Origin of the sequence: Diaphorobacter caeni, from assembly GCF_015354245.1 — a bacterium.
GTDB classification, from domain to species: domain Bacteria; phylum Pseudomonadota; class Gammaproteobacteria; order Burkholderiales; family Burkholderiaceae_C; genus Diaphorobacter_A; species Diaphorobacter_A caeni.
In genome coordinates, this window is the sequence record NZ_JADKYZ010000001.1 from 1 (window position 1) to 112,323 (window position 112,323).

Genomic DNA, 112,323 nt, shown 5'->3' on the forward strand with positions numbered 1-112,323 from the left:
CTTTTGCGATTTTGTATAAGCAAATCATAAGCCATCCACATAATTTTAACAACACGTTTTTACGATTTACATCGGGAAATCAACCCTTGTTTAGGCAGCAGTTACCCACATGGTTTTACGAATACCCAAAAAACATAAGCAGCCCACCATCAACCAAACTGAGCGGAGGTACGCAAAATGGCAAATCTGAACGAAAGTCTGCAAGATCTGATGTCCCTGGAGGGTGCAATGTGTGCCGCCGTGGTCGATTACAACAGCGGCATGATGCTGGGCAGCATCGGCACCGGCGTGGATCTGGAACTGGCAGCCGCCGGCAACACCGAAGTGGTGCGCGCCAAGATGAAGACGATGAAGGCACTGGGCCTGAACGACACCATCGAAGACATGCTGATCACGCTGGGCAAGCAATATCACATCATCCGCCCTTCGTCCAAGCTGGCCGGCATCTTCATCTATTACGTGCTGGACAGCGGCCGCGCGAATCTGGCCCTGGCACGACGCAAGATCAATGATGTCGAATCCAAGATGACCATGTAATCCGGTCACTTACGACAGAATTCTCAAAAAACGGGCCCTGCGCCCGTTTTTTGTTTTTGTGGTTTTGTTTTGTCGTTTGTACGAAGCCTGAGAGCTTCGCTGGTGGAGCTGCTTGCCGTTGTGGCTGGCGGTTCTGGCGCTCGCTGCGCTTCGTGTGCCCGCTCCGGCTGCCGGGGTCAGCCTGCGATCAACGGGGCGCGGAACTGGTAGCCGACCTTTTGCTGGGACTGAAGCGGCACCGCCAGTGGCGTGACGCGTTCGATGCGGCGGCGCAGGCGGTAGATGGTGGCGTGCAGACTGTTGTCCGACTCCGCGGCGCTGGTGCCTTCGAGCAGTTCGCGGATCTGTTCGCGGGTGACGGTGGCGCCCTGAGCCTTGAGGAAGCAGTTCATGAGGATCAGGTCGGTGGGGCTCAGCTCCACCGTCTGGCCATCGGGGGCCGTGAGGACGCTGCGGCGCTTGTCGAGTTTCCAGGCGGTGGCCGTCTTGGCCGTGGTCATGATGCGGCGGTGCACGGCGCGGATGGCGAGCTCGACCTGCTCGAAGGTGACGGGCTTGGTGAGGTACATGTCGGCACCGGCATTGATCACTTCGGCGAACACCTCGGGGCCGAGGCGGCCGGAGACGATCAGCACGCCCGCCTGAGTGCGCTTGCGCAGGATGCGGATGAGCTCGGCGCCGTCCACGCCGGGCAGCATCAGGTCGAGCACGTAGAAATCGAAGCGGTACGGCGCCATGTCCGCGAGCAGGTCGCTGCTGTCGCTGTAGGCCTGCACTTCCACGCCCTGGGCACGCAAGTGCTGCGCGAGGAATTCGCAGTATTCGGTGTCGTCGTCGACCAGTGCAAGGGTGACAGGCAGCATGGATGGTGGCTTGTTCTGATGGGTTGTCGTTGGCGCGGACGGGTCTCCTGATCAGTCCGCCAGCCCTTGGGGAATGACGAGTCGCATGATCGTTCCTTGCGGCTCGTTAGGCAATGCCTCTACTGTACCTTGATGCAGCTGCACCACCGAGCGAACGATGAACAGGCCCAGCCCGGCCCCCGCCCGGTTGCGGTTCTCGCTGCCGCGTGAGCCTTTTTCGAAGAGGCGCGGCCGCAGCTCGTCGGAGATGCCCGGGCCGTTGTCCAGCACTTCGATGATGAGCGCGAGCGGGTCGTCCGATTCGGAGATGCGCAGCGTCACCTGAGATCCTTCGGGCGCGTAGGAGAGGGCGTTGTTCAGCAGGTTGCGGATGGTCAGCCGCATCAGCGCAGGGTGCAACTGCACGGTGCGGGTGTTGGTGTCCCATTGTTCGTTGATGCGCGGGCGCAGGTCAGCGGCGATGTCGTGCATCACGAGGCGGATCAGCGTCGGCAGGTCGGTGTCGCTTGACGAACTCGCCTTGCCGCCGACGGCCAGAATCGTTCCGGCGGCGAGCGTGTTGTCCAGCGTCCCGATGACCTGCTGCAGCACATGCTCGGCGCGGGACAGGGCCTTGGTCGCCGGGTCGGTGTCCTTGAGGTGCAGGTCGTCGATGGCCTTCATCGTCGCCTGCATGGCGGCTGAGGCGTTGTTGAGCGGCTGGCGGATCTCGTGCGACAGCAGCTGCAGCATTTCGTTGTGCTCGGTGAGCATCGCCGTGCGCCAGTCGAGCAGGGCGCGCAGCTTTTCGACCTCCGCCCCGTCGCCGCGCCGCTCCTCCATGTCGTGCTGGAGCTGCTGGATCTGCTCCCGCTGGCGCTCCAGAATCTGCTCGCGCAGATGCTCGCGCGTCGCGTCGGTCATCACCATCATCACGCCCTGAACGGCAGAGTCCGACTGTGCGAAGTGCGGCAGCTGCGGCGAGAGATGCACATGGCGCCACTGCTGGACGCCGAGCCGGTCCTGCTGCATGTCCACAAACTGGGTGACCTGCCCGCGCGCGGCGCCGTCGAACTGCGTCCTCCAGATGCTCAGGTAGTCGGCAGGAAGCAGCTCGGCGAGCGTGCGCCCGATCACGTTGGCGGAGTCCAGCCCGAACCAGGTGCACCATTCCGGCGTGGCCATGCGAAGGCGCGTGTCCTTGCCCCAGAACGCCAGATTCACAGGGGTTTGCCCGAATAGTCGAACCAGTTGCCCGGGGGCATACCAGCTCTCCGCCTGCATCTGTGTCTGTGCCTGGGCAGGGGATTTCGCGGAACTGTTCTTGTTGGGTGATGTGGATGTGGGCATCGTGATGGCTGGAGCTTTGGGGCACATTTGCTCAAAGTGGGAACCAGCCGTTGATAATAGGCCCGAATGCAGGTGCGCGGTGGGTGCGGAGGTCGCATTCCACAGTGTCTGCAGGCAGGATGGCCGCAGCCGGAAATCAGCTTTTCATGGATCGTCTCAAACAGCTCGAATCATTCGTCGCGATAGCCACGCGCGGCAGCCTCACGGCGGCGGCCAAGCTCGAAGGCGTGGCCCCCGCCATCATGGGGCGCAGGCTGGATGCGCTGGAGGAGCGTCTCGGAGTGAAGCTGCTGGTGCGCACCACGCGCAAGCTGTCCCTCACGCACGAGGGCATTGCGTTCCTCGAGGACTGTCAGCGCCTGCTCGCCGATCTCGCGAGCGTGGAGGCCAGCGTGAGCGCCGGCGGCGTGAAGGCCACAGGACATCTGCGCATTACCGCTCCGGCCGGATTTGGCCGCCGCCATGTGGCGCCGCTTCTGCCGCAATACCGAGAGCTGCATCCCGAGGTGACCATCTCGCTGAATCTGAGTGACCGCGTGGTCGACCTGACCGGCGAGGGCTATGACTGCGCGGTGCGCGTGGGCGATCTGCCCGATTCGTCGCTGGTCAGCGTGCGCGTCGCCGACAACCGGCGCCTGTGCGTGGCGACGCCCGAATACCTGCGTCGGCGCGGCACGCCGGAGCACCCCTCGGAGCTGGTGCAGCACGACTGCCTCACGCTGTCGAGCGAGGCCTCGCAGACGCGCGGCTGGGCGTTCCGGATTCCGCAGGGCGACGGATCGGGCGAGGTGGTGCATTTCAAGCCGGGCGGTCCGCTGGACTGCTCGGACGGGCAGGTGCTGCACGACTGGTGTCTGGGTGGCTGGGGCATCGCCTGGCGCAGCACCTGGGAGGTGGAGTCCGAGATCGAGGCCGGTCGCCTCGTGCCGGTGCTCGAGGACTTCGCCGCGCCGCCCAACGGCATCTTCGTGGTGTTTCCCCAGCGCAAGCACATGCCGCTCAGAGTGCGGCTGTGGATCGAATATCTCAAGCAGAAGTATGCGGAGCCGTCTTTCTGGCGACGCGACATTCACGGCTGAACGCAGCGGCATTTTTTCCCGCAGCCCCCGGCCCGACAGTGAAAAGCGAAAGGATTGAGCAATGCAAGGTGTGTCGATTTCCGCAGATTTCATGGGTTTCGAATCAAACGCTGCCGATTCGCCCGCCGCCGCTCCGGCGTGGGGCCGCTTTGGCGCCGCGCTCGTGACGAGCGCCTTGCTGCTCGTGCTGTCCACCGGCTGCACGCTGATGCAGAAAGAACCAGCCCAGCCGCGTGAAGTGCAGGCGGGAACCGTCAGCGTGACGACCGCGAATCCCGACAGCTTCACGCCCGTGCCCGCAGCGCAGCGCGAAACCAAGGCCGCTCGCCGCGCGTGGGTCGAGTCGCTCAGCGAACATCTGGCCGATCGGGTGGCCGAGGCGCTGACGAGCGGCGAGCGCGCCGAGATCCACATCTCCGACATCCGTCGCGCCACCGCCATGTCCGGCGCGAACCAGGAGGTCGTGCCACCGCGCATCGCGCTCACGTACAAGCGCCTGTCGCCCAAGGGCAAGGTGGTGCAGTCGGCCGCGCGCACGCTGCAGGACACGTCGCTGCAGCTCAAGGGCCGACGCTACGAGGGTGATCCGCTGCGCTACGAGAAGGCGCTGGTCGACGACTGGGTGACCAGAGAATTCGCGGCGGTGAGCAAGTAGCGGGCAACCAGCAACGAAGCAACGAAGTAACGCGAACGTCATCAAGCCTTCGCTCAACTTGCACAACATGCATGAGGGGCCGGACCGGCGCCATGCCGCGCGCTGCAGCCCTGTTCTTCAGTCATCACACTTCATTCAGAGGAGCCGACAAGATGCTGCTGTCCCCAACCATTCTGGTGTCCAAGGAAGCTTTGAACAGCGAGGACAGCTATGACCTCATCGAGTCCAACATCGACAGCGTCAACGAGCTGCTCGAGCGCCTCGTCGAATACGAGGAAATGTCGCCCGAGGCGCTCAAGAGCTACTACGTCGACTACTACCTCGCGCAGGTGAAGAACGGCGGCTTTGCGCAGTTCATCTACAACATCGGCTGCGATGGCGAGATCATCGAGCTGGTCCGGCAGGGCCTAGCCGACATGCAGGCCACACGCCATGCTGCGCTGCTCGACAAAAGTCTGGAGATCATCGAGCGGTTCAGCGAAGAGGAACTGGACCGCTTTCTCGACGGTGAATTCTTCGGCGAGAACGCCGAGCGCGATGCGCTCAACGAATTCAACGGTGAGTTCTACGACCTGAACGAGCACGAGGATCTGGTGGACTTCAACAGCCGCTGGCTGCGAGGGCATCCGCAGTTGCAGGCGATGTCCGAAGCCGATCTGGAGGCCGCGTTTGAAGCGATCGTCGAGAAGATTCCCGATCTGGAAGAGCGTGTCGCCGAGGCGCAGGAAAATCAGCCGCGCTATGTGAAGGTGATCGACGAGCTGTGCGAGATCTCCGGGCAGGAGCTCGACCGCATCACGGCGGGCGATCCGACTCATCGGCACGAGGGCAAGGACGTACTTGCCTGGCACTTTCTCACGGACGCGGGGCACTTCTACATGGTCGATCTGGGCGACAAGGCCCTGATGTTCGAGGCCGACAGCCACAAGCTGGTGGCGGAAGCGGACGTGTCGTTCCTGGACCCCGATGAAGACGATTGATCGGCACGGTCACTCTCTTCCTTTCCCGTCATCCCAATCCATCATCCGCATCATCACCACTCCACCCAACCCATGACCACTGAAGCCCTGCTGGCCTATGCCCACATTCTGGCCATTCTCACCATGACGGTCTTTCTTGCGAGCGAGGCCGCGCTGTGCCGCAAGGAATGGATGAATGCCGCCGTGGTGGAGCGCCTGGCGCGCGTTGACCTGATCTACGGAATTTCGGCGGTCGTGGTGCTTCTGACCGGGGTGGCGCGCACCTGGTGGGGGATGAAGGGGGCTGAGTGGTATTGGACGCAGCCGCTGCTGCACTTGAAGGTGACGCTGTTCGTCGTGGTGGCGCTGATGTCGATTGGGCCGACGGTGCGTTTTCTGCGGTGGCGCCGGAAGCTGCGGGCGACCGGGGAGTTGCCTTCCGAAGTGGAGATTCGGAACACGCGGCGCTTGGTGATGATCGAGGCGCATCTGGTTGCGCTGATTCCGCTGGCGGGGGTGTTTTTGGCGCGCGGGGTGTTTACCAAGTAGGCTGCTGGCCTTGCCTATGGTGGAGGCCGGGAGTTCCGCCCGGCGGCGGAGTCACCTTTTGCTTGCGCGCAAAAGGTAACCCAAAACGCGCTTTGAAGTCCTCCGGCGGAACTCGACTGCGCGCTGCGCGCTCCGCTCGGACAACCGCCGGAAGTCAGTTTGGAAGAGGGGTGCTCGGCACGTTGCTTCGCTCGTGCCGCATCTCGCGGCTTCGCGAGGTGCTTTTCGTCAGCGGACGTTGAGCAAGAGCCGCCTCTTGGTGAGGCGGCTTTTGGGGCTGATTAGGCTGGCTTGTTGCTCAGGCAGTCTTTCATGAACGCCTTGCGCTCGTCGCCCTTGAGGTTTTTGGTGCCAGCGTCGGCGTTGCAGGTCTTCATCTTGTCCTGCTGAGTGGTCTTGGCGGGTTTGTTGGAGAGGCAGGACTTCATGAATGCCTTGCGCTCGTCGCCCTTCAGTTCCTTGGAGCCGGCATCGGCGTTGCAGGTGGCCATTTTTTGCTGCTGGGGGGTGGCTTCCTTGGCGACCACGGGGGTGGCGATGGTGGCGAAGGAAAGGACAAAGCCGACAGAGGCCAGGGCGGGAAGCAGTTTCTTCATGTTGATCTCCTGCAAAAACGACAGAATTGACCCGAAAAAGGTACGGGGCACTCAGCATAACGCGTCTTGATATGCCTCAGATGACGCGGGCACGTAAAATTGGCGGATGCTCTCCGTCAAACTGGAATTGCTCGCGGCTCTGGCTGCCGAGCTTGAAAAACTTTCGCCCGGCGCCGGTGCGCGCGCGGCTTTTGAAAACCCCAAGGTGGCTGCGCACGGCGATTTCGCCTGCACGGCTGCGATGCAGCTGGCCAAGCCGCTCAAGGCCAACCCGCGCGCCTTGGGTGAACAATTGAAAACCGCGCTGGAGGCGACGCCCGCTTTCCAGAAGTGGGTGGACGCTATCGAAATCGCGGGCCCCGGTTTCCTGAACATTCGCTTGAAGCCCGCTGCCAAGCAGGAAGTGGTGCGCGAGGTGCTCTCGCAGGGCGTCAAGTTCGGCTTCCAGCCTGATCGTGGCGAGAACATCCTTGTCGAATTCGTCTCTGCCAACCCGACCGGCCCGCTGCACGTTGGTCACGGTCGTCAGGCGGCGATTGGCGACGCCATCAGCAACCTGTATTCCACGCAGGGCTGGAAGGTGCACCGCGAGTTCTATTACAACGACGCGGGCGTGCAGATCGACACCCTCACCAAGAGCACGCAACTGCGCGCCAAGGGTTTCAAGCCGGGCGACGAATGCTGGCCGACCGATGCGGAAAATCCGCTCGCCAAGAATTTCTACAACGGTGACTACATCGCCGACATCGCCCAAGCGTTCCTGAACAAGGAAACCGTCAAGGCCGATGACCGCGAATTCACCGCCAATGGCGATGTCGAAGATTACGAAAACATCCGCAACTTCGCGGTCGCCTACCTGCGCAATGAGCAGGACAAGGATCTGCAGGCGTTCAACCTGAAGTTCGACGAGTACTACCTCGAATCGAGCCTCTACAAGAACGGCTACGTGGAAGACACCGTCAAGCGTCTGATCGACAGCGGCTACACCTACGAGCAGGACGGCGCGCTGTGGCTCAAGTCCACCGAATTCGGTGACGACAAAGACCGCGTGATGCGCAAGACCGACGGCACGTACACCTACTTTTTGCCCGATGTGGCCTATCACATCCAGAAGTTCAAGCGCGGCTACGGCAAGGTCGTGAATATTCAGGGCACCGACCACCATGGCACCATCGCCCGCGTGCGCGCCGGTCTGCAGGCGGCGAACGTCGGCATTCCGAAGGGCTACCCCGATTACGTGCTGCACACCATGGTGCGTGTGGTGCGTAACGGCGAAGAAGTGAAGATCAGCAAGCGCGCGGGCTCGTATGTGACGCTGCGCGATCTGATCGAATGGACCAGCAAGGACGCCGTACGCTTCTTCCTGCTGTCGCGCAAACCCGACACCGAATACACCTTCGACGTCGATCTGGCCGTTGCGCAGAACAACGACAACCCGGTGTACTACGTGCAGTACGCCCACGCGCGCATTCAGTCAGTGCTGCGCGCTTGGCAGGAGCAGGGCGGCGCGGGCGTTCCGGCGCTCAAGGATGTCGATCTGTCGGCGCTGGAAGGCCCGCAGGCGCAGGCTTTGATGCTGCTGCTGGCCAAGTACCCCGAGATGCTGACCGCCGCTGCGGTCGGCAACGCGCCACACGATGTTACTTTTTACCTGCGCGATCTCGCGTCGGCGTACCACTCGTACTACGACGCAGAGCGTATCCTCGTGGATGATGAAAAGGTCAGGCTGGCACGCTTGGCGCTGGTCGCCGCGACCGCGCAGGTGCTGCACAATGGACTGGCGGTATTGGGCGTTTCCGCACCGGAGCGCATGTAAATCGAGTGACAAATCAACGGATTTATGAACGTTAACAAGCAACGTGGCGGGCTCATTCTGGGGCTCATTCTGGGCGTGCTCATCGGTCTGGCGGCAGCGCTGGCCGTGGCCGTCTATGTGACCAAGGTGCCGGTTCCTTTCCTGAACAAGAACGCCACGCGCGGAACCGATCAGGACGAGGCCGAGGCGCAACGCAACAAGAACTGGGATCCGAACTCCACGTTGTACGGCAAGAATCCGGCGAAGACGGCTCCTGCGTCGAGCGCTGTGGACGCCACCAAGGCGCCACCGGCCGTCACCGGCACCGTGACCCCGGCGCCCGCCCCGGCACCGGCCGCTTCCGCTCCCGCTCCAGCTCCCACGGCGGTCGCGTCCGCGCCCAAGCCGGCGGCCTCGTCGGCGACGCAGACGGCGCGTCCCGCTCCATCGGCGACGAGCAGCGATCCGCTCGGCGATCTGGCACGTGCCCGCGCGGCCGCGGCGCCCGCTCCGGCTCCTGCTCCGACCACCTCCGATCCGTTCGACTATTTCGTGCAGGCCGGGGTGTTCAGCAGCCAGACCAACGCCGACGCGCAGCGCGCCAAGCTCGCGATGCTGGGCTGGGAGGCCCGGGTGAGCGAGCGCGAGCAGAGCGGCCGCACCGTGTTCCGCGTGCGCATCGGTCCGTTCGGAAAGCGCGACGATGCGGACTCTCTGAAGGGCAAACTGGACGGAGCCGGGATCGATACCACCTTGGTTCGTGTGCAACGCTGAACTTTTTTGCCGCGTATCGCTCACAATCACCAGTAGCCACAAAAAACTGAAGAGGAATGTTCAATCCATGAAACGCCGCGAGTTTTCCCTGTCCACCGCTTCGGCGGTCGCCGCATCCGCCCTGACTCTGCCCCTGTCCATGAACGCGCAGGCGCAAGTGCGCGCTTTCAAGGAAGGCAAGGACTTCATCAAGATCAAGAAGCCCGTGGCTACCGACGCGCCCGCAGGCAAGATCGAGGTGATCGAATTCTTCTGGTACAGCTGCCCGCACTGCAATGCGTTTGAGCCCGCTTTCGAGGCATGGGCCAAGAATGCGCCCGCCAACCTGAGCATCCGCCGCGTGCCGGTGGCGTTCAACGCGAGCTTCGTGCCCCAGCAGAAGCTGTACTTCGCGCTCGAATCCATGAATCTGCTGCCCAAGCTGCACACCACGGTGTTCCGCGCGGTGCACGTGGAGCGCAAGCCGCTGAACAAGGACGATGCGATTTTCGAATGGATCGGCCAGCAGGGCGTGGACGTGGCCAAGTTCAAGGAGGCGTACAACTCCTTCAACACGGCCAACCTGCTGCGCAAGGCGGGTCAGCTGCAGGAGAGCTATCAGGTCGAAGGCGTGCCTTCGATGGGCGTCGCCGGCAAGTACTACACCGATGGCACGCTGGCAGGCAACATGCAGAGCGTGCTTCAGGTCGTCGAGTACCTCAGCACCCTCAAAGCCTGATCTTTCCGATCTCCTCAAAAAGCGCACCTTTGGTGCGCTTTTTTGTTTTGTTTTTACGCTGCCCTTGGCAGCGTTGGTCCATCGTTTGGGGGCACCGATACAGCCCCTCATGCGTCGTTGCGAAGCCTTGCCGTAGAAGAACTACTGTCTGCGGCTTCGACGCCTGGCCTGAGGGGCTGTATCGGCGTTGTGGCTGTGGGGTGGAAACTCTGCACGCTGCTGTCGCCTGTTGATTAGAGAAATACGGCGCTCATTTGAGCGTGTTGGTACGCTGTTTTTTTGGGGCTTTACATTTTTGTTTCGCAGTGGATGAATCGACTTCAGGCACGCAGGCGCGCCGGGTTCAGTACAATGGCCGAGCAAGATTCATGCCCTATGAAAACCAGACTTATCCCGCTTCTTTTCAGCTGCCTGTTGGCCCTTGGCCCTGCCGTGGTGCATGCGGAGCGTGCCGACCGCGACAAGCCCATGAACATCGAGGCCGATACGCTGCGCCACGATGAGCTCAAGCAGATCAGCGTGTTCACCGGCAATGTGGTGATGACCAAGGGCACCATCGTGCTGCGCGGTGCCCAGCTCGAGGTGCGGCAGGACCCTGATGGCTTTCAGTTCGGCACGGTGACGGCCGCGGCTGGCAAGCGCGCGTTTTTCCGTCAGAAGCGCGATTCGGCGCCGGGCGCACCGCATGAGTATGTGGAGGGCGAGGGCGAGGTGATCGAGTACGACGGCAAGGCCGACATCGTCAAGTTCATCCGCCGCGGCGAACTGCGCCGCTATCGCGACACGGCGATGACCGATCAGGTCAATGGCGCGCTCATCGTCTACAACAACATCACCGATGTGTTCACCGTGGATGGCGTGAAGAACAGCACGTCCGCACAGACGACACCGGGCACGCCTTCGGGGCGCGTGCGCATGACGCTCACGCCCAAGGAAAAGCCGGCCGACGGCGGGGCGCAGGCGCCCAGGCCCGAACGCAACGGCGAACCGCCCGTGCTGCGCCCCAGCACCGAATTGAGCAATGGCGGCAGCAAGTGAGTGTTGACGCAGTGAAGAACCATGAACGTCGTGAGCCGACCCTCGCCGAGGGCCGGCCATCGGGAATCGACGAACACAGCCGTCTTGAAGCCCTGCACCTGGAGAAATCCTACGGCAGCCGCAAGGTGGTCAAGGACGTGTCGCTGTCGGTGCGCAAGGGCGAGGTGGTCGGTCTGCTCGGCCCCAACGGCGCGGGCAAGACGACTTCGTTCTACATGATCGTGGGCCTGGTGCGCAGCGACGCGGGCGAGATCTACATCGATGGTCAGTCGGTGCAGGACCTGCCCATCCATCGCCGCTCGCGCCTTGGCCTGTCGTATCTGCCGCAGGAAGCATCGATCTTCCGCAAGCTCAACGTCGAGGAGAACGTGCGCGCCGTGCTGGAACTCCAGCAGGACGAGAACGGCCACGCGCTCTCGCGTGCCGTGATCGAGGAGCGCCTCACGAGGCTGCTGCAGGAGCTGCGCGTCGACCATCTGCGCCAATCACCCGCGCTGGCGCTGTCGGGCGGTGAACGCCGCCGGGTGGAAATCGCCCGCGCGCTGGCCACGCAGCCGCGCTTCATCCTGCTCGACGAACCGTTCGCGGGCATCGACCCGATCGCGGTGATCGAGATCCAGCGCATCATCGGCTTCCTCAAGGAGCGCGGCATCGGCGTGCTGATCACCGACCACAACGTGCGCGAGACGCTCGGCATCTGCGACCACGCCTTCATCATCAGCGACGGCCATGTGCTCGCGCAGGGTACACCGTCCGAGATCGTCGACAACGCCGATGTGCGCCGGGTGTACCTGGGCGAGCACTTCCGCATGTAGTTGGGTGACATGGGCAAAGTCTTGAAGGTGAATATCGCGAAACAAGGCTGCAGGCCATGAAGCCGGGACTGTCGCTTCGGGTCTCGCAGCATCTGGCGCTCACGCCACAGCTGCAGCAGTCGATCAAGCTGCTGCAGCTCTCCACGCTGGAGCTGGAACAGGAAGTCGAGCAGATGCTCGACGACAACCCGTTTCTGGAGCGCAGCACCGAGGAGGCTGCGCGCGAGGAGTTCGGGCTCGAAACGGCCGACCAGCCCGCCAGCGAAGACGCGGGTGAGGCGGACGGCGCGCTGTATCAGGCACCGACCTCCACCACGTCGACGAGCACCGATGAATCCTCGGCTGCGGAATCCGACGCGCCCTCGGCAGGCTCCGAGGTCTCCGAGCAGGTCGACTGGGAAGGCGACGGCACCGTCGAGATGGCCCCCGACGACGGCGAATGGGGCGGCGACGCGCCCGCGCGCAACAACACCAGCGGCTCCGGCGACGAGGAGGTCGACGCCATCGATCTCGCGGGTTCGCACGAATCGCTGACCGACCACCTGCACCGCCAGGCGCTCGCGCTGCACCTCTCGGACATCGACAGCGCGGCCGTGCGCTTTCTCATCGAATCGCTTAACGATGACGGCTATCTCGAGGAATCACTGGCGGAACTGGCCATCGCACTTGCAGGCGCGGACGCACCGACCGAAGAGCTCGAGGAACTCGTGCACCGCTTCACCGTGGCGCTGCGGCTGCTGCAGAGCCTCGATCCCGCAGGCGCGGGCGCGCGCAACCTGAGCGAATGCCTGTCGCTGCAGCTGCATGCGATGAACCTCGACGAAGAGGGTGATCCGGCGGTGATCGAAGTCGCGCTGCGCATCTGTCGCGACGCGCTCGATCTGCTGGCGCGCAAGGACGTCAAGCGCATCATGCAGACCTGCGCGGCATCCGAGGACATCACGCGCGCGGCGATGAATCTGATCGCGCGGCTCGAGCCCCGCCCCGGCCGCCGCTTTGCCGATGTGCAGCGCCAGATCATCGTGCCCGACGTGATCGTCAAGAACGTCGGTCGCGGCGCGCAGATGCGTTTCACCGTGCAGCTCAACGCCGACGTCATGCCCCGTCTGCGCGTGCACGACGTCTACGCCAACGCCCTGCGCGGCCAGCGCGGCAACGAGGCCAATGCCGGGCTGCAGCAGCGACTGCAGGAGGCACGCTGGTTCATCAAGAACGTGCAGCAGCGCTTTGACACCATCCTGCGCGTGTCCACCGCGATCGTCGAGCGCCAGAAAAACTTCTTCGTGCACGGCGAACTCGCCATGCGCCCGCTGGTGCTGCGCGACATCGCCGACGAGCTCGGCCTGCACGAGTCCACCATCAGCCGCGTGACCACCGCCAAGTACATGTCCACGCCACAGGGCACGTTTGAACTCAAGTACTTCTTTGGCTCGGGCCTTGGCACCGAGACCGGCGGCAGCGCGTCGAGCACGGCGGTGAAGGCGCTGATCAAGCAACTGCTCAGCTCCGAAAACCCCAAGAAGCCGCTGTCCGACAGCAAGATCGCCGACATGCTCGCGGAGCAGGGCATCGAATGCGCCCGCCGCACGGTCGCCAAGTACCGCGAAGCGCTGAAGATTCCGCCCGCCAATCTGCGCAAGGCGGTCTGAGGGCGTCAACACGCTCTAATCTCCCGAAAAACAGAATCCCATGGCCCGCATCATCTTCGACCTGCCCGACCACTTCGCCTTCAGCACCGAGGTGCAGATCTACATCAGCCATGTGAATCAGGGCGGACACCTCGACAACGCGCAGCTGCTGAGCCTGGTGTCGGAGGCGCGTCTGCGCTTCTTCCAGGAGATCGGCTTTCCCGAGGCCGACCTGCCGGACATCTCCATGGTCGTCGGCGACATCGTCGCGCAATACAAGTCCGAAGGTTTTCACGGCGAGGTGATGCTCATCCGCATGACGCCCGCCGACTTCAACCGCTACGGCTTCGATCTGGTGTTCAGCGTCACCGAGAAATCCCAGGGCCGCGAAGTCGCGCGCGGCAAGACCGGCGTGGCCTTCGTGAGCAAGAGCAGCCGCGGCGTGGTGCCGATTCCGGAAGCCACGCATCGCAAGCTGCTGGCGATGCAGCGCACGGCCTGATCGTCGCCGCACGCCCTGCGCCTATGCAGGGATGGCTTGGTGTCTTACAGCAGGCACACACAATCACACAGACTCCTGCGCAATTGCTCCTAGCATGTGACTGAACCCTTGGGCCTGTTTCAAGGTCCATCCCACAGATCACTCGAACGCGCCGTGATCGGTGCCGCGTGCGGCGCTGCGGCGAGGGAGAAGCGTCATGCACAGGACGTTGAAAGACATTCTGTACACAGCCGTCGCGGGAGTCCTTGTCCTGACTGCTGCGCCAGCGGGTGCCCGAGAGCTTCCGAACGTCGATGCGCTCGCGGCCTCTCCTTCTCCTGTGTCCACCAAGGATCTGCGGCAGGTGGAGCGGCCTCCTGTCTCGGTGAAGCGGGCGACTTACGATGAGCGTCTGGGTCTCGCCAACTTCGTCTGGCTCGACCCCGCCCGCACGCCCCTGACACCGATGCTCAAACGTGTTCGCGCTGCGGGTGACGCCGTTCCCGCGGCGCGCGAGGAAATCAAGGCGCTTGCCGGACTCTACGGACTGACCCCTGCCGAGGCGGATGCCGCGCCCGTGCTGCAACAGCAGACGCTGGCGAATGGTGGGCGTCTGGTTCGCTTTGGTAACCAACGTGACGGAATCCCGGTGTTCCGCGAACATGCCACCGTGCTGCTCGATGCGCAAAGCCAGGCGCTCAACGTGGGGGGCTTCGTAGGCGGAACCCGCGTGGCGGCGGCGCCCAAGACGGCACGCGCGGATGGCGTCGCGGCGAGCCTGACCCCTGCCATGGCCGTGCAGGTGGCGCTCGGGGATTTCGACTTTCCTGCGGACACCGCAACCCGGCTCGTCGAGCGCGCTGCAGGCGGCGGTGACGCATCTGACGAATATCGATGGCTGTCGCTTCCCGCCGATCAGCGCGGCGCGCAGGGCGGAGTGCTGGAGCAGCCCGCGCGTTATCGCGCCGTCTGGTTCCGCATGCCGCAGGGGCTGGTGCCCGCCTACTATCTGGAGCTGCGGGTTCTGGAAGCCGGCGTGCACCATGCCTTCGCCTACGTGATTGCGCGCGAAGGCGGCCAAATGCTGTTTCGCAACAACCTCACGTCCCACGATGCGGCGGTCACGGGCACGCCGGATGCCGCATCACCGTCCGTCAATGTGGTGCCCCCGTCCTTCACATATGGCGTGTGGGCCGATCCGCTGACCGGCGTCCCCTTGCCGGGGCCTCAGGGGCTGGACCTCAACCCGTATCCGGGAGCCGGTCCTGACGGCCATTCGGCGAGGCTGGTCGGGCCCTCGCGCGTGTCGTTGGCGAGCGCGCCGTCGTTCTCCCGCGGCGACCCATGGATGGAGGAGCCGCGCGCTGACGGGTTGGCCTTCACCAGCGGCAACAACGTGCGTGCCTATGCGGACGTGAAGAGCCAGGAGGGCTATTCCGGCATGCCGCTGGACAGCATGACCTCCTGCGTTGCGGGTGCGCAGGCGGTGAGCGCGGATTTCTATGGCTGCACCTCGAATCTGACGTTCGACTTCGGCTACGACTTTGCCGCCGATCCGCTGAAGCATCAGGGGCAGGCCGCGAGCTCGGTGACGAACTTGTTCTATGTCATCAACTGGCTGCATGACTGGTTCTACGACGCGGGCTTCGACGAGGCCGCAGGCAATGCGCAGGCCCGCAACTTCGGTCGCGGCGGACTGGAGGGGGACCCCATTGATGCGCGCGCGCTGGTCTACACCGTGCGCAACAATGCCAGCATGGAAACGCCCGCCGACGGCGCCTCGCCGATCATGCGGATGCATGTCTTCGACATCGGTGGCGTGCCGCGCAGTGCGGCGCTGGACAACACGATCGTCGCTCACGAGTGGGGGCATTACCTGAGTCGTCGCCTGATCGGCAATGCCAACGGCCTGACGACCCGTCTGGGGGCGGGGCTGGGCGAAGGTTGGGGAGACTTCGTGGCGCAGCTTCTGACGGTGACGGATGCCGACCGGCACAAGCCCGGCAATGCGCAATTCGAAGGTGCCTACGCGCAGGGAGCCTACGCCAACGCGAACAGCGTCCATCCGGCGATCGACCATCGCAACGCGGCGTATTTCGGCAGTCGGCGCTATCCGTATTCCACCGACATGGCGAAGAATCCATTGACCTTCAAGCACATTCAGGACGGGGAGCCGCTGCCCGCTGACGTGCCCGTGAACCAGTCGGTCATCGACGGGCAGGCGCGCGCCGGATATGGCAATGCCGAGATCCACAACGTCGGCGAGGTCTGGGCCAACATGCTCTGGGAGTGCTATGCGACGCTGCTGAACCGGCACGCCTTTGCCGACGCGCAGCGGCGCATGAAGTCGTATCTGATCACCGGGCTCAAGCTCACGCCGGTCAATCCCACCTTCACCGAGGCGCGCGACGCGCTGCTCGCGGGAATGGCGGCCAACGATCCGCAGGACTATGCGAGCTGTCTCGGCGCGTTCGCCAAGCGTGGCGCGGGGCTGGAGGCCGCAGCGCCGGACCGCAATGCGGTGGACCTGCGCGGCGTGACCGAGAGCTACCGCTCCGGCCCCCTGCTGGTGGTGGAGGGCATGCAGCTGTCGATGTCGGACCCGGAGGCTCTTCGCTGTGACGCGGACGATCTGCTCGATAACGGTGAAACTGCCGTGTTGAGCTTCCAGCTGCGCAATCTTGGAGATTCCGGCATCGGCGACGTGTCCGTGGCGCTGAGCTCTGATGATCCGCATGTGAGCTTCCCCGGCGGCAACCCGGTCGCGACGCCGGAGGTGATCGCCCCGGGACAGTCGCGGGCGCTGCGCGTGCCGGTCCATCTGTCGGGAATGCCGACACATGCCTACGCGCGCATCCACATCCAGCCAGCGGCTCCCGATGCGATGGTGCAACTGCGCGGGCAGGCGATGTCCGTCTGGTTGAACGCGGACATTGAGACTCTGAACAGCACCGTGGATGCGGTCGACGTCTGGCCAGGCGGCATGGATCTGGCGGGCTCGCCGTGGACGGTGGCAGGGGATGGCGGCGAGCACTGGTATCAGCTCGCCGTGCCCAATGCGCGCGCGATCTCGGCGATGTACACGCCGGAGCTGAAAGTGGGAGCCGCCGAAGATCTCGTGCTGACCTTCGATCAGGAATATGACTTCGGCGACGACGCCACCAACGGAGGGCAGCTTCTGCTCTCGCGGCCGCATTCGCTGGACAGCGCGCTCGGTGCCGGGCAGGTGGCGTACACGGGAGTGATCTGGTGGATGAGAGACGGCGTGCCCAACACCAATCTGCTGCGCAATCAGGCCGCGTTCACCGGGCGCTCCAACGGATGGAAGCGCCATGTGACGGTGAATCTGGGGCGTGAGTTCGCGGGCCAGACCTTGCGTCTGGGCTGGCGTGCAGGGTCGGCGGAAAAGGCGCAGAGGGACGTGTCGCAGTACTGGCGCATCGACAACATCCGCATCGCGGGACTTGCCAGCCCGCCATTCGCATCGATCCGGACACAGGCACAAACATGCAGCATCCCCGCAGCGTCGGATGACACGCAGCCCTTGCCTGCTCCGGGTCAGGTGACGGATCAATCCACGGTGGCGGAACCCGCCGATGCGTCCATCCCCCAAACCGCGCGCACGAACGCAGGGGCAGGGGCGGGGGCGGGGGCGGGACTCCATCCGCAGATCCCCGCGCTGGTCGAGGCCGCAGTGGCCGACAGCGACAGCGGCGTGCCGGCGCTGAGAGCGCGCACCCGTGTTGACCAGAACGACCTCCATCTGCTCAACGCCGTGATCGACGATGGTCGTCCCGCAACGGCGGATGCGGATATGGATGCGGGCGCCGATGTCGCGCCCCTCCGCAGCGTTGTCCGGGCTCAGGCAGATGCACAGCTCACCGCTGTCCCGACACTCTCGCAATGGGGTCTGGTGGCACTGACCCTGGCGATGGCCGCTGCAGGGCTTCTGCGTACCCGCAAAAGCACAACGGACCGCAGGCACTGAAGCATGCGGTCCGTCGCGGGAGAAGCGGTGCCGGTAATCCGGCGGCCCTGCATGCGTGTTTGCGCTCTCAGAGCTTCACGAAGATCCAGACGATCCCCGCCAGCGCCGCCAGCATGAGTCCGAACTTGGTGAGCTTGTAGGCCGTCTTGTTCCATGCCTTGAAACGGCGGCGGTACTGGCCTGCGTAGAACGAGATCTTGAACAGGCGGCTGATCAGCCCGCGCGGGTCGCCTTCGTTGTTGGGCGAGCTTGCGGCGGCCACGACGTTCTTGCCAAGCCAGCGGTTGAGCCATTGCGCGAAGCCGTTGGTCATCGGGCGCTCCACGTCGCAGAACAGCACGATGCGGTTGCCGTCGGTGCGGTTTTCGGCCCAGTGCATGTAGGTCTCGTCGAAGATCACGCCTTCGCCTTCGCGCCAGCTGTAGGGCTGGCCGTCCACCGAGATCATGCAGCGGTCGTCGTTCGGCGACAGCAGGCCGAGGTGATAGCGCAGCGAGCCCGAATAGGGGTCACGGTGCAGGTTGAGCTTGGCGCCCGGCGGCAGCTCGGCGAACATCGCCGCCTTCACCGTCGGGATCTTCGCGACGAGCGAGGTGGTCACCGGGCACAGTTCCATGGCCGAGGGATGGGCGTCGCCGTACCACTTGAGATAAAAGCGCTTCCAGCCGGTCTTGAAGAACGAGTTGAAGCCCGCGTCGTCATTGTTCGCGGCGGCCTTGATCTGCATGTTCCTCTGCAGATTGACCGCCTCCTCGCGGATCTCGCGCCAGTTGGCTTGCAGCGGCTCCAGCTCGGGGAAGGTGCTCACCGGCAGATACGGCGTGCGCGGCACCTTGGAGAAGGCGAGCATGAACACGTTGATGGGCGCGGTGAAGGTCGAGTGATCGAACAGCTGCCGCAGCGCCTTGTGCCGCACCTTGCCGCGCAGGTGCATGTACAGGCCGCACAGCGGGAAGAGAAGAAGGACGAAAAGAAGAATGAATTTCCAGGCCATGGGAGCACCGCGTGGGTCTTGCGCGGGCCCGAGGCCCGTCAGCGTCTGATGGACGGCCCGGCCGGGGCGGCGGGCGAATTCGGCCATCAGGGCTGCCAGTTTAGCGGTTTGACCGCGACCTGTGGATGGGGCGCGTTTCAGCCGGCCCGCGCGCCTACAGCAATCGCGTCCCCAGCGGCACGTCCTTGTCCGGCACGCACAGCGCCACGTCACCATCCGCATTGTGAAATCCGGTGACGAGGCATTCGCTCATCAGAGGGCCGATCTGCTTCTTGGGGAAGTTGACGACGGCGACGACGAGGCGGCCCACCAGCGCCTCGGGCTGGTAGAGCGTTGTGATCTGTGCGCTCGACTTGCGCACGCCGAGCTCAGGCCCGAAATCGACCTGCAGCCGGTAGGCCGGTTTGCGCGCTTCCTTGAACACTTCGGCCGACACGATGCGCCCGACGCGCAGCTCGACTTTCATGAAATCGTTCCAGCTGATTTCTTCCATGATGTGCATGACTCCTTTGATGCCTCGAATCTAAAGCCGTGGCATGCTCCCATTTGTAGAGCAACGCTTGAGCTTTCTTCCTGCATTTACCTCGGACAAGCGCAAACGCGTATCCTTGCGCTCTTCTATGAATCCATTGCACTTGTTTTTACCTTGCGCCGCGGGCGTCGAGGGTTTTCTGGCGGACGAAGTTCACGCCATCACCGGCTACAGCGGCCACGACCTGATGGTGGCCCGGGGCGGGGTGCTGGTGCGCGGCAGCTGGCGCGATGCCATGCTGCTCAATCTGCACAGCCGTCTGGCGCAGCGCGTGCTGGTGCAGCTGTCGCAGACCATGTACCGCAGCGAGAACGATCTCTACCGCGCCGCCAGCGAGGTGGCGTGGGAGATCTGGTTCACCACGCGCGAGACCTTCAAGATCGAGATGACGGCGCAGCACTGCCCGCTCACCAGCCTGAATTTCGCCGCGCTGCGCGTGAAGGACGCGATCGCCGATCGCTTCCGCGCCAAGAAGCAGGACCAGCGCCCCAGCGTCGAGACCCGCCACCCGGACGTGCGCGTGCACGTGCACCTGACGACCGACGAGGCCACGATCTACATCGACACCTCGGGCGAGGCGCTGTTCAAGCGCGGCTGGCGCGAGGACAAGGGCGATGCGCCGCTCAAGGAAACGCTGGCCGCGGCGATGATCGCCGCCACCGGCTGGGACCCGCACGGCAACGACCCCCAGCCGCTGTACGACCCCTGCTGCGGCTCGGGCACGGTGGTGATCGAGGCCGCGCAGATCGCGCGCCGCATTCCGGCGGGCATTCTGCGCCGCTTCGCGTTCGAGAAGCTGGTGCCGTTTCAGAAGCATGTCTGGGACGCGATGCTCGACGAGGCCGAGGCGCGCATCCTGCCCGGGAGCCCGGTGGGCATCTACGGCTCGGACATCTCGTTTCGCATGGTCGATTTCGCGGGCAACAACGCCGAGCGCGCCGGCGTGGCGGAAACCATTCAGCTGCGTGGCGGCGATGCCCTGCAGCGCATGCCGCCCTGCGAGCAGCCGGGCCTGATGCTGCTGAATCCGCCCTACGGCGAGCGCATCGCGGCGGCCGGTTCCGCCGGTCGCAATTCGCAGGAACGCATGGACGTTGTCGAGCGCTCGGGCCGTGAAACCGCGCAGACCGAGGACGGCGTCGAGTTCTTCAGCCAGCTCGCGTCGCACTGGAAGAAGAACTACAGCGGCTGGAGCGCCTACATGCTCACGCCCGATCTCAAGCTGCCAGGCAAGATGCGCCTCAAGGAGTCGCGCCGCACGCCGATGTGGAACGGCCCCATCGAATGCCGACTGTTCCGCTTCGACATGATCAAGGGCGCGGTCAAGCAGCGCAAGCCGTCGGAAGGCGCTGCGGACGGCGGAGCAGCGGCGCGATGAAGATCGTTCTTCGCTGGCCGCAATGCAATGACGGTTATGAGGGCGCCACACCGCGCCCGCTGGTGCTGGACACCAACGTGGTGCTCGACATGCTGATCTTCGACGATCCGCACATCCCGCCGATCCGAGAACTGGTGGCCGAGGGCCAACTGCGCTGGATCGCAGACCAGGCCCAGCGCATTGAGCTCGAGCGCGTGCTGCAGTACAGCCAGATCGCGCCGCGCGTGGCTTTCTACGGCAAGACGGTGGAGGGCGTGCTCGCGGCGTTCGACGCGGCGGTCGAGTACCTGCCTGAGGCGCCGAAGATCCGCTTCACCTGCACCGACCCGGACGACCAGCATTTTCTGGATCTGGCGAGCGCGCATCAGGCTTTGCTCGTGAGCAAGGACAAGGCGGTGCTCAAGCTGCGCAAGCGTGTTGCGCAATATTACGGCGCGACCGTCGGTAATATCGTGGAATACGACAAAGTCGCCAAAGCCGATGCGATGGAGGAAGCGGCGCTGGCCGACTGAGATCGCCCGACTCTTTCAGATTGAACGAACATGAGCGCCCCCATTTCCACCAGCCACGATACGCCGTCACCGGTTCAGGTGCGGGACCACTGGGTCCAGACGCCACAGGGCCGCATGTTCGTGCGCGCGTGGTCTCCCGCCGGGGGCGGCACGCTGGCGCCCATCCTCATGTTCCACGACTCTTTGGGCGCGGTGAGCCTGTGGCGCGATTTCCCGCGAGCGCTCAGCGTGGCGACCGGGCGTACGGTCTACGCCTACGACCGGCTCGGTTTCGGCCAGTCCGACGCGCGCACGGACCAGCCTTCGCTGCATTTCGTGTTTGAAGAGGCGGGCAAGCATTTCCCCCGGCTGCGCGAGCAGCTCGGCATCGAGCGCTTTGTCGTGCTCGGCCACAGCGTGGGCGGCGGCATGGCCGTGTGCTCGGCGGCATCGGCGCCGCAGGACTGTGATGCGGTGATCACCATCGGCGCGCAGGCGTTCGTGGAGGAGTGCACCAAGCAGGGCATCCGCGAGGCGCAGAGCGTGTACTCCGATGCCACGCAGTTCGCACGCCTGGCGCGCTACCACGGCGACAAAACCCGCTGGGTGCTCGACGCGTGGATCGAAAGCTGGCTGCACCCCGACTTTGCGGACTGGTCCATCAAGGAGCAACTGCCGCTGCTGCGCTGCCCCACGCTCGCACTGCACGGGGAACTGGACGAGTACGGCTCGTCCATTCAGCCCGAGATCATCGCGGGCCTGAGCGGCGGCGAACCCTCGCGCATGGTGCTGCTGCGCGGGCTGGGGCATGTGCCTTACCGCGACGACGAGGCCCTGGTGGTCGCCCATATCGCCGATTTTTTGCGGGAGCACGCCGCCCGCTGACAGAGGGCGGTGTTGCGCAGCAACCACCCAAGGCACGCTGGGCCGATCCGCACGGAGGGGCCGGATTCTCCTAAAATTCCCTCAGTTCTGTGATTGACGGGCGCTTGGCGCCCATGGGGACGACCCCGGGCGGCAGCCGATTCAAAGCGGCCGCACTTGCGCACTCACTTTTTTCCTTCTGGGACGACCCGGTCACTCTCTTTTTTCAAGGAGTCTGTCATGGCATGGGTCTATCTTCTTCTCGCGGGTCTGCTCGAAATCGTCTGGGCGTTTTCCATGAAGCAGTCGCACGGTTTCACGCGGCTGTGGCCGAGCGTCATCACCATCACCACCATGATCGCGAGCTTTGGCTTGCTGTCGGTGGCGATGCGCAGCCTGCCGCTGGGCACGGCCTACACGATATGGACCGGCATCGGCGCGGTGGGCGCCTTCGTGGTGGGCGTGCTGTTTCTGGGTGAGCATCTCACGCTGATGCGGGTGGGCGCTGCGGTGCTGATCGTCTCGGGGCTGGTGCTGATGAAGCTCTCTTCCAGCTGAGTCCGCTCTGACACAATTTTTGACCTATGCGGCGCAGGCCTGGAGGGCCAGTCTCCGCAGGGCCACCTCACTCGGCGTACAGTTCAGGGATGGCGCACAAAAGGCGCTAAAGTTTTGTCCTTGATCCATTCCAGCCAATTGTTTCCTTTCACACTGCCATGTCCAATCTGATCGTGCACGGCGGCAAGCCGCTGCGCGGGCGCATCACGCCGTCCGCCAACAAGAACGCGGTGCTTCCCATTCTCTGCGCCACCTTGCTCACCTCCGAGCCGCTCAAGCTGATCGGAGTCCCGGACATCACGGACGTGCGCAAGATCCTCGACATCTACCGCGAACTCGGCAGCGACGTGCAGTGGGACCGTGAGACCGGCACGCTGTCGCTGCACCACAAGAACACCCATTTCGACCCGGCCAAGCACCATCTGCCCGAGGAAATGCGCTCGTCCATCATGCTGGTGCCGCCGCTGCTCGCGCGCTTTGGCGTGGCGCGGCTGGAGGACAACGTCAAGGGCTGCACGCTCGGCGTGCGCGAGATCGATCCGCACGTCGAAGTGTTCCGCAACTTCGGCGGGCTGGTCGAGCGCTCGCTGGGCTCGCTGCTGATCCACCGCGACGGCCCGCTCAAGGCCGTCAAGCACTGGCTGGACTACGCCTCGGTCACGACGACCGAGAACTTCGTGCTCTGCGCCGTGGCGGCCGATGGCACCTCGACGCTCAACAACGCCGCATCCGAGCCCCATGTGCAGGAGTTCTGCCGCTTCATGCAGATGCTGGGCGCGCAGATCAAGGGCATCGGCACCTCGCGCGTCACGGTGATCGGCGGCGCTCCGCTGGGGGGCGGCGAATTCCGTTTCGACGAGGATTTCCACGAAATCACCACCTTCCTCGCACTCGGCGCCATCACGGGCGGCGACGTGATCGTGAAGAACTCCGCGCCCGACAATTTCCCGCTGATCGACCGCACCTTCGCCAAGTTCGGTGTGCATGTGGAGCACAAGGACGGCTGGTCGCGCGCATGGCGCGACGGCCCGCTCAAGGTGCAGACCCCGTTCACGAGCAACACCTTGACCAAGGTCGAGGCCGCACCGTGGCCTTATTTCCCGGTCGACCTGCTGCCGATCTTCATCGCGCTCGGCGTCTCGGCCGAGGGCAACGCGATGTTCTGGAACAAGGTCTACGACGGCGCGCTTGGCTGGACCGGAGAGCTCTCCAAGTTCGGCGCCCACGTCTTCTCGTCCGACCCGCACCGCATCATCACCTTCGGCGGCAGCAAGCTCGCGCCCGCCACGGTGGAGAGCCCCTACATCATCCGCGTGGCGATCGCGCTGTTCATGGTGGCCGCCAGCATCCAGGGCCGCAGCGAAATCCGCAACGCCACCCCCATCCGCCGCGCCCATCCCAGCTTTGTGGAAAACCTGCGCAGCCTCGGCGCCCAGGTGGAGTGGACCGAAGAGGAATGATCCATCCCTGATGGCGGTGGCTGAAAGCGGCCCTTGCTCCTGAATGCGGGCAAGGGCCGCTTCGTTTTGAGAGCGCCTGGAAATTTTCTAAGTAGTAACCCTATGAGTCTGGATGGCATTTGTAACCGTCGGATTGGTGCAAACCCTATATCGGTTTATACTTAGGTTCATAGGGTAAACACTTGGTTTCTTCCCTAGCAAAAGCGATGTACGAGATGCACACCGCAATTTGCCCTCTAGGCATCTCATGGAGTCACACCATGCGTTACGTTATCGAATCGTTGATCGAATTCATTCAAGAAGCTCGCGAAGCTCACCTGGAAATCGCGAACCAGTAAATTCGCGTGTTGCCGCATCGCAGTGTCTTGCGATGCGAACAACGAGAGTCAGGCTCCACCGTTCATGCGCTGGAGCTTTTCTTTTGCCCGTTTCCGTTGGATCTTTGACTAGAATTTGGGAAATCGAGACGCGGGTCTCATACTCAAAACAATCAAAGGCCATCCATGAATTCCGAAGCAGACGGCAAACTGGTCAGTGCGCTGGTGCGCGGCGTGTCCATCCTCGGTTGTTTCTCCAACAAGCGTCAGGAGCTCAGCGGCAAGGAGCTCATGGACCTCACGGGCCTGCCCAAGCCCACGCTGTTCCGGCTGACCGACACGCTCTGCGAGCTGGGACTGCTGCGGTATTCGGAGCGCCTGTCCAAGTTCGTGCCGGGGATCGGACTGCTCAATCTCTCATCGCCCGTGCTCGCGCGCATGCATCTGCGGCAGTTTGCGCGTCCGCAGATGATGGAGTTGGCCAACCACATCGGCGGGCAGATCCAGATCGGTGTCGGCGCGGGCCGGACGCTGGTGCTGGTCGAGCTGGCCAATGGCATGGACAACAAGGTGTTCACGCCGCAGATAGGCGTCGGCATGTCGCTCTCGCGCACCGCTACGGGCCGGGCGTATCTGCTGTGCCTCCCCGAAGCGGAGCGAGAAGCCTATCTTGCGGAGCTGGCCGAGCGCGAACCGGAGCGCGCCGTGCAGTTGCGCGAGCGACTGGCGGACGCGCGCGAAGACCTCGCCACCCACGGCTTCTGCCGCAGCCATGGTGATCTGCACCGCGAGATCCAGTCGATCGCCGTGCCGCTGTCGCAGCCCATCGACGGCGAGCGCTGGGTGATCGCCGCCTCCGTGCCGACCTACAACCCCAAGAGCCGCGAACTGGAGTCCGACGTGGGCCCGCGCCTGATCTCGCTGGTGCGATCGATGGAGGGCGTGCTCGGCGCGTCCAGCCTCTACTAGAACGACGCTTCGCCCGAACCACCCACAAGAGGAGACAAGACAATGAGCAAAGTACTCGACAGAATCCGTGTTCTGGAAATTGGCGGGCTCGGCCCCGGGCCGTTCTGCGCGATGCATCTGGCCGATCTGGGGGCGGACGTGATCTCCATCGTGCGCGAGGCCGAAAACACCGGCCCTACCGGCACGCTGCTCAATCGCGGCAAGCGCTCGGTGTTCGCCGACCTGAAGAGCGAGGCGGGCAGGCAGCTCGTGCTGACGCTCGTCGCGAGCGCCGACGTGCTGATCGAAGGCATGCGGCCGGGAGTGATGGAGCGCCTCGGCCTCGGTCCCGAGGAATGTCTGCGGGTGAATCCTGAACTCGTCTACGGCCGCATGACCGGCTGGGGCCAGGACGGGCCGCTCGCGCCGCGCGCCGGGCATGACAACAACTACGCATCGGTCGCGGGCGCGCTCTGGGGCTGCAGCCCGGCGGAGGCCCGTCCCGTGTCCTCGTTCGCGATGGTCGGCGACATCGGGGGCGGTGCCCTGTACCTCATGACCGGCCTGCTCGCGGGCATCATCCAGGCGCGCCGCACCGGCAAGGGCACGGTGGTGGACGCGGCCATCGTCGACGGCTCGGCCCACATGCTCAACCTCGCGCTGAGCGCCCGCCAGCGTGGCATGGTCGCCGACGAGCGTGGCCAGAGCATGTACGACAGCTCGCCGTTCTACGAAACCTATGTCTGCGCCGACGGCCACCACATCACCATCGGCGCCATCGAGCCGCAGTTCTACGCGCTGCTGCTCCAGACGCTGGATCTCACCGACGATCCGGACTTCTCCACAGCCCAGCACGACCGCGCCATGTGGCCCAAGCGCCGTGCGCGCCTGCAGACGATCTTCCTGCAGCAATCACGCGCGCACTGGCAGTCGGTCTTCGAGCCCACCGACGTGTGTTTCGGCGCGGTGCTGAGTCCGCTCGAGGCGTCTCAGCATCCACACCTGCGCGCGCGTGGCGTGTACAACGAGCAGGGCGGTGTACTCCAGGCCGCGCCCGCGCCCCGGTTTGATGGGCAGGCCTACGAGACGCCCGAGGCGTGCAATGCGGGAGCGCATACGCAGGCGGTGCTGGATGCCCTCGCGCATGGCGACATGCAGAAAGTCTGGCGACGCTGACGTCGGGAGTCGCCAGCCAGGTTCGCATGGCGCATGAAACTGGCGCGGCCGCTGCAAAGGCAGCCGCGCTGAGATCGTCAATACGCCGTCGGGGGTGTTCCTAGTCCAGTTGCAGATGCTGGCTCGTGATCAGCTCACCCCATGATTTCTGATCGTCGTTCACCATCTTGTTGAACTGCGCCTGCGACATGCCCCCGGGGCGGCCGCCGAGTTCGCGGTAGCGCTTTTGGACCTCGGGGGACTGGAGCACGGCGATCAGGTTGTCGGTGAGTTTTTTGACGATCTCGGGCGGGGTCTTGGCGGGCAGGAAGAAGCCCATCCAGCCGACCTTGTTGAAGTCGGACATGCCCAGTTCGGTCATGGTGGGCACGTCGGGCAGTTCGGGCTCGCGGGTGGCGCCGGTCACGGCGAGCGGGCGCAGCTTGCCGTCCTTGATGTGGGCGAGCGACGCGGTCATGTTGTCGAACATGAATTGCGTCTCTCCGCTCACCACGGCCATGGTGCCCGGCGCGGAGCCCTTGTAGACGACGTGCACGACGTCGGTGCCCGTGCGCTGCTTGAACAGCTCGCCCATGAGATGCGTGGTCTGGCCGACGCCAGCGGACGAGAACGCGAGCTTGCCGGGCTCCTTGCGGGCGGTGTCGATGAGCTGGGGCAGGGTCTTGATGGGCGACTTGACCGGCACGACCAGCACGTTGGCGAACGAGATCATGTCGGTGAGCGCGACGAAATCCGTGGGCTTGTAGCTGAGCTTTTTGTATGCCGTGTAGTTGATGGCGTTGGAGCCCGAGTTGCCGACGAGCACGGTGTAGCCATCGGGCTGGGCGCGCGCGACGAAGCCCGAACCCAGCGAGCCGCCCGCGCCGGGCTTGTTGTCGACGACGATGGGCTGGCCCAGACGCTCGCCGAGCTTGAGCGCGAGAAAGCGCGCCGGGATGTCGGTCGATCCGCCCGCAGCGCCGGGAATGACGAAGGTGATCGGCTTGCCTGGCCAGGCAGTGTCGGCATGCGCGATCCACGGTGCGCTGCCGAGAATCGCCGCGATGGCGCAGAGCGCCTTGCGGCGCGAAGGGGGCGTGGTGCCGGTTCTCATGCGTGTCTCTCCTCTTTGCATTGATGAGTTGGGTGAAAAGTCACTCTCCGCACGCATGGAACAACGCCGGCCATCAGATGCGATGGCCGCGCCTGGCGTGCGTCACATGCCCTTCCAGGCGGGCTTGCGTTTCTCCGCGAAGGCGGCGGCACCCTCACGGGCGTCCTGCGACGCGAACACCGGGTTGGTGATGCTGGCCTGCTTGTCGAACATTTCCTCGCGGCTCCAGTCCACCGATTCGGTGACCACCTGCTTGCTCGCGACCAGAGACAGCGGGCCATTGGCCGCGACGGCGCTGGCCAGCTCGATGGCGGCGTCCAGCGCCTGGCCGGGCTCGACGAGGCGGTTGATCAGTCCGTTCTGGTGGGCGCGTTCGGCGCTCAGCATGTCGCCGGTGAGGATGCATTCCATCGCGACGTGGTAGGGCATGCGCTTGGGCAGGCGCAGCAGGCCACCGCCAGCGGCGGCGAGGCCGCGCTTCACTTCGGGCAGGCCGAACTTGGCGGCGCTCGATGCCACCACCAGATCGCAGGCGAGCACGACCTCGAAGCCGCCCGCGAGCGCATAGCCCTCGACCGCAGCGATGATCGGCTTGCGCGGTGGCTTGATGGTGATGCCGCAGAAGCCGCGGCCGGGAATCGTCGGGCGCTTGCCCTGCAGAAAGCCCTTCAAGTCCATGCCCGCGCAGAAGGTGCCGCCCGCGCCGACGATGATGCCCACCGAGAGCGCCGGGTTCGCGTCGAACGCTTCAAGCGCGGCGACCATGGCCTCGGCCATTTCCAGCGTCACGGCGTTCTTCGCCTCGGGGCGGTTGAGCGTCATGATCTGCAGGTTGCCGCGGATCTCGACGATGAGGGGAGTGGTATCTGACATGGTGAAGCGTCTCCTGAAAAGTGAATGCTTTGGAACGTAGATACGTTCTCAGCGCGGCTGCATGCGGATCGCGCCGTCAAGGCGAATGGTTTCGCCGTTGAGCATGGGATTTTCAAGGATATGCAGCGCCGTCAGTGCATATTCATGCGGCTTTCCGAGACGTGGTGGATTGGGGACCGAGGCCGCGAGCGACTGGCGGATGTCCTCGGGCAGCTTGGCGAGGATCGGTGTGTCGAACAGGCCCGGCGCGATGGTGCAGACGCGGATCATCTTGGTGGCCAGATCGCGCGCCGCGACAAGGGTCATGCCGATGATGCCGGCCTTGGCCGAGGCGTAGGGAATCTGCCCGATCTGGCCTTCGTAGCCTGCCACCGAGGCGGTGAGCACGCAGACGCCGCGCTCGCCGTCGATGGGTGCGTTCTTTGCCATCGCCGCTGCCGAGAGGCGCAGCGTGTTGAAGGTGCCGATGAGGTTGATGCGCACGATGTGGGTGTATTTCTCGAGCGAGCCGGGGCTGCCGTCCTTCTCGACCAGCCGCACCGGGCCGCCCACGCCCGCGCAATGCACCAGCGCGCGGAACTCGCCGAAGGCTTCTGCGGCGGCGATGGCGGCCTGCATCTGATCGCCGTCGGCCACGTCGGCCCTCACGAACGTGAGTTGACCCGCGTACCGCTGCTGCATTGCCGCTCCGCGCTCTTCATTGAGGTCAACGGCCACCACATTCAGGCCGCGCTCCAGCAGCGAAATCGCCGTCGCTTCACCGAGTCCCGATACGCCGCCAGTGACGATGGCGGTCATTCCCTTTTGCAGTTTCATCTCACATTTCCTCCATCAGTGCATGACGCTTAAACCCCAGCGGTCCGTCGAGCCAGCGGCAGCCGCGCAAGGGCCGCCCCGCCACGCTGGCTGCGTTTCCCTCCCGCGCAGCGAGAGAGGGGGAAGGCGCAAGGCGCCTCAGGGGGTGATTTCAATAATGGTTGCGTTGGCCATGCCGCCCGCTTCGCACATCGACTGGATGCCGTAGCGCTGGCCACTGTCCTCCATCGCATGCAGCATCGTGGTCATCAGCCGCACGCCCGAAGCGCCCAGCGGATGGCCGAGCGCAATCGCGCCGCCGCGCGGGTTCAGGCGTTCGCCGTCTGCCCTGAGCTCCTTCTGCCACGCGAGCGGCACGGAGGCGAAGGCCTCGTTGATCTCGTAGTGATGGATGTCGTCGAGCTTCATCTTCGCCTTGGCGAGCACGCGCTGGGTGGCGGGAATCGGCGCGGTGAGCATGTACAGCGGATCGTCGCCCACCACGTCGAACGCGACGAAGCGCGCGCGCGGGCGCAGGCCGAGCCGTTCGGCCCGCTTTTCGCTCATGATCAGCATGGCGCTGGCGCCGTCGGTCATCTGCGAGGCGTTGCCCGCCGTGGTGCTCCATTGAATCTGCGGAAAGCGCGCGGAAAGCTCCTCGTTTTCAAACACCGCCTTGAGGCCCGCGAGCGTCTCGGGCGTGGTGCCCGCGCGAATGGTTTCGTCGGCGCTCACAACGCCCTTGGGCGTCTGGATGCCGACGATCTCGCGCGCGAATCCGCCGCCTGTTTGCGCCTGATGCGCACGCTGGTGCGAGCGGGCTGCGTAGTGGTCCAGATCGCTTCGCGACAGGCCCCACTTGGCGGCGACCAGATCGGCGGACACGCCCTGACCGACCAGACCCGGCGCGTAGCGTTCGTCAAAGCGCGGGCCGGTGATGTTCTTGCCCATGCGCGAGCTGCCCATGGGCACGCGGCTCATCGACTCGACGCCGCAGGCGATCACGATGTCCTGCACGCCCGCCATGACGGCCTGCGCGGCGAAGTGCACGGCCTGCTGGCTCGATCCGCATTTGCGATCGATGGTGGTCGAGGGCACATGCATCGGCAGACCCGCCGCCAGCCAGGCAAGTCGCCCCGGCGTGCCGGCCTGCTCGCCCGCCTGGCTCACGCAGCCGCAGATCACGTCGTCCACCGAACCGGGATCGATGCCGGTGCGCGCGATGAGCTGCTGCAGCACCTGCGAGAGCAGATCGACGGGATGCAGCTCGGCGAGCGCGCCGTCCGGCTTGGCCCTTGCCATGGGGCTGCGAATGGCTTCGACGATGACGGGTATGTTCATGATTAATGAGACTGAAGGTTCATTAAATTAATGATATGTTTCAGAAAAATGTATTCGGAATGGTGTTAACCCGCAGGGTTGGCGTGGATTCGGGCGGGATACTGCGCTCGCTCATTCTGAATTCGAGACTCGTGAACCGGATGTTATGAATTCAAAAACCCACGCAAGGCGCGCGCAGTGATGCAATGGCTGGCGGCTTGCAAGTAATGGAGACATTGGACGATGCACAACTTCCTGAGCTGGGCGGCCCAGCGGCCCGACAAGGTGGTCCTGATTCATGCGGAGACGCAGGAATCGTTCACGGCTGCGCGGATTGCCCGGCGCGCGCAGCGGATCGCGCAGTGGCTGGCGGCGCAGCAGTTGAAGGAGCAGGACACGATCGCGGTGTTGCTGGAGAACCGCGTCGAGATTCTTGAACTGGTGCTGGCCGCGCGCGAGGCGGGGCTGTACGCGGCGGTGATCAGCACCCACCTCACGCCCGCCGAGGTGCAATACGTCATGCAGGACAGCGGCGCGCGGATGCTGTTCGTGTCGTCCACCACCTGGCCGAGCGCGCAAGCGGCGCAGCAGGCGCTGGAGATGGCCTGCTGTTCGGTGGATGGCGATACGCCCGGTGTCCGAGCTCTGGACGACAGGCTGGCCGCTGCGGGCGCGGCACCGTTGCAGGATCTGAGCCTGCGGCCGCTGGGACGCGATCTGCTTTATTCATCAGGCACCACGGGGCGGCCCAAGGGCGTGCGCAAGCCGCTGTTCGGGCCGCAGTATCGCCATCAGACCGACCCGGAAGTGGCGAACACGCAGCGCCTCATGCAGTTCGGCGAGGACGTGGTCTATCTCTCGCCCGCGCCGCTGTACCACGCCGCGCCGCTGCGCTACACGCTGCGCGCTCTCGACTCGGGTGGGTGCGCGGTCATCCTGAGGCAGTTCGATGCGGAGTTCTCGCTGGCCTGCATAGAGCGCTTTCGCGTCACCCACAGCCAGTGGGTGCCGACCATGCTGGGCCGCATGCACAAGCTGCCCGACGCGGTGAAATCGCGGTACGACCTTTCCACCCACCGCGTCGCCATCCACGCGGCCGCGCCGTGCCCGGTGCCGCTCAAGCGGGCGATTCTGGACTGGTGGGGCGACATCCTCATGGAGTACTACGCGGGCTCCGAGGGCTGCGGCACGACGCTGATCGATTCAAAGGAATGGCGCGAGCGGCCCGGCTCGGTGGGGCGCGCGATCTCGGGCGTGCTGCATGTCGTGGATGAGGACGGCAACGAAGTCGCGACCGGAGAGACCGGTCGCATCTACTTTGAAAAGGGCGGCGAGTTCAGCTATCTCAACGACGAAGCCAAGACGCGCGAGGCCTTCAACGAGCGTGGCTGGGCGACCTATGGCGACATCGGTCATGTGGATGCGGACGGCTATCTCTTCCTGAGCGACCGGCGCGCCGATCTGATTCTCTCGGGCGGCGTGAACGTGTATCCGCAGGAGATCGAGAACGCGCTCGTCGCGCATCCCTCCGTCGACGAGGTGGCAGTGGTCGGCGTGCCGCACGAGGACTTCGGCGAGCAGCCGATGGCGGTCATCGTGCTCAAGCCCGGCCACGAAGGCAATGAGGCGCTGGCCTGCGCCATCGTCGCGCAGGCCGCGCCGGGGCTGTCGAAAGTGAAGTGGCCGAGGCGGGTGGTGTTCGAGACCCGATTGCCGCGCCTTGAGACCGGCAAGCTGCTGCGCCGCGTGCTCAAGGACCGCTTCCGCGAAGACCCGAACGCCGGCTTCGACGTGCGCGCGGCGGTTGCCAAAGCGCTTTGAAATCTTTTTCTTGAACATATCTTTTCAACGAGGTGAAGCATGCAGGAGCTGATTGAACGCAGCGTTTTTCGTGAGGATCACGAACAGTTTCGCGAGGCCGCGCGCCGCTTCTTCGACAAGGAGATCGTGCCGCACCACGGGCAATGGGAGCGCGACGGCATCGTGCCCAAGGAGGTCTGGCGCAAGGCCGGTCGCGAAGGTCTGCTCAACCCCATGCTGCCCGAGCCCTACGGCGGCGGCGGCGACTTCGGCCATGCGGCCGTGCTGCTCGAGGAGATCGCGCGCACCGGCGCGAGCGGGCTCGGATTCCCGCTGCATTCCGACATCGTCGCGCCCTACATCAACGCCTATGGCAACACGGCGCAGAAGGACCGGTGGTTGCCCAGAATGGCATCGGGCGATCTCATCGGCGCCATCGCCATGACCGAGCCCGGCGCGGGCAGCGATCTCAAGTCGGTGCGCACCTCGGCGCGGCGCGAGGGCGATCATTACGTGATCAACGGCGCCAAGACCTTCATCACCAACGGCATCAACTGCGAGATCGTCATCGTCGTGTGCAAGACCGCGCCCGAGATGGGGGCCAAGGGCGTGTCGCTGATCGTGGTGGAGGACGGCGTGCCCGGCTTCAGCAAGGGCCGCAAGCTCGAGAAGATCGGCCTCATGGCGCAGGACACGTCGGAGCTGTTCTTCGACGAGGTGAAGGTGCCCGTGGGCCATCTGCTCGGTGAAGAGAACATGGGCTTCAAGTACCTGATGCAGGAGCTCGCGCAGGAGCGCCTGGTGGTGGCGGTGCGCGCGGCCGCATCCGTCGAGGCGTTTCTGCAGAAGACGATCGACTACACGCGTGACCGCAAGGCCTTCGGCCATCCGGTGTTCGACTTCCAGAACACGCGCTTCAAGCTCGCCGAGGCCAAGTCGCTGGCCACCATGCTGCGCGTCTTTGTGGACGACTGCATCGCGCTGCACATGCAGCGCAAGCTCACGCCCGACCGTGCCGCCATGGTCAAGCTCAACGCGACCACGCTGCAGAACAGACTGCTCGACGAGTTCCTGCAACTGCACGGCGGCTACGGCTACATGACCGAATACCAGGTGGGCCGCGCGTGGACCGACGCGCGCATCGGCCGCATCTACGGCGGCAGCGACGAGATCATGAAGGAGATCATCGCGCGCACGCTGTGATGCGGCCCCCGTGTCGAAATCCGCTTTGAGAGAGTGACCAAGCCAAGGAGAGAGAGAGCATGAAAAAAGCACGTCGACAAGGCCTCAGGTATCTGCTGGCCGCCGCATTGATCGCCGCCGTTCCGTGGAGCGCGGCCAAGGCGGACACCTATCCCAGCCGACCGATCCGCGTGATCGTGCCGTACCCCGCAGGCGGCGGCACCGACATCATCGGCCGACTGATCAGCGCGCAGCTCAGCCAGCACTGGGGGCAGGGCGTGATCGTCGAGAACAAGCCCGGCGCGAGCGGCATGCTCGGCAACGACCTCGTCGCAAAGGCCCCCGGCGACGGCTACACCGTGCTGCTCGGCATCACTGCGCTGGTGCAGATTCCGTCGCTCTACAAGAAGGTGCCCTACAGGCTCAGCGACCTCACGCCGGTCTCGCAGACCGCCAAGTCTGCCGATCTCGTCATGGTGCCGCGCAGTTCGGGCATCAAGTCGCTGCAGGAGTTCGTGGACAAGGCCAAGGCCGAGCCGGGCAAGTTCAATTTCGGCTCGTATGGCAACGCCACCTCGTCGCAGCTCAACGGCGAGCAGTTCAAGATGAAGGCCGGCATCGACCTCACGCATGTGCCGTATCAGGGTTCTGGCCCGGAGATGGCCGCGATGCTGGGGGGGCAGTTGGCGAGCGCCTTTGTCGATGCGACGGGCGCCTATCCGCACATCAAGTCCGACAAGATCACCGTTCTCGCCATCACCGGGCAGCAGCGTCATCCGGCTCTGCCCGAGGTGAAGACCATGGCCGAGCTGGGCTATCCAGGCTTTGAGGCCAACGGCTGGTTCGGCTTCTTCCTGCCCGCATCGACTGCGCAGCCCATCGTCGACAAGCTTGGCGCGGAGCTCTCGGCCATCGTCAGGCAGCCGGAAATCTCGAAGCGCCTGTCCGACATGGGCCTGATTCCCGTGGGATCATCCCCGCAGGAGTTCCGCGCCGTGCTCGACAAGGACGCGGCGCACTGGAAGGCCATCGTGGACGCGGCGCGCATCAGCGTGGAGTGAGCGAACAAACGCTTTTTGCAAATGACAAGGGGCGCTCACCGTCGGGTGAGCGCCCCTTGTGTCATTTCGGCGTTGGGTTCAACGCTTGGCGCGTCGCGTCCTCAGTTGGCCTGCCGCCGCCAGCAGCATCAGCGACGCGAGCGCGTACAGCGCCCATTCGCTGAGCGTGGGCACCGGCACGGAATCACCGTTGGCGCGGGCCATGGGGATGGTCACGGTGAAGCTGCCGCCCGAACCGCTGATCACAGGCGATTTCCAGACATAGCCGGAAGGCAAGGGCAGGGTGGACGGATCGGTCTTGAGCGCCAGCGTGCAGGTGGAGCCTGCGGGGATCACCGGCGGGTTGGTCGTGGTGAGCTGGCCCGTGCTGTCCACGGTCAGCGTGCCGGTGGACGGCGCGGCTGCAGTGGGGGTGCAGGTGAGTTCGTAGTCGATGGTCTTGCCGATCAGGTCGGTCGGGAAGGTCGATGGGCCGCCGGTGATGCCGCCGCCGATGGTTGCGGCGGAGGGCGGCAGCACGGTCCAGGTGGCGACCACGGTCTGCGCGCCGGTGGCGGGGTCGGTGGTGTCGGTCAGCGTCGGCGTGGCGGAAGCGAGCGCGTAGCCGGTCGGCAGCGGACCGGGGGCGGCGCTGAAGACCACGGCGCAGTGGGCCGTGCCGTCGGCGGTGGAGGTCTGCGCGGCGCCTGCGGTGTCAAGGCCGAGCGGGGCGCTGCCCGAGGCGGGTGCTGCGTTGCAGCCGTTGGCCGCGTAGGCCATGCCGGAGCCGTTCAGCGGCGTGAAGTCACCACTGCCCGCCGTGGTCAGCTGGGCCTGCACATGGAGCTGCTTTTGCAGTGGTGCGGCGAGCAGGACGGTGTTGTTCGCCAGCGTGACTTCGGTGTTGGGCGGAGTGTTTGCGGGCAGGGCCACGGTGGGCGAGAACGCCATGCTGGCCGCGTTGGCCGGGGCCGCGAACTGCACGGCGAAAGTGGCGACCTCTCCGGGCGCGAGCGTGCAGTCCGTGTGCGACGGGCAGGCGACGGGGTTGGCCTTGAGCAGTTGCTGGCGCGATTTGGGCGTGATGGTGTGGGTGGCGCCCGCGGGTATCAGCGCGCTGAGTTGCGCGTTGGCGGCCGTCGCCGTCTGGCTCAGGTTGGTCACGATCACGTCGTAGCTCACCATCGAGCCGGCCGTGAACGGGCCAGGCAGCGTGGTGGGGTTGGTGGTCAGCTGCAGCTCGGGCGCGGTGCAGACCACCTTGGCGATGGCCTGTGCATTGGTCTGGCCTTCCTTGGTGCTGAACTGATTGGGCACGCCGGGGGTGATGGTGAGCGTGGCCGTGTGCTTGGTGTCGTTGATGCAGGCGTTGGTGGCGGGGTCGGTGGTGTCGACCCACTTCACCGGCAGCGTGATGGTGCAGCTGCCCAGATTGGGAAGGCTGATGCCCTTCACGGTGAGGCTCTTGTCGGTGTTGGTGCGCGTGGCCGCAGTGCCGCTGAGCGTGCAGTCGGTGGTGATCACGTCCGTGCCGGTGAACTGCAGGTGATCGGGCAGCGTGTACTCGACGCGACCTTCGCTGATGGTGCCGGCGCCTGCGATGGCTGTGGCGGGCGTTTCATTCTTGACGGTCAGCGTGATCGTGGCGTTCGGGCTGGCCAGCGTCACGTTCTGCGTCTCGGGCGCGGCGCTGATGGAGGCCATGCCGCCGCAGGCGCCGCCCGCCAATGCCGCATCGACGAACGCCTGACCGATGTTGCGGGGGCTCGTCGTGTTCGTAGTGTTCGGGGTGCCTGCGAACGGGCTGATGTCCACCACGGCGAAGGTGCAGACACCGTTGCCGTCGAACATCTGCTTGGACGGGAAGAACATGCCGTAGGCGCGGTTGTCGGCGATGTTGTTGTCCTGCACGCGATAGAGGATGTTCTCGTTCGGGATGTTGATCAGCGCCTGATAGTCACCACCGGCGATCTCGGGGAGCTTGGCCTGAAAGCCAGGGGCGTACAGCGTCGACACGTTGCCGTCGTTGGGGAAATTGAGGGCCGAATTCAACTTCATCGATTGGTTTCCGCCTACGTAGCCATAGGCGGGACCGGTCGTCATGCCGTTGACCATGGCGCCCGGATCGCCCGTGACCTTGGTCGCGGGTGCGAGCACCATGTCGGTGAGGCGCTTCACGTTGTAGGAGTACGCGTTTCTGTCGTTTGCGACATCGTCGCAGCATGCATCCACGAAGAACAGCATGGCGTTGGGCTTGAGCGCCGGGTCCTGCATCAACTTGGCGAGCGCCGCATAGGCCTGATTGGTCACCTTCATGTAGGTGGAGCCGACGATGACGAGGTCGTAGCGATCTCCGTTGTCCGGCTTGAAGATGGCGGCGAGGTTGTCGGGGTCCAGAAACGGTGTGGTGTCCGGCACGTAGACGACGTCCTCGTCCTGGGTGATGGCGCCGGTGGACGCGCTGCCCTGCGCATGCTCGGCAGACAGGACGCGCACCAGATTGGTCGGGGTGCTGGAGTAGCGCGTCAAGGTTGTGGGGGCGTAGCTCGCGACCTTGTCCACCACATTGCCTTGCCCATCCTTCTGCGGTGGCCGGATCGAGAGCGCACCGTACATGTACTTGACCTCGGGCGGACCGGAGACCAGCCCCGAGCCTGCATTCCCGAAGGCCCGGGCCAGGTTGTCGGACGCTTCTTCGGCGTCTGTGTTGTAGAAGGGGCCTGTGAGCGTGCCGGAGGTGCTGGCGAGCGTGAAATTTTCACCTGCCCGGCCTTCGTCCGTCGTCAGCACAAGGATCTTGGGAATGTGCGATGCAGGGGCCTGCGCGCCGGCGGCCAATGGAATCAGGCACGTTGCAAGAACGCCCAGGATCCGTCGGATCCTGCGTGCCGTGGAGTGGGTCAGAGAGTGCAGTTGCATGACGTGCCAAACCATGGTTGATGATGAGGTTGTGGTGGACCTCGTGCAGGCACTTTAGCGAGTAGCTATCGGATTTGTGTATTGAATTTGTATTATTTATTCTGTCGCAAAGAATAGTTTAATTTCTGTTGTCGAAATTTAACAATTAATAGTCATCGGCTATTAAAAGGGCGTGGATGCGCTTTTGCAGTGCGCACCGGCGGTTTCTGTGGCGCTACGCCTGGGAGCGGTCTTGTGGTTCCATCAGGTCCCACATCGCGCGCAGTCGCTCCGTATCTCGACCGAGCTTGCGGTTGGCGGGCAGGTGGCGCAGCCAGCGCATGCGCCGCAGGGTGTTGGAGAGCACCTGCTTGAACTCCGGGCTGCGCTCGGGGTGGGTGAGCCATTCCTGCCAGATGGCGCGAGCGGGCTGCAGGGCTCCCGCGTGGCTCAGGTAGACGGCGGTGGAGTGGGTGTAGCACAGCGCGTCGCGCACCTGGCAGACGCCCATGGGCAGCACGGCGAGCGGGTCGTCCTCGAAGTCGACGCAGGCCAGTTCGCCGTCGGGGCAGACCACCATGTTGCGCGCGAAGGCCTGGCTGAGCACCGTGCCAGAGCGGTGCACCTGGTCGATCATCGCGAGGCCCTGCTGCCACAGCGGCAGGATCGCGTCCGCGCCCTGAGGCACGACCGCGCGGATCACGTTGCCCAGCGAGTGCACGTCCTGATCGGGCAGGCCGAGGTGGCTCATCACGAAGCCGTCCTGCTCTTCGGCCAGCAGCTGCGGCACGCGGATGCCGCGCGAGGCAAGGTCCTTGAGGCGGCGGACCTCGGTGGCGATGGCCTCGCGCCCGCCGTGGTTGACGACGGGGCCCAGCACCGGTTCATCGAGCAGAGTGCGCAGCACGCGCAGCACACGGTAGCGCCACGCGGGCACCAGCGGGCCGGTGCGCTTGATCCAGACGCGCCGGCCATCGACGTCGTAGCGCTGGATGTTCTTGGCCTGCGTGGCCAGATGCGCTTTGAGAAAGGCGTCGAAGTCCGTCGTTGGCGGTGAGGAGTCTGGCGGCTGGGATGAGGACACGGTCGGACTGGGCGGAAAGGGGGCCGCCGTCCGGTCATCGGAGAATGGGACGGCGGCTTGTTTTGAAAATTGTCCCGAGCGTATCAGGATGCGACAAGCGATTCCTGCTTTTTCGCCGAAATCGGCGCGCTGGGCGCGAGCGGTGGCGGCGAAAACGCGAAGGTCTGCGCGCTCGCGCCCGGCCAGTACTGGCGGAAGACGTTGTGCTGCTTTTCCAGATCCCCCAGCAGCGCGCCGGGTTCCACGCGCATCACCAGATTGGAGAGCTGGCGTACCTCGGTGTCGGAGATGCGGCGCACGATGTGGTGGGCGGTGATGTCGCAGGGATGCTCCAGCCCGGCCGCCTGCACCATTTCCTGCAGCGCATGCAGCGTGGCCTTGTGGAAGTTGGCGACGCGCGTGGCCTTGTCGGGCACGACGAGCGCCTTCTGACGCCCGGCATCCTGCGTGGCGACGCCCGTGGGGCAGTGGCCGGTGTGGCAGGTCTGCGCCTGGATGCAGCCCAGCGCCATCATGAAGCCGCGCCCGGCGTTGCACCAGTCGGCACCCAGCGCCATCATGCGCGCGATGTCGAACGCGGTGATCACTTTGCCCGCCGCGCCGATCTTGATGCGGTGGCGCAAGCCCGTGCCGATCAGCGTGTTGTGCACGAGCAGCAGGCCTTCCTGCAGCGGCACGCCGACATGGTCGACGAACTCCACCGGCGCTGCGCCGGTGCCGCCTTCCGCGCCGTCGACCACGATGAAGTCGGGCGTGATGTTGGTCTCCAGCATTGCCTTGACGATGGCAAACCATTCCCAGGGATGGCCGACGCAGAACTTGAATCCGGTGGGCTTGCCGCCCGATTTTTCGCGCAGACGGGCGATGAAATGCATCATCTCGGTCGGTGTCTTGAACGCGCTGTGCGTGGGCGGGCTGATGCAGTCCACTCCCACCGGCACGCCGCGCGCGGCGGCGATTTCGGGGGTGACCTTGGGGCCGAGCAGCATGCCGCCGTGGCCGGGCTTGGCGCCCTGGCTGAGCTTCAGCTCGATCATCTTGACCTGCGGGTCGGTGGCGTTGGCGATGTATTTTTCTTCGTTGAACGTGCCGTCGTCATTGCGGCAGCCGAAGTAGCCCGAGGCTACTTCCCAGATCAGGTCGCCGCCATGCACGCGGTGGTGCTGGCTGATCGAGCCCTCGCCGGTGTCGTGCGCGAAGCCGCCGGACTTGGCGCCCTTGTTGAGCGCCAGAATCGCGTTGGCCGACAGCGCGCCGAAGCTCATGGCCGAGATGTTGAAGATGCTCGCGTGATAGGGCTGTGTGCAGGGTGATGCGCCCTCGGCCTTGCCTTCCGGGCTGCCGCCGATCCAGATGCGGAAGTCGTGCGAGGTGAGCTTGGTGGGCTGCATCGAATGGTTCACCCATTCATAGCCCTGCGCGCTCACGTTGAGCAGCGTGCCGAGCGGGCGGCTGTCGGACTCGCCCTTGGCGCGCTGGTACACGAGCGAGCGCTGGGCGCGCGAGAACGGCAGCGCCTCCTGCTCGGACTCGATGAAGTACTGGCGGATCTCGGGGCGGATGTATTCCAGCATGAAGCGGAAGTGCCCGATGATCGGATAGTTGCGCAGGATGGCGTGGCGCGTCTGCAGCATGTCCCACACGCCGAGCACCGACAGCGCGAGGCACACGCCGTAGCCCACCCACCACCAGCCACCGCCCCAGAAGCGCGCGGCGGTGAAGAACAGGCCCGTGCCAAGCAGCGCAAGGCAGAAGCTGGTGTAGCGGATCGGAACCCATGCGGGAATGCGGCGAGGGGCGAGGGTTTGACTCATCGGGCGAACGTCCGTCGTGAAGGGATGGGGGACAGTGTGCCGCAAGGTTTGAAATGGCAACAACTGTGGCTGCTTTGATGCAAGCGTATTGCAGTCGGCAGCCCAATGCCGGAGCGAAGTGAAAGACCCTTTGGCGCAGCGCTCGCGCGGGGTATGGAGCGGCCGCGTGGGCCGCTGAAGGGGCGGGGCGTAAAATTGAGCCCTTTTCATGGCGACGGCGCAGGCGTTTGATGCGTCACGGGCGCTCGCCTCCACCCAGAATTTTCCCATGGCAGATCAAGACTCCACCCCTTCCTCGGCGACTCCGGATTCCGGCGCAGACTACAACCCGGCGCTGAGCAATGACGCGCTCGACGAGCTGGATGCCATGCTCGACGACATCCGCAGCCGCAACGAGGAGACGCCTCAGTGGGAATTCTGCGATGGCTACCTGACCGCGCTGGTCTGCACCCGCCGCCCCATCGACGTGGCCGAATGGCTGCCGATGCTGCTGGGCGACGGCCTCGAGATCGACGGCGTGTCCGAAGACGGCACGGTGCCGTTCCAGGCCGACGTCTTCAAGGACGAGGCCCAGCAGGCGCGCTTTCTCGAGCTGTGCCAGCTGCGTCTTGACGAAGTCGCCACGCAGCTCGACATCGAGACCGACGCGCTCGATTCGGATGACGCGTTCCAGCCCGAGTGCATGGACATGCGCGGCGCCATCGCCATCCTGCCCGAGGCGGAAAAGGCCGAAATGGAAGGCCAGGACATTCCCTCGTTCGGCCAGGTGTGGGCGCTGGGCTTCATGTTCGCGGTCGAGAACTGGCCCGAAGATTGGGCCGCGCCGCGCGACAAGGACGCCGCCAAGTGGATCGACGACTCGCTGGAGACCATCGTCGCCGTGACCGAGGACGACACCGGCAAGCCCACCGTCAACCTCTATGACGACCAGGGCCCCGCGAGCACCAGCCAGGACCGCGTGGAAAAGGTCGGCGAGATGATCTGGGCCTGCTACGACCTGCGCCAGATCTGGAAGAGCTTCGGCCCACGCGTGGAGACCGTGCGCAAGGGCAACGAGCCAGGCCGCAACGATCCGTGCCCCTGCGGCAGCGGCAAGAAGTACAAGAAGTGCCACGGCGCCTGAAGGCGCTGAGTTTGGGAGTCTCCTGAAAGGCGCGGTACATTCCCCCGCATGTACCACTGACTGACAGGGGCTCCCATGGATCGTGACGTTCTGCTGCCCGTAGCGCTGCTGCTGTCGTTTGTCGTGACGCTGCTGTGCTGGCGGCGCATCTGGCGGACCGAGGACCACTGGGCCTTCAAGACCTTCGGCGTATTGATGGCGGCGATTCCGTTCGTGGGACCGCTGTTTTATCTCTTCACCTGCATGCCGCCGCGCCGACCGCGTAGTGAGAATCCGCCGGATTTCCGAGGGCGGCATTGGCCGTGACACCTCTGCCCATGCCACTTGGATCGTGTCCGCGTGGGACGGTTGCAAACACGATCTTGGGCCGTACTCAGCCCAGCAGCTCGTTCAACCGCCTGATCGCATGTGCCATGGTCGCGGCGCGCACCATGGCGCGGTCGCCGTTGAAGTGCTGGACCTCGCTGTGCAGCGCGCCCTCGACCTGCCAGCCGAACCAGACGGTGCCGACGGGCTTGGCCTCGGTGCCGCCACCGGGGCCGGCGACGCCGGTCACGGCGATGCTGACCTGGGCCTGGGAGCGGAGCACCGCGCCGGTCGCCATGGCGCGCACCACGGGCTCGCTGACGGCGCCGTGCAGCAGCACCAGCATGCCGGGCACGCCGAGCAGGTCGGTCTTGGCGGCGTTGCTGTAGCTCACGAAGCCGCGCTCGAACCATTCACTCGAACCCGCCAGATCGGTGCAGGCGGCGGCGATCATGCCGCCGGTGCAGCTTTCTGCGGTGGCGAGCATGAGCTTGCGGGGCTTGAGCTTGGCGGCGAGCTGACGCAGCTGCGGCTCAAGCTGCTCGCTTGGCAGGCCGAACAGCTCCTTGAGCGACGATTGCGAGAATCCCTCCGGATTGTCTTGTTCCAGCATCAGATCCATCTCCAGACGGCGATCACGAGCAATGTGCAGAAGGCGGCCACGAGGTCATCGAACATGATGCCGAAGCCGCCGCGCCAGCCAAATCCCTTGAAGCACTGATCGGCCCATTTCACCGGGTGGGGTTTGACGGCGTCGAAAAAGCGGAACAGGCCGAAGGCGATGAGCTGGCCCCAGAAGCCCATGGGCATGGCCAGCCAGAGCACGATCCAGATGGCGACCACCTCGTCCCAGACGATGCTGCCGGGATCGGCCACGCCCATGTTGCGGGCGGTGACGGTGCAGGCGATCCAGCCGAGCACGAGCGAGACGGCGATCACGATGCCCATCTGCGCCTGCGTGAGCCACAGCTGCAGCACCAGAAACGCAAGCCATCCCCAAGCCGTTCCCACGGTGCCGGGTGCGAAGCGCGAGAGCCCGCTGCCGAAGCCGAGCGCGATCAGGTGCAGCGGATTGGCGAGCATGAATGACCGCAGCGACCGGCGCGGCGGCGGGGCGGGCGGCTTCGGCTCCGGCATCGGAGCGGGTGAATGGGACAGATCTTGCATGTTGCGTGAAGTCGGGGCGGCGTCTGGGCGCTGTCTCGCGGGATGCAGGGATCACCGTGATTCCTGCAGTCGCGCCTCCTTGGGGTAACGCAGTGTATGCGTTGCTACGAATCGCTGTGAAGAGGAGGGGGCAAGAGTCTCGTTCCAGAGGACCAAACCGGGGCGGCGCCCCCACTCCTTGTCGGCGGGAGCGGGTTCGTATTGTGACTTCACTTCGATCTGCTCGTTGCGCGAGACGGGCGCGGCTTCCAGCACCTGCAGGGCCACGGGGCGCTGGTGGCGGTTCTCGATGCGGTAGGCGTGCTGCTCCTTGCGCTCGACGTTCGAGCCGGTGAAGCCCGCCGTGCCCTGATTCTGCTGCTGGGGCTCGGCGGTGACGACGATGCGCTCGTCGCGGCCGAACGACAGGCCGACGCGCGCGAGCTCGTCATCGTTGTTGTTGAGCGTGCCCCGTCCGACATAGGCGCCGTCGCGGTACAGCGCCACCTGGGCCGTGGGCCAGACGCCCGGCAGCGTGGGCAACTGGGCCACGAGATATGCCGCGGCCTCCACGGCGGGCGAGGCGCGCGAGACGAGCTGGGAACGCACCATGTGCGTGCCCAGCGAGAGCGTGATCCGCTGGCCGCCCGAGGGAATCGTGATGCGCTGCGGCACGGCGAACTCGGTGGCGTAGGCGCCGTCGGCGACCTGCACGTCAAAGCGCGGCATCTCGGGCGCATCGGCCACGCCCCCTGCAGCGGGCATGGCCAGGGCAGCGGCAGGAGCCGGTGCGGCGGCGACCGCATATTCCGCTCGCGCGCGCTCCGGCGCCGGCTGCGCCACGTCCAGCGTCCATTGGTTTGGCAGCCGCCCTGCCGTGGCGCGCGTCGGCTGGCCGGTGGAGAGCGTGAGCTGGGCATTGCGCCAGTCCTCGCCGGTGTTCTGCGCGACGAGCGCCATGCGCTCGAGCTGGACCACATGGGTCGCGCTGTCCAGCGTCGCGCGGTAGTTGGGCGACCAGCTCGGGCCGCTCACCTGGTAGGTCAGACGCAGGTCGCTTTCACGCTCAGCGGCGAGCGTGATGGTGACGGTGGACACGCCGGTGATCGGCCCGGACGACCGGTTGCGCTCGTTGGTCAGGTGCTTGAGCGCGAGTTCCGCGATCTCCTGTCTGCGCTTGGCCTGATGCAGCTTGAGCAGCACGTCGTGCGACGAGCGGCGCAGCGCGTCCGTGGTGCTGTTGATGCTGGCCGAGCCGGGCGTGCCCGGTCCGCTGTGCGGCTCGTCGGGTGACTTGGTGGCGACCGTGTTCAGATAGCTCACCGCCAGTTGCAGCGATTCGGTCTCGGCCTTGGCCACCGCCACCTTGTCCTCGGCCTCGCGCACCTGGTCATCGAGCGGCGTGGTGCATTGGCTGTCCAGATTCCGATCCTGCATCTTGATGCTGGTCTCGCCAATGCGCACGCTGGCGTCCGCCTGCACCTGCAGGCTCTGGACATCGAGCATGGGGCTGGGCGGAAGGCAGCGGATGGTGACGCTGCGCGCACCGGCCGGCACGCGCACCATGCGCTCCACCGTGGCGCTGCCGGGGTAGACCTTGACCTGCGTGATGCTGGAGCCGCTGTCGGCGGCCAGCGCGGACAGGGGCGCGGCCAGCAGGCCGGCGCAGATCGCGGACACAAGAGCGGCAGGAGAGGGTACCCGGGCAATGCGGGCACGCGGAATCGATGGTGTGGGCATGGAACCTCGTGATCAGTTGCGCGGCAAACCCCATGCTAACAGCGCGCTATGCAAAATGATCGAACGAGGACCATTTCTGCTGGGGCAGCGTATTTCCCTGCGCATCCAGCACGCGGATGCCGGGTGCGGCGGTGACGTGGCCAATGCGGGTGACCGGCGTGCGGGTCTCACTGGCCGCCGCGAGCACCTGATCGCGACGGTCCGCTGGCGCGGTGAAGGCCAGTTCGTAGTCATCCCCGCCCGCGAGCGCGCACTGGTACCACTGTGCGTCCGGCAGGATCAGAGTCGACTTGCGAGCGGCCATGGTCTGCAGGGCCGCATCGGCGTCGATGTCGGCGCCTACCTGCGACTGCTCGAGGATGTGCGAGAGATCACCGAGCAGGCCGTCGCTGACGTCGAGCGCGCTGCTCGCGATGCCGCGCAGCGCCGTGCCGAGCGCGACGCGCGGCGTGGGGCATTCGAGGCGCAGGCGCGCGGCGCTGAGCGCGTCGGGCGGCAGGTCGATCTTGCCGAGTAGCGCGTCGAGCGCAAGCCGCGCATCGCCAAGCGTGCCGCTCACCCAGATGTCGTCGCCGGGCCTGGCGCCGCTGCGCAGCAGGGCCTTGCCGGACGGCACTTCGCCGAACACGGTGATGCAGATGTTGAGCGGGCCGTGTGTGGTGTCGCCGCCCACGAGCTCGATCTCGTGCGCGTCGGCCAGCGCGAGCAGCCCTTCGGCGAAGCCCTTGAGCCAGACCTCGTTGGCCTCGGGCAGCGAGAGCGCGAGCGTGAAGGCCAGCGGCTTCGCGCCGCAGGCGGCGAGATCGCTGAGGTTCACGGCCAGCGACTTGTGGCCCAGATGGACGGGGTCCACATCGTCGAAGAAATGCCGCCCCGCGACCAGCATGTCGCTGGACACCGCAAGCTGCATGCCGGGAGCCACGCGCAGCAATGCGCAATCATCGCCCACGCCAAGTGCGGCGCGACGGACGGGGCGCGTGAAATAGCGCGCGATCAGATCAAATTCACCCATGTGCGAAGCATAGGGCATCCCCCTGTGCGCAATGGAGAAGTGCGAATGCCGCGGGCATGTTTTTGCCATCTTTCACCACATCGAAAGGCGCGGTGCAGTGCAGTGTCGTGCTGTGCTGTGCTGTGCGGCAGGGTGGGGCGAGGCGAGGCGAGTGCGCTCTCACCGTGACCGGTGGACAGCGGCCTCCAGAGGTACGTCTCAAGCGCCTCGGAATTTCAGCGACGCCTGACGGCTCACTTCGGCGAGCATCTGCTCCTCGCGCTGGCGATCGCGCAGCCAGCGCGCGTCGTTCTGTCCTGCCTCGACATCGGCGCGCAGCAGCTGCAGCGCACCCGTCGCGCCCTGTGCCTCGGCATAGGGGGCGATCCTGTCCATGGTCTGCAGAATGTGGTCGCGCAGTTGCATGTGCGTGCCGGTGGGCGGGTCGACGTACACGGCGTCGAGCCCGAAGCGGCAGGCCTGGAAGCGGTTGTAGGTGTAGACGAGGTAGTCGTCTTCCTCGGGCGTGAACGGCTGCTCGTTGAGGAACCATGCGCCGAGCGACTGCACATAGCCCGCGAGCGCGGCGGCGCGTTCGATGGTCAGTGGGGTGTCGAACACGCGGATCTCGATGGTGCCGTACTCGGGCTTGGGGCGGATGTCCCAGTAGAAGTCCTTCATGCTCTTGACGACGCCGGTGTGCGTCATCTTGTCGAAGTAGTTCTCGAACTCGCTCCAGTGCAGCACGCAGGGCGCACGGCCCGAGAGCGGAAATGCGAACACCGAGTTGAGACGCGCCGAGTCGAACTGCGTGTCCTGCCCCTGCACGTAGGGGCTGGAGGCCGACAGCGCGATGCAGTGCGGGATGTAGCGCGACATGCGGTGCAGCATCAGCAGCGCGGCATCGGCGTCGGGGCAGCCGATGTGCACGTGCTGGCCGAAGATGGTGAACTGCTTGGTGAGGTAGCCGTAGAGCGCCGAGAGCTCGTGAAAGCGCGGCTTGTCGTAGATGCGGCGCTCGTGCCACTGCTGGAACGGGTGCGTGCCGCCACCGACCACGGCGATGTTGAGCTTGTCGGCGCTCTTGACCAGCGCGTCGCGGATCGGCGTGAGCTGGCTGAGCACCTCGCTGCACGAATGGCAGACGTCGGTCGAGATCTCGATCATCGAGTTGGTCATCTCGGGCACCACGCTGCCGGGCAGCGGCGTCTTGAGCATCAGGCGCAGCATGTCCTCGGCGTAGGGCGCGAGGTCGTAGTCGTGCGTGTTGACGAGCTGCAGCTCGAGCTCCACGCCCAGCGTCAGCGGTTCGGAATGGTGGAAGGCTTCAAGACTCACGTGGATCGTCTCCGGACTTGGCCGCGGGCAGCTCGGCCCAGGGCTTGTGGGTTTCTCCGGCGCGGTAGAGCGCGACCGTGGCGATCACCGCGCCGAACACTTCCATGAGCAGGATGGTGGGCAGCGCGATGCTGGAGATGACCTCTCCGGTGGCGGCCGAGGCCGCCATGAACTGCGAAGCGATCAGCAGCGCGATCGAGGACATCGGCATCATCGTCGCGCCCACCCAGACCGCCTGTCGCCAGCTCGCGCCGGTGCCGATGTTGCCGATGCCCACGCCGAGCGCCTTGGCCACGAGCCGCACGACGATCAGCGTGAGGACCGTGCCGGCGATCGCGAGGTTCCAGTCCGCCTGCGCGGCCACGGTGGACACGAGCACGAACATCAGCATGGTGAGCACCGAAGACGCCGTGCCGAACTGCCGGGGCAGCGCCCAGGGGCGTGGATGCAGCTGCTTGATGAGCATGCCGCCGATCAGCGCCGCCAGTGGTGCGGAGCCGCCCAGATGCGCGGCGATGGCGGTGCTCGCGGCGATCAGCGAAAGCACGAGAATCGAGGTGTTCTCGCTCGCTGGGCTCATGTAGCGCAGCGCGATGCGGATCAGGCCCGAGAGCAGGGCGCCCACGACGATGGACACGCCGAACATCACCAGCACCGGCGGCACCACCTCGAAGAAGCCGCTGCCGGGGCGGCTGAGCATCTCGGCATGCGCGCCGCCGAAGGTGAGCGCATAGAGCGTGGACAGCGTCGCGAGCACCATGGCGCGATCCGTCACGGGACCGGCCGCGCGCGTGTCGGCCACGACGCGCGAGACCACGGCGGGCGACGCGGCCATGGCGACCAGCGCGATGGGGCCTGCAGCCTCTCTGGGCACGTTCAGCCACAGCATGGTCCAGAAGACAGCGAAATAGGTGAGCGCCGACTCGGCGATGCTCTGCACCAGCACCATCGGGTTGTGGCGGAACCAGCGCCAAGGGATGCGTCCGCCCGCATCGAACAGCACGATGGAGATCGCGAGTTCCATGATGAACAGGCCGATGCCCTGCAGCGGCCATTGCGCGCCGCTGAAGCCCAGCAACCCGGCCACCATGCCGACGATGGAGTAACCCACCACCTTGGGCAGGCCGGTATGGCGATACACCAGATATCCGCAGGTGGAAGCCACCGCCAGCAACAGCGCCCATTGCACCGTCGGCAGTCCCGCGGAGGGGCGCAGCCACTGCCCCCAGAAACTCATCAGCTCATTCATGTTTGCTGTCCTCTGATCGTTCGCCGAGGTGCAGCGCGAGTGGATGTTCGCGCTGCCCGCTCGCCGCGCGCGATGGCGCGGGTGGCGGAATCGGCGAACCGATGAGTCAGTGCCGAAGCACGGTGAGCGAACCCCTTTTCAGCACTGGGCCTGGAAGGGTGACCGCCGTGTGTCTCCATGAATCGGGAGGTTGCTATGCCCGGTGGGCCGTCGATTCATGGTGTGATGGCGCACACGATATCAGACGTTGGTGCGGGATGGCGCAAAAAAGCTCAGCGGAGAATGGAATATGCGTCTGCGAAGCGCGCGCGCAATCCGCGAGCGCTCCACGCCCGTCACGTTCTGCGCCCGCAGCGCGAGCAGGAACGCGAGGTAGAAGCTCACCAGCACGTTGAGCGCTCCGATGAACGGCAGCGTCGCCATCGACCACCAGAACGCGGACATGTGCAGTACTTCGGGGCCGAGCGCGGAGGCGGCCGCTGCCATCTGGCCGGTGGACAGCGTGACGTGGCGCACATCGAGTCCCAGCCCGAAGAACGCCGCGATCACCGGCACCAGACCGAGCATGAAGCCGAGCGAAATGTTCGCCGCAAGCCCGGACAGGTTGTTGCGCAGAAAGCGTGCGATGCGTGCCGCGCGCGCGGCGCCGATGGTGCGGGTGATGCGCGGGTTGTAGTGGATCGCGGCATCGAGGCGGTGCAGCACGAACCAGTTCTCGACCCAGCCCGCGAAGATGCTCGAGCTGAACAGCAGCACGCCGGTGAACGCCGCGAACAGCAGCGAGCCACCCCAGGGCTTGAGCGAGTCGATCACGTGCTGCGCTTCCTTCTCGCTGATGGTCGAATGGCCGAACAGTCTGGCCAGCAGCAGCGTGATGCCGAGCACCGCCGGAAACACGATCAGCACGTTGCCGAGAATCGCCGCGACCTGCGAGCGCACGAGGTGGGTGACCTCGTCGACGAAGGCTTCCTCGCTGCCCTCGCTCTCGATGTCCTTGAGCTTTGCCGCCATCGCGGGCGCCGTCATCGCGGGCTGCTTGGTGGCGACGGTGAAGTGAAGCAGCTGCACCAGCACGAAGCTCGCCGCGTAGTTCACGCCGGCCCAGAAGCCGCTCCAGAACGCGGAGAACGCAAACGTGTAGAGCCAGAACTTGATCAGCGTGGTGAAGGCCATCACGAGGCCACCACCGGCGGCCTTGGCCACCATCGCAAAATACTCCGAGGGCGTGCGCGTGATGTAGTGCGAGCCGGTCTCGGCATTGCGCTCGGCCACCTTGGCGGCGAGCAGCGACGAGTTGGCTGTGAACAGCGCCTTCAGGCTGCGGCGCTCGCGGCTCACGCTCACCAGGCGCGCCATCAACCGCGTGGCGGCCACGGCGGGCTTGGGCGAGAGCAGGCATTCGAGCAGTTCGCGCACCCGCAGAATCCGCGCGCGCAACTGGCGGATGCGGAACACGAGGCCCACGGAAATGCCGTTGTCCTCGAAGTGCGTGTAGACCGAGTTGGCCGCGTTGCGACAGGCGTCCAGCCGCTCGCGCAGACGCGCGACCGTGGCGTCGAGCCGGTTGGTGGTGCGCAGTGGGTGCAGCACCTCCACACGCAGGCTCTCCGCATCGCTGATGAGCGCGTGAAACGGCTGCGCGTCGCGCATTTCCTCGGTCATGCGAAGGCGCAGCTCGGGCGCGAAGCCGGTTGCGAGGATGTTGCCCGCGCAGTAGGTGATGGCGTCGGCCAGCGCATGTTTCCAGCGCGTCGCGCCGTCCGTGAGTTCGTGCTCGGGGGTGAGCACGAGGCTCAGGCGATTGATCAGGTCCTCGTCGAGCGCGCCCAGCCAGCGCGCGTCGAACTCGCTGTGCAGCGAAGCCATGAACAGCTCGGACGCGTCGATGGTGTCGGGGTTGTTCGGCAGCAGCTTGTGGCGCAGGCGCTCGGCCAGTTCGCTGAACATCGAGGTGCGCTGTGCAAAGCCGAAGTCGGCCAGCAGCATAGTGATGTCCACCGACTCCACTATGGCCTGCCACCACCGCTGCAGGCGTTCGCGCAGCACGGGGGACTGCTCGGCCATGGACACGAGCTCGTTCACGCGCCCGGCTGCGGCCTCCACCGACTGGCTGTCGCCACGGACCCAGTCGAGCAGCGCGATCAGTTGCAGATTGCGCTGTGCGAGGGAGGCCTTGGGATCGATGGGGGTGAGGAGCTGCGCGAGCGACTTGGCGTTGTTCTCTGCGCGTTTCTTCAATGGAGCACCCGGTGGGAGGAGGAGCTGTCGTGGCTGCCGCCGCGCAGCGCTTCGAGCGCGAACAGGCTGATCGGGCTGGTGAACTGCTCGCCGTCTTCGGCCACGCAGAAATAACTGCCGTGCATGGTGCCGGATGCCGTGCGCAGACGGCAGCCGCTGGTGTACTGGAACGATTCGCCGGGCCGCAGCAGGGGCTGCTGGCCGACGACGCCGAGGCCCTTGACCTCTTCGGTGTGACCGCGCGAGTCGCTGATGATCCAGTGGCGCGAGATCAGCTGGGCGGGCACGTCGCCCGTGTTGGTCACGGTGATCGTATAGGCGAAGCCGAAGACTTCGCGTTCTGGATCGGATTGGTCGGGCAGGTACTCGGGGAACACCTCGACCGCGAATTGGTATTTGGGCATGCCGCAATGGTAACGGGATGCAGGAAAAAGCCCCTGAAAACCCCAGCTGGCGTGATGGGCGAGGGTCGTCAAACGTCTCTCAGACGGCCGAGCCTCAGCAAAGGGAACGGGTTGCTGCGAAAATCGGGGGATGACCTCCCAATTCCGCATCGCACCCTCGATTCTTTCCGCCGACTTCGCCCGTCTGGGTGAAGAAGTGCGCGACGTGATCGCCGCCGGCTCCGACTGGATCCACTTTGACGTGATGGACAACCATTACGTGCCCAATCTCACGTTCGGCCCGATGATCTGTCAGGCGCTCAAGCCGCACGCCAAGACCGCCGCCGGCGTGGCCGTGCCGGTCGACGTGCACCTGATGATCGAGCCCGTGGACGCGCTCGCCGCCGCCTTCGCCGACGCCGGAGCCGACTACATCAGCTTTCACCCCGACGCGTCCGCCCACGTGCACCGCAGCGTGCAGGCGATCAAGTCCAAGGGCGTGAAGGCCGGTCTGGTGTTCAACCCCGCCGCGTCGCTCGACGTGCTGGACTGGATGATCGACGAGATCGACCTCATTCTGATCATGAGCGTCAACCCCGGCTTCGGCGGCCAGAGCTTCATCGACTCGGCCCTGCGCAAGATCGAAGAGGCACGCAAGCGCATCGACGCATCGGGCAAGGACATCCGGCTGGAGGTGGACGGCGGCGTCAAGGTGGACAACATCCGCCGCGTGGCCGATGCCGGTGCCGACACGTTCGTCGCGGGCAGCGCGATCTTCGGCAAGAGCGACTACGCCGCCGAAATCGCCAAGATGCGCAAGGAACTCGGAACACGCGCCTGAGAGCGTCAACACGCTCTGAGCCGCCTGGCTCGGTGAGTGGCCACTCCAGCAAAGCAAAGAGGCGCCCACGGGCGCCTCTTTGTCATGGGGAGGGGCCGGATTACTTGCTGCGGACCGGTGTCGTCGCCTCGAGCAGCTCGCCGCCGCCGTTCACCGAGCCGGAGGAGCGCGCATTGCGCACGCGCGCTTCGCAGTCGCTGCGGCCTTCGTCGGTCTTAAAGACGGCGCAGCGAGCCATCGCATTGCGCTCCTGCGCTTGGGAGTCAGGGGCGGTGAGCTGGCCGCTGCGGCCGGCCTGGCGTGCGGCTGCCGCCTCGCGCTGGCAGATCTGCTGATTCTGAGAAGAGCAGCCCGCTTCGCTTGGGGCGGCGTGGGACTTGGCTGCCTGAGCGCCGACGGTCGCGAAGCCCATCAGCAGCGCCACGGGAATGGCGCGCAGCGCGGCCGAAGTGGAGAGCGAAAAACGCATGGTGAAACCTCCTGGAAAAATGTGGGCACCCACGGGCCGGAAGTACAGAATCCGGATGCCCGCGCGGGCCGGTTGAATCCAGCATAAGAGCTGAAACGACGCATTTTTGTACGCCTCCCGGCGCTTGGAATGTCGGACAGCACGGACAATTGGCGGCTTCTTGACGTCTGTCGGATTCAGATTGTCACCAATACTTGCCGCTGAACATTTGAAAGGTTTGAGTTATGGAAACCGCTTCCGCTCCCCATCTGCTGCGCTCCTGCGTGGCCGTGATGATCGACCTCGACGGGACCATGGTCGATACGCTGGGAGACTTCGCCAAGGCCATCGACGGCATGCTGGACGACCTGAAGCTGCCTGCTCTGGACGCACGCCACATCGAGCACATGGTCGGCAAGGGCTCGGAGCACTTGCTGCACTCGGTGCTCACGCATGTGCTGACCGAGGCCGGCGAGCCGCAGGTGAGCGCCACCGTGGCACGCCTGATGCCCGAGGCCTGGGAGCGTTACCAGTGGCACTATGAACGCGTCAACGGGCAGTTCTCGACGCTCTATCCCGGCGTGGCGGAAGGAGTTGCGGCGCTGGCGAAAGCGGGCTATCCGCTGGCCTGCCTCACCAACAAGCCGACCGCCTTCGCGCACGAGCTGCTCAAGGCCAAGGGGCTGCACGGCTACTTCGGTCACGTGTTCGGCGGCGATGCCTTCGAGCGCAAGAAGCCCGATCCGATGCCACTCGTGAAGACCTGCGAGGCGCTGGGAACCGCGCCCGCGAAGACGCTGATGGTGGGCGACTCCAGCAACGACGCGCAGGCGGCGCGTGGTGCCGGTTGCCCCGTGGTGTTGGTCACCTACGGGTACAACCACGGTGAGCCGATCCGCGCGGTGAACGCGGATGCGTTCGTGGATTCGCTGATGGAGCTGACCGCGCGCTAGGCTCCGCGAAGCATGGCTGCGAGCCCTGGCCCGACGCCATGCGCGTCGAGAGCCGGGGGAGGCGCGAAGCGACTCAGGAGCTCAGAAGCTCTCCCACTGATCGTGACTGTCCGTCGCATTGCGTTCCTTGATGCGCTGCACCGACGCGGCCACGCTGTTCGGCGTGGCGCTGAAGTTGCGCTGACCCAGGGTCTGCGGGGCGCTGTGCGTGACCGAGGCAGGGTGTCGCGACTGCATGCGCTGCTCCGCGCCCAGCGCTGCGGACTTGCGCTGCTGCAGGGCCTGGGCGTAGTTGTGGTCATGCTCATGCTCTTGAGAGACGCGGAACACGGCCACGGCCTGCACCAGCTGCGCTGCCTGGGTCTTGAGGCTGTCGGCCGCCGCGGCGCTTTCCTCGACCAGTGCGGCGTTCTGCTGCGTGGCGTGGTCCATCTGGGTGATGGCCTCGCCGACCTGGCTCACGCCCGCGCTCTGTTCGCTGCTGGCGGCGCTGATCTCGCCCATGATGTCGGTGACGCGGCGGATCGCGTTGACCACTTCGGTCATGGTCTCGCCGGCCTTGTCGACCAGGTGCGTGCCCTGCTCGACGCGCTCGACGCTGGCGTTGATCAGCGACTTGATTTCCTTGGCCGCTTCGGCACTGCGCTGCGCGAGCACGCGCACCTCACCCGCCACCACCGCGAAGCCGCGACCCTGCTCACCGGCGCGCGCTGCTTCCACGGCGGCGTTGAGCGCGAGGATGTTGGTCTGGAAGGCGATGCCGTCGATCACGCCGATGATGTCGGAGATCTTGCGGCTGGAGTCGTTGATGCCCTTCATCGTGTCGACCACTTCCGCCACCACGTTGCCGCCCTGCACGGCGACCGAGCTGGCGTTCATCGCGAGATGGTTGGCCTGGCGCGCGTTGTCGGCGTTCTGGCGCACGGTGGAGCCAAGCTCTTCCATGGACGCGGCGGTTTCCTCGAGCGCGCTGGCCTGCTGCTCGGTGCGCGAGGACAGGTTGTTGTTGCCCTGGGAGATCTCGGCGCTGGCGATCGCCACGCTCTCGGCATTGGCGCGCACGTCCGAGACCAGTTGCGAGAGATTGTTCTGCATGTACTGCAGCGCCTGCAGCAGGCGCGCGGCTTCGTCCTTGCCGTTGGCGACGATGGGCTGGGTGAGGTCGCCTTCCGCGATCTGGCCCGCGCGCTGCGCGGCCAGCTGCAGCGGGCCGGTGATCGAGCGCGTCAGCAGATAAGACAGCACGATGCCCAGCAGCAGCGCGATGACGGAGCAGACGATCAGAATCTGGCGGCCCTGCGCGGCCTTCTGGTCGGCTTCGTGGCGGGTCTGCTCGTAGAGGGCCGTCTGGCGCTCCTCCATGCGCATGATGGCGCCGATGTAGTTGTTCGCCGCCGCCTTGAGTTCGGTCTCGAGCTGCTGGGTCACGTCTTCGCCGCCGTCGCGTCGATTGAGCAGCGACTCGCGCAGCTTGCGATAGATGTCGCGCGATGCTTCGATTTCCCTGAGCAGGCTGATGCCTTCCCCGCCCGAGGTCAGATCCGCGATGACCTTGCGCGCGACTTCGGCATCTTCCATGGTCTTGCGGATCTCTTCGCGCCAGGTCTTGAGGTTGCCGATGTCGGTGTCGAGCAGCGCGGTCTGCGTGCGCAGCCAGTTCTGCTCGACCGAGTTGTGCCACGTGACGGCTGCGCGCAAGCGGTCGTTGTCGGTCGTGGTGAGTTGCCGGGTGGTGTCGGCGAGCTCCTGCAGGCGCCACACGCCGATGCCGGCGATGACGAGGGTGATCAACAGAATCAGGCTGAAGGCAAAGCCCAGGCGCACTCCGACCTTGGCGTTGGCGAGTCTCATCAAGTAGTCCTTCCGGGCATGCAATGAGAGTCAAGCACTCTCAAATCAGTAATAGTTTCTAACAACAAACGCAAATTGAAAAACTGCCATACCGAGGAGTTGATGCTTTTTGACGACAAGACCCAGTTTGTGTGGTGATTTTGGAGGTTGGTTTGACGAAGGTTTCAAGCATCTCGGCTGGGTTTGCTATGGATTTTGGGGCATTGTCCATGGCGCCGAGTGTCAGGGGTGAATTTTTGTCAAATTGTGTCAGCGGCTCGCATTCGTTCGTGCTCGCTGGCACCTCCCGTCCCGTCAGGCTTTCTTCCCGAGCAGGCCATCCTTGAGTTTCCAGTCCGCCGGTTGCGGGCCCAGCCAGATGCCCAGCAGGGCGTTGAAGAATTCGGGCTCCTTGAACGGCTCGCCCTGCTGCTGGCCGCGCACGGTGATGATGGTGCCCGTGCCCGGCACCCAGTCGACCATGAAGACGTCGCCCGCCTGCAGCTTCTTGTGCTCCGAGAAGATCTGGCTCATGCGCAGCACGCCCGGCACCAGCTTGGAGAAGGCCGCCTTGTCCATGTTGTCTTCCATGCCGCGCGAGAACAGCTTGCCGAGCTCGGACGAATCGATCTCGCGCAGCATGCTCACCATGAGCCGCTTGGGGCCGGACATGGAGAACACCTCGGCGGGCGTGCTCGCGGGCTTCTCGAGATAGAGCCCTGCGGCGTAGACCTTGAACACCGCCTTGTAGCGCACGCCCGCGCCATTGAGCTGCAGCGTGCTCTGCTGCACTTGCTGGCTCGCGGCGAACGTGACGCCGCCGACCTCCATGGCGGACGCGGCATGGGCAAGGCCGGTGGACACCGAGGCCAGCGCACAGGCGAGCGGTGCCAGAACCAGCGCACGACGGGTGGATGAAATCATCGTTTGTCTCCCAATAATAGAACGAGCGTGCTTTTATCATCCCAGTTTGAGACAAATTTCCGAAGGCGGCCACAGGGTTTTCGCGCAGTTTTCCACGGATTCCGGCGGGGTTGTGCAGTGCGCAACGTCGGAATGTCATCCAGTCTTGCTACACTGACGGCCTATGTTCATTCATCGCATCGCAATTGCAGGTTCGGGAGACCGGGGAGCTTGGCCCTGGCGTAAGCCTGCGTCATCGATGTCGTGAAGCACCTGGGGCACACCCAGCGTGCACCCGTCGCTTCCTGCACGAGGAAGCGGAAATTGAATGAATCCGCAACACACCCTCAGGCCGCTGAAACGAAAGCGCGCGCCGCATGTGTTGCAGAGCTGGGAACTCACCTGTGATTACAGAACTTGAATTCAAAAGTCTGGCCTCGGAAGGCTTCAACCGCATTCCGCTGATCGCCGAAGCCTTTGCGGACCTCGAAACTCCGCTGTCTCTCTACCTCAAACTCTCCCACGCGCGTGGCGACGGCACGAACAGTTTTCTGCTCGAATCCGTGGTCGGTGGCGAGCGCTTTGGCCGCTACAGCTTCATCGGCCTGCCGGCGCGCACGCTGCTGCGCGCGAGCGGCTTCGGCGCAGCGGCCAAGACGGAGGTCGTCACCGACGGTCAGGTGGTCGAGTCCGCCGCGGGCAATCCGCTCGACTTCATCGCCGAATACCAGAAGCGCTTCAAGGTCGCGCTGAGCCCGGGCCTGCCGCGCTTCTGCGGCGGTCTCGCCGGCTATTTCGGCTATGACGCCGTGCGCTACATCGAGAAGAAACTCGAAAACTCGTGCCCGCCCGACACGCTGGGCTGCCCCGACATTCTGCTGCTGCAGTGCGAGGAAGTCGCCGTCATCGACAACCTTTCGGGCAAGCTTTATCTCATCGTCTACGCCGACCCTTCGCAGCCCGAGGCCTATGCCAAGGGCAAGAAGCGTCTGCGCGAGTTGAAGGAGCAGCTCAAGTACTCGGTGAGCGCCCCGGTCGTGCGGGCCACCGAGAACCATCCCGCCGAGCGCAGCTTTGCCAAGGCCGACTACCTCAAGGCCGTGGGCGAGGCCAAGGAGCTGATCGCTGCGGGCGACTTCATGCAGGTGCAGGTCGGCCAGCGCATTCACAAGCGGTACACCGAAAGCCCGCTGTCGCTGTACCGGGCGCTGCGTTCGCTGAACCCATCGCCGTACATGTATTACTACAACTTCGGCGATTTTCAGGTGGTGGGCGCAAGCCCGGAAATTCTGGTGCGCCACGAAGCCGTGCCTGAAGGCCACAAGGTGACGATTCGCCCGCTGGCCGGAACGCGTCCGCGCGGTGCAACGCCCGAGAGCGACAAGGCGGTCGAGCAAGAACTCATCAACGACCCGAAGGAGCGCGCCGAGCACGTGATGCTCATCGACCTCGCGCGCAACGACATCGGCCGCATCGCCAAGACCGGCACCGTGAAGGTGACCGAGGCTTTTGCCGTGGAACGCTACAGCCACGTGATGCACATCGTCAGCAACGTGGAAGGCATTTTGAACGACGGCATGACCAGCATGGACGTGCTCAAGGCGACGTTCCCCGCAGGCACGCTGACCGGCGCGCCCAAGGTGCACGCGATGGAAATCATCGACAAGCTGGAGCCGACCAAGCGCGGCATTTATGGTGGTGCGTGCGGTTACCTGAGCTATGCGGGCGACATGGATCTGGCGATTGCGATTCGCACCGCCATCGTCAAAGACGGCATGCTGTATGTGCAGGCCGCGGCTGGTGTGGTGGCCGATTCGGTGCCCGAGCTGGAATGGAAAGAAACCGAGCACAAGGCGCGTGCGCTTCTGCGTGCATCGGAGTTGGTGGAAGAAGGACTCGAGTGAACAAGATGGCCCGCGCAATTGACAAAGTGAAGAACTGCGAAACGATGACCGATGTGCGCGCTGGCGTGAATGCGCTGGACGACATTCTGGTGCCGCTGCTGGTGGAGCGCGGTGGCTACATGACGCAGGCGGCCAAGGTAAAGAACGACGAGAACCTGGTGTTTGATCAGGACCGGATCGACGCCATCATCGAGCGCGTGCGCCCGCAGGCGGAACGCGAAGGCGGCAACGCCGATCTCATCGAGCGCATCTACCGCGCAATGATCGCCTGCTACATCGACTACGAACACGAAGAACTGGCGCGCATGCGCGCCGAGGGCCTGAAGCCCAGAAACGAATCCGGGAGCAACGCATCATGACTTCCAAAATCAAGCTGCTGATGGTGGATAACTACGACAGCTTCACCTACAACATCGTGCAGTACCTTGCCGAGCTGGGCGCGGACGTGCACGTGGTGCGCAACGACGAAGCGACGCTTGACGACGTGAAGGCGCTGGTCGAACGCGAAGGCATCACGCGCATCGTGATCTCGCCCGGCCCCTGCTCGCCGAACGAAGCGGGCATTTCTGTGGACACCATCAAGCACTTTGCGGGCAAGCTGCCGGTGCTGGGCGTGTGCCTTGGGCATCAGGCGATTGGCGCGGCGTTTGGTGGCGACATCATCCGCGCGGTGCAGCAGATGCACGGCAAGACCAGCGTGATCTCCACCGATCAGAAAGGCGTGTTTGCCGATCTGCCCAAGGAGTTCACCGTCAACCGTTACCACTCGCTGGTCATCGACAAGAAGACCTGCCCCGATGTGCTGGAAGTTACCGCGACCAGCGAAGACGGCGAGATTCAGGGCGTGCGCCACAAGACTCTGGCAGTGGAGGGCGTGCAATTCCACCCGGAAAGCATCCTCACCGAGCACGGCCACGCCATGCTGAAAAACTTTCTCGAACAACGCTGAAGCACGACGCAAGAACAAGAGGTTCACGAACCATGTCGATCACCCCTCAGGAAGCGCTTCAGCGCACCATCGAACACCGCGAAATTTTTCACGACGAAATGCTGCACCTGATGCGCATGATCATGCGCGGCGAGATGTCGCCCGTGATGACTGCCTCCATCATCACCGGCCTGCGCGTGAAGAAGGAAACCATTGGCGAGATTTCGGCTGCGGCTGAAGTGATGCGCGAGTTCTCCAACAAGGTCAACGTCGCGAGCAAGCAGAACCTCGTCGACATCGTCGGCACGGGCGGCGACGGTGCCAACACCTTCAATATCTCCACCTGCTCCACGTTCGTGATTGCTGCGGCGGGCGGCAAGGTCAGCAAGCACGGCGGGCGCAGCGTGAGCAGCAAGTCGGGCAGCGCGGACGTGATGGAAGCGCTGGGCGTGAACATCAACCTGAAGTCCGAGCAGATCGCGCAAAGCATTGCAGAAGTCGGCATCGGCTTCATGTTCGCGCCCAACCACCACCCCGCGATGAAGAACGTCGCGCCGGTGCGCAAGGAACTGGGCGTGCGCACCATCTTCAACATCCTCGGCCCGCTCACCAATCCGGCCAGTGCGCCCAACATTTTGATGGGCGTGTTCCACGAAGACCTCGTCGGCATTCAGGTGCGTGCGTTGCAGCGTCTGGGCGCAGAACACGCCATCGTGGTGTATGGCCGCGATGGGCTCGATGAAATCAGCCTGGGTGCGGGGACGCTTGTCGGCGAATTGAAAGACGGCGTGGTGCGCGAATATGAAGTGCATCCCGAAGATTTCGGCCTGCGTATGGTCGGCACGCGTGCCTTCCGTGTGGAGACGCCCGAAGAATCCAAGGCCATGCTGATGGGCGTGCTGAATGGCGATGACGGCCCGGCGCGCGACATCGTCTGCCTGAATGCGGGTGCTGCGCTTTATGCCGCCAATGTGGCATCCTCGATCGAGGATGGACTCAACAAGGCACGGGCGGCGCTGGACAGCGGCGCGGCTCTCAGGAAGCTCGAAGAGCTGGTGCAATTCACGCAGAAATGCGCTGCCTGATACGGCGCGCGGAGAACACGATATGTCAGATATTTTGAAGAAGATTTGCGACGTCAAACTTGAGGAAGTCGCCGCCGCGAAGAAGCGCATGTCGTTTGAAGCCATGCGCGCCGATGCGGAAAGCCGCGTGCTCACGCGTGACTTTCTGGGCGCACTCAAGGCCAAGATCGACAAGGGCCAGGCCGCCGTCATCGCCGAGGTGAAGAAGGCCAGCCCGAGCAAGGGCGTGATCCGCGAAGACTTCATTCCCGCCGACATCGCACAGAGTTATGCAGAAGGCAACGGCAAGGTGAGCGCGGCCTGTCTGTCGGTGCTGACCGATCGCCAGTTCTTCCAAGGCCAGCCCGACTACCTGAAGCAGGCGCGCGCAAGCTGCATGCTGCCGGTGCTGCGCAAGGATTTCATGGTCGATCCGTACCAGATTTACGAATCGCGCGCGATGGGCGCCGATTGCGTTCTGCTGATCGCCGCCTGCCTCGACGATGCGCAGATGGTGGAGATGGAAAACATCGCGCGCAGCCTCGACATGGCGGTGCTGGTGGAAGTGCACGACGGCGAAGAGCTCGACCGTGCGCTGAAGTTGAAGACCCCGCTTCTGGGCATCAACAACCGCAATCTGCGCACGTTTGAAGTGAGCCTGCAGACCACGCTCGATCTGCAAAAGCGCGTGCCTGCGGAGAAGCTGCTGGTCACGGAGTCCGGCATTCTCGCGCCCGCCGATGTGAAGACCATGCGCGATGCGGGCATCAACGCATTTTTGGTTGGCGAGGCGTTCATGCGCGCGGATGAGCCGGGCGAGGCATTGGCCAAGCTGTTTGCCTGAACCGCCGAAATCGGGACATGGCATTGAGTGAAAGACTCAGGAAACGGGCGAATATTGAAATCTATTGGATTGTCGTTCCAATGGTAAAATAACATAAATTCAATATAATCCACCGCAAATCCGTTGCGTGATACTGCGCTCCTCAAGAATAAATCACTACGGGTGAGCGGTCATGCAGATCATTGCGTCGATAGGGAAAACAGTGCGCGCACGTCTTGCGGCTTGCGCGGTTCTCGCCGGGATGGCATTCCTTTCCGCCGGTGCGCATGCGCAGGCCACGCGTACATGGGTTTCCGGCGTGGGCGACGATGTCAACCCTTGTAGCCGAACGGCGCCCTGCCAGACGTTTGCGGGTGCCATCAGCAAGACGGCTTCGGGAGGCGAGATCGACGTTCTGGATCCGGGCGGGTTCGGAGCCGTCACCATCACCAAGCCCATCATTCTGGATGGCAGCCAAGGCTCCATCGGCAGCATCCTCTTCTCTGCCACCAACGCCATCAACATCAATCTGCCCACCGGCGGGACGGTGGTGCTCAGGAACCTGTCGCTGACGGGGAGTGGAACGACCCTCGGACTGAACGCGATCCGGATTATCAAGGCGGATCAGGTATTCATCGAGAACGTGAAGATCCAGACGGCATCCAGAGCAGGCATTCTCATTGACCCCGGCGCGGAGGCCAAAGTGTTCGTCCAGAACACCTCGATCTACAACGTGAACTCCGGGACCACTGACAGCAGCGCAGCCATCCACTTGAAGAGCGATGCAAGCGTGGTTTATGTGTCCAACACCACCATCTCCGGCAGCCATCAGGCGTTCAGCCTCCTGAAGGATGACGACACACCGAGCACCGGAAAGATCATTTCCTTCAACAACAACCGGTTCGAAGGCAATACCGAGCCCAGTTCGCCCACCGACATCATCTACGAACGCTGAGCGCTCGCAGTACGGAGCCACGAGCCATGAAATGCCTCCAGAATTTGGGAGCGGGGTTGTTGTTGTCGGCTGCGGCCTTGAATACCGGATACGCCACGGAACTGCTGGCCAATGGTGGTTTTGAAACGAATGGGGGCGTCGGCACCGCGTCGTTTCCCGGTTGGCAGACCTTTGCGCAAGGTGGCTCGGTCGGAGGATTTCTCGCACAGCAAGGCACCAAAAGCGCAGCCACACCAGTGACCGTCGCCGCGCCGCCGCAAGGCAGCTTTGCCGCCATGAGCGACCAGCCTGGTCCCGGCAGTCATGTCATCTACCAGGATGTCGCCATCCCGGCCGGATATCCGGCGGCGCTGAGCGCGCAGGTCTATGTACAGAGCGCGAGCAGCCTCGCCGCAGCCCCCGCGTCGCTGGACTACACGCAGGCGGCGCCCAACCAGCAGGCACGCATTGACGTGATGAAGCCTGCTGCAGCGCTCGACGATGTAGGCGCCGGCGTGCTGGCCAATGTGTTCCAGTGGCCTGCGGCGGGGGCGACGCCCACGCATCAGGTGCAGGCGGGCGGCTACCAGACGGTGACCCTGGATCTCTCCGCCTATGCCGGGCAGACGATCCGGCTGCGCATCGCCGAAGTCGACAATCGCCAGAGCCTGTTCTTTGGCGTGGATGCGGTCAGCATCAACAGCGGCGCACCGGCGGCGCAATTGGGCGCACCCACCATCCTCAGCTACTTCGTTCAAGGCACGAGTGTGGCACTGACCTTCACGCCTGTGGCCAGCGTGCCGATGCAGACGGTGACGGGCTACGCCGCGCAATGCACGCCGCAGGGCGGTGGTGCGGCGCTCACGGGCAGCGCGGCCGCTTCGCCCGTCACGGTGGCGGGGCTGACGGCAGCGGCCGCCTATAACTGCACGGTTGCTGCCACCACGGCCTCAACGACTGGTCCGGCTTCCAACAGTGTGAGCTTTGCCGTGCCGATCACGGGATCGAACGGCGCGGTCGTGTCGGTGCCGACGGCAGGTGGTGCGGGCCTCGGCAGCGCCGCCATTGCGCTCAGCGGGGCCGGGGGCTCGGCCACGAGCTGCGTGCTGCAGCCCGTGTCGGGTTTTGTGCCGGCAACGAGCGCACCCGTGCCGCCGCCGCAAGGCGCTGCAGCGTTCCCGTTCGGCTTGCTCAACGTATCGGCCAGCGGCTGCGTGCCGGGTGCGACGGCGCAGTTGACGGTCACGCTCGCACAGGCGATTCCCGCCGGCGCGCAGTACTGGAAGTACGGCCCCACGCCGTCGAACAGCGCGCCGCACTGGTATGCATTTGCCGGCTTCAGCGCATCGGGCAGCAGCTACACGCTCACGCTCATCGATGGCGCAGAAGGGGACGATGACCTGTCGGCAAACGGCGTGATCGCGGACCCCGGCGGCGTGATGGTGACGCCCGGCAGCTCCGCTGGCGGCATTCCCGTGCCGGTGTGGGATCTGTGGGCGCTGCTGGGTGCCGGGCTGATGCTGTCGCTGGCCGCAATGCGGCGCCGGCATCCGCTGCGCCGCTGATGCGTGCATTCATCCGGTATCCTTGCGGCCTACGCTGCAGGGCAGCACTACCGGATGATTCCGCCGCTTCATGAGCACGCTAGACGCACTCTTCAACGACCCCGATGCTTCGATCACCCAGCTGACCAGCGCGTCGCCCGCCGACTGGTCGGTGGCCGCCGGATGGCAGCCGCTGGTGGATGATTTCTTTGCCAGCGCCAAAGGCCAGTCGCTGCTCGCACATCTGCAATCGCGGCTGGATGCGGGCGCGGTGATTTTTCCGCCCAAACCGCTGCGCGCGCTCGAACTCACACCGCCCGAAGAGGTGCGCGTGGTGATCCTCGGACAGGACCCGTACCATGGTCGCGGCCAGGCCGAGGGGCTGGCGTTTTCCGTGGCGCCGGGTGTGCGCGTGCCGCCTTCGCTGCAGAACATCTTCAAGGAAATGCAGCGCGACCTCGGCACGCCTTTCCCGCCCTTTCCCGATCCGGGCGGCAGTCTGGTGAAGTGGGCGACGCACGGCGTGCTGCTGCTCAACACCTGCCTCACGGTCGAGGAAGGCCAGGCCGCGAGCCACTCGGGCAAGGGCTGGGAGCTGCTGACCGATGCGGTCATCAAGCACGTGGCAATGGGCGACAAGCCGGTGGTCTTCATGCTGTGGGGCAACCACGCGCAATCCAAACGCGCCTTCATTCCGCAGGATCGCGGTCATCTTGTGCTGATGAGCAACCACCCCTCTCCGCTGTCGGCGCTGCGCCCGCCCGTGCCTTTCATCGGCAACGGGCACTTCGGCAAGGCGCGCGAGTTCCGCGAACGCAACGCGACCTGAGATCGTCAACCCGCTCTGGGGGCGTTTGCGCGTGCGCTCCGGCATGCGCGCAAACACGCAGACGGCGCGGCGCGCGGCGTGCGTAGAATGCGGCGAACGGGTTGGATGACCTGCACGAATCACTGCATTCAGATGCCATCGATCTATCAACTGAAGCCTGCATTTCAGAACCTTCTGAGACCGCTGGTGAGCGGACTGCATCGCGCAGGGTTCACCGCCAATCAGGTGACGCTGACGGCGATGTTCGTCTCGGTGTGTCTCGCGGCTTTTCTCTACTTTTTTCACTTCCGCAGCGGCATCCCCTCCGCGTGGCTGCTGCTGTTTCCCGCATGGATGCTGGTGCGCATGGCCTTCAATGCCATCGACGGCATGCTCGCGCGCGAGTTTGGACAGCAGTCGACGCTCGGCGCGTACTACAACGAGCTTTGCGATGTGGTCTCCGACACCGCGCTCTATGCATGCTTCGCCGCTTTTGCGGCCATCGATCCGTGGCTGCTGTTCGCGGTCGTGTTTCTGGCGGGGCTCAGCGAATACGCGGGCGTGATGGCGCCGCTGGTGGGTGCCGAGCGCCGCTATGACGGCCCCATGGGCAAGAGCGACCGGGCGTTCGCGTTCGGCCTGATCGCCGTGGTGCTGGTGGCCGCGCCCATGCTGGGCGCATCGCCGCAACTGCTCTCCCACATCTGCAGCGTGCTGCTGGCCGTCGTCGCCGGGCTGCTGCTGCGAACCATCTTCAACCGGATCAGAAACGGCGTATCCACGGCGCGCACGGCACGCTGAGTGCGCGGAATCCATCGTTCACATCATCGTCATCATCGGGTTTCAGGTCCATCCACATGGGAGGGTGCATGAGAGTCAACAGCCAGCATCGGTTTGTGAGTCATGACGGAACGGAGCTGTTCTTCCAGCGCTGGCAGGCCAGCGAGCCCGGGGCGCAGAAGAAGGCGGTGCTGCTGTTCCATCGCGGACACGAGCATTCGGGGCGCATGGCGCATCTGGTGGACGAGCTCGATCTGCCGGACTTCGATGTCTATGCATGGGATGCGCGCGGCCATGGCCAGTCGCCCGGCGAACGCGGCGACGCGCCGTCGTTCTCGGCATGCGTGGAGGACATCGAGCATTTCACAAGACACCTGCAGGATGCGTTCGGCGTGCCCACCGAGAACATGGCCATCGTCGCGCAGAGCGTGGGCGCCGTGCTGGCCGCCACCTGGGTGCACGACTACGCGCCGAAGATCCGCGCGCTGTGTCTGGCCTCGCCCGCGTTCGACATCAAGCTCTATGTGCCGCTCGCCCGGCCCGGTCTCACGCTGCTGCACAAGCTGCGCGGCAACTTCTTCATCACGAGCTATGTGAAGTCCGGCATGCTCACGCACGACAAGGAACGTGCCGCCGCCTACGACACCGATCCGCAGATCGCGCGCGCTATTTCGGTGCGCATGCTGCTCGGACTGTACGAGGCGTCGGACCGCATCGTCGCGAGTTCGCAGGACATCCATGTGCCCACGCAGGTGCTGTCGTCGGGCTCGGATTTCGTGGTGCAGCGCAAGCCGCAGTTCGCGTTCTATCAGCGGCTTTCGCATCCGCTCAAGGAGTTCCACACGCTGCCCGGCTTCTATCACGACACGCTCGGCGAGAAGGACCGCGTGATCGCGGTGCGCAAGATCCGGCGCTTCATCACGCAGTGCTTTTCCGAGCCTTATGCGGCACCTGATGTGCTCAATGCGGACCGCATCGGTTCGGGCTGCGCGCTGGCCGAGGAGCTCAGCACGCCGTTGCCCAAAGGCTCGCTGCGCGACCGCTACTGGAAGATGGCGAAGGCCAACCTCCGATTCGGCAGCCGCTTTTCCGCAGGCCTCAAGATCGGCGAGGACACGGGTTATGACTCGGGCAGCACGCTCGATTTCGTTTACCGCAACCGGCCCGAGAGCAAGGGGGCTCTTGGCAAGCTGATGGACAGGCAGTATCTCAACGCCATCGGCTGGCGCGGCATTCGCGTGCGCAAGACGCTGATCGAGCGGCTGCTGCAGAAATACGCGAAGCGGCTCGCCGAGCAGGGCAAACCGGTACGCATGCTCGACATCGCTTCGGGCCACGGTCGCTACATCCTCGACGCCGTGGCCGCGTTCGCGCAGCGCCCGGCGTCGATTCTGCTGCGCGACTACAGCGACATCAACGTCGCGGCCGGACAGAAGCTGATCGCCGAGCGCGGCTTGTCGGACATCGCGCAGTTCGTGCATGGCGATGCGTTCAACACGGAATCGCTCGCCAGCATCGAGCCCCGCGTCACGCTCGCCGTGGTGTCGGGCCTCTACGAACTGTTCAACGACAACGACCTGCTGCGCCGCTCGCTCAAGGGATTGCAGCAGGCGGTAGAGCAGGGCGGCTATCTGGTCTACACCTGCCAGATCTGGCATCCGCAGCAGGAGCTCATCGCGCGCGCGCTCACCTCGCACCGCCAGGGCGACGCGTGGGTGATGCGCATGCGCTCACAGGCCGAGATGGACGCGCTGGTCGAGCGGGCGGGCTTTCGCAAGGTCGATCAGTGCATCGACGAGTTCGGCATCTTCACCGTCGCCGTGGCGCAGAAGCTGTGATGGCGATGCGCGATTCCATCACCAGAGAGACCGGCGTGTGGAAGCGCGGCGTGCTGTATCTGCTGTGTCTTGCGCCGTTCTTCTTTCTGACCTACGGCTTCGCAAACCAGCATGCGGCGGGGCTTGCGGACGTGCGCAGCATCGTTTTCGCGTGGGAACACCACATCCCGCTGTGGCCGTGGACAATTGTTCCCTACTGGTCCATCGACCTGTTCTACGGCCTGTCGCTGCTGCTGTGCTGGAGTCGTTTCGAGCTGCGCCAGCAAGCGCTGCGGCTGTTCACCGCGCAGGTGATTTCGATTGTCTGCTTTGTGCTGTTTCCGCTCAAGTTCAGCTTCGAGCGTCCACCGCTTGAGGGCTTCTTCGGGCTGTGGTTCGATGTGCTCATGGGTTTCGACAAGCCGTTCAACCAGGCACCCTCGCTGCACATCGTGCTGCTCATCATCCTGTGGGATTTCTACCGCCGCCATGTGAGCGCGGGCTGGGCGTGGCTGGTGCATCTGTGGTGCGCGCTGATCGGGCTGTCGGTGCTCACCACATGGCAGCATCATTTCATCGACATTCCCACGGGGCTGCTGGTCGGCGCGCTGTGCATGTGGCTGTATCCGCTCGCCGTGAAGTCGCCATTCGAGCGAGATGCGCTGGCGGTGCGGACCGCGCAGCATCTGCGGATCAGCGGATGGTATCTGCTGGCCTGCATGCTGCTTGTGGCCGTTGCGTTTGTAGAAGGCGGTGGCTGGCTGTGGCTGCTCTATCCCGCGGTGAGCCTGCTGCTGGTTGCGCTGGCCTATCTGCTGGTGCGGCCGCACTGGTTTCAAAAGCGCGAGGACGGCGCGATGACCGTCGCGAGCGTGCTGCTCTTCGCGCCGTATTTCGCGGGCGCGTGGATCAACAGCCGCGCATGGACGCGTGCACACCCCCAGGACTCGCGCGTCGGTGAATGGCAGGGCGTGAGCCTGCATCTCGGACGCATTCCGTCGGCGCGTGATGCGGCGGAATACGATGCGCTGTTTGACTGCGCGGCGGAGCTGCCGGTCATGCGGCATCCAGCGGCGTATGCGCAGCATCTGTCGCTCGACATGGTGACCTTGTCGGCGGCGCAACTGGTGCTGGCCGCCGAGCGGCTCGACGCCTTGATCGCGTTGCATGAGCCGCGCGGACTGCTGGTGTTCTGCGCGCTGGGTTACTCGCGCAGCGCAGCCGTGCTGTGCGCGTGGCTGATCACATCGGGGCGAGCGGATTCCGTGGACGCTGCAGTCGCGCTCATTCGGCAGGCAAGGCCCTGGATCGTGCTGCGGGCCGAGCAACTGGTGCAACTGCAGCGCGTGGCCGGCATGAACAAAGGGGAGCGTGTGCGATGACGATGCAGCTTCATGTGCTGGCGCGGCTTCTGCGCCATGCCGATTCGGTGCTCCGGTCCGCCTATCTCGCGTTCGCGTTCACGCTGCTCGCGTGGATCGTGCGCGGCAGCCAGTCCGTCGTCTGCTGGGTGCTGGTGGCGCTCGCGATGCTGCTGATCGCGCTGCAGCACTATGTCGCGGTGCGGGTGAAGTTCGATGCTGATCTGCTCGAGCATGTGGCGCGCCTGATCGACTCCGGCACCAGCGAGCGCGGTGCCACGCAGATGCTTGACGACAGCCTTGTGCAATTCGGACTGATGCCCGAAGCCAAGGCAAAGCGCGGCTGGAGCCTGCGCTTTGCAGGTTGTCTGCGACTCTTCAAATGGCAGATCGGACTGCTCGCGCTGCAATACCTGCTGATGGTTGCCACCGTGATCGTCTGCACTTCCCCGCCGCTGTGAGACGATGGCGTGCAGTTTCCCGTGAATGGATTGGAAAGATGAGTTCAAGCAACAACGTCATCCTGCGAACACTGGGGCGCGGCGTCGCGTTTCTCACGCGCAGCAGCGCGCGTCTGCTGACGGGTGCGCGCAGCATCTGGTATGGCAGCAAGCCATCGACCGAGCAGCGCATCTATTTCGCGAACCACAACAGCCATATCGACTTCATTCTGCTGTGGGCGTCGCTGCCGCGCTTCATGCGGCAGAACACGCGGCCGATTGCTGCATCGGACTATTGGCTCAAGGATGGGCTGCGGCGCTTTCTGATCCAGGACACCTTCCACGGCGTGACGATCAACCGCCACCGCGAGGGACAGTCCGATCCGCTGCAGCCTGTGAAGGACGCGCTCGCCAATGGCTTCTCGATCATCTTCTTCCCCGAAGGCACGCGCAATCTCGAGGACGATGTGGATCTGCTGGAATTCCGCAGCGGGCTCTTTTACTTGAAGGAGGCGTTTCCCGACGTCGAACTCGTGCCGGTGTGGATCACCAACCTGCGCCGCGTGATGCCCAAGGGCGCGCTGATTCCGGTGCCGCTGCTGTCCACGGTGATCTTCGGTGCGCCGCTCGCGCGCCAGGAAGGCATGGCCAAGTCGGAGTATCTGCAGTACGCGGCGGCCGAGCTTCTGAAGCTCAAGGAGGTGCAGGAATGACCCCCGCCTACGCATCGCAGACCTATCTTCTGTTCGGCATTCTCGCGGCCATCCTGATCTTCGCGTCCACCGTCGGCTGGGTGCTCAAGCGACGCGCGGGGCCCGTGCCGTCGCCCGTCATCGTCAACCTCGTCTCGCGCATCAACGCGTGGTGGGTGATGATGACGCTGATCGCCGTCGCCATCGTGCTCGGCAAGGGCGCGTTCATCGCGCTGTTCGCGCTGATTTCGCTGTTCGCGCTGATTTCGCTGTTTGCGCTGCGGGAATTCATCAGCCTGCTGCCCACGCGGCGCGGCGACTATTTCTCGCTGCTGATCGCGTTCTACTTCGTCATTCCCTACCAGTACTTTCTGATCTACGCGGACTGGTACGGCATGTATTCGATCTTCATTCCGCTCTATGTCTTTCTGCTGCTGCCGATCGCAGGACTGAAGCAGGAGGACACCAAGCATTTTCTCGAGCGCAGCGCCAAGATCCAGTGGGGGCTGATGGTGTCGGTCTACTGCATCTCCTACCTGCCCGCGCTGGTGACGCTGGATCTCGCGGATTTCCATGGCGACAAGATCTGGCCCGCGATGTGGCTGATCTTCGTGGTGCAGGCGTCCGACGTGCTGCAGTACGTCTGCGGCAAGCTGTTCGGCAAGCACAAGGTAGCGCCCGTGCTCTCGCCGTCGAAGACGGTCGAGGGGCTTGTCGGCGGCATCCTGCTCGCCTCGGGCATCGGTGTGCTCATGTCATGGATGACGCCGTTCAGCCATCTGCAGGCCGCCGTCATCGCCTTCGTCGCCTGCGTGTTCGGCTTCTTCGGTGGACTCGTGATGTCGGCCATCAAACGCGACCGGGGCGTGAAGGACTGGGGGCAGCTGATACAGGGCCACGGCGGCATGCTGGACCGCATCGACTCAATCTGCTTTTCCGCACCGATCTTCTTTCACATGCTGCGCTACTGGTGGACCTGAGGTCAGCCCCGGTCGCCCTTCAACCCCATGATGAGCTGTGCCAGATAGGCCTCCGTGGCGGGCGGCAGCGCGCGTCCGCCGAGGGTCTGCACCTCGATGTCACGCAGGTCGAGGCCCGCGTCCGAGATCGGCTTGGCGAGCAGTTCTCCGCTGGCCACGAGATGGCGGACGCTGACCTCGCTCGACACACTGACGCCGCCGCTGTACTGCACGTACTTGAGCAGCGTCTGCGCATGGTTGCTGACGAGCACGGGCTCCAGCGCCAGCTCCTGGCGTGCGCAGGCCATGTCGACGACCTGGCGCACCGCCGTTTCTGCAGGCGGCAGCGCGAGCGGGTAGCGGGTGAGCTCGGCGAGCGAGACCTGTCGCCTGCGCGCGAGCGCGTGGCCCGGCGGAAGAATCGCGACCACCGGCGCGGACTGGCGGTGCACGACGTGGATGTCCTTGACCGGCGCGAGGCTGAAGCACAGGCCAATGTCGGCATCGCCCGCGAGCACCTTGCCGGGCACCTGCGCGGTGGGGCACATCAGCACCTCGAAGCGCACGCCCGGATAGTCCTGCTGGAAGCGCGCGCAGACGGCGGGAACGAGTTCGTTGGCGAAGGCGTCGGACGTGGCGATGCGCACGGCGCCCGCGCTCAGGTTGGCCAGCGCGTGGATGGCGTCGACCGCTTGCTCGGCCTCGAGGCTGATGCGCCGGGCGTGCCGCGCGAGAATGTCGCCCGCTGCGGTGGGTACCATGCCGCGCGCATGGCGTTCAAACAGCGGCGTCTCGAGCTGTGCTTCCAGATGTGCGATCTGGCGGCTGATGGCCGACATGGCCACGTGCAGTCGCTGAGACGCGAGGCTCACCGAGCCGCAGCGCGCGACCTCGAGAAAGTAGCGCAGGGCCGTGTCCTGCAGTTGATTGGTGGCCGACATGGGTTGGATTTCCGGTTTGCCTAATTCAATGCCGAGATTCTGCAGCATTGCCGTATCGGCAAACTGGATTTGCTGAATCTCTGATGGTGCGCCGGCCCTGCACCGCATAAGATGGACGTCCATTTTCTGAACCGAATCCGAGGGTGTCATGAACCAGTCCATTGCTGCTCGTGGAGCACAGAGTCCGGCGCCGCACGCAGGTCGCCGCGCCGTGTTGGGTGCCTTGCTGATCGCCGGCTGCGGCGGGCTCGGTGGTCTGGGCGCATCCGCCGCCTTGGCCGATCCCGCAGTGGACGCATGGCCGGGCAAGCCGGTGCGCCTAGTCGTGCCGTTTCCTGCAAGCGGCGCGACGGACCTGATCTCGCGCGTGATCGCCCAGCGCGTGTCGCAGGACTTGGGGCAGCAGTTCGTCGTCGACAACAAGCCCGGCGCGGGCGGCACCATCGGTGCGGCCGAGGCCGTGAAGGCCGCGCCCGATGGCACGACGCTGCTGTTCACCACCAGCAGCACGCATGCGATCTCGCCGCACCTCATGCCGCGCCTGAGCTACAACGTCGAGCAGGACTTCACTCCCATCGCCCATGTGGCCGATGCCGCCAGCGTGCTGCTGGTGACGCCGTCGCTGCCCGTGAAGAACGTGCAGGAGCTGATCGCCTACGCCAAGGCCAACCCCGGCAAGCTCAACTATGCGAGCAGCGGCAACGGCACCATCGTGCATCTGAACGCTCTCGAATTCGCGGCGCGCTCCGGCGTCAAGCTCACGCACGTGCCGTACAAGGGCACGGCGCAGTCCATCACCGATCTGGCGGCGGGGCAGGTGCATCTGCTGTTCGACTCGATTCCCACCGGCATGCCGCACGTGACCAGCGGCCGCCTCAAGGCGCTTGCCGTGACCAGCCTGCAGCGCAGCTCGCTCGTGCCCGATCTGCCGACGATCGCCGAATCCGGTCTGCCGGGCTATTCGTCGGTGACCTGGTTCGGCGTGTACGGACCGGCGGGCATGAAGCCCGAGCTGGCTGCGAAGATCAACGCCGCCTTCAACAAGGCGATCCAGAACCCCGAGGTCGCGGCGGCCCTCGCCAAGCTGGGCGCAGAGCCCGCCAAGGCAGGCACGCCCGCGCAATTCCATTCCATGGTGAAGGCCGACAGCGCACGCTGGGCCAAGGTCATCAAGGACAACCACATCACATTGGATTGAAACGAAGACATGTCTGAATCGACCCCCGCCATCAAGGATTGGGCGCTGCCCTACGCATCGCACCGCTCCTCCGTGCTTGGCCGCAACGTGGTCAGCACCTCGCAACCGCTGGCCGCGCAGGCCGGTCTGCGCATGCTGCTCGCGGGCGGCAACGCGGTGGATGCGGCCATCGCCGCCGCGATGACGCTGACCGTGGTCGAGCCCTCGGGCTGCGGCATCGGCAGCGACGCGTTCGCGATTCTCTGGGACGGCAAGGAGCTGCATGGGCTCAACGCATCGGGCCGCTCGCCCGCCGCGTGGACGCCCGAGTACTTCAAGAAGCTCGGCGGCATTCCCGAAAAGGGCTGGAACGGAGTGACCGTGCCGGGAGCGGTGTCCGCATGGGTGGAACTCTCCCGTCGTTTCGGCAAGCTGCCCTTCGAGCAGGTCGCGCAACCGGCCATCGACTACGCACGCAACGGCTTTCCGGTCTCGCCCGTGATCTCCACGCTGTGGGAACTGGGCGTGCAGAAGCTCGGTGAGCAGCCCGGCTTTGCCGAGTGCTTCATGCCCGAAGGCCGCGCGATGCGCGCCGGTGAAATCTTCAAAAGCGAGGCCCACGCGCGCACGCTCGAGCTGATCGCCAGAACCAAGGGCGAGGCCTTCTACCGCGGCGAGCTCGCCGAGAAGATGGCCGCGCATTGCAAGGCGAACGGCGGCGTGATGACGGTCGAGGACCTCGCAGCGCACAAGGCCGACTGGGTGGGCACGGTGTCGCAGCCCTTCGGCGATTCGGTGATCCACGAGATCCCGCCGAACGGTCAGGGCATCGCGACGCTGATGGCGCTCGGCATGCTCGATGAATGGGGCATCGGCGGCCAGCCGCTCGACAGCGCGGACACGGTGCACCTGCAGATCGAGGCGATGAAGCTCGCGCTGGCCGATCTGAACGAGTACAACGCCGACATGGACCACATGCGCGTGAAACCGCAGGAAGAGCTGCTCTCGCGCGACTACCTGCGCGAGCGCGCCAGGCTCATCGACCTGAAGCAGGCGGGCGATCCGGCGTACGGCGCACCGCAACGCGGCGGCACGGTGTATCTGGCGGCGGCGGACGAGAGCGGCATGATGGTGTCGTTCATCCAGTCCAACTACATGGGCTTCGGCTCGGGTGTGGTGGTGCCTGGCACCGGCATCAGTCTGCAGAACCGGGGCTGCGGCTTCACCACGCAAAGCGGCCACGCCAACGAGGTCGGCCCGAACAAGCGACCATCGCACACCATCATTCCCGCATTCGCGATGAATGCCGACGGCACGCCGCAGATGGCGTTCGGCGTGATGGGCGGCCCGATGCAGTCACAAGGCCATCTGCAGATGGCGCTGCGCGTGCTGCGCTACGGCCAGAATCCGCAGGCGGCAGCCGATGCGCCGCGCTGGCGCGTTACCGGCGGCAAGAAGGTCGCCGTCGAACCCGCGTTCGGTGCGGCCGTGATCGCCGAGTTGAGCGCGCGCGGCCACGACGTCGTCGTGGAAGAGGGCAATGGCGTGTTCGCCTTCGGCGGAGCGCAGTTGATCCTGCGTGATGGCGAGCACTACATCGCGGGCTCGGACCCGCGCAAGGACGGCCAGGCCGTGGGCTACTGAACGTCGGTCTCCCGCGTGCTCAGCGTGATTCGCGCACCGACAGCCACACGCTGAGCATGCCGCCCACCGCGATGGTGACCATGCCGATCACCGCCCAGTGGTCGGGGATGTGCCCGTACATCAGCCAGCCCGCGCAGAGCGCGAACGGAATCTGGCTGTAGAGAAACGGCGTGATCGTCGCGGGCCGTGCGTATTCATACGCCTTGAGCATCAGCAGATGACCGACGGCGCTGCCCAGGCCCATGCAGAACGCGCCCACCCACAGCGCAGGCGTCATGCCGCCGCTCCACGTCCACGGCAGCATCACGGTGGTGATCGCGAGGGCCAGCAGGCTGGTGTAGATCTGGGTGGTTTCGGGGCGCTCCTTGCCTGCCATTTCGCTGCTCACGATCTGGTAGGCGGTATTGGCCAGCAGCTGCAGCATCGGCCAGATCAGCGCGCCGACAGAGAAGTTGTCGCCACCGGGCCGGATGATGATCAGCGTGCCCGCAAATCCCACGAACACCAGCACCCAGCGCAGTCGGCTCACGGGCTGCTTGAGCCAGAGGGCTGCCACCAGCGTCATGGCGATGGGCGTCATCGCGACGATGGCGGTGAATTCCGCGAGCGGCAGATAACGCAGGCTCATCATCGCGCAGCCATTGCTCACGCAGAACAGCACGCCGCGCATGAGCTGAAAGCGCCAATGTCTGGCCTTGAAGATCGCCGTGCCCGAGCGGCTGGTGGCGAAGCTGATGGTGAAGATGCTCTGCAGGCAGTAGCGCAGCCACAGCGCCATGAAGATCGGCAGCAGCGAGCCCACGTATTTCGATCCCGCATCGAGCACCGAAAACGCGGCCGTGGCGGCGACGGTCAGCGCGATGCCGGTGATGGCCGAGGGGTGCATCCCGGTCGATGGGCGCGCGGCGGCGGAGGGCGGTGCGGGTTCTTGGTCGGAGGGCTGTGACACTGAAGTGGGCGCTGCGGGCAGGGGCTGGGGTGTGCGCGCACCGGTCGGCCCCCGACGGGGACGTTCACAGGCCGATGTGGCTCAAGCGGCCGATTATAAAAATCGTGTGCGTGCCCGGGCAGGCATTCAGCGAATGTGCCACAGAGCCGTGTCGCATTGCCGCACGCCGGAAACCGGCATTTCCCATCGGGTTTCTACTCGGTGTTAGCATTGAATGAGAATAATTATCAGTAAATACTCGGTTTGTTCTCGTTCAACCGCGCCGCCCGAATGCGTCGCTCAGGAGGTTCCGTCCATGTCTCTCAGTCACTGCAACCGTCGTCACACCTTGCTGGGCCTTGGCCTGGCGCTCGCCATGCCGGGAGTCGGCGCGCTGGCACAGGCGTCCAGAGTGACGGTCAAGGATGCTTCGGGCGAGGTGAGCGTGCCGCTCAAGCCGAAGACGGTGCTGGTGTACGACCTGGCCGCGCTTGACATCATCCAGTCGCTCGGCGGCGATGTGCAGGGCGTGCCGAACGTGGTGACGATGCCGAAGTTTCTGAGCCAGTACGCGGACGCGGCGAAGTATCCGCAGGTCGGCAGCCTCTTCGAGCCCGACTACGAAAAGCTCAAGGCGCTCAAGCCCGACCTGATCATCTCGGGCGGGCGCACCCTGCCCAAGCTCGCCGAGCTGCGCAAGTACGCGCCAGTGCTCGACATCACCATCGGCGACGGCAACCAGGTGCCCCAGGTCTTTCGCAACATCCGCGCGATTGCGGCGGCCTACGGCGTGCCCGAGAAGGGCGAGCAGGAGATCAGGCTCATCGAGCGGGAAATCGCCAGCGTGAAGTCCCGGGCGAGCGGCAAGGGCTCGATGCTGTTCGTGATGACCAACGGCGGCAAGATGAGCGTCTACGGCGCCGGCTCGCGCTTCGACATGCTCTACAGCACCTTTGGCGCCACGCCGGTCAAGGACAAGATCGAGGTGTCCAAGCACGGTCAGGCGGTGTCGTTCGAATATCTGCTCAAGACCAACCCCGACTGGCTGCTGGTGCTCGACCGCGACGCGGCGATCGGTCGCGAAGGCGCCTCCGCCGAACAACTGCTGGACAACAAGCTGGTGCATGCCACCAAGGCCTGGCGCAACAAGCAGGTCGTCTATCTGAACGCGATGAACTGGTACGTGCTCTCCAACGCCGGACCCACGGCGATCAAGGAAAATCTGAAGCAGCTGTCCGATGCGTTTGCGCCGGCGATGTGATGGACCGACGGCGCGCTTGAACGCGTTGGCATGGAGCGGGGCCCTCGTGGCCCTTTTCGCACTGGCGCTGGCGAGTCTCGCGGTGGGCGTGAGCGACGTGTCCTGGGATACGCTGTGGTCCGACAGTGAGGACGATCTGGTCGCGCAGGTGCTGGTCTACAGCCGCGTTCCGCGCACGCTTGCACTCCTGCTCGCGGGCTCGGCGATGGCGGTCGCGGGGCTGCTCATGCAGATGCTGGCGCGCAACCATTTCGTCGAGCCGTCGACCGTCGGCACGGTGGAGTCCGCGACGCTCGGCATGATGGTGACGATGCTGTTCGCGCCGCAGCTGCCGGTGTTCGCCAAGATGGGAGTGGCGGCGCTGTTCGCGCTTGCGGGCAGCGCGCTGTTTCTCGCGGTGCTGTCGCGCATCCGGTTGCGCTCCGCGTGGATCGTGCCGCTGGTCGGCCTGATTCTGGCGGGCGTGATCGAGGCCGCCACCACCTTCGTCGCCTACCAGTTCGACATGATCCAGGTGCTGCGCGCCTGGTCGAACGGCGACTTCTCGACCATCGTCGATGGCCGCTACGAAATGCTCTGGCTGTCGCTGGCCGCCACCATCGCGGCGTGCTTCGCGGCGGACCGCTTCACGGTCGCGGGGCTCGGCGAATCGTTCGCGACCAATCTCGGACTGAACTACCGCGCGCTGGTCTGGCAGGGGCTGCTGGTGGTGGCGCTGGTCACCGCGTGCGTGGTGGTCACCGTCGGCGGCATTCCGTTCGTGGGGCTGATCGTGCCCAACATCGTGCGTCTGGTGGTGGGCGACAACGTGCGCCGCAACGTGCTCTGGGTCGCTGTGCTGGGCGCTGGCCTGACGATGGCCTGCGATCTGCTCGGGCGACTGCTGATCGCGCCCTACGAGATTCCCGTCGGCACGGTGATGGGCGTGGTCGGCAGCGCGCTGTTCCTCGGCATCCTGCTGCGCCAGCGCCGAATGGCGGGAGGCTGAACGTGGCCAAGCTGCATTCCCTCTGGCGCATGCCGGCATTCCGTCTGGCCATTCTGCTGGTGCCGGCGCTGGTCGCCGTCGCCGCCTTCATGACTGTGGCGGTCGAGGTCGAGTGGTCCTTCATCCTGCAGCACCGGGGCGCGAAACTGCTGTCGATGGCACTGGTGGCGGCGGCGCTCGGCATGTCCACCGTGGTGTTCCAGACGGTGACGCACAACACCATTCTCACGCCTGCGGTGATGGGGCTGGACGCGCTGTATCTCTTCCTGCAGGCGCTGCTGGTGCTGCTGCTCACGTCGGCGGGCGTGGTGGCGCTCGGCGGGGTCAACAAGTTTTTTCTTGAGCTGGTGCTGATGGTGGCGCTCAGCATGTGTCTGGTGCGCTGGCTGTTTGCGGGCAATGCGAGCAGCCTGCATCTGATGCTGCTGGTCGGCATCGTGGTGGGCATTCTGTTTCGCAGCCTCACGAGCTTTGCGATGCGCATGATCGATCCCAACGAGTTCAGCTCGTTGCAGGACCGCATGTTCGCGAATTTCAACACGGTCCAGTCCGCGCTGCTGTTGCCATCGGCGGTGCTGATGCTGTTTGGCGCGGCCTTCTTCTGGCGCAGACGCCATGTGCTGGACGTGCTGGCGCTCGGGCGCGATGCGGCGATCAATCTGGGCGTGGACTACCGCCGCGCGGTGCTGCAGCTGCTGGTGGTGGTGTGCGCGATGGTCGCGCTCTCGACCGCGCTGGTCGGGCCGGTGACCTTCTTCGGGCTGCTGGTGGCGAACATGGCCTATCAATGGATGGGCACGCGCCGCCACGTCTGGGTGCTGCCGGCGGTGGTGCTCTGGGGCGTGATTCTGCTGCTGGGTGGACAGGTGATTCTGGAGCGCGTGATGGGATTCAATTCCGCGATTTCGGTGGTGGTGGAATTTGTCGGAGGACTGGTGTTCATCTTTTTGTTGATGCGCGGAGGACGGGCATGATCGCGACCCGTGAACTCGTCAAGCGCCATGGCGAGACGACGGTGCTGCATGGCGTGTCCGTGCAGATTCCGGAGAAGCGCTTCACGGCCATCATCGGCCCCAACGGTGCGGGCAAGAGCACGCTGCTGTCGTTGATCAGTCGGCTGATGCCGATGAGCGCGGGCAGCGCGCAGGTGCAGGGGCTCGATGTCGCGAAGACCGCCAGCGACGCGCTCGCCCGCGTGCTGGCGATTCTTCGCCAGGACAACCAGTCCACGCTGCGCCTGACGGTGCGCGATCTGGTCGGCTTCGGCCGGTTTCCGCACAGCAAGGGCCGCATGACGCCGGACGACGTGCGGCATGTGGACGAGGCGCTGCGTTTCCTGCAGCTCGAGGCGCTGGAGGATCGCTATCTCGATGAGCTATCGGGCGGCCAGCGCCAGCGTGCCTACATCGCGATGGTGCTGTGCCAGGACACGCCCTATGTGCTGCTTGACGAGCCGCTCAACAATCTCGACATGGCGCACGCGGTGACGATGATGAAACTGCTGCGGCGGCTGGTGCAGGAGAAGGGCAAGACCGTGGTCGTCGTGCTGCACGACATCAACTTCGCGAGCTGTTACGCCGACCACATCATCGCGATGAAGGATGGCAGCGTGGCGCATGACGGCGACACGCGCAGCGTCGTGCGCGAGGATGTGCTGAGTGCGCTCTACGGCATCGAGGTGACGGTGCACGAGATCCGCGGGCAGCGCATCTGCCACTACTTCGCGTGACCGGCTCTGGTGGATTCGGCTTAACAAACTCTTGCGTGTTGGATGGCTGAAGCGCCCCTGTGGCGCTGCATACTCCCTGAATATTTTCAAATGTGAACTCAGGAGACAACGCATGCCACGCCAACCCGTCCACCGCTCCTCTCTCGCATTGCTCGGGCGCCGCGCATTCGTCGTCTCCGCCATCGTGCTCGCGGCCGGTTGCGCGCAATCGCCGCCGCAGCAACAACAGGCCCAGAGCGAAGGCGCAGCGGAGGCAGTGCGGGTGATGACTTCCGGCGGCTTTGCAGAAGCGCACCAGCGGCTCGCGCCCGAGTTCTCCAGGGCCAACGGCATGGTGGTCGAGACCGTGCTGGGCTCGTCGATGGGTTCGTCGCCCACGTCGATTCCCAATCGCCTGGAGAAGGGCGAGATCGCGGACGTGGTGATCCTTGCGCGCACGTCGCTCGACCAGCTCGCGGCGCAGGGCTATGTGAAGCAGGGCTCGCAGATCGACCTCGTGCGTTCAGCCATCGGCCTGTCGGTGAAGAAGGGCGCGCCAGTGCCGGACATCAGCACCGAGGAGAAATTCAAGCACGTGCTGCTCAACGCGAAAAGCATTGCCTATTCGGCCAGCGCGAGCGGCACTTACTTCGAGACCACGATGCTCAAGAAGCTCGGCATCCACGACCAGGTCATGCCCAAGAGCCGCAAGATCGTGACCGAGCGCGTGGGCACCATCGTCGCGCGCGGCGAGGCCGAAATCGGCCTGCAGCAGGTCAGCGAGCTGCTGCCGATCCAGGGCACGACCTTCGTCGGCAAGATCCCCGAATCGGTGCAGCAGTACACCTTTTTCTCGGCAGGCGTGGCGCGGACTTCGACCAATGCCAGAGGCTTGGAGGCGCTGCTGAAGTACTACACCTCGCCCGAGGCGCGCAAGACCATCGAGGACACGGGGCTCGAGCCCGTCGCGACGCCGCGATGACATAGGGAACTTCTGCACGCGTTGATCTCGTTCGTGCAGAGGAGCCCTGGGGTAGATGCTTATGCGCAAAGGTTCTTAGAAGATTTCCGCGCTTGGATAGCGCCAAAGCTTATTGGCGCAAAACGCGCTCGATTTCTAGACTTGATTTCCTGTTGTGAATGGTTCGGAATGAACAAGGAAATCGAAATGAGTCAGTCGGGCACGCTTTATCTTCGCCGCCGCGCTTTGGGTTGGTTGTCTTTTGCGGCAATGGTGTGCCCTGTCCCTGTGATGGCGCTGGCCAATGCGCCCGCCGCCGACGCGGCCTGGCCCAGCCGGCCGATCACGCTGGTCGTGCCCTACACGCCGGGCGGCACGAACGACAACGTCGCGCGGCTGATTGCCGAGAAGGTGTCCGCGCGTGCCGGTCAGCCGGTGATCATCGACTACAAGCCGGGCGCGGGAGGCACCATCGGTGCGCAGTTCGTCGCAAAGGCGAAGCCCGATGGCTACACGCTGCTCAACGCTTCCATTGGCAATCTCGCGATTGCGCCGCAGCTTGTGCCGGTGCATTTCGATCCGTTCAAATCCTTCCAGTCCATTGCCTATGTGGGCAACGGCATCACGACCTTCGCGGTGCGCCCGGACTTTCCGGCGAAGAACCTCAAGGAGCTGGTGGAGTACGCGAAGAAGCATCCGGTCTCGCTCGGCACTTCGGGCGTCGGCACGCCGGGCCACATGGCGGGTGAATACTTTCAGCAGCTCACCGGCATCCAGCTGCAGCATGTGCCCTACAAGGGCAGCGCGGCGGCGATCAACGACGCCATCGGCGGGCATGTCGATCTGGTGATCGACCCGCTGTCCACCACGTTCGTGCGCGGCGGCAAGCTCAAGGCGCTCGCGTACTTCGGCACCGATGCGCCGCCCGAGGGCGTGAGCGGCGTGCAGTCCGTCGTGCAGCAGGGCTTCAAACAGTGGGACAGCGCGTTTGGGGGCTCTTTTCTCTGGACCGCGCCCGCAGGTCTGCCCGAGCCGATTCGCCAGAAGCTGACGCAGTGGGTGCTCGATGCCATTGCCGATCCCGAAGTGCGCAAGGCGCTCGTCAACGTGCAGGTCAACCCCGTGCCGCAGGGTGCCGAGGAGACGACCGCCATCGTGCGCAAGATGCACGGGATCGCGCAGAGCGTGTTCGGTTCGGGCGCCGTGGCGGTCAACGACAAGAGCGGCAAATCGCCGGCCGACGGCAAAGCGAAGAACTGACATGCATCTGGGTTTGTTTTTGCTCGCGGCGGGCCACCATGCTGCGGGCTGGCGCTTTCCCGGCGCTGAATCGGGAACGGAGAATTTCGAGCTGATCACGCGCATGGCGCGCGAGGCCGAGGCGGCGAAGTTCGACATGGTGTTCTTTGGCGACCGGCTGGTGACCAGCAAGGACGCGCATCCTTCAATGATCACGCGTCCCGATCCGCTGGTGGTGCTCTCGGCGCTGGCGGTGCAGACGCGCCGCATCGGTCTGGCGGCGACGGCCTCCACGACCTACAGCGATCCGTTCACCCTCGCGCGTTCGCTGGCCTCCATCGATCTGTTGAGTCAGGGCCGCGCGGCCTGGAACATCGTCACCACGGTGCAGGACGGCTCGGGCAACTTCAGCCGCACGCTGCATCCGGAATCGAGCGAGCGTTACACGATCGCCGAGGAGTTCGTGCAGGTGGTCAAGGGCCTGTGGCGTTCATGGGATGCCGACCCCTATGTGCGCGACAAGGAGGCGGGCGTCTACATCGACGCAGCCAAGCTGCATGAGCTCAACCACGCGGGCCACTACTTTCAGGTGAAGGGACCGCTCAACGTCACGCGCAGCAGCCAGGGTGAGCCGGTGCTGATTCAGGCCGGATCGTCGGGGCCTGGCCAGAAGCTGGGCGCGCGCCATGGCGAGGTGATTTTCACCGCGCAGCAGGATCTGGCGGCGGCGCGGGAGTTCTACGGGCAGCTCAAGCGGCAGGTGGGCGAAGCGGGCAGAGATCCGTCGCAGGTGAAGGTGATGCCGGGGCTCATGCCCATCGTCGCGAGAACGGCGGCCGAGGCGCGCGACAAGCTGGCGACGCTGCAGTCGTTCACGGATCAGAGCAAGGCGCACCACATGCTCTCTGTGGAACTGGACTTCGACCTGAGCGGCGCCGATCTCGATGCGCCGGTGCCGGATCTTCCACTGGGCGACGGTGGATTCAGCCGCCGCGGACTGCTGCTCCGAATCGCGAAGGAACAGCGGCTCACGCTGCGCGAGCTCTATCACCATGTTGCGAGCAGCCGTGGACACCAGGTCGTGACCGGCACCGCCGAGCAGATCGCGGATCACATGCAGCACTGGGTGGATGCGGGAGCGGCGGACGGTTTCAACATCATGCCGGCCTGCTTTCCTTCCGGCTTCGAGGAGTTTGCGCGCGAGGTCGTTCCGATCCTGCAGGAGCGCGGTCAATTTCGCCGCGACTATGCGGCGAGCACGCTGCGTGGGCATCTCGGGCTGGCGCAGCCCGTGTGACACAGCCAGTGTGACGCAGCGCTGGGGTCAGTCCCGCTTGCGCGCCAGCAGCATCGAATCGCCGTAGCTGAAGAAGCGGTACTGCTGCGCGATCGCGTGCCGGTACAGGCCCATGATGTGCTCGTAGCCGGCAAAGGCGCTCACCAGCATCATCAGCGTGCTTTTTGGCAGGTGGAAGTTGGTGACGAGCATGTCCACCACCTGGTACTGGAATCCCGGAGTGATGAAGATGTTGGTGTCGCCCGAGAGGTTGCCGGACTTGGCCCAGGACTCCAGCGTGCGCACGGTGGTCGTGCCCACGGCGATGATGCGTCCGCCACGCTGGCGGGTGCGCTCCAGGGCCGCCAGCGTGGTGAACGGAATGCTGTACCACTCGCTGTGCATCACGTGCTCGGAGAGGTTCTCGGTCTTCACGGGCTGAAAGGTGCCCGCGCCCACGTGCAGCGTGACGCTGGCGCGTTCGACACCGCGTGCCGCCAGCCGCTCGAGCACGGATTGATCAAAGTGCAGCGCGGCCGTCGGAGCCGCCACCGCGCCGGGCTTGGCGGCGAAAACGGTCTGGTAGCGCTCGCTGTCCTCGGCCTCGTCGGGATCTTCGCCGGTGCTCTGCTGGCGCTCGATGTAGGGCGGCAGCGGCAGGTGGCCGTGCTGCTCCATCAGCTCGTAGGGCGTCTCGCCGTTCGGGCCGGTGAAGGCGACGTGAAAGAGCTGTCCGTTCTCATCGGGCCAGCGGCCGAGCAGCACCGCGTCGAAGCCGCCGTTCGCCAGACCTCCGCACAGGTGCATGCGACCGCCGATCAGCGGCTTTTTGCTCACGCGCATGTGGACCACGACCTCGTTGCCCTGCAGCACGCGCTCGACCAGAAGCTCGAGCTTGCCGCCGCTTGCCTTTTCGCCGAAGAGGCGGGCCTTGAGCACGCGCGTGTCGTTGAAGACCAGCAGATCGCCGGGCTCGAGCAGGTCGGGCAGCTCGTTGAAGATGCGGTCCACGGGCGTGCTCACGCGGCCGTCGAGCAGGCGCGAGGCGCTGCGCACGGCGGTCGGGTGTTGTGCAATCAGGGATTCGGGGAGGTCGAAGTCGAAGTCGCTCAGGTTGAATTCGCGACGGGTTGCCGTGGCCGATGCGTCGGCGGGGAGGCTGCTGGAAGAGATAGGTGACATGGCTGGCGGGGAAGCGTTCAGCTCGTGAGGGAGCGGGGCTTGACAGGCCTGAACGGGTCCAATGGGTAACTGACTACTTGCTGGGGCCGTATTTTAGAACGTGCTCGAAGGCCGGGGCGATGAAGCGGAATTGCGGCAGCTTGTGCGCCGATCAGCGTGCAAGGCGCGTCGTATCATGAAAAACATGGCGCAGACGTGATAGCCTTTTGCCCCCGTACCTGCCAACCCGTTCAAACCGATAGCGAACCACGCCGACATGCCGGCCTCTTCTTCCTCCTCACCGTCATCTTCGAGCCCGAAAAAGGCCGAGCTGAGCGCGCCCCAGAAGGCGATGCACAAGCTCGGACTGGTGCGCGACATCGATCTGGCGCTGCACCTGCCGCACCGCTATGAGGACGAGACCCGCATCACGCCCATCCGCAATGCGCGGGATGGCGAGCCGGCGCAGATCGAGGGCGTGGTGGTGTCCAGCGAAATCCAGATGCGTCCGCGCCGTCAGCTGGTGGTGCGGCTGGACGACGGGACGGGAGAGTGCGAACTGCGCTTTTTCAGCTTCTACCCATCGCATCAGAAGACGATGGCGGTGGGCGAGCGCATCCGCGCGCGCGGCGAGGTCAAGGGCGGGTTCTGGGGGCGGCAGATGCTGCACCCGGTGTTTCGCAAGGCGGAGGGTGAACTGCCCGCCGCGCTGACGCCGGTCTATCCCACGGTCGCGCAGCTGCCCCAGGCCTATCTGCGCCGCGCCGTGGCCAGCGGCCTGCGCCGCGCCGAACTCTCCGAGACGCTCGGTCCCCATCTGCCGCCCGCGCCGGTCGCGCTGCGCGGAGCCAAGGGCTTCGAGCCGCTTTGGAGTCTCAGCGACTCCCTGTTCTTCCTGCACCACCCCACGCCTGACGTGGCGCTGGCCACGCTGGAGGATCACACCCACCCCGCCTGGCAGCGCCTCAAGGCGGAGGAACTGCTTGCGCAGCAGCTCTCGCAGCTCACCGCCAAAAGAGAGCGCGCGCGACTGCGCTCGCCGCAACTCATGCCCGCACCGGATGCGAGCGCGCTGCATGAGCAGCTTCAGGCTGTTTTGCCGTTTGACCTGACCGCTGCGCAGCGCCGCGTGTGTGAAGAGATCTTCGGTGACCTCGCCAAGGCCACGCCGATGCACCGACTGCTGCAGGGCGATGTCGGCTCGGGCAAGACCGTGGTGGCCGCCATGGCCGCGGCGATCTGCATGGATGCCGGATGGCAGTGCGCTCTCATGGCGCCGACCGAAATCCTCGCGGAGCAGCATTTCTCCAAGCTCATCGGCTGGATCGAACCGCTGCTGGCAAGCCGCGGCAAGCGCGTGGCCTGGCTGGCGGGCGGGCAGAAGAAGAAGGAGCGCGCGCAAATGCTCTCAATGGTCGAGAGTGGCGAAGCGGCCCTGGTTGTTGGTACACATGCAGTCATTCAGGAGCAGGTGCACTTCAAGAATCTGGCGCTGGCGGTGATTGACGAACAACACCGCTTCGGCGTGGCCCAGCGGCTGGCGCTCAGGCAGAAGCTCAAGGGCATGGGAATGGAGCCGCACATGCTGATGATGAGTGCAACTCCTATTCCAAGGACCTTGGCGATGAGCTACTTTGCGGACCTCGATGTCTCCACGATCGACGAATTGCCCCCGGGCCGTACGCCGATCGTGACCAAGGTGATCTCCGACAGCCGCAAGGACCAGGTGATCGAGCGCATCGCCATGCAGGTAGCGGAGGGGCGGCAAGTCTATTGGGTGTGTCCATTGATTGAGGAAAGCGAGGCGCTGGATCTCTCCAATGCCACGGCCACGCACGTTGAACTCAGCGAAGCGTTGCCTGGCGTCAAGGTGGGCCTATTGCATTCCCGAATGCCCGCTATTGAAAAGAAAAACGTGATGGGAGAATTCAAGGGCGGTACGATGGGCGTGTTGGTCAGCACTACGGTGATCGAGGTGGGTGTCGACGTGCCGAACGCATCGCTGATGGTGATTGAACATGCCGAGCGATTTGGGCTGTCCCAGCTGCACCAGCTCAGAGGCCGAGTGGGCCGGGGGGCGGCAGCTTCGGCATGTGTGTTACTTTATTCAACTGGTGAAAGCGGACGTTTGGCGCAAACGGCTCGCGAAAGGCTCAAGGCCATGGCGGAAACCAATGATGGTTTCGAGATCGCCAGACGGGACTTGGAGATTCGCGGACCGGGAGAACTGTTGGGAGCGCGCCAATCCGGTGACGCTTTGTTACGATTTGCTGATTTATCTATCGATGCCGATTTGTTGAGTTGGGCTCGCAATGCTGCACCGCAAATGCTGGATGAGTATCCGGCGTTGTCCGAGCGGCATGTGGCGCGTTGGTTGGGAAGCAAATCGGATTTTTTGAAAGCCTAGCCTCGTCGGCAGCTTCGATATTTTTGGTTTTCAGGTACTTGTATGAAGTTGATATTTTTCTGAAGCGACGCGAGTCTTTTTAAATAGCCATTGTTGCGCACTGTTTCGGTGCCGATAGATGCAAAAAGCCGCGGATTCCAATTGTTTGGAGTCGCTTAATTGTTTTTGCGGTTTGCATGGAATTCGCGCACACGATACTGTCGGCAGCGCCGCAGTGCAAAATGTTGTATGGCCTTGCAGGAAATCACATGACCCTCACAGAACTCAAATATATCGTCGCAGTAGCCCGGGAGAAGCACTTTGGTCGCGCGGCCGACGCGTGCTATGTCTCCCAGCCCACCTTGTCCGTCGCGGTCAAGAAACTGGAAGACGAACTGGAAATCAAGCTGTTCGAGCGCAGTGCCGGTGATGTGTCCGTCACGCCGCTGGGCGAACAGATCGTCCGTCAGGCGCAAAGCGTCCTGGAACAGGCCGCCGCGATCAAGGAAATCGCCAAGCGCGGCAAGGATCCACTTGCTGGCGCACTGACGCTCGGCGTGATCTATACCGTCGGCCCCTATCTTCTGCCGGAACTGGTGCGTCACGCTATTGCGCGCACACCCCAGATGCCTTTGATGCTGCAGGAAAACTTCACCGCTAAGCTGCTGGAAATGCTGCGCACCGGTGAAATCGACTGCGCCATCATGGCCGAACCCTTCCCGGACACGGGTCTTGCTCTGGCTCCTCTCTATGACGAGCCCTTCATGGCCGCCGTGCCCGCCAGCCACCCATTGGCCGAAAAGCCCTATGTGTCGGCCTCGGAACTCAAGAACGAGACCATGCTGCTGCTGGGCGCAGGCCACTGCTTCCGCGACCACGTGCTGGAAGTCTGCCCTGAGTTCGCCCGCTACGCGAGCAACTCCGAAGGCATCCGCCGCACGTTCGAAGGCTCTTCGCTCGAAACGATCAAGCACATGGTGTCCGCCGGCATGGGCGTGACGCTGGTGCCTCGTCTGTCGGTGCCGCGCGATGCGCTGATCACCACATCGCGCCGTCGCAAGAGCGATGATGCGCACATCCGCTACCTGCCCATCAAGGAAGAAGATGGAGGTGGTCCTCCAATGCGCCGCGTCGTGCTCGCATGGCGCCGCAGCTTCACCCGCTACGAAGCCATTGCTGCACTGCGCAATGCCGTGTTCGCCTGCGAACTGCCTGGCGTGACCCGCTTGTCCTGAGCGACCAACCCAGCCACTGCGACGCAAATTGGCGCTGATCGGAGGATCAGCGCCTTTTTCGTTTCTGGCGCAGGCTTGTCTGCCCAATCAGCGCAAGCAGTGGGGAGACCTTTCTCCTGCTGCGCAGTGACGGCACTGCATGGCGTATAAACGTCGGGCCGCACTCCGGTGACGGCGCCTGCTTCCATTCACTGAATTCTCGAAACCTGCATGTCCGCCGTCGCACCCCGCTCACGCCTGTCCCTGTATCTGGACCTGGTCCGCTTCAATCGTCCCGCGGGCTGGCTCGTGCTGGTCTGGCCCACGCTGGTGGCGCTGTGGGTGGCGGCGGACGGCTTTCCGGGCTGGCATCTGCTGATCGTGTTCGTGCTTGGCACGGTGCTGATGCGCAGCGCGGGCTGCTGCATCAACGACATCGCCGATCGTGATTTTGACAAGCATGTGAAGCGCACCAAGGCCCGCCCGATCACCAGTGGGCAGGTCTCGGTCTTCGAGGCATCCATGCTCGGCGTGGTGCTGGCGCTCGTCTCGCTGGGGCTCGTGCTCACCACGCGCTGGGAGGCAGTGGCGTGGTCGGTGCCCGCCGTGCTGTTCACGATTCTCTATCCGTTCACCAAGCGCTTCTTCGCGATGCCGCAGGCGTTTCTCGGCATTGCCTTCAACTTCGGCATCGTGATCGCGTTCGCCGCCGTGATCGGCGAAGTGCCGGTGACCGCGTGGCTGCTCTGGACGGCCAACATGTTCATGGTGCTCGCCTACGACACCGAATACGCGATGGTCGACCGCGACGATGACCTCAAGATCGGCATGAAGACCTCGGCGATCACGCTGGGCCGCTTTGACGTGGCGGGCATCATGCTGTTCTTCGCGCTGTGCTGGGGCCTCACGGCCGTGGCGATCGCGCCGTATCACCTGGGCTGGCCGTTCTGGCTCGGCATGGCGGTGGCGGCGGCGCAGATGGTCTGGCACTACACGCTGATCCGCAACCGCACGCGCGAGGGCTGCTTCATCGCCTTCAGCAAGAGCCACTGGATGGGCGTTTCCATCTTCGTCGGCACCGTGCTGGGATTTGCATTGCGCTGATTTGCCCTCACATGGGAGTGCATCATGACTGACACCACTGCATTTCATTCGCCCGATCAACTGGCCGCCGCTGCGGGGCTGGCCTCGCTCAAGGCATCGCCGCGCATGCCCGTGCTGTTTCTTGGGCACGGCAGCCCGATGAACGCGATCGAGGACAACGAATACCGCCGCAGCTGGCAGGCGCTCGGCGAGACGCTGCTTGCGCGCCACGGGAGGCCGCAGATGATTCTGTGCATCTCGGCGCACTGGCTCACGCGCCATGAGTGGGCCCTGACCGGCATGGCCGAGCCGCGCACGATCCATGATTTCGGCGGTTTCCCGCAGGAGCTGTTCGCCCAGCAGTACCCGGCGCCGGGCGCGCCTGCGGTGGCGCGCGAACTGGCCGCGCGGCTCGATGCGCCTGCGCTCGACCGCCCGGTGCTCGTCGACGAATCCGAATGGGGACTGGACCACGGCACCTGGAGCGTGCTCAAGCCCATGTTCCCGGGCGCCGACATTCCCGTCGTGCAGTTGAGTCTGGTCTACAGCCGACCGGCGGCGGAACACTTCGCGCTCGGCCAGCAATTGCAGGCGTTGCGCGAGCAGGGCGTGCTGATCGTGGGGAGCGGCAACATCGTGCACAACCTGCGCGCGATGCAGCCGGGCGCGGCCCCCAACCAGGCCTATGACTGGGCCATCGAGTTCGACCAGCATGTGGCCGGGCGCATCGAGGCGGGCAACCTGCAGGCGCTCGCCCGTTTTCAGGAACTCGGCCGCGTCGCCCAGATGGCGCATCCCACGTTCGATCACTATCTGCCGCTGCTGCACGCCGCAGGCGCGGTGCACGAGGGGGAGGCGCCGCGCTTCTTCAATGGCGATTTCCAGATGGCCGCGATCTCCATGCGCTCGGCGATCTGGGGTGATGCCTGAGAGCGTCAACACGCCCTGAAGGAAACAGCCGTATCGGAGTGAAAAACCCGGCCTCAGGTCACATGAAATGGCGCTGGCTCGACTACATTGAATCGTTCGTGCTATGTCATTTCAACATCAATGGGGTACAGCTATGGAACAGAACGTCGTCCTTTTGAGCTTCGCGGATGAGAGCAAGGCCTATCAGGCACTGTCTGAATTGAAGGGGGCGGTCGCCTCCGGCAAGGTGCAACTGCAGAACGCTGCCGTGGTGCAGCGCGCCATGGATGGCACCTTCTCCGTGAAGGATGGAGCCACCGACGGCGGCGCGGCGAGCGGCCCGCTCACCGGCACGCTGGTGGGATCGCTGATCGGCATGCTCGCCGGTCCGCTGGGCGTGCTGCTGGGCGGCGTCTATGGCGCGCTCGTGGGCAGCGCGGTGTCGGCCGACAAGCTGCAGGACCGCGCGAGCGTGCTCGATCAGATGATGCGCGCGATGCCGCCGGGCTCGACCACGCTGATCGCCACCGTGGGAGAGGACTCGACTCAGGCCGTCAACGGCATCTCCGACCAGCTTGGCGGCGTGGTGCTGCGCCGTCCGCTGGCCGTGGTGCAGGAAGAGGTGGCCGCTCAGGAAGAGGCGGCGATCGCCGCCGCTCAGGAAGCACGCCGCGTGCTGCGCGAGAAGAAGAGCGCCGAATGGCACGGCAAGCTGGAAGACTGGAAGGACGACGTGGGCGAGAGTCTCACCAAGCTCAAGACCAGCATCCAGAACGCCTTCAGCTCGAAGAAGTCCTGATTTCCCGGAGCGGCGGCTTGTCCGCCGCCGGTCAGCCGCCGAACAGACGCTTGAGCCATCCGCCTTTTTTGGCGGATCCGCCGTTCTTGCGCTCCAGAATCTCGCCGTGAATGCGGCGGTAGAAGCTGGAATCCGGAGACATCGAGATGGCGATCTGGATGTGCTTGAGCGCCTCGTCGTGGCGGCCGTAGATCTCGGACAGCAGATTGGCGAGGTCGCCGCGCGCCCAGTGGTAGTCGTCGTGCGTGGTGACGGTGCGCTCCATCCACTGCAGCGCCTCGGGGAATTTTTCCTGACGGCGCAGCGACATTCCCATCATCTGACCGAACTCCGGGCGCGCGTGCGCGTCCTTGGCGAGCGGCTCGACCAGCTCGATCAGCTCCTCGCTCCTGCGATCATGGAACAGCAGCCAGCCGAGCTTGACCGTGCCCTCATGGTCGCCCGAGAGCTTGTCCAGCTCCCAGCGAAAGCGCTGCGCGTTCGTGGTGTCGCCCAGCCGGTAGCAGCTCTCGATCAGTCCGCTCAGCACCCAGTCCCAATGCGGTTCGCGGCGATAGAGCTGCAGCCATTCATCCACGGCCTCCTGATGGCGCTCCAGCATCTGCAGCGTCTGGGCGCGGTTCATCTGCACGTCGTTGCGTTCGCCGATGATGCGGCGGGCCCGGTCGAGATGAAGGATGGCGCGCTCGTAATCCTTTTGCTGGTAGAGCGCGGTGCCCGCGTTGTAGGCGAGCTGGCCGTTGTCGGGATTGGCCAGCGCGCCGCTGTGCCATAGATCGGCGGCCTCCTCGCGGCGGCCCAGAGCGCCGAGCAGCGCCGCCGCGTTGACATGGCCGCGCATGTTCTGCGGATCGAGCGCGATGGCCTGGTGGTAGTCCAGCAGGGCCTCGTTGGCGCGTTCGTTTTCCTGATGGATCCAGCCGCGCGCGATGTGCAATCGGGCATCGCCGGGCAGACTGCGGATGGCTTCGTCGAGTCTGGCGACGGCCTGCGTGGTCTGCCCTTCGGCGTCCATGCGCGCGGCCTGCGTGGCGATGGCGAGCGCGCAGCGCGGATCAAGCTGCAGCGCGTGGGCGACGTCGCTGTCGCAGGCATCGGCCTCGCCCATCCGCCAATTCGCGCGTGCACGCATCGCAAAGGCCTGCGCGCTGCCGGGGCACCTTGCGACGGCACGCTCGGCGACTTCAAGCGCGGAGCTCCAGTGGTCGTTGTTGTCGGCGGCGAGGTATTCGTCGAGGAGTGGCTGCGGGAGAGCGGTCATGGATGCGGTCTTTCGATCTTCAGGGCGCCTTGGGCGCGGCCAGCGCGCTCAGGTCGTCGTTGCACGGCGAGGGCAGTTCGGCTTTGGGAATGTCGGTGCTGCCGCAACGCCATTTCTTGAGTTCGGTCTCGCCCTTGCGCTGCTTGAATTCAGGCCGCCAGACGAGGTGCTTGCCCAGAAGGCGGGCATGGCCAGCGTCCCCCGTATCTCCCGCATCGCCCGCCAGCGTGGCCATGATCGCGCCGTTGCGAGGGTCGAGCGAGAGTGCGGCGATGCCTTTCGGCATGGCGTTGAGGCCGAGCTCCTGCGCGTCGGCGGCGAAGCGCCCGGTGCGCGTGTAGTGCGCGGTGGCGAGCTGGGTGATGGGCTTGAAGGCGCGCACGATTTCGTTCACCGCCCTGCGCGCACTGGCGATCTCGGGGTGCTGGCGGTCCTGCACCCAACTGTGGATCGCGGTGGCCAGAATGAGGGCGGTCAGCAACGCGGTGACGCCGATGCTGAGGCCACTGGCCAGACGCCGCTTGCCCGCGCCGCGCGCCTCGCTCGATTGGATGAAGCGGCGGATGCGCTCCGGATCGGCATGGCGCCGCACCACGTAGCTGCCGGTGAGCACGTTGTGCGCGCCCTGCTCGCCGAACACGATGCGGTCGACCCAGTGAAAGACGAAGGGCAGGCCCAGATTCGCGAGGTATTTGAGCAACTGCCGCAGCGTGGCGCGAACGAGTCCGGGCCGCTTTCCGGAGGGGCCGCGCACCTCGAGTCCGAACCAGCGCTTGCCGGGCGTGCCGCCCGCGCTGTCGAGCGCGCCGAGCAGGATGAAGGGCAGCAGCGGAATCGCGAGCAGCAACGGCAGAAGCACGGCGCTTGACCACGGGCTGTCACCGCCGACGCGCGACACCCACACGCTTGCGGCGATCAGCAGACCGGCGATGGCGATCAGCGCGACGAAATCGATGAGCGTGGCGACAAAGCGCGTCAGCCGATGCGGCTCGGCGGGGAGTTCGGGATCGAAGCGCGGGAGGTCAGCGGGAGCGGCGACGGCTGGTGCCGACGTGGTCGCGAGCAGGGGCCGTCTGCAGTTGAAGCATTCGGTGAAGCTGCTCGGGTTTTGCCAATTGCATTGGGGACACTGCATGTTGCGCCAGAGGGAGGGGCCGGTGCTGGGACATGCAGTGTATGGGAAAAACTATTTATTTTCCAAATTCGATTGCCAATTCCTGCGCCCGCTTTTCTGCGGCGCGCATGGCGGCGATGAAGTGCTCGGGCACCTTCTGCTCTTGCATGTGGGTGATGGCGGCGTGCGTGGTGCCGCCCTTGCTGGTCACGCGCTGGCGCAGCACCTCGGGCGTTTCGCTCGAACGGGCCGCGAGTTCCGCGCCGCCCTGGAAGGTGGCGACGGCGAGCTGGTAGGCCTGATCGGCGGGCAGGCCCATGTCGGTGCCGGCCTTGGCCATGGCCTCGAGGAACAGGAACACATAGGCAGGGCCGGAGCCGGAAATGGCGGTCACGGCGTCGAGCTGGTCCTCGGCCTTCACCCAGATGAACTGGCCGGTGGAGCTGATCACCTGCTCAATCAGCAGCTTCTCGTCGGTGGTCACCGCCGCGCGGGCGAACAGGCCGGTGATGCCCTTGCCGACAAGCGCGGGCGTGTTGGGCATGGCGCGCACGATGCGGTCGCTCGCGAGCCAGGCGGCGATGCTGTCGCTGGTGATGCCGGCGGCGATGCTCAGGTGCACGGCCTGACGGGCGTGTTCGGCGCTGGCGGTGGCCGCATCCTTGAAGGTCTGGGGCTTGACGGCCCAGACCACGAGGCGCGCCTTGGCGAGCGCAGCGGTGGCGGCCGGCAGGGCGTCGATGCCGAAGTGCTTCTTCAGGTTGGCGCGTGCCTCGTCCCAGGGCTCGACCACGAGGATCTGCGATGCGGGAACGCCCTTGGCGATCAGGCCGCCGATGATGGCGGTGGCCATGTTGCCGCCGCCGATGAAGGCGATGACGGGAAGCTGGATGGAGTCGGTGGAAGTTGCGGACATGGCTTTGCTGGGTGTGATCGAAGGGATGCGTGATGTGCGGGTGACGCGCCGGTGATCCGAGGTTGATGCGCGGTTGGTGGGCACTATACGCCGGGGGCCATAGTGAATTGTTCGGTTTTGCAGCGCGGCAGCTCCGCGAGCGCGATGAATTGGGTGACCTCGGCGGGGTTGAAGTTGTTGTCGCTCACCAGCAGCAGCACCCGTTCGCCGTTCGTGAGCGGCGGCCCCCAGGTCATGCCCTCCAGGTTGTCGACGCTGCGAAGCCCGAGCCGTGCGAAGTCCAGCACCAGCGTCTTGCGGGCGGTGCGCGAGCTGTCGGGAGGAATGCGGTGCAGGTTCAGCACATCGGTGGTGGCCGACTCGCGGATGTCGATGCGATACAGCTTTGCGCCCCAGCCCTCGCCAAGCGAGAACGAGCGTTCGAGCACCAGCAGATGATCCGGGCCGTCGGCGAGGATGTCGCTCACGCCGTTGACCGCGCGTTGCGGCAGCAGGGCGATCGATGCGGGCAGGGCATCGGGCTGGCAGGCGATCTGGCGCAGGGGCTGGTGCGAGTGGGCGTCGAGCGCGGTGATGCGCACGGGCGCGCCCGCATCGCCAGGCGTGGGCATGGCACCGTCCTGCTTGAGCGCGCCTTCCATGGCCAGCCAGAGCGTGCGCGCGTCGGGGCTGAAGGCCATGCCTTCCAATGTGAAGCCGTTGCGCGGGCCGCTGTTCCTGGCGATCTGCGTGAGCGATTCGGGCAGCGGCCAGCGGCGCAGCCAATGCCCATCGCTGCGGATCTCGTTGAGCTCGGGGCCGAAGCCGCGTGGAAAATCACCCTCGCTGGCCCAGAGCAGGCGATCGCTTCCCGGCACGGCGCGCATGGCTTCGGCGTCCGGCACCGCGACGCCCTTGCTGGGCTGTTGCGCGTTGGCGTAAGGCCGCTGCTCGGGGTCGAGCAAAGTGTGCATGCCGCTCAGCCAAACGTGCTGCAGGCCGCGCTCGTCGTACTGCATTCGCGCTGAGTAAAAGCGCGCAGGGCCGTTCACGGCGCGGTCGTCGCTCACCAGCCAGAACACTCCGCGCCCGGCATCCCAGTCGATGGACGAGAGCCCACCGACGGGCACGCCGCCGTAGGCGGTATCGACGTCCCAGCGCACCTCGCCGAGCAGCCGAAAGCGCGGGGCAGCGTGTTTGTCACCGTCGGACGTGACCTCGCAGCGCGTGGTCTGGTGCGCCGGCATCGCCACGGGCGCGGAGCCGCTGCAGGCCGTCAGCAGCGTGGCCGTGAACGTGAGTACGCAGGCGATGCGAAATGGCACGGTGAGCGTGCGCATGAAGAGGCGGGGCCGTGGGCGCGAAAGAATCGTCCGGTGTTCCATCGACCGCGGGCCTGCGGCATTCGCATAGAAAGAAGAGGAATCTGGCATGAAAGAGACTTCACTGGGGAGGCTGCCGCCTTGTTCCAATTGGCAACGTCTTTTGCGTCGAGCGGGGTGAATTGTTCACATTCTCAGGGCCTATGTGTCACAAGGACTGAGTAGCATTTTGCCGGGACCGCCGAAGCACGGAACTTTCGTCTGTACAGACGATGAAATTCGGGCGCGGCAGTGCAAGAGTGAGAAGTTTATTGATACAAAAGGAATGGATATGGCATCCAACATCAAGAAATGGGCTGCTGAATTTATCGGCACTTTCTGGCTGACTTTCGGCGGTTGCGGCAGCGCTGTGCTGGCTGCGGCGTTTCCCAACGTGGGCATCGGCCTGCTGGGCGTGTCGTTCGCGTTCGGCCTGACGGTGCTGACGGGTGCCTACGCGCTTGGCCCGATCTCGGGCGGGCACTTCAACCCGGCCGTGTCCGTGGGCCTGATGGTCGGCGGGCGCTTCAAGGCGTCTGAACTGCCGGGCTACATCATCGCCCAAGTGCTCGGCGCGATTGCGGCAGGTGCGGTGCTGTACGTGATCGCCACCGGCAAGCCGGGCGCCGACATCGGCGGCTTCGCGACCAACGGCTTCGGCGAGCACTCGCCCGGTGGCTACTCGATGGTGGCGGCGCTCGTGGCCGAAGTGGTGCTGACCGCGATCTTCGTGATCGTGATTCTGGGCGCGACCGCCAAGCGCGCGGCTGGCGGCTTTGCCGGCGTGGCGATCGGCCTGTGCCTGACGCTGATCCACCTGATCTCGATCCCGGTCACCAACACCTCGGTGAACCCCGCCCGCAGCACCGGTGTGGCCGTGTTCGGTCCGTCCATCGCGATGTCGCAGCTGTGGTTCTTCTGGGTGATGCCCATCGTTGGCGCCATCATCGGTGCGGTGATCTACAAGGCGTTTCTGGCGGACTCCAACGAGTAAGCAGTCGGCCGTCGCAGCGGCTTGCTGCGATCCACAAAACAAAAAGAGATGGGGCCTCGCGGCTCCATCTCTTTTTTTGTTCTGGCGAGGTGTTGTTCTTAATCCGCCGTGGTCTGGCGCACCGCATGCTCCCATTGCTGCATCAGCTCGGCTGCGCGGTCGCGCTGCATGGTCGGCATGAAGCGGCGCTCTGCCTTCCACAGCGCCGAGAGCTCCTCTGTGCTCCGGTACATGCCCGATGACAGTCCCGCGAGATAGGCCGCGCCGAGTGCGGTGGTCTCCACGCAGGCGGGGCGCACCACCGGGATGCCGAGCAGATCGGCCTGGAACTGCATCAGCAGATTGTTCACGCTCGCGCCGCCGTCCACGCGCAGTTCGGTGACGGGCGCGCCGCCGGCGGCCACGGCATCGCGGCTCATGGCCTGCAGCAGGGCGGCGCTTTGGTAGGCGATGGATTCCAGCGCGGCGCGCGCGATGTGCGCGAGCGTCGTGCCGCGCGTGAGGCCGGTGATCGTGCCGCGCGCATCGGGCTTCCAGTAGGGCGCGCCGAGGCCGGTGAACGCGGGCACCAGCATCACGCCGCCGCTGTCGGGCACGCTTTCGGCGAGCGACTGCACTTCGCCGCTGTTCTCGATGGCGCGCAGGCCGTCGCGCAGCCATTGCACGACCGCGCCGCCGACGAACACGCTGCCCTCCATCGCGAACTCGGGGCGCGTGTGGGTCTGCGCGGCGCTGGTGGTGAGCAGGCCGTTCTGCGAGGTCTGGAAGGTGTGGCCCGTGTGCATGAGCATGAAGCAGCCCGTGCCGTAGGTGTTCTTGGCCATCCCGGCGGAGAAGCAGGCCTGGCCGAACAGCGCGCTCTGCTGGTCGCCCGCGACGCCGCCGATGTTGATGCCGCTGCCGAACAGCGCATCGTTCGTCGCGCCGAAATCGGCGCTCGATGGCAGCACCTCGGGCATCAGCGAGCGCGGGATGTTCAGCCGCGCGAGCAGCTCGTCGTCCCACTCGTTCGTATGCACGTTGAACAGCATCGTGCGCGAGGCGTTGCTCACGTCCGTCACATGGCGCTGGCCCGCGGTGAGCTGCCAGATGAGCCACGCGTCGACGGTGCCGAAGGCGAGCTCCCCGCGTTCGGCCTGCGCGCGCGCGTCGGGCACGTTGTCGAGCAGCCATTGCAGCTTGGTGCCCGAAAAATAGGCGTCGATCAGCAGCCCCGTCTTGGCCTGGATGGTCTCTGCCATGCCCTGCTCGCGCAACTGGGCGCAGATGGGTTCGGCGCGGCGGTCCTGCCAGACGATGGCGTTGTGGATCGGAGCGCCGGTCCTGCGGTTCCACAGCACGGTGGTCTCGCGCTGGTTGGTGATGCCGATGGAGCGGATGTCGCGGGCGGTGATGCCCGCCTTCGTGAGCGCCTCTTGGGCGGTCGCGAGCTGGGTGTTCCAGATCTCCGTGGGGCTGTGTTCGACCCAGCCGGGACGCGGGTAGATCTGCGGCAGTTCGCGCTGCGCGAGGGCCACGATCCGGCCTTTGTGGTCGAACACGATGCTGCGCGAGCTGGAGGTGCCTTGGTCGAGTGCGAGGAGGTACGAGGTCATGGTGTGCGTGATGTGCGGATGTCTGGTTCGGGAGGCGTCACGCCGCGATCACGCATTGGACGCCGGCTTCTTCGAGCAGGCTGGCGTAGGGCGCGGGGGGCTCGGCGTCGGTGTAGAGCACGTCGATCTGGTCCAGACGCGCCAGCTCGATCATCGCGGGGCGGTCGAACTTGCTGGAATCTGCCGCCAGCCACACCTCGCGGGACTGCGCGATGATGGATTGGGCAACCTTCACCTCGCGCAGATCGAAGTCGCGCAGCGTGCCGTCCTGCTCGACGCTGGAGATGCCGATCACGCCGATGTCGACCTTGAACTGGCGGATGAAGTCCACCGCCGTCTCGCCGACGATGCCGTGATCGCGCGAGCGCACCACGCCGCCCGCGACGATGACCTCGCATTCGGGGTTGTCGGCAAGGATCGCGGCGACGTTCAGGTTGTTGGTGATCACGCGCAGGCCCCGGTGCTGCATCAGTTCGCGCGCAATCGCCTCGGTGGTGGTGCCGATGTTGAGAATCATCGAGCAGCCGTTGGGAATCGCGCGGGCGACTTCGCGCGCAATGGCGCGTTTGGCTTCGTCGTTGAGCAGCTGGCGCTGCACGTAGCCGATGTTTTCGGTGGTCGACGAGGGCAGCCGCACGCCGCCGTGAAAGCGCATCAGATGGCCTTGTTCGGCGAGGCGCTGCACATCGCGGCGCACGGTCTGCAGCGTCACGCCGAGCCTCTCGGCGAGCTGTTCGATGGTGACATTCTTTCGCTGCCGGACTTCTTCCAGCAGCAGCAGTTGACGAGGATTGGTGTTCACGCGGGTCTCTGTCTCCTGTCTGTGCCATGCCCGCATCGGATCGGCGCGGGCGGAACCCATGGGGAAGACTGTAAAACGAAGCAAAAAGAAAGCATCAAGGGTAACCCCGAATTTGAAACGCGCCAAAAAGAACAAGAATGATCGAAATCGAAAATAACGAACCGGCAAGTTGATCCTTGGCCTGCCGTGCAGCGTTCCGTCTTTCTTTGTTCTTCAATCGCCAGGATGGCGCGGAGTGGAAAGGTCGAAATGGAGTTGGTTCTGGAGAGAATCAGCAAGAAGGTGGGCTCGCAGCAGTGGCTGCGGGAGATGAATCTGGCGCCGCACAGCGGCGCCGTCACCGTGCTGCTGGGAGCTACGCAGGCTGGCAAGACCAGTCTCATGCGCATCATGGCGGGGCTGGACGTGCCCACCGGCGGTCGCGTGCTGGTCGATGGCAAGGACGTGACCGGCGTGCCGGTGCGCGAGCGCAACGTCGCCATGGTGTACCAGCAGTTCATCAACTACCCTTCGCTGACCGTGGCGCAGAACATCGCGTCGCCGCTCAAGCTGCAGGGGTTCAAGAACGTCGATGCGCGCGTGAAGGAACTGGCCGAGCGGCTGCACATCGACATGTTTCTCGATCGCCTGCCCGCCGAATTGTCGGGTGGCCAGCAGCAGCGCGTGGCGCTGGCCCGGGCGCTGGCCAAGAACGCACCGCTGATGCTGCTCGACGAGCCGCTGGTGAACCTCGACTACAAGCTGCGCGAGGAGCTGCGCGAGGAACTCACGCAGCTGTTCGCGACCAGCGACTCCACCGTCGTCTACGCGACCACCGAGCCCGGCGAGGCCCTGCTGCTGGGTGGCTACACCGCCGTGCTGCACGAAGGCGAGCTGCTGCAGTACGGCCCGACGGCGGAGGTTTTCCATCGTCCCAATTCGCTCAAGGTGGCGCGCGCGTTCAGCGATCCGCCGATGAACCTGCTGGCCGTGCAGGCCATGGGCACCGGGCTGCGTCTGCCGGGCGACATGTATCTGGAGCTTGGCACGCAGGCTCCGCAGGCGGGTGGGCTGACGCTGGGCATCCGCGCGAGCGCGCTCAGGCTGCACGCGCGGCCCGGCGATGTGGCGGTGCAGGGCGTGGTCGATCTCGCGGAGATTTCGGGCTCGGACACGTTCGTGCACGTCAGGTCCTCATGGGGCGATCTGGTCGCGCAGATCACCGGCGTGCACTACGTCGCGCTCGGCGAGACGGTGACGCTGCACCTCGATCCGGCGCAGGTCCATCTGTTCGGCGCGGACGAGGCGCTGCTGCGGGCACCGGCCCGTGCCCAGGCACATGAACACGCGCCCATGGGAGGGCACTGAGATGGCACGCATCGAACTCCAACTCGCGCACTCCTATCGCCCCAACCCGCAGAAGGACAGCGACTACGCGCTTTTGCCGCTGGACATGACGTTCGAGGACGGCGGCGCGTACGCGCTGCTCGGCCCCTCGGGCTGCGGCAAGACGACGATGCTGAACATCATGTCGGGCCTGCTCGTGCCCTCGCAAGGCAAGGTGCTGTTCGACGGTCGCGACGTGACGCGCGCCAGCCCCCAGGAGCGCAACATCGCGCAGGTGTTTCAGTTCCCCGTCATCTACGACACGATGACCGTGGCCGACAACCTCGCGTTTCCGCTGCGCAACCGCAAGGTGCCCGAGCAGCGCATCCGAGAGCGCGTCGGGCAGATTGCCGAGATGCTGGAGATGAGCGGCCAGCTCAACCAGCGCGCGGCGGGGCTGTCGGCGGACGAGAAGCAGAAGATTTCGCTCGGCCGTGGTCTGGTGCGCGAGGACGTGGCGGCGGTGCTGTTCGACGAGCCGCTCACGGTGATCGATCCGCATCTCAAGTGGCAGCTGCGGCGCAAGCTCAAGCAGATCCACCACGAGCTCAAGCTCACGCTGGTCTATGTGACGCACGATCAGGTCGAGGCGCTGACCTTCGCCGACCACGTGGTGGTGATGACGCGCGGGCGCGCCGTGCAGGTGGGCACGCCGGGCGAGCTGTTCGAGCGGCCGCAGCATGCTTTCGTCGGCCACTTCATCGGCTCGCCCGGCATGAATTTTTTGGAAGCCAAGGTCAGCGGTGGAGAAATCCATGTGGCGGGCCACCGCGTGCCCGCGCCGCGCGCGCTGCCGGACGGCGATCTGCGCGTGGGCGTGCGGCCCGAGTATCTGGCGATCGCGGGCGAGGGCCATCTCGGGGCGCTGCCCGGCGTGGTCATGCGGGTGCAGGACGTGGGTACGCACCAGATGCTGACGGCCACCATCTACGGCCAGATCGTCAAGGCCCGCTGCACGCCCGAGCAGGTGCTGCCCAAGGAGGGCGAACTGGTCTGGCTGCGCGTGGTGAACGAGCACACCTGCTTCTACAACACCAACGAGGAGCTGATGCCATGAGCGCGCCGGAAAGCATCAACACCAAACCGGTGAACCAGAAAGCCTGGTTCCTGATCCTGCCGGTGATCATCTGCGTGGCGTTCTCGGCGATCCTGCCGCTGATGACCGTGGTGAACTACTCGGTGCAGGACATCATCTCGCCCGAGCGCCGCGTGTTCGTCGGCACCGAATGGTTCGCGCAGGTGATGCGTGATGAAGAACTGCACAGCGCGCTGCTGCGCCAGCTGGGTTTCTCGCTCGCGGTGCTGTGCGTGGAAATTCCGCTGGGCATCATGCTCGCGCTGGCCATGCCGGCGCAGGGCTGGAAGTCCTCGGCCGTGCTGGTGATCGTGGCGCTGTCGCTGCTGATTCCGTGGAATGTGGTCGGCACGATCTGGCAGATCTACGGCCGCGCCGACATCGGCCTGCTCGGCAAGACGCTCGAAAAACTGGGCTTCGACTACAGCTACACCGGCAACGCGACCGATGCCTGGCTCACGGTGCTGGCGATGGACGTGTGGCACTGGACGCCGCTGGTCGCGCTGCTGTGCTTTGCGGGGCTGCGCTCGATTCCCGATGCGTACTACCAGGCCGCGCGCATTGACGGCGCGAGCAAGTTCGCGGTGTTCCGCTACATCCAGCTGCCCAAGATGCGCGGCGTGCTGATGATCGCGGTGCTGCTGCGCTTCATGGACAGTTTCATGATCTACACCGAACCCTTCGTGCTGACCGGCGGCGGTCCCGGCAACGCGACGACGTTCCTGAGTCAGTACCTCACGCAGAAGGCCGTGGGCCAGTTCGACCTGGGGCCGGCGGCGGCGTTCTCGCTGATCTATTTCTTCATCATCCTGCTGCTGTGCTTCATCCTCTACAACTGGATGCAGCGCGTGGGCACGAGCAGCTCTGAAGGAGCGGGCCATGAATGAAAAACGCTTTCAGAAACGCACGCTGTTCCTGATCCTCTACCTCGTCTTCGCCATCCTGCCGATCTACTGGATGGTGAACATGAGCTTCAAGACCAACGAGGAAATCCTCTCGAGCTTCTCGCTCTGGCCCCAGCATTTCACCTGGGACAACTACAAGACCATCTTCACCGACGAATCCTGGTATTCGGGCTACATCAACAGCCTGATCTACGTGGCGATCAACACGGTGATCTCGCTCGCCGTGGCGCTGCCCGCGGCCTACGCGTTCTCGCGCTACCAGTTCCTCGGCGACAAGCATGTGTTCTTCTGGCTGCTGACCAACCGCATGACGCCGCCCGCGGTGTTCCTGCTGCCGTTCTTTCAGCTCTACACGACGGTCGGGCTGATGGACACGCACATCGCCGTGGCACTCGCGCACCTGCTGTTCAACGTGCCGCTCGCGGTGTGGATTCTCGAAGGCTTCATGAGCGGCATTCCGCGCGAGATCGACGAAACGGCCTACATCGACGGCTATTCGTTCCCGCGCTTTTTCCTCACGATCTTTCTGCCGCTCATCAAGGCGGGCATCGGCGTGGCGGCGTTCTTCTGCTTCATGTTCAGCTGGGTGGAGCTGCTGCTGGCGCGCACGCTCACCAGCGTGAACGCCAAGCCCATCGTCGCGACGATGACGCGCACGGTCTCCGCCTCGGGCATGGACTGGGCGACGCTGGCAGCGGCGGGTGTGCTCACCATCGTGCCGGGGGCTGTGGTGATCTGGTTTGTGCGGCACTACATCGCGAAGGGCTTCGCGATGGGCCGCGTCTGATTTCAAGGAGAGACCCCATGTGGGAATGGATGGCATGGACCACGCCGGTGGCGGTTTTCTTCGTGTGCATCGCGCTGATGCTGGTCGGCATGACGGTGTGGGAGATCCAGTCGCCCACCACGCTGCGCAAGGGCTTTCTGCCGATAGCGACGACGCGCGGCGACCGGCTTTTCATCGGCCTGCTGACGGCCGCCTACATCAATCTGATCTGGGTGGGGCTCGGCGAGAAGATGACGCAGTGGTTCTCGCTCGAAGCCGAGCCGACGGTGTGGATCAGCTTCGTGATCTCGATGCTGGTGCTGGCGTTCATCCTGCGCAAGGGCTGAGGCGCGCGAATCGATTGGCTTCTTTGTTCTTCGTATCTGATTTTTTGCAGGCAAGGATCCAGCCCGCTCCTCCCCCGAGGCCCGGATCCCGAGAAAGACGGGGAGTCCCTTTTGAGGAGACATGCAATGAAGGTGCAGTTCAAGGCGATTGCCTTCGCCGTAGCGGCCCTGACTTTGGGGCAGGCTGGCTGGGCAGGCGAGGCGGAAGCCAAGAAGTGGATTGACAGCGAATTTCAGCCGTCCACGCTGAACAAGGACCAGCAGATGGCCGAGATGAAATGGTTCATCGACGCGGCCAAGAAGCTGCAGGCCAAGGGCGTGAAGAACATCTCCGTGGTCTCGGAGACCATCACCACGCACGAGTACGAGAGCAAGGTGCTCGCCAAGGCGTTCAGCGAGATCACGGGCATCCAGGTCAAGCACGACCTGATCCAGGAAGGCGACGTGGTCGAGAAGCTGCAGACCTCGATGCAGTCGGGCAAGTCGATCTATGACGGCTGGATCAGCGACTCGGACCTGATCGGCACGCATTACCGCTACGGCAAGATCATGAATCTGAGTGATTACATGAACGGCGCGGGCAAGGAATACACCAACCCGGGACTCGACCTCAAGGATTTCATCGGCACGAGCTTCACCACCGCGCCGGACGGCAAGCTCTACCAGTTGCCCGACCAGCAGTTCGCCAACCTCTACTGGTTCCGCGCCGACCTGTTCGCGCGCAAGGACCTGCAGGACAAGTTCAAGGCCAAGTACGGCTATGACCTCGGCGTGCCGCAGAACTGGAGCGCCTACGAGGACATCGCCGAATTCTTCACTAATGACGTCAAGCAGATCGACGGCAAGCCGATCTATGGTCACATGGACTACGGCAAGAAGGATCCTTCGCTCGGCTGGCGCTTCACCGACGCCTGGCTGTCCATGGCGGGCGCGGCCGACAAGGGCATTCCCAACGGCATGCCGGTGGACGAGTGGGGCATCCGCGTGGCGGACGACAAGTGCACGCCGGTCGGCGCATCGGTCTCGCGCGGCGGCGCCACCAACTCGCCCGCTGCGGTCTACGCGCTCACCAAGTACGTGGACTGGATGAAGAAATACGCGCCCAAGGAAGCCACGGGCATGACCTTCGGCGAATCCGGCCCCGTGCCGGCGCAGGGGCACATCGCGCAGCAGATCTTCTGGTACACCGCCTTCACGGCCGACATGACCAAGACCGGTCTGCCGGTGGTGAATGCCGACGGCACGCCCAAGTGGCGCATGGCGCCTGGCCCGCACGGCCCATATTGGAAGGATGGCATGCAGAACGGCTACCAGGACGTGGGCAGCTGGACCTTCTTCAACGGCCATGACGCCAACAGGACGGCCGCCGCCTGGCTCTACGCCCAGTTCGTGACCGCCAAGACGACGACGCTCAAGAAGTCCATCCAGGGCCTGACCTTCATCCGCGACTCGGACATCCGAAGCGAGTACTTCACCAAGAACGCCAACAAGTACGGCGGCCTGGTCGAGTTCTACCAGAGCCCGGCGCGCGTGGCGTGGACGCCGACCGGCACCAACGTGCCCGACTATCCGAAGCTCGCCCAGCTCTGGTGGAAAAACGTCGCACAGGCGGTGACGGGGGAAAAGACACCGCAGTCCGCCATGGACAATCTGGCCGAGGAAATGGACCAGGTGATGGCGCGTCTGGAGCGCGCCGGCATGGCCAAGTGCGCGCCCAAGCTCAACAAGAAGGGCGATCCGAACAAGTGGCTGTCCGACAAGGCGGCCCCGTGGGCCAAGCTGTCCAATGAAAAGCCCAAGGGCGAGACCATTGCCTATGACAAGCTGCTTCAGGCTTGGAAGGATGGCAAGGTGCGCTGATCTGCAAGTGGCCTGACTGTGGCGGAGGTGGAATCTTCCGATTTCTCCTTCGCTCCATCAAGGCCGGGCGGTTTTCCGACGCAAACTTGCGTGAGGGTTGGATAAAATCCTAGGGAAAACCCTGAAATGCAATAGGCATCCTGCTATAGGCATTCATCTCCAACAAGCGGCAGCCATGACGACAGAAACCCAAGCCCCATTGATGACCCAGCGCCCCGAACTGCTGGCCCAATTGCGACAGCCGCAGGAATATGACCTCGCGGTGGTCGGTGGGGGCGCGACGGGTCTTGGCACGGCGCTGGATGCGGCGGCGCGCGGCTTCAAGGTGGTGCTGCTTGAGTCGCACGATTTCGCCAAGGGCACGTCGTCGCGCGCCACCAAGCTGGTGCATGGCGGCGTGCGTTATCTGGCTCAGGGAAACATTTCACTGGTGCGCGAGGCGCTGCACGAGCGCACCACGCTGCTCAAGAACGCGCCGCATCTGGCGCGCCCCCTGGCGTTCGTCATGCCGTCCTACAAGCTCTGGGAAACGCCGTTCTACGGCGTGGGCCTCAAGATGTACGACGCGCTGGCCGGATCGGCAGGCCTTGGCGCCACCGAGTTTCTCGGCCGCATGGACACCATGCGCTGCCTGCCGACGGTGCAGGGCGACGGGCTCAAAGGCGGCGTCAAGTATTGGGACGGACAGTTCGACGATGCCCGCCTGGCGCTGGCGCTGGCCCGCACGGCGGCGCTCAAGGGGGCGCTGCTGGTCAATTACTGCGAGGTGACGGGGCTCACCTATGCGGACGGCAAGGTCAATGGGCTGGTCTGCAGCGACAAGGAGTCCGGGGAGCGCTTCGAGATCAAGGCGCGCTGCGTGGTCAATGCGGCGGGTGTCTGGGTGGATGCGCTGCGCGAGCGGGACGGCGAGGCCCAGGGCAAGCCCGTCAAGCCCATGGTCGCGCCGAGCCAGGGCGTGCACATCGTCGTGGACCGCGACTTTCTGCCGTCCGACCATGCGTTGATGGTGCCTAAGACGACCGACGGCCGGGTACTGTTCGCCGTACCATGGCTTGGCAAGGTGATTCTGGGCACGACCGACAGCCCGAAGAACCAGCTCGACTACGAGCCCGAGGCGATGAAGAACGAAGTCGCCTTCATTCTCGGCGAATCGGCCCGCTACCTGCGCCGCGCGCCCAAGGCGTCCGACGTGCGCAGCATCTGGGCGGGCCTGCGCCCGCTGGTCAAGCACCAGGACGATGACGCGGGCAACACCAAGAAAATCAGCAGGGAACACACGGTACTGGTCAGCAAGAGCGGTCTGGTCACCGTGACCGGCGGCAAATGGACCACGTACCGCGCCATGGCCGAGGACGTGCTCCAGCACTGCATGGACGCCAAGCTGCTGCCCACGCGCAGCGGCGGCGTCACCGTGCATCTGCCGGTGGTGGGCGCCACCGCTAAGCCGATGCGCGAGGGCATGAACGACCCGCAGGGCATTCACTCCTACGGCAGCGAAGCGGCTTTCGTGAAGTCGCTCGAGGGCGCGGATCGTGAGCTGGCGCCCGGATTCACCGAGGCGATGGTGCGTTTTGCCGCCCGTTTCGAATACGCACGCACCGTGGAAGACGTGCTGGCGCGTCGGGTACGCATGCTGTTTCTGGATGCGCGGCAGGCGGCCGTGGTGGCACCGCGCGTCGAGGAAATCCTTCGCGAAGAGCTGGGTATCGATCCCCAGATCGGCGATTTTTTGGCAATTGCGCAACAATACGCAACTGTTCCGCAGCCCTGAGGCCACATTTCAGGGGTGCAACGCTCGCAAAGATTGCTGGCTCGCTTGACGGGCTGAGTTATCTTTGCGAGAATACAAGGCTTCGCATTAATTTATGCGAAACTTTTCTGCCCAGCGGATGAGCTGTGAATGGTTTGCAGCTCTGACGACGGGCCCAAGACTGATTGGTTCGCTCTCATTCGTGAGGGTGATTCCGGTGCAAGTTGGGAATATTGAAATGATCCAGACAGAATCTCGGTTAGACGTCGCCGATAACACCGGCGCGAAGTCCGTCCTCTGCATCAAGGTGCTGGGTGGCTCCAAGCGTCGTTATGCAAGCGTCGGCGACATCATCAAGGTGACCGTCAAGGAAGCTGCTCCGCGTGGTCGCGTCAAAAAAGGCGACGTCTACAGCGCAGTGGTGGTCCGCACAGCCAAGGGCATCCGCCGTGGCGACGGTTCGCTTGTTAAGTTTGATGGCAACGCAGCAGTGCTGCTCAATGCCAAACTGGAGCCAATCGGCACCCGCATCTTCGGCCCCGTGACACGTGAACTGCGTACTGAAAAGTTCATGAAGATCGTGTCTTTGGCTCCCGAAGTTCTCTAAGGACACGAGTTATGAACAAGATTCGCAAGGGCGATGAAGTCATCGTGCTCACAGGGCGCGATAAGGGCAAGCGTGGCACGGTTTCGCTGCGCAAGGATGACTCCCACCTCGTGGTGGATGGCATCAACCTGGTCAAGAAGCACGTCAAGCCGAACCCCATGAAGGGTACGACTGGCGGCATCGTGGAAAAGGCTATGCCTATCCACCAGTCCAACGTGGCAATCTTCAATGCCGCTTCGGGCAAGGCTGACCGCGTAGGCATCAAGGTGCAAGCTGACGGTTCGCGCGTTCGCGTGTTCAAGTCCTCCGGCGCCGAAATCAAGGCAGCCTAAGGAGTCAACATGGCACGACTGCAAAAATACTATCGCGAAAAGATTGTTGCTGACCTGACTGAAAAGTTCGGCTACAAGTCTCCAATGCAAGTCCCACGCATCACGAAGATCACCCTGAACATGGGTGTGAGCGAAGCTGTGGCTGACAAGAAGGTGATGGACCACGCCGTGAGCGACCTGACCAAGATTGCTGGTCAGAAGCCCGTGGTGACCAAGTCCAAGAAGCCAATCGCCGGTTTCAAGATCCGTGAAGGCCAAGCCATTGGCTGCATGGTGACTCTGCGCGGCGTTCAGATGTATGAGTTCCTGGACCGTTTCGTGACCGTGGCCCTGCCACGCGTTCGTGACTTCCGCGGTATCTCCGGCCGCGCTTTCGACGGCCGTGGCAACTACAACATCGGCGTCAAAGAACAGATCATCTTCCCTGAAATTGAGTACGACAAGGTCGATGCCCTGCGCGGTCTCAACATCAGCATCACAACGACAGCCAAGAACGACGAAGAAGCCAAGGCTCTTCTCCAAGGCTTCCGTTTCCCCTTCAAGAACTGAGGCAGCGATGGCTAAAGTAGCTTTGATCCAGCGCGAACTGAAGCGCGAAAAACTGGCCGCCAAGTACGCTGCCAAGTACGCAGAACTGAAGGCAATCGCCGGCGACGCAAAGCGTAGCGACGAAGAGCGTGAAGCAGCCCGTCTGGGCCTGCAGAAGCTCCCGCGCAATGCAAACCCCACACGCCAACGCAACCGTTGCGAAATCACCGGTCGCCCACGTGGCACGTTCCGTCAATTCGGTCTGGGCCGCGCCAAGATCCGTGAACTGGCTTTTGCTGGCGACATCCCCGGTGTCACCAAGGCCAGCTGGTAAGCAGGCAGGAGAGATACAACATGAGCATGAGTGATCCCATCGCTGACTTGCTGACCCGCATTCGCAATGCGCAAATGGTTTCCAAGGCCACCGTTTCGGTGCCATCTTCCAAGGTGAAGGTTGCCATCGCACAGGTGCTGAAGGACGAGGGTTACATTGACGGCTTCCAGGTCAAGACCGAAGAAGGCAAGTCCGAACTCCAAATCACATTGAAGTACTACGCCGGTCGCCCAGTGATCGAGCGTATCGAGCGCGTGAGCCGCCCCGGCCTGCGTGTCTACAAGGGTCGTGATTCCATCCCTACCGTGATGAACGGTCTGGGCGTGGCAATCGTCACCACTCCCAAGGGTGTGATGACCGACCGCAAGGCACGTGCTACCGGTGTGGGTGGCGAAGTGCTTTGCTACGTCGCTTAACGTGGCATTGAGGAGAAAACTGAAATGTCCCGTGTAGGCAAATCCCCAGTTACCGTCCCGCAAGGCGTGGACGTGACAATGAACAACGACCAGATCAGCGTCAAGGGCGCAGGCGGCACTCTGTCCCTGACCCCCAACGCCCTGGTGAAGGTGGCTCTGAATGATGGCAAGCTGACGTTTGCCCCCGTCAACGAGTCCCGCGAAGCCAACGCCATGAGCGGCACCATGCGTCAGCTGGTGAACAACATGGTCGTGGGCGTGAGCAAGGGTTTCGAGAAGAAGCTGACGCTGATCGGCGTGGGTTTCAAGGCTGCTGCTTCCGGTTCCAAGCTGAACCTGGCCATCGGCTTCTCGCACCCCGTGAACTTCGAGATGCCTCAGGGCATCACTGTGGCGACTCCAACACCGACTGAAATCATCCTCAAGGGTGCAGATCGTCAACGCGTTGGTCAGCTGGCTGCAGAAATCCGCGCTGTACGTCCTCCCGAGCCTTACAAGGGCAAGGGCATCCGTTACTCGGATGAGAAGGTCGTCATCAAAGAGACCAAGAAGAAATAAGGAGCTGCAACATGTTGACAAAGAAAGAGCAGCGTCTTCGTCGTGCCCGTCAGACGCGTATTCGTATTGCCCAACAAGGCATTGCACGTCTGTCCGTGAATCGTACGAACCTCCATATCTACGCTACGCTGATTTCCGGCGATGGCTCCAAGGTGCTGGCTTCGGCCTCCACTGCAGAAGCCGAAGTTCGCAAGGAACTGGGCGGCGCTGGCAAGGGCGGCAACGTCTCCGCAGCGCAGGCCATCGGCAAGCGCATTGCTGAAAAGGCAAAGGCTGCTGGCGTTGAAAAAGTGGCTTTCGATCGCGCTGGTTTCGCATACCACGGCCGCGTGAAGGCTTTGGCTGAAGCTGCCCGCGAAGCGGGTCTGCAGTTCTAAGCGGAGCGGATAGAAAATGGCAAAGTTTTCCCCCAAGGTGCAAGACGAAGGTCGTGATGACGGTCTGCGCGAAAAAATGATCGCGGTGAACCGCGTCACCAAGGTTGTGAAGGGTGGTCGTATTCTCGGCTTCGCTGCACTGACCGTGGTTGGCGACGGTGATGGCCGCGTTGGCATGGGCAAGGGCAAGTCCAAGGAAGTGCCTGCTGCCGTGCAAAAGGCTATGGAAGAAGCCCGTCGCAACATGGTGAAGGTGTCCCTCAAGGAAGGCACCGTCTACCACAGCGTGATGGGTCACCACGGCGCTGCCGTCGTGATGCTGAATCCAGCCCCCAAGGGTACCGGCATCATCGCGGGCGGCCCGATGCGCGCAGTGTTCGAAGTGATGGGTATCACTGACATCGTTGCGAAGAGCCACGGCTCGTCCAATCCCTACAACATGGTTCGTGCAACGTTCGACGCACTGGCAAACTCCACTACTCCCGCAGAAGTGGCAGCCAAGCGCGGCAAGAGCGTTGAAGACCTCTTTACTGCATAAGGTAGAGACGAGCAATGACAACGCAACAAACAGTCAAGATTCAACTGGTGCGCAGCCCTATCGGCACCAAAGAATCGCACCGCGCCACCGTGCGTGGCCTGGGTCTTCGCAAGCTCAACAGCACCAGCGAACTCAAGGACACTCCTGAAGTGCGCGGCATGATCAACAAGATCGCCTATCTGGTGAAGGTTCTCTGAAAGGATTGATGATGGAACTCAATAGCATCAAGCCTGCAGACGGTGCAAAGCACGCCAAGCGTCGCGTGGGCCGCGGTATCGGTTCCGGTCTGGGCAAGACCGCCGGTCGTGGTCACAAGGGTCAGAAGTCGCGTTCGGGTGGCTACCACAAGGTAGGCTTCGAAGGCGGTCAGATGCCTCTGCAGCGTCGTCTGCCCAAGCGCGGTTTCAAGTCCACCACGTTGAAGTTCAACGCTGAAGTGACTCTGACCGCACTGTCCGCACTCGGCCTGGCCGAAGTGGATGTCGCAGTACTGAAGAATGCAGGCCTCGTCGGTCAGCTGGCCAAGGTCGTGAAGGTGATCAAGTCGGGTGAAATCACCTCGGCTGTGAAGCTGAACGGCATCGGCGCTACCGCAGGTGCCAAGGCTGCTATCGAAGCAGCCGGTGGTTCCCTGGCCTAATTCGGCTTAAAGAAAGGCATCCGTGGCTACTAACGCAGCGCAAATTGCGAAAACGGGCAAGTTCGGCGACCTGCGTCGCCGGCTGGTGTTTTTGTTGCTGGCGTTGGTCGTGTACCGAATCGGGGCGCATATCCCCGTGCCGGGCATCGATCCAGCTCAGCTGCAGCAGCTGTTCAGTGGCCAACAAGGTGGCATTCTGAACCTGTTCAACATGTTCTCGGGTGGAGCGCTCTCGCGCTTCACGGTGTTCGCACTGGGGATCATGCCGTACATCTCGGCATCGATCATCATGCAGCTCATGACCTACGTGGTCCCGACATTTGAGCAGTTGAAGAAGGAAGGCGAGGCCGGACGTCGCAAGATTACCCAGTACACCCGTTACGGTACGCTGGGTCTGGCGCTCTTCCAGTCGCTGGGTATTGCCGTCGCGCTTGAAAGCTCTGCTGGTCTGGTGCTGAACCCCGGGTTCGGCTTCCGCATGACGGCCGTCGTCAGCCTCACCGCTGGCACGATGTTCCTGATGTGGCTGGGCGAGCAGATCACCGAGCGTGGTCTGGGCAATGGTATTTCCATCCTGATCTTCGGCGGCATCGCCGCGGGTCTGCCCAGCGCGATTGGTGGAATGTTCGAGCTCGTACGTACCGGCGCCATGGGCCCGCTGGCAGCAATCCTGATCATCGTGATCATTGCTCTGGTGACCTATTTCGTCGTGTTCGTCGAGCGCGGTCAGCGCAAGATTCTTGTGAATTACGCAAGGCGTCAGGTGGGCAACAAGGTATATGGCGGTCAATCCTCCCATCTGCCTCTGAAGCTCAACATGGCCGGCGTGATCCCCCCGATCTTCGCTTCGTCCATCATCTTGTTGCCTGCTACTGTGGTGAACTGGTTCAGTGCCGGTGAGTCCATGCGTTGGTTGAAGGACATCGCGGGTGCTCTCACCCCGGGTCAGCCGATCTACGTGTTGCTCTACGCTGCTGCAATCATTTTCTTCTGCTTCTTCTACACGGCGCTGGTGTTCAACAGCCGTGAGACAGCAGACAACTTGAAGAAGAGCGGTGCGTTCATCCCGGGCATTCGTCCAGGTGAGAACACAGCTCGCTACATCGACAAGATTCTGGTTCGACTGACCCTGGTGGGTGCGGTATACATCACATTTGTGTGCCTGCTGCCGGAGTTCCTGATCCTGAAGTACAACGTGCCGTTCTATTTTGGCGGTACGTCTCTGATGATCATCGTGGTGGTCACCATGGACTTCATGGCCCAGGTTCAGAACTACATGATGTCGCAGCAGTACGAGTCGTTGTTGAAGAAGGCTAACTTCAAAACAACACTCTGAACGAGTAGCCCAAGCAAGTTTCAGGCGATTTGCGCTAAAATGCGCGGTTCGCCTGAAAGCAACGGCAATTGATGCCCTTCGAACCATCGCGGGCACAAAACTTTCGATGAGACTTTGTGTTCCGCTGCAGGCAGCCGGGACGATTGGAAATTTAGGAGAATGCAATGAGAGTTTCGGCTTCGGTCAAGAAGATTTGCCGCAACTGCAAGATCATCCGCCGCAAGGGCGTTGTGCGTGTGATCTGTACAGATGCACGCCACAAGCAGCGCCAAGGCTGATTGAGATAATAGAGGACGCAAATGGCACGTATCGCTGGTATCAATATTCCTCCGCATCAGCATGCTGAGATTGGCCTGACGGCTATCTATGGCATCGGTCGCACACGCGCTCGCAAGATCTGCGAAGCATGCGGAATCGCCTTCTCCAAGAAGGTCAAAGACTTCACCGACGCGGATCTGGAAAAGATCCGTGATCAAATCGCTCAGTTCACCATCGAAGGTGACCTGCGTCGCGAAACCACCATGAACATCAAGCGTTTGATGGACATCGGTTGCTATCGTGGCTTCCGCCATCGTCGTGGCCTGCCTATGCGTGGTCAGCGTACGCGCACCAATGCCCGCACTCGCAAGGGTCCGCGCAAGGGCGCAGCGGCACTCAAGAAGTAAATAGGTAGAGCACTATGGCTAAATCTCCCGCAAACAATGCAGCACAACGTGTCCGCAAGAAGGTTCGCAAGAACGTTTCGGACGGTATCGCTCACGTGCATGCATCGTTCAACAACACGATCATCACCATCACTGATCGCCAAGGCAACGCTCTGTCGTGGGCTTCGTCCGGCGGCCAGGGTTTCAAGGGCTCGCGCAAGTCGACTCCGTTTGCTGCTCAGGTAGCTTCGGAAGTGGCTGGTCGCGCCGCCATTGAACAG

General features: G+C 64.3%; 109 protein-coding genes (1 of these 109 only partly in view). 77 read left to right on the forward strand and 32 right to left on the reverse strand.

Annotation, left to right across the window (positions count from 1 at the left end; translation table 11 throughout):
* The first annotated feature begins 177 nt into the window (after nt 1-177).
* Nucleotides 178-537 carry a hypothetical protein gene (locus ISG32_RS00005; RefSeq protein ID WP_194768994.1) on the forward strand — a complete coding sequence of 120 codons (360 nt, stop codon included), beginning with the start codon at nt 178-180 and terminating at the stop codon, nt 535-537.
* A gap of 176 nt (nt 538-713) precedes the next feature.
* Here the strand turns inward: ISG32_RS00005 and ISG32_RS00010 are convergent, their stop codons facing one another.
* Nucleotides 714-1,400, reverse strand: coding sequence for a response regulator transcription factor (locus ISG32_RS00010; RefSeq protein WP_194768995.1), 687 nt, complete (start codon nt 1,398-1,400; stop codon nt 714-716).
* A gap of 51 nt (nt 1,401-1,451) precedes the next feature.
* A complete protein-coding gene (locus ISG32_RS00015) occupies nt 1,452-2,729 on the reverse strand; it encodes a sensor histidine kinase (RefSeq protein ID WP_228529502.1) in 1,278 nt (425 codons plus the stop codon).
* Nucleotides 2,730-2,875: 146 nt separating this feature from the next.
* Between ISG32_RS00015 and ISG32_RS00020 the strand changes: the two genes are divergently transcribed.
* The 4 genes from ISG32_RS00020 (at nt 2,876) to ISG32_RS00035 (ending at nt 5,971) form a co-directional block, all read left to right on the forward strand.
* On the forward strand, nt 2,876-3,808 hold the full coding sequence (locus ISG32_RS00020) for a LysR family transcriptional regulator (RefSeq protein ID WP_194768996.1): 933 nt from the start codon (nt 2,876-2,878) through the stop codon (nt 3,806-3,808).
* Between the two features lie 91 nt (nt 3,809-3,899).
* Nucleotides 3,900-4,463: a DUF3016 domain-containing protein gene (locus ISG32_RS00025; protein ID WP_194768997.1), complete on the forward strand. Its 564-nt coding sequence runs from the start codon at nt 3,900-3,902 to the stop codon at nt 4,461-4,463.
* A gap of 152 nt (nt 4,464-4,615) precedes the next feature.
* Nucleotides 4,616-5,443 carry a DMP19 family protein gene (locus ISG32_RS00030; protein ID WP_194768998.1) on the forward strand — a complete coding sequence of 276 codons (828 nt, stop codon included), beginning with the start codon at nt 4,616-4,618 and terminating at the stop codon, nt 5,441-5,443.
* 72 nt (nt 5,444-5,515) lie between these two features.
* Nucleotides 5,516-5,971: a DUF2214 family protein gene (locus tag ISG32_RS00035; protein WP_194768999.1), complete on the forward strand. Its 456-nt coding sequence runs from the start codon at nt 5,516-5,518 to the stop codon at nt 5,969-5,971.
* A 281-nt stretch (nt 5,972-6,252) separates the two neighbouring features.
* On the opposite strand, the gene ISG32_RS00040 is transcribed toward ISG32_RS00035, so the two are convergent.
* Complete coding sequence (locus tag ISG32_RS00040; protein ID WP_194769000.1) at nt 6,253-6,567, reverse strand: PsiF family protein; 315 nt, start codon at nt 6,565-6,567, stop codon at nt 6,253-6,255.
* A 106-nt stretch (nt 6,568-6,673) separates the two neighbouring features.
* Between ISG32_RS00040 and argS the strand changes: the two genes are divergently transcribed.
* From argS to ISG32_RS00080, 8 genes are all read left to right on the forward strand, one after another.
* Nucleotides 6,674-8,383, forward strand: coding sequence for an arginine--tRNA ligase (gene argS, locus ISG32_RS00045; protein WP_194769001.1), 1,710 nt, complete (start codon nt 6,674-6,676; stop codon nt 8,381-8,383).
* Nucleotides 8,384-8,407: 24 nt separating this feature from the next.
* Complete coding sequence (locus tag ISG32_RS00050; RefSeq protein ID WP_194769002.1) at nt 8,408-9,136, forward strand: SPOR domain-containing protein; 729 nt, start codon at nt 8,408-8,410, stop codon at nt 9,134-9,136.
* 67 nt (nt 9,137-9,203) lie between these two features.
* A complete protein-coding gene (locus ISG32_RS00055) occupies nt 9,204-9,854 on the forward strand; it encodes a thiol:disulfide interchange protein DsbA/DsbL (RefSeq protein WP_194769003.1) in 651 nt (216 codons plus the stop codon).
* Nucleotides 9,855-10,229: 375 nt separating this feature from the next.
* Complete coding sequence (gene lptA / locus ISG32_RS00060) at nt 10,230-10,892, forward strand: lipopolysaccharide transport periplasmic protein LptA (protein ID WP_194769004.1); 663 nt, start codon at nt 10,230-10,232, stop codon at nt 10,890-10,892.
* A gap of 65 nt (nt 10,893-10,957) precedes the next feature.
* On the forward strand, nt 10,958-11,707 hold the full coding sequence (lptB, locus tag ISG32_RS00065; RefSeq protein WP_194769668.1) for an LPS export ABC transporter ATP-binding protein: 750 nt from the start codon (nt 10,958-10,960) through the stop codon (nt 11,705-11,707).
* Between the two features lie 56 nt (nt 11,708-11,763).
* The gene (locus ISG32_RS00070; protein WP_194769005.1) at nt 11,764-13,356 is read left to right on the forward strand and encodes an RNA polymerase factor sigma-54; all 1,593 of its coding nucleotides are present in this window, start codon (nt 11,764-11,766) and stop codon (nt 13,354-13,356) included.
* A 40-nt stretch (nt 13,357-13,396) separates the two neighbouring features.
* Nucleotides 13,397-13,837 carry an acyl-CoA thioesterase gene (locus ISG32_RS00075; protein ID WP_194769006.1) on the forward strand — a complete coding sequence of 147 codons (441 nt, stop codon included), beginning with the start codon at nt 13,397-13,399 and terminating at the stop codon, nt 13,835-13,837.
* A gap of 196 nt (nt 13,838-14,033) precedes the next feature.
* Nucleotides 14,034-17,804, forward strand: coding sequence for an IPTL-CTERM sorting domain-containing protein (locus ISG32_RS00080; protein ID WP_194769007.1), 3,771 nt, complete (start codon nt 14,034-14,036; stop codon nt 17,802-17,804).
* 67 nt (nt 17,805-17,871) lie between these two features.
* Here the strand turns inward: ISG32_RS00080 and ISG32_RS00085 are convergent, their stop codons facing one another.
* A complete protein-coding gene (locus ISG32_RS00085) occupies nt 17,872-18,798 on the reverse strand; it encodes an aspartyl/asparaginyl beta-hydroxylase domain-containing protein (protein ID WP_194769669.1) in 927 nt (308 codons plus the stop codon).
* Between the two features lie 154 nt (nt 18,799-18,952).
* Nucleotides 18,953-19,291: a tRNA-binding protein gene (locus tag ISG32_RS00090; RefSeq protein WP_194769008.1), complete on the reverse strand. Its 339-nt coding sequence runs from the start codon at nt 19,289-19,291 to the stop codon at nt 18,953-18,955.
* Nucleotides 19,292-19,418: 127 nt separating this feature from the next.
* Between ISG32_RS00090 and ISG32_RS00095 the strand changes: the two genes are divergently transcribed.
* The 7 genes from ISG32_RS00095 to ISG32_RS00125 all read left to right on the forward strand — a co-directional run bounded on the left by ISG32_RS00095 (nt 19,419) and on the right by ISG32_RS00125 (nt 26,522).
* Nucleotides 19,419-20,708: a THUMP domain-containing class I SAM-dependent RNA methyltransferase gene (locus ISG32_RS00095; protein WP_194769009.1), complete on the forward strand. Its 1,290-nt coding sequence runs from the start codon at nt 19,419-19,421 to the stop codon at nt 20,706-20,708.
* Nucleotides 20,705-21,220, forward strand: a complete 516-nt coding sequence (locus ISG32_RS00100; RefSeq protein WP_194769010.1) for a putative toxin-antitoxin system toxin component, PIN family — start codon at nt 20,705-20,707, stop codon at nt 21,218-21,220. The genes ISG32_RS00095 and ISG32_RS00100 overlap by 4 nt, the downstream gene beginning before the upstream one ends.
* Before the next feature lie 30 nt (nt 21,221-21,250).
* Nucleotides 21,251-22,084 carry an alpha/beta fold hydrolase gene (locus ISG32_RS00105; protein WP_194769011.1) on the forward strand — a complete coding sequence of 278 codons (834 nt, stop codon included), beginning with the start codon at nt 21,251-21,253 and terminating at the stop codon, nt 22,082-22,084.
* Between the two features lie 219 nt (nt 22,085-22,303).
* The gene (locus tag ISG32_RS00110) at nt 22,304-22,621 is read left to right on the forward strand and encodes a DMT family transporter (RefSeq protein ID WP_194769012.1); all 318 of its coding nucleotides are present in this window, start codon (nt 22,304-22,306) and stop codon (nt 22,619-22,621) included.
* A 158-nt stretch (nt 22,622-22,779) separates the two neighbouring features.
* A complete protein-coding gene (locus tag ISG32_RS00115; RefSeq protein ID WP_194769013.1) occupies nt 22,780-24,081 on the forward strand; it encodes a UDP-N-acetylglucosamine 1-carboxyvinyltransferase in 1,302 nt (433 codons plus the stop codon).
* Nucleotides 24,082-24,584: 503 nt separating this feature from the next.
* The gene (locus ISG32_RS00120) at nt 24,585-25,367 is read left to right on the forward strand and encodes an IclR family transcriptional regulator (protein ID WP_194769014.1); all 783 of its coding nucleotides are present in this window, start codon (nt 24,585-24,587) and stop codon (nt 25,365-25,367) included.
* 42 nt (nt 25,368-25,409) lie between these two features.
* Complete coding sequence (locus tag ISG32_RS00125) at nt 25,410-26,522, forward strand: CaiB/BaiF CoA transferase family protein (protein ID WP_194769015.1); 1,113 nt, start codon at nt 25,410-25,412, stop codon at nt 26,520-26,522.
* A gap of 100 nt (nt 26,523-26,622) precedes the next feature.
* On the opposite strand, the gene ISG32_RS00130 is transcribed toward ISG32_RS00125, so the two are convergent.
* The 4 genes from ISG32_RS00130 to ISG32_RS00145 all read right to left on the reverse strand — a co-directional run bounded on the left by ISG32_RS00130 (nt 26,623) and on the right by ISG32_RS00145 (nt 30,624).
* The gene (locus ISG32_RS00130; protein WP_194769016.1) at nt 26,623-27,615 is read right to left on the reverse strand and encodes a Bug family tripartite tricarboxylate transporter substrate binding protein; all 993 of its coding nucleotides are present in this window, start codon (nt 27,613-27,615) and stop codon (nt 26,623-26,625) included.
* Between the two features lie 102 nt (nt 27,616-27,717).
* The gene (locus ISG32_RS00135; protein WP_194769017.1) at nt 27,718-28,488 is read right to left on the reverse strand and encodes a crotonase/enoyl-CoA hydratase family protein; all 771 of its coding nucleotides are present in this window, start codon (nt 28,486-28,488) and stop codon (nt 27,718-27,720) included.
* Nucleotides 28,489-28,536: 48 nt separating this feature from the next.
* Nucleotides 28,537-29,304: an SDR family NAD(P)-dependent oxidoreductase gene (locus ISG32_RS00140; RefSeq protein WP_194769018.1), complete on the reverse strand. Its 768-nt coding sequence runs from the start codon at nt 29,302-29,304 to the stop codon at nt 28,537-28,539.
* A gap of 138 nt (nt 29,305-29,442) precedes the next feature.
* Nucleotides 29,443-30,624 carry a thiolase family protein gene (locus ISG32_RS00145; RefSeq protein ID WP_194769019.1) on the reverse strand — a complete coding sequence of 394 codons (1,182 nt, stop codon included), beginning with the start codon at nt 30,622-30,624 and terminating at the stop codon, nt 29,443-29,445.
* A gap of 222 nt (nt 30,625-30,846) precedes the next feature.
* Here ISG32_RS00145 and ISG32_RS00150 point away from each other — a divergent pair, with 222 nt between their 5' ends.
* From ISG32_RS00150 to ISG32_RS00160, 3 genes are read left to right on the forward strand one after another with little or no spacing between them, the layout of a single operon-like run.
* Nucleotides 30,847-32,424, forward strand: coding sequence for an AMP-binding protein (locus ISG32_RS00150; RefSeq protein ID WP_194769020.1), 1,578 nt, complete (start codon nt 30,847-30,849; stop codon nt 32,422-32,424).
* A gap of 39 nt (nt 32,425-32,463) precedes the next feature.
* Complete coding sequence (locus ISG32_RS00155) at nt 32,464-33,606, forward strand: acyl-CoA dehydrogenase family protein (RefSeq protein WP_194769021.1); 1,143 nt, start codon at nt 32,464-32,466, stop codon at nt 33,604-33,606.
* Between the two features lie 59 nt (nt 33,607-33,665).
* Nucleotides 33,666-34,646, forward strand: coding sequence for a Bug family tripartite tricarboxylate transporter substrate binding protein (locus ISG32_RS00160; RefSeq protein ID WP_194769022.1), 981 nt, complete (start codon nt 33,666-33,668; stop codon nt 34,644-34,646).
* Between the two features lie 78 nt (nt 34,647-34,724).
* Here the strand turns inward: ISG32_RS00160 and ISG32_RS00165 are convergent, their stop codons facing one another.
* The 3 genes from ISG32_RS00165 to ISG32_RS00175 all read right to left on the reverse strand — a co-directional run bounded on the left by ISG32_RS00165 (nt 34,725) and on the right by ISG32_RS00175 (nt 40,421).
* Complete coding sequence (locus ISG32_RS00165; protein WP_194769023.1) at nt 34,725-37,544, reverse strand: IPTL-CTERM sorting domain-containing protein; 2,820 nt, start codon at nt 37,542-37,544, stop codon at nt 34,725-34,727.
* 214 nt (nt 37,545-37,758) lie between these two features.
* Nucleotides 37,759-38,607 (reverse strand): BUD32 family EKC/KEOPS complex subunit, encoded by an 849-nt coding sequence (locus ISG32_RS00170; RefSeq protein ID WP_194769024.1) that lies wholly within the window; start codon nt 38,605-38,607, stop codon nt 37,759-37,761.
* Nucleotides 38,608-38,690: 83 nt separating this feature from the next.
* Nucleotides 38,691-40,421 (reverse strand): FMN-binding glutamate synthase family protein, encoded by a 1,731-nt coding sequence (locus ISG32_RS00175; RefSeq protein ID WP_194769025.1) that lies wholly within the window; start codon nt 40,419-40,421, stop codon nt 38,691-38,693.
* A gap of 268 nt (nt 40,422-40,689) precedes the next feature.
* Here ISG32_RS00175 and ISG32_RS00180 point away from each other — a divergent pair, with 268 nt between their 5' ends.
* Nucleotides 40,690-41,544, forward strand: coding sequence for a YecA/YgfB family protein (locus tag ISG32_RS00180; RefSeq protein ID WP_194769026.1), 855 nt, complete (start codon nt 40,690-40,692; stop codon nt 41,542-41,544).
* A 75-nt stretch (nt 41,545-41,619) separates the two neighbouring features.
* The gene (locus ISG32_RS00185) at nt 41,620-41,850 is read left to right on the forward strand and encodes a hypothetical protein (protein ID WP_194769027.1); all 231 of its coding nucleotides are present in this window, start codon (nt 41,620-41,622) and stop codon (nt 41,848-41,850) included.
* A gap of 67 nt (nt 41,851-41,917) precedes the next feature.
* Here the strand turns inward: ISG32_RS00185 and ISG32_RS00190 are convergent, their stop codons facing one another.
* From ISG32_RS00190 to apaG, 8 genes are all read right to left on the reverse strand, one after another.
* Entirely contained in the window at nt 41,918-42,463 is a 546-nt protein-coding gene (locus ISG32_RS00190; RefSeq protein ID WP_194769028.1) for a CinA family protein, read from the reverse strand.
* Complete coding sequence (locus ISG32_RS00195) at nt 42,463-42,987, reverse strand: phosphatidylglycerophosphatase A family protein (RefSeq protein ID WP_194769670.1); 525 nt, start codon at nt 42,985-42,987, stop codon at nt 42,463-42,465. Before ISG32_RS00195 ends, ISG32_RS00190 begins: the two co-directional genes overlap by 1 nt.
* 81 nt (nt 42,988-43,068) lie before the next feature.
* Nucleotides 43,069-44,736, reverse strand: coding sequence for a DUF4139 domain-containing protein (locus ISG32_RS00200; RefSeq protein ID WP_194769029.1), 1,668 nt, complete (start codon nt 44,734-44,736; stop codon nt 43,069-43,071).
* A gap of 46 nt (nt 44,737-44,782) precedes the next feature.
* A complete protein-coding gene (gene thiL / locus ISG32_RS00205; protein ID WP_194769030.1) occupies nt 44,783-45,748 on the reverse strand; it encodes a thiamine-phosphate kinase in 966 nt (321 codons plus the stop codon).
* Nucleotides 45,749-45,946: 198 nt separating this feature from the next.
* Nucleotides 45,947-47,065 (reverse strand): YbdK family carboxylate-amine ligase, encoded by a 1,119-nt coding sequence (locus tag ISG32_RS00210; protein WP_194769031.1) that lies wholly within the window; start codon nt 47,063-47,065, stop codon nt 45,947-45,949.
* Nucleotides 47,055-48,314, reverse strand: a complete 1,260-nt coding sequence (locus ISG32_RS00215) for a cation:proton antiporter (protein WP_194769032.1) — start codon at nt 48,312-48,314, stop codon at nt 47,055-47,057. The genes ISG32_RS00210 and ISG32_RS00215 overlap by 11 nt, the downstream gene beginning before the upstream one ends.
* Nucleotides 48,315-48,554: 240 nt before the next feature.
* On the reverse strand, nt 48,555-50,552 hold the full coding sequence (locus ISG32_RS00220) for a site-specific recombinase (RefSeq protein ID WP_194769033.1): 1,998 nt from the start codon (nt 50,550-50,552) through the stop codon (nt 48,555-48,557).
* Nucleotides 50,549-50,956, reverse strand: a complete 408-nt coding sequence (gene apaG / locus ISG32_RS00225) for a Co2+/Mg2+ efflux protein ApaG (protein ID WP_194769034.1) — start codon at nt 50,954-50,956, stop codon at nt 50,549-50,551. The genes ISG32_RS00220 and apaG overlap by 4 nt, the downstream gene beginning before the upstream one ends.
* Before the next feature lie 130 nt (nt 50,957-51,086).
* On the opposite strand from apaG, the gene rpe reads away from it, so the two are divergent.
* Nucleotides 51,087-51,776 carry a ribulose-phosphate 3-epimerase gene (rpe, locus tag ISG32_RS00230; RefSeq protein WP_194769035.1) on the forward strand — a complete coding sequence of 230 codons (690 nt, stop codon included), beginning with the start codon at nt 51,087-51,089 and terminating at the stop codon, nt 51,774-51,776.
* A gap of 100 nt (nt 51,777-51,876) precedes the next feature.
* Here the strand turns inward: rpe and ISG32_RS00235 are convergent, their stop codons facing one another.
* Complete coding sequence (locus tag ISG32_RS00235) at nt 51,877-52,245, reverse strand: hypothetical protein (protein ID WP_194769036.1); 369 nt, start codon at nt 52,243-52,245, stop codon at nt 51,877-51,879.
* Between the two features lie 224 nt (nt 52,246-52,469).
* On the opposite strand from ISG32_RS00235, the gene ISG32_RS00240 reads away from it, so the two are divergent.
* Complete coding sequence (locus ISG32_RS00240) at nt 52,470-53,177, forward strand: phosphoglycolate phosphatase (protein ID WP_194769037.1); 708 nt, start codon at nt 52,470-52,472, stop codon at nt 53,175-53,177.
* An 81-nt stretch (nt 53,178-53,258) separates the two neighbouring features.
* Here the strand turns inward: ISG32_RS00240 and ISG32_RS00245 are convergent, their stop codons facing one another.
* Together ISG32_RS00245 and ISG32_RS00250 are read right to left on the reverse strand one after the other, a co-directional pair.
* The gene (locus tag ISG32_RS00245; protein ID WP_194769038.1) at nt 53,259-55,028 is read right to left on the reverse strand and encodes a methyl-accepting chemotaxis protein; all 1,770 of its coding nucleotides are present in this window, start codon (nt 55,026-55,028) and stop codon (nt 53,259-53,261) included.
* A 294-nt stretch (nt 55,029-55,322) separates the two neighbouring features.
* Nucleotides 55,323-55,931: a chalcone isomerase family protein gene (locus tag ISG32_RS00250; protein WP_228529503.1), complete on the reverse strand. Its 609-nt coding sequence runs from the start codon at nt 55,929-55,931 to the stop codon at nt 55,323-55,325.
* Between the two features lie 383 nt (nt 55,932-56,314).
* Here ISG32_RS00250 and trpE point away from each other — a divergent pair, with 383 nt between their 5' ends.
* From trpE to ISG32_RS00320, 14 genes are all read left to right on the forward strand, one after another.
* A complete protein-coding gene (gene trpE / locus ISG32_RS00255) occupies nt 56,315-57,814 on the forward strand; it encodes an anthranilate synthase component I (RefSeq protein WP_194769039.1) in 1,500 nt (499 codons plus the stop codon).
* A 5-nt stretch (nt 57,815-57,819) separates the two neighbouring features.
* On the forward strand, nt 57,820-58,173 hold the full coding sequence (locus ISG32_RS00260; RefSeq protein WP_194769040.1) for a chorismate mutase: 354 nt from the start codon (nt 57,820-57,822) through the stop codon (nt 58,171-58,173).
* Nucleotides 58,170-58,763, forward strand: a complete 594-nt coding sequence (locus ISG32_RS00265) for an anthranilate synthase component II (RefSeq protein ID WP_228529505.1) — start codon at nt 58,170-58,172, stop codon at nt 58,761-58,763. The genes ISG32_RS00260 and ISG32_RS00265 overlap by 4 nt, the downstream gene beginning before the upstream one ends.
* A 32-nt stretch (nt 58,764-58,795) precedes the next feature.
* Nucleotides 58,796-59,827 (forward strand): anthranilate phosphoribosyltransferase, encoded by a 1,032-nt coding sequence (trpD, locus tag ISG32_RS00270; protein WP_194769041.1) that lies wholly within the window; start codon nt 58,796-58,798, stop codon nt 59,825-59,827.
* Between the two features lie 22 nt (nt 59,828-59,849).
* The gene (gene trpC / locus ISG32_RS00275) at nt 59,850-60,650 is read left to right on the forward strand and encodes an indole-3-glycerol phosphate synthase TrpC (protein ID WP_194769042.1); all 801 of its coding nucleotides are present in this window, start codon (nt 59,850-59,852) and stop codon (nt 60,648-60,650) included.
* Nucleotides 60,651-60,822: 172 nt separating this feature from the next.
* The gene (locus tag ISG32_RS00280; protein ID WP_228529506.1) at nt 60,823-61,584 is read left to right on the forward strand and encodes a right-handed parallel beta-helix repeat-containing protein; all 762 of its coding nucleotides are present in this window, start codon (nt 60,823-60,825) and stop codon (nt 61,582-61,584) included.
* 26 nt (nt 61,585-61,610) lie between these two features.
* On the forward strand, nt 61,611-63,128 hold the full coding sequence (locus ISG32_RS00285; RefSeq protein WP_194769043.1) for a choice-of-anchor U domain-containing protein: 1,518 nt from the start codon (nt 61,611-61,613) through the stop codon (nt 63,126-63,128).
* Nucleotides 63,129-63,198: 70 nt separating this feature from the next.
* Nucleotides 63,199-63,936 (forward strand): uracil-DNA glycosylase, encoded by a 738-nt coding sequence (locus ISG32_RS00290; RefSeq protein ID WP_194769044.1) that lies wholly within the window; start codon nt 63,199-63,201, stop codon nt 63,934-63,936.
* A 132-nt stretch (nt 63,937-64,068) separates the two neighbouring features.
* Entirely contained in the window at nt 64,069-64,716 is a 648-nt protein-coding gene (locus tag ISG32_RS00295; protein WP_194769045.1) for a CDP-alcohol phosphatidyltransferase family protein, read from the forward strand.
* A gap of 68 nt (nt 64,717-64,784) precedes the next feature.
* A complete protein-coding gene (locus ISG32_RS00300) occupies nt 64,785-66,533 on the forward strand; it encodes a bifunctional alpha/beta hydrolase/class I SAM-dependent methyltransferase (RefSeq protein ID WP_194769046.1) in 1,749 nt (582 codons plus the stop codon).
* The gene (locus tag ISG32_RS00305; protein ID WP_228529507.1) at nt 66,533-67,894 is read left to right on the forward strand and encodes a phosphatase PAP2/dual specificity phosphatase family protein; all 1,362 of its coding nucleotides are present in this window, start codon (nt 66,533-66,535) and stop codon (nt 67,892-67,894) included. The genes ISG32_RS00300 and ISG32_RS00305 overlap by 1 nt, the downstream gene beginning before the upstream one ends.
* On the forward strand, nt 67,891-68,334 hold the full coding sequence (locus ISG32_RS00310; RefSeq protein ID WP_194769047.1) for a hypothetical protein: 444 nt from the start codon (nt 67,891-67,893) through the stop codon (nt 68,332-68,334). Before ISG32_RS00305 ends, ISG32_RS00310 begins: the two co-directional genes overlap by 4 nt.
* Nucleotides 68,335-68,372: 38 nt before the next feature.
* Complete coding sequence (locus ISG32_RS00315) at nt 68,373-69,026, forward strand: lysophospholipid acyltransferase family protein (protein ID WP_194769048.1); 654 nt, start codon at nt 68,373-68,375, stop codon at nt 69,024-69,026.
* Nucleotides 69,023-69,985 (forward strand): phosphatidate cytidylyltransferase, encoded by a 963-nt coding sequence (locus tag ISG32_RS00320; RefSeq protein WP_194769049.1) that lies wholly within the window; start codon nt 69,023-69,025, stop codon nt 69,983-69,985. Before ISG32_RS00315 ends, ISG32_RS00320 begins: the two co-directional genes overlap by 4 nt.
* Nucleotides 69,986-69,987: 2 nt before the next feature.
* On the opposite strand, the gene ISG32_RS00325 is transcribed toward ISG32_RS00320, so the two are convergent.
* Complete coding sequence (locus tag ISG32_RS00325; RefSeq protein ID WP_194769050.1) at nt 69,988-70,905, reverse strand: LysR family transcriptional regulator; 918 nt, start codon at nt 70,903-70,905, stop codon at nt 69,988-69,990.
* A 148-nt stretch (nt 70,906-71,053) separates the two neighbouring features.
* Between ISG32_RS00325 and ISG32_RS00330 the strand changes: the two genes are divergently transcribed.
* Nucleotides 71,054-72,103: a Bug family tripartite tricarboxylate transporter substrate binding protein gene (locus ISG32_RS00330; protein WP_194769051.1), complete on the forward strand. Its 1,050-nt coding sequence runs from the start codon at nt 71,054-71,056 to the stop codon at nt 72,101-72,103.
* A 9-nt stretch (nt 72,104-72,112) separates the two neighbouring features.
* Nucleotides 72,113-73,726, forward strand: coding sequence for a gamma-glutamyltransferase family protein (locus ISG32_RS00335; protein WP_194769052.1), 1,614 nt, complete (start codon nt 72,113-72,115; stop codon nt 73,724-73,726).
* 19 nt (nt 73,727-73,745) lie between these two features.
* On the opposite strand, the gene ISG32_RS00340 is transcribed toward ISG32_RS00335, so the two are convergent.
* Nucleotides 73,746-74,612, reverse strand: a complete 867-nt coding sequence (locus ISG32_RS00340) for a DMT family transporter (protein ID WP_194769675.1) — start codon at nt 74,610-74,612, stop codon at nt 73,746-73,748.
* Nucleotides 74,613-74,970: 358 nt separating this feature from the next.
* Between ISG32_RS00340 and ISG32_RS00345 the strand changes: the two genes are divergently transcribed.
* The 7 genes from ISG32_RS00345 (at nt 74,971) to ISG32_RS00375 (ending at nt 82,108) form a co-directional block, all read left to right on the forward strand.
* Nucleotides 74,971-75,915 (forward strand): siderophore ABC transporter substrate-binding protein, encoded by a 945-nt coding sequence (locus ISG32_RS00345; RefSeq protein ID WP_194769053.1) that lies wholly within the window; start codon nt 74,971-74,973, stop codon nt 75,913-75,915.
* Nucleotides 75,893-76,903: an ABC transporter permease gene (locus ISG32_RS00350; protein ID WP_194769054.1), complete on the forward strand. Its 1,011-nt coding sequence runs from the start codon at nt 75,893-75,895 to the stop codon at nt 76,901-76,903. Before ISG32_RS00345 ends, ISG32_RS00350 begins: the two co-directional genes overlap by 23 nt.
* 29 nt (nt 76,904-76,932) lie before the next feature.
* Entirely contained in the window at nt 76,933-77,877 is a 945-nt protein-coding gene (locus ISG32_RS00355) for an iron chelate uptake ABC transporter family permease subunit (RefSeq protein WP_194769676.1), read from the forward strand.
* Nucleotides 77,874-78,632, forward strand: coding sequence for an iron ABC transporter ATP-binding protein (locus ISG32_RS00360; RefSeq protein ID WP_194769055.1), 759 nt, complete (start codon nt 77,874-77,876; stop codon nt 78,630-78,632). The genes ISG32_RS00355 and ISG32_RS00360 overlap by 4 nt, the downstream gene beginning before the upstream one ends.
* Before the next feature lie 112 nt (nt 78,633-78,744).
* Nucleotides 78,745-79,593 (forward strand): substrate-binding domain-containing protein, encoded by an 849-nt coding sequence (locus tag ISG32_RS00365; RefSeq protein ID WP_194769056.1) that lies wholly within the window; start codon nt 78,745-78,747, stop codon nt 79,591-79,593.
* A gap of 186 nt (nt 79,594-79,779) precedes the next feature.
* Nucleotides 79,780-80,832 (forward strand): tripartite tricarboxylate transporter substrate binding protein, encoded by a 1,053-nt coding sequence (locus ISG32_RS00370; RefSeq protein ID WP_228529508.1) that lies wholly within the window; start codon nt 79,780-79,782, stop codon nt 80,830-80,832.
* A 1-nt stretch (nt 80,833) separates the two neighbouring features.
* Nucleotides 80,834-82,108: an LLM class flavin-dependent oxidoreductase gene (locus ISG32_RS00375; protein ID WP_194769057.1), complete on the forward strand. Its 1,275-nt coding sequence runs from the start codon at nt 80,834-80,836 to the stop codon at nt 82,106-82,108.
* Nucleotides 82,109-82,135: 27 nt separating this feature from the next.
* On the opposite strand, the gene queA is transcribed toward ISG32_RS00375, so the two are convergent.
* A complete protein-coding gene (queA, locus tag ISG32_RS00380) occupies nt 82,136-83,269 on the reverse strand; it encodes a tRNA preQ1(34) S-adenosylmethionine ribosyltransferase-isomerase QueA (protein WP_194769058.1) in 1,134 nt (377 codons plus the stop codon).
* 256 nt (nt 83,270-83,525) lie between these two features.
* Here queA and recG point away from each other — a divergent pair, with 256 nt between their 5' ends.
* From recG to ISG32_RS00405, 5 genes are all read left to right on the forward strand, one after another.
* A complete protein-coding gene (gene recG / locus ISG32_RS00385; protein ID WP_194769059.1) occupies nt 83,526-85,655 on the forward strand; it encodes an ATP-dependent DNA helicase RecG in 2,130 nt (709 codons plus the stop codon).
* A 248-nt stretch (nt 85,656-85,903) separates the two neighbouring features.
* Entirely contained in the window at nt 85,904-86,869 is a 966-nt protein-coding gene (locus tag ISG32_RS00390) for a LysR substrate-binding domain-containing protein (protein ID WP_194769060.1), read from the forward strand.
* A gap of 210 nt (nt 86,870-87,079) precedes the next feature.
* Nucleotides 87,080-87,952, forward strand: a complete 873-nt coding sequence (ubiA, locus tag ISG32_RS00395) for a 4-hydroxybenzoate octaprenyltransferase (protein ID WP_194769061.1) — start codon at nt 87,080-87,082, stop codon at nt 87,950-87,952.
* A gap of 24 nt (nt 87,953-87,976) precedes the next feature.
* On the forward strand, nt 87,977-88,861 hold the full coding sequence (gene ygiD, locus ISG32_RS00400; RefSeq protein WP_194769062.1) for a 4,5-DOPA-extradiol-dioxygenase: 885 nt from the start codon (nt 87,977-87,979) through the stop codon (nt 88,859-88,861).
* A 133-nt stretch (nt 88,862-88,994) separates the two neighbouring features.
* Complete coding sequence (locus ISG32_RS00405; RefSeq protein ID WP_194769063.1) at nt 88,995-89,639, forward strand: DUF1269 domain-containing protein; 645 nt, start codon at nt 88,995-88,997, stop codon at nt 89,637-89,639.
* 31 nt (nt 89,640-89,670) lie between these two features.
* Here the strand turns inward: ISG32_RS00405 and ISG32_RS00410 are convergent, their stop codons facing one another.
* From ISG32_RS00410 to ISG32_RS00425, 4 genes are all read right to left on the reverse strand, one after another.
* Complete coding sequence (locus ISG32_RS00410; protein WP_194769064.1) at nt 89,671-90,900, reverse strand: tetratricopeptide repeat protein; 1,230 nt, start codon at nt 90,898-90,900, stop codon at nt 89,671-89,673.
* 19 nt (nt 90,901-90,919) lie between these two features.
* Entirely contained in the window at nt 90,920-92,035 is a 1,116-nt protein-coding gene (locus tag ISG32_RS00415; RefSeq protein ID WP_194769065.1) for an RDD family protein, read from the reverse strand.
* Nucleotides 92,036-92,090: 55 nt separating this feature from the next.
* A complete protein-coding gene (gene proC / locus ISG32_RS00420) occupies nt 92,091-92,930 on the reverse strand; it encodes a pyrroline-5-carboxylate reductase (protein WP_194769066.1) in 840 nt (279 codons plus the stop codon).
* Between the two features lie 83 nt (nt 92,931-93,013).
* Nucleotides 93,014-94,342: an esterase-like activity of phytase family protein gene (locus tag ISG32_RS00425; RefSeq protein WP_228529509.1), complete on the reverse strand. Its 1,329-nt coding sequence runs from the start codon at nt 94,340-94,342 to the stop codon at nt 93,014-93,016.
* 220 nt (nt 94,343-94,562) lie between these two features.
* Between ISG32_RS00425 and aqpZ the strand changes: the two genes are divergently transcribed.
* Nucleotides 94,563-95,264, forward strand: coding sequence for an aquaporin Z (gene aqpZ, locus ISG32_RS00430; RefSeq protein ID WP_194769067.1), 702 nt, complete (start codon nt 94,563-94,565; stop codon nt 95,262-95,264).
* 98 nt (nt 95,265-95,362) lie between these two features.
* Here aqpZ and glpK read toward each other — a convergent pair whose 3' ends face one another.
* Complete coding sequence (gene glpK, locus ISG32_RS00435) at nt 95,363-96,859, reverse strand: glycerol kinase GlpK (RefSeq protein WP_194769068.1); 1,497 nt, start codon at nt 96,857-96,859, stop codon at nt 95,363-95,365.
* A 37-nt stretch (nt 96,860-96,896) separates the two neighbouring features.
* Nucleotides 96,897-97,661, reverse strand: a complete 765-nt coding sequence (locus tag ISG32_RS00440; protein ID WP_194769069.1) for a DeoR/GlpR family DNA-binding transcription regulator — start codon at nt 97,659-97,661, stop codon at nt 96,897-96,899.
* 249 nt (nt 97,662-97,910) lie between these two features.
* Here ISG32_RS00440 and ISG32_RS00445 point away from each other — a divergent pair, with 249 nt between their 5' ends.
* The 21 genes from ISG32_RS00445 to rpsK all read left to right on the forward strand — a co-directional run.
* Nucleotides 97,911-99,008, forward strand: coding sequence for an ABC transporter ATP-binding protein (locus ISG32_RS00445; RefSeq protein ID WP_194769070.1), 1,098 nt, complete (start codon nt 97,911-97,913; stop codon nt 99,006-99,008).
* 1 nt (nt 99,009) lies between these two features.
* Nucleotides 99,010-100,083: an ABC transporter ATP-binding protein gene (locus ISG32_RS00450; RefSeq protein WP_194769071.1), complete on the forward strand. Its 1,074-nt coding sequence runs from the start codon at nt 99,010-99,012 to the stop codon at nt 100,081-100,083.
* Complete coding sequence (locus tag ISG32_RS00455) at nt 100,080-100,988, forward strand: carbohydrate ABC transporter permease (protein ID WP_194769072.1); 909 nt, start codon at nt 100,080-100,082, stop codon at nt 100,986-100,988. The genes ISG32_RS00450 and ISG32_RS00455 overlap by 4 nt, the downstream gene beginning before the upstream one ends.
* Entirely contained in the window at nt 100,981-101,793 is an 813-nt protein-coding gene (locus ISG32_RS00460; RefSeq protein ID WP_166309592.1) for a carbohydrate ABC transporter permease, read from the forward strand. Before ISG32_RS00455 ends, ISG32_RS00460 begins: the two co-directional genes overlap by 8 nt.
* A 17-nt stretch (nt 101,794-101,810) precedes the next feature.
* Entirely contained in the window at nt 101,811-102,119 is a 309-nt protein-coding gene (locus ISG32_RS00465) for a DUF2160 domain-containing protein (RefSeq protein ID WP_194769073.1), read from the forward strand.
* 126 nt (nt 102,120-102,245) lie between these two features.
* The gene (locus ISG32_RS00470; protein WP_194769074.1) at nt 102,246-103,979 is read left to right on the forward strand and encodes an ABC transporter substrate-binding protein; all 1,734 of its coding nucleotides are present in this window, start codon (nt 102,246-102,248) and stop codon (nt 103,977-103,979) included.
* A 175-nt stretch (nt 103,980-104,154) separates the two neighbouring features.
* Nucleotides 104,155-105,753: a glycerol-3-phosphate dehydrogenase/oxidase gene (locus ISG32_RS00475; protein ID WP_194769075.1), complete on the forward strand. Its 1,599-nt coding sequence runs from the start codon at nt 104,155-104,157 to the stop codon at nt 105,751-105,753.
* A 217-nt stretch (nt 105,754-105,970) separates the two neighbouring features.
* On the forward strand, nt 105,971-106,339 hold the full coding sequence (gene rplN / locus ISG32_RS00480) for a 50S ribosomal protein L14 (RefSeq protein ID WP_194769076.1): 369 nt from the start codon (nt 105,971-105,973) through the stop codon (nt 106,337-106,339).
* Nucleotides 106,340-106,350: 11 nt separating this feature from the next.
* Nucleotides 106,351-106,671 (forward strand): 50S ribosomal protein L24, encoded by a 321-nt coding sequence (gene rplX, locus ISG32_RS00485; protein ID WP_194769077.1) that lies wholly within the window; start codon nt 106,351-106,353, stop codon nt 106,669-106,671.
* A gap of 9 nt (nt 106,672-106,680) precedes the next feature.
* On the forward strand, nt 106,681-107,220 hold the full coding sequence (gene rplE / locus ISG32_RS00490) for a 50S ribosomal protein L5 (protein WP_194769078.1): 540 nt from the start codon (nt 106,681-106,683) through the stop codon (nt 107,218-107,220).
* Nucleotides 107,221-107,227: 7 nt separating this feature from the next.
* Nucleotides 107,228-107,533, forward strand: coding sequence for a 30S ribosomal protein S14 (gene rpsN / locus ISG32_RS00495; protein WP_011803856.1), 306 nt, complete (start codon nt 107,228-107,230; stop codon nt 107,531-107,533).
* A 20-nt stretch (nt 107,534-107,553) separates the two neighbouring features.
* The gene (gene rpsH / locus ISG32_RS00500) at nt 107,554-107,949 is read left to right on the forward strand and encodes a 30S ribosomal protein S8 (RefSeq protein WP_194769079.1); all 396 of its coding nucleotides are present in this window, start codon (nt 107,554-107,556) and stop codon (nt 107,947-107,949) included.
* A 24-nt stretch (nt 107,950-107,973) separates the two neighbouring features.
* Entirely contained in the window at nt 107,974-108,507 is a 534-nt protein-coding gene (gene rplF / locus ISG32_RS00505) for a 50S ribosomal protein L6 (RefSeq protein ID WP_194769080.1), read from the forward strand.
* Nucleotides 108,508-108,518: 11 nt separating this feature from the next.
* Nucleotides 108,519-108,884, forward strand: a complete 366-nt coding sequence (gene rplR, locus ISG32_RS00510; protein WP_194769081.1) for a 50S ribosomal protein L18 — start codon at nt 108,519-108,521, stop codon at nt 108,882-108,884.
* Between the two features lie 16 nt (nt 108,885-108,900).
* On the forward strand, nt 108,901-109,422 hold the full coding sequence (rpsE, locus tag ISG32_RS00515; RefSeq protein ID WP_194769082.1) for a 30S ribosomal protein S5: 522 nt from the start codon (nt 108,901-108,903) through the stop codon (nt 109,420-109,422).
* A 14-nt stretch (nt 109,423-109,436) separates the two neighbouring features.
* Nucleotides 109,437-109,619, forward strand: a complete 183-nt coding sequence (rpmD, locus tag ISG32_RS00520; protein WP_194769083.1) for a 50S ribosomal protein L30 — start codon at nt 109,437-109,439, stop codon at nt 109,617-109,619.
* Nucleotides 109,620-109,630: 11 nt separating this feature from the next.
* Complete coding sequence (gene rplO, locus ISG32_RS00525) at nt 109,631-110,062, forward strand: 50S ribosomal protein L15 (RefSeq protein WP_194769084.1); 432 nt, start codon at nt 109,631-109,633, stop codon at nt 110,060-110,062.
* A 22-nt stretch (nt 110,063-110,084) separates the two neighbouring features.
* On the forward strand, nt 110,085-111,398 hold the full coding sequence (gene secY / locus ISG32_RS00530) for a preprotein translocase subunit SecY (RefSeq protein WP_194769085.1): 1,314 nt from the start codon (nt 110,085-110,087) through the stop codon (nt 111,396-111,398).
* 164 nt (nt 111,399-111,562) lie between these two features.
* Nucleotides 111,563-111,676 carry a 50S ribosomal protein L36 gene (rpmJ, locus tag ISG32_RS00535; RefSeq protein WP_019576345.1) on the forward strand — a complete coding sequence of 38 codons (114 nt, stop codon included), beginning with the start codon at nt 111,563-111,565 and terminating at the stop codon, nt 111,674-111,676.
* Nucleotides 111,677-111,697: 21 nt separating this feature from the next.
* Nucleotides 111,698-112,063, forward strand: coding sequence for a 30S ribosomal protein S13 (gene rpsM / locus ISG32_RS00540; protein WP_194769086.1), 366 nt, complete (start codon nt 111,698-111,700; stop codon nt 112,061-112,063).
* A gap of 14 nt (nt 112,064-112,077) precedes the next feature.
* Nucleotides 112,078-112,323: the 5' portion of a 30S ribosomal protein S11 gene (gene rpsK / locus ISG32_RS00545; RefSeq protein WP_011793799.1), read on the forward strand. Its footprint extends 159 nt past the window's final position; the window shows 246 of its 405 coding nt (coding positions 1-246); it begins with the start codon at nt 112,078-112,080; its stop codon lies off the right edge, out of view.

Bases quoted from the DNA above. Each gene is read 5' to 3' on its own strand.
- proC (WP_194769066.1), bottom strand. From the start codon at position 92,930: ATGTCCGCAACTTCCACCGACTCCATCCAGCTTCCCGTCATCGCCTTC.
- rplN (WP_194769076.1), top strand. From the start codon at position 105,971: ATGATCCAGACAGAATCTCGGTTAGACGTCGCCGATAACACCGGCGCG.
- ISG32_RS00410 (WP_194769064.1), bottom strand. From the start codon at position 90,900: ATGACCGCTCTCCCGCAGCCACTCCTCGACGAATACCTCGCCGCCGAC.
- ISG32_RS00305 (WP_228529507.1), top strand. From the start codon at position 66,533: ATGGCGATGCGCGATTCCATCACCAGAGAGACCGGCGTGTGGAAGCGC.
- ISG32_RS00040 (WP_194769000.1), bottom strand. From the start codon at position 6,567: ATGAAGAAACTGCTTCCCGCCCTGGCCTCTGTCGGCTTTGTCCTTTCC.
- ISG32_RS00150 (WP_194769020.1), top strand. From the start codon at position 30,847: ATGCACAACTTCCTGAGCTGGGCGGCCCAGCGGCCCGACAAGGTGGTC.
- recG (WP_194769059.1), top strand. From the start codon at position 83,526: ATGCCGGCCTCTTCTTCCTCCTCACCGTCATCTTCGAGCCCGAAAAAG.
- thiL (WP_194769030.1), bottom strand. From the start codon at position 45,748: ATGGGTGAATTTGATCTGATCGCGCGCTATTTCACGCGCCCCGTCCGT.
- trpC (WP_194769042.1), top strand. From the start codon at position 59,850: ATGTCAGATATTTTGAAGAAGATTTGCGACGTCAAACTTGAGGAAGTC.
- ISG32_RS00390 (WP_194769060.1), top strand. From the start codon at position 85,904: ATGACCCTCACAGAACTCAAATATATCGTCGCAGTAGCCCGGGAGAAG.
- ISG32_RS00280 (WP_228529506.1), top strand. From the start codon at position 60,823: ATGCAGATCATTGCGTCGATAGGGAAAACAGTGCGCGCACGTCTTGCG.
- ISG32_RS00050 (WP_194769002.1), top strand. From the start codon at position 8,408: ATGAACGTTAACAAGCAACGTGGCGGGCTCATTCTGGGGCTCATTCTG.
- ISG32_RS00005 (WP_194768994.1), top strand. From the start codon at position 178: ATGGCAAATCTGAACGAAAGTCTGCAAGATCTGATGTCCCTGGAGGGT.
- rpmD (WP_194769083.1), top strand. From the start codon at position 109,437: ATGACAACGCAACAAACAGTCAAGATTCAACTGGTGCGCAGCCCTATC.
- ISG32_RS00145 (WP_194769019.1), bottom strand. From the start codon at position 30,624: ATGAACATACCCGTCATCGTCGAAGCCATTCGCAGCCCCATGGCAAGG.
- ISG32_RS00155 (WP_194769021.1), top strand. From the start codon at position 32,464: ATGCAGGAGCTGATTGAACGCAGCGTTTTTCGTGAGGATCACGAACAG.
- ISG32_RS00335 (WP_194769052.1), top strand. From the start codon at position 72,113: ATGTCTGAATCGACCCCCGCCATCAAGGATTGGGCGCTGCCCTACGCA.
- ISG32_RS00185 (WP_194769027.1), top strand. From the start codon at position 41,620: ATGGATCGTGACGTTCTGCTGCCCGTAGCGCTGCTGCTGTCGTTTGTC.
- ISG32_RS00010 (WP_194768995.1), bottom strand. From the start codon at position 1,400: ATGCTGCCTGTCACCCTTGCACTGGTCGACGACGACACCGAATACTGC.
- ISG32_RS00110 (WP_194769012.1), top strand. From the start codon at position 22,304: ATGGCATGGGTCTATCTTCTTCTCGCGGGTCTGCTCGAAATCGTCTGG.
- ISG32_RS00090 (WP_194769008.1), bottom strand. From the start codon at position 19,291: ATGGAAGAAATCAGCTGGAACGATTTCATGAAAGTCGAGCTGCGCGTC.
- ISG32_RS00180 (WP_194769026.1), top strand. From the start codon at position 40,690: ATGGCAGATCAAGACTCCACCCCTTCCTCGGCGACTCCGGATTCCGGC.
- ISG32_RS00025 (WP_194768997.1), top strand. From the start codon at position 3,900: ATGGGTTTCGAATCAAACGCTGCCGATTCGCCCGCCGCCGCTCCGGCG.
- ISG32_RS00370 (WP_228529508.1), top strand. From the start codon at position 79,780: ATGAGTCAGTCGGGCACGCTTTATCTTCGCCGCCGCGCTTTGGGTTGG.
- trpD (WP_194769041.1), top strand. From the start codon at position 58,796: ATGTCGATCACCCCTCAGGAAGCGCTTCAGCGCACCATCGAACACCGC.
- ISG32_RS00465 (WP_194769073.1), top strand. From the start codon at position 101,811: ATGTGGGAATGGATGGCATGGACCACGCCGGTGGCGGTTTTCTTCGTG.
- ISG32_RS00195 (WP_194769670.1), bottom strand. From the start codon at position 42,987: ATGCCGGAGCCGAAGCCGCCCGCCCCGCCGCCGCGCCGGTCGCTGCGG.
- ISG32_RS00125 (WP_194769015.1), top strand. From the start codon at position 25,410: ATGAGCAAAGTACTCGACAGAATCCGTGTTCTGGAAATTGGCGGGCTC.
- ISG32_RS00085 (WP_194769669.1), bottom strand. From the start codon at position 18,798: ATGGCCTGGAAATTCATTCTTCTTTTCGTCCTTCTTCTCTTCCCGCTG.
- ISG32_RS00290 (WP_194769044.1), top strand. From the start codon at position 63,199: ATGAGCACGCTAGACGCACTCTTCAACGACCCCGATGCTTCGATCACC.
- rpsH (WP_194769079.1), top strand. From the start codon at position 107,554: ATGAGCATGAGTGATCCCATCGCTGACTTGCTGACCCGCATTCGCAAT.
- ISG32_RS00095 (WP_194769009.1), top strand. From the start codon at position 19,419: ATGAATCCATTGCACTTGTTTTTACCTTGCGCCGCGGGCGTCGAGGGT.
- ISG32_RS00130 (WP_194769016.1), bottom strand. From the start codon at position 27,615: ATGAGAACCGGCACCACGCCCCCTTCGCGCCGCAAGGCGCTCTGCGCC.
- ISG32_RS00345 (WP_194769053.1), top strand. From the start codon at position 74,971: ATGTCTCTCAGTCACTGCAACCGTCGTCACACCTTGCTGGGCCTTGGC.
- lptA (WP_194769004.1), top strand. From the start codon at position 10,230: ATGAAAACCAGACTTATCCCGCTTCTTTTCAGCTGCCTGTTGGCCCTT.
- rplX (WP_194769077.1), top strand. From the start codon at position 106,351: ATGAACAAGATTCGCAAGGGCGATGAAGTCATCGTGCTCACAGGGCGC.
- ISG32_RS00310 (WP_194769047.1), top strand. From the start codon at position 67,891: ATGACGATGCAGCTTCATGTGCTGGCGCGGCTTCTGCGCCATGCCGAT.
- ISG32_RS00165 (WP_194769023.1), bottom strand. From the start codon at position 37,544: ATGCAACTGCACTCTCTGACCCACTCCACGGCACGCAGGATCCGACGG.
- ISG32_RS00405 (WP_194769063.1), top strand. From the start codon at position 88,995: ATGGAACAGAACGTCGTCCTTTTGAGCTTCGCGGATGAGAGCAAGGCC.
- ISG32_RS00260 (WP_194769040.1), top strand. From the start codon at position 57,820: ATGGCCCGCGCAATTGACAAAGTGAAGAACTGCGAAACGATGACCGAT.
- ISG32_RS00350 (WP_194769054.1), top strand. From the start codon at position 75,893: ATGCGTTTGCGCCGGCGATGTGATGGACCGACGGCGCGCTTGAACGCG.
- ISG32_RS00320 (WP_194769049.1), top strand. From the start codon at position 69,023: ATGACCCCCGCCTACGCATCGCAGACCTATCTTCTGTTCGGCATTCTC.
- ISG32_RS00315 (WP_194769048.1), top strand. From the start codon at position 68,373: ATGAGTTCAAGCAACAACGTCATCCTGCGAACACTGGGGCGCGGCGTC.
- ISG32_RS00020 (WP_194768996.1), top strand. From the start codon at position 2,876: ATGGATCGTCTCAAACAGCTCGAATCATTCGTCGCGATAGCCACGCGC.
- ISG32_RS00070 (WP_194769005.1), top strand. From the start codon at position 11,764: ATGAAGCCGGGACTGTCGCTTCGGGTCTCGCAGCATCTGGCGCTCACG.
- apaG (WP_194769034.1), bottom strand. From the start codon at position 50,956: ATGCCCAAATACCAATTCGCGGTCGAGGTGTTCCCCGAGTACCTGCCC.
- ISG32_RS00285 (WP_194769043.1), top strand. From the start codon at position 61,611: ATGAAATGCCTCCAGAATTTGGGAGCGGGGTTGTTGTTGTCGGCTGCG.
- ISG32_RS00445 (WP_194769070.1), top strand. From the start codon at position 97,911: ATGGAGTTGGTTCTGGAGAGAATCAGCAAGAAGGTGGGCTCGCAGCAG.
- ISG32_RS00055 (WP_194769003.1), top strand. From the start codon at position 9,204: ATGAAACGCCGCGAGTTTTCCCTGTCCACCGCTTCGGCGGTCGCCGCA.
- aqpZ (WP_194769067.1), top strand. From the start codon at position 94,563: ATGGCATCCAACATCAAGAAATGGGCTGCTGAATTTATCGGCACTTTC.
- ISG32_RS00030 (WP_194768998.1), top strand. From the start codon at position 4,616: ATGCTGCTGTCCCCAACCATTCTGGTGTCCAAGGAAGCTTTGAACAGC.
- ISG32_RS00330 (WP_194769051.1), top strand. From the start codon at position 71,054: ATGAACCAGTCCATTGCTGCTCGTGGAGCACAGAGTCCGGCGCCGCAC.
- ISG32_RS00340 (WP_194769675.1), bottom strand. From the start codon at position 74,612: ATGCACCCCTCGGCCATCACCGGCATCGCGCTGACCGTCGCCGCCACG.
- ISG32_RS00080 (WP_194769007.1), top strand. From the start codon at position 14,034: ATGCACAGGACGTTGAAAGACATTCTGTACACAGCCGTCGCGGGAGTC.
- argS (WP_194769001.1), top strand. From the start codon at position 6,674: ATGCTCTCCGTCAAACTGGAATTGCTCGCGGCTCTGGCTGCCGAGCTT.
- ISG32_RS00470 (WP_194769074.1), top strand. From the start codon at position 102,246: ATGAAGGTGCAGTTCAAGGCGATTGCCTTCGCCGTAGCGGCCCTGACT.
- ISG32_RS00240 (WP_194769037.1), top strand. From the start codon at position 52,470: ATGGAAACCGCTTCCGCTCCCCATCTGCTGCGCTCCTGCGTGGCCGTG.
- ISG32_RS00200 (WP_194769029.1), bottom strand. From the start codon at position 44,736: ATGCCCACACCATCGATTCCGCGTGCCCGCATTGCCCGGGTACCCTCT.
- ISG32_RS00015 (WP_228529502.1), bottom strand. From the start codon at position 2,729: ATGCCCACATCCACATCACCCAACAAGAACAGTTCCGCGAAATCCCCT.
- ISG32_RS00425 (WP_228529509.1), bottom strand. From the start codon at position 94,342: ATGCCAGATTCCTCTTCTTTCTATGCGAATGCCGCAGGCCCGCGGTCG.
- ISG32_RS00250 (WP_228529503.1), bottom strand. From the start codon at position 55,931: ATGATTTCATCCACCCGTCGTGCGCTGGTTCTGGCACCGCTCGCCTGT.
- ISG32_RS00360 (WP_194769055.1), top strand. From the start codon at position 77,874: ATGATCGCGACCCGTGAACTCGTCAAGCGCCATGGCGAGACGACGGTG.
- ygiD (WP_194769062.1), top strand. From the start codon at position 87,977: ATGACTGACACCACTGCATTTCATTCGCCCGATCAACTGGCCGCCGCT.
- ISG32_RS00375 (WP_194769057.1), top strand. From the start codon at position 80,834: ATGCATCTGGGTTTGTTTTTGCTCGCGGCGGGCCACCATGCTGCGGGC.
- ISG32_RS00035 (WP_194768999.1), top strand. From the start codon at position 5,516: ATGACCACTGAAGCCCTGCTGGCCTATGCCCACATTCTGGCCATTCTC.
- rpsM (WP_194769086.1), top strand. From the start codon at position 111,698: ATGGCACGTATCGCTGGTATCAATATTCCTCCGCATCAGCATGCTGAG.
- ISG32_RS00135 (WP_194769017.1), bottom strand. From the start codon at position 28,488: ATGTCAGATACCACTCCCCTCATCGTCGAGATCCGCGGCAACCTGCAG.
- rpsN (WP_011803856.1), top strand. From the start codon at position 107,228: ATGGCTAAAGTAGCTTTGATCCAGCGCGAACTGAAGCGCGAAAAACTG.
- ISG32_RS00325 (WP_194769050.1), bottom strand. From the start codon at position 70,905: ATGTCGGCCACCAATCAACTGCAGGACACGGCCCTGCGCTACTTTCTC.
- ISG32_RS00455 (WP_194769072.1), top strand. From the start codon at position 100,080: ATGAGCGCGCCGGAAAGCATCAACACCAAACCGGTGAACCAGAAAGCC.
- rpmJ (WP_019576345.1), top strand. From the start codon at position 111,563: ATGAGAGTTTCGGCTTCGGTCAAGAAGATTTGCCGCAACTGCAAGATC.
- queA (WP_194769058.1), bottom strand. From the start codon at position 83,269: ATGTCACCTATCTCTTCCAGCAGCCTCCCCGCCGACGCATCGGCCACG.
- ubiA (WP_194769061.1), top strand. From the start codon at position 87,080: ATGTCCGCCGTCGCACCCCGCTCACGCCTGTCCCTGTATCTGGACCTG.
- ISG32_RS00355 (WP_194769676.1), top strand. From the start codon at position 76,933: ATGCCGGCATTCCGTCTGGCCATTCTGCTGGTGCCGGCGCTGGTCGCC.
- ISG32_RS00160 (WP_194769022.1), top strand. From the start codon at position 33,666: ATGAAAAAAGCACGTCGACAAGGCCTCAGGTATCTGCTGGCCGCCGCA.
- ISG32_RS00115 (WP_194769013.1), top strand. From the start codon at position 22,780: ATGTCCAATCTGATCGTGCACGGCGGCAAGCCGCTGCGCGGGCGCATC.
- rplE (WP_194769078.1), top strand. From the start codon at position 106,681: ATGGCACGACTGCAAAAATACTATCGCGAAAAGATTGTTGCTGACCTG.
- rpe (WP_194769035.1), top strand. From the start codon at position 51,087: ATGACCTCCCAATTCCGCATCGCACCCTCGATTCTTTCCGCCGACTTC.
- rplR (WP_194769081.1), top strand. From the start codon at position 108,519: ATGTTGACAAAGAAAGAGCAGCGTCTTCGTCGTGCCCGTCAGACGCGT.
- ISG32_RS00365 (WP_194769056.1), top strand. From the start codon at position 78,745: ATGCCACGCCAACCCGTCCACCGCTCCTCTCTCGCATTGCTCGGGCGC.
- rplO (WP_194769084.1), top strand. From the start codon at position 109,631: ATGGAACTCAATAGCATCAAGCCTGCAGACGGTGCAAAGCACGCCAAG.
- ISG32_RS00140 (WP_194769018.1), bottom strand. From the start codon at position 29,304: ATGAAACTGCAAAAGGGAATGACCGCCATCGTCACTGGCGGCGTATCG.
- ISG32_RS00190 (WP_194769028.1), bottom strand. From the start codon at position 42,463: ATGCTGGAACAAGACAATCCGGAGGGATTCTCGCAATCGTCGCTCAAG.
- ISG32_RS00450 (WP_194769071.1), top strand. From the start codon at position 99,010: ATGGCACGCATCGAACTCCAACTCGCGCACTCCTATCGCCCCAACCCG.
- rplF (WP_194769080.1), top strand. From the start codon at position 107,974: ATGTCCCGTGTAGGCAAATCCCCAGTTACCGTCCCGCAAGGCGTGGAC.
- ISG32_RS00265 (WP_228529505.1), top strand. From the start codon at position 58,170: ATGACTTCCAAAATCAAGCTGCTGATGGTGGATAACTACGACAGCTTC.
- ISG32_RS00175 (WP_194769025.1), bottom strand. From the start codon at position 40,421: ATGAGTCAAACCCTCGCCCCTCGCCGCATTCCCGCATGGGTTCCGATC.
- ISG32_RS00295 (WP_194769045.1), top strand. From the start codon at position 64,069: ATGCCATCGATCTATCAACTGAAGCCTGCATTTCAGAACCTTCTGAGA.
- ISG32_RS00235 (WP_194769036.1), bottom strand. From the start codon at position 52,245: ATGCGTTTTTCGCTCTCCACTTCGGCCGCGCTGCGCGCCATTCCCGTG.
- rpsE (WP_194769082.1), top strand. From the start codon at position 108,901: ATGGCAAAGTTTTCCCCCAAGGTGCAAGACGAAGGTCGTGATGACGGT.
- ISG32_RS00100 (WP_194769010.1), top strand. From the start codon at position 20,705: ATGAAGATCGTTCTTCGCTGGCCGCAATGCAATGACGGTTATGAGGGC.
- ISG32_RS00475 (WP_194769075.1), top strand. From the start codon at position 104,155: ATGACGACAGAAACCCAAGCCCCATTGATGACCCAGCGCCCCGAACTG.
- ISG32_RS00415 (WP_194769065.1), bottom strand. From the start codon at position 92,035: ATGCAGTGTCCCCAATGCAATTGGCAAAACCCGAGCAGCTTCACCGAA.
- glpK (WP_194769068.1), bottom strand. From the start codon at position 96,859: ATGACCTCGTACCTCCTCGCACTCGACCAAGGCACCTCCAGCTCGCGC.
- ISG32_RS00215 (WP_194769032.1), bottom strand. From the start codon at position 48,314: ATGAATGAGCTGATGAGTTTCTGGGGGCAGTGGCTGCGCCCCTCCGCG.
- ISG32_RS00245 (WP_194769038.1), bottom strand. From the start codon at position 55,028: ATGAGACTCGCCAACGCCAAGGTCGGAGTGCGCCTGGGCTTTGCCTTC.
- ISG32_RS00460 (WP_166309592.1), top strand. From the start codon at position 100,981: ATGAATGAAAAACGCTTTCAGAAACGCACGCTGTTCCTGATCCTCTAC.
- ISG32_RS00300 (WP_194769046.1), top strand. From the start codon at position 64,785: ATGAGAGTCAACAGCCAGCATCGGTTTGTGAGTCATGACGGAACGGAG.
- ISG32_RS00120 (WP_194769014.1), top strand. From the start codon at position 24,585: ATGAATTCCGAAGCAGACGGCAAACTGGTCAGTGCGCTGGTGCGCGGC.
- ISG32_RS00075 (WP_194769006.1), top strand. From the start codon at position 13,397: ATGGCCCGCATCATCTTCGACCTGCCCGACCACTTCGCCTTCAGCACC.
- ISG32_RS00105 (WP_194769011.1), top strand. From the start codon at position 21,251: ATGAGCGCCCCCATTTCCACCAGCCACGATACGCCGTCACCGGTTCAG.